The following is a 96,722-nucleotide window of genomic DNA, read 5'->3' on the forward strand; positions in this document are numbered from 1 at the left end:
TCCTCGCCTGATGCGTTATGAAACCATAAATGTTTATTCCCACCGCCACGTATATAGATAGCGTTTTGAGCTAACTCTGTTGAGCCACTTAAAACTTTTAAACCGCCTGGTATAGTGACATTACTGTTGTTAGCGTCATATTGTACCGCCCGAAAATAACGCCAGTTTATGTTTGTTCCATCATCTTCACGCACTGCAAGAATAAGTGTCGAATTAGAGTAACGGATGAATTGAACCAATGGCCTGTTAACTCGCGCACTGGCTGCCGGGTTAGTCGCAGCGATGACGTTAATGTAGTAATAGTCCTGAGCAAGAAACGGAGGATTATTGGCGCATGTGCGTACATCAATAAAAAGTGATTCCCCGACAACAAACGGATACGTCGCAAAATCAATCGCCCCATGATTGCAATCAGGGCTAAAATTGCCTTTGTAACCTACAGGCACCAGTGCACCGGGGTTTGACTCATCAGCAACATTGCGTATTGCTGCCGTTCCGAACCCCTGCCAGCTACCATTAACAAGCGTGTAGACGTTCCAGTCAGAGGCTATGAATTTTATTTTTGGGCTGGTGGTCGGGAGGAATACTTCAAGGGTGCCAGCGGCTGAGTTAGGGGCTGTGGCATTGCCCGCGTCAACGGGGTAAATGCCAGGTTCAGTGATAGCTTTCAGGTTTTGAGTAGTTGGCAGGGCGCGCCGCATCATGAGCGCGCTGTAATAGTCTTCAGCCATAAATCACCGTCTAATAAGGTAAATCATCCTCCGTGATTTGGACGGAGGCGGGCGCGCCGGTATTGGTGAGCCTGGCTAGTATTTCAGTGATTTCTTTGTGTGCTTGAAAGTCAGTGCGTGACAAGACCCGATTAATCATCATGACCTTTTCGTCTGTGGTGCCTTCGCCGTCCGCAATTTCTTGACACAATCGCACCTTTTGACGCATCAACACGGCGTGCTCATTGGTCAGGTCAACGGTTGAGAGTGTTACGCTATCATGGAAAGACGATTCTGGTGGCAATCCTGATTTAACAGCCAGGACGATTGCGTCCAGTTCTTCAGCATTATCAACGCGGGTTGATTTCTTTCCGTTTGCCACGTCTTCAAGGTGCTTTTCTCGCTTTGCCTTCAGGCGCTCAAGCTCTTCAGGCGCAGTAGCATCAAGGCTGGCCAAATCTTCAGGGCAATAAACCGGCATTGCTTGCGTGTCATCCTCGCCAAAGTGCTTTGCAATCAATGCGTCTGATTCCTCATCAGTGCCGGTGATAATTTTTGCGGTGATGATACCGTCATACTCCTGGCACGCTTCCAGCCACACGCGGTAAAGCGCGCGCTTCTGGTCTTCCTCATCATAGAAGGTGACGACGCCATTGCGCACTTTGTCGAATAACTCCGCTTCCAGTTTCAGGCGCAGTGAGTCAAGTTCACGGTAGTCACCCTTAAGCGGGCGTGTGACCCGGTTTAAAAAGTCTATTTCATCATTAGTCAACGGCGCAAAGCGGCGCTCTTGCTCCACAGCGCGTGCGTGCTCTTCAGGTGTGAATGGTTCGGCACCTAACTTAACAGCGGCACGTTCGGCGGCTTCACCTTCTTTACCTGGCATTGGTAGCCATTCGCGCGCCGTGCTGGTGGCCGGTGATGCGTTTCGGGAAGCCGCGCCAATGCGGTTGCGTTCACGGCGGGTCAGTCCGTCAAGGTCGCCGCCATCATCAGGCTGAAGACCTAACGCCGCATACAAGGCATAACGGCGGCAATAAGTGACTGTCCAGCCCCATTGCTGGCACTCGTCCAGATGCTGATTTTTACGGATGCCTTTTAACGTGGTTTCCATTGTGAACACACATTCGGTGCCAGTCGGGATGTGATGGAAGGTGGTGACGATTTCAGGCACGCCGGTTGCGCTGGTCTTCATGGTTTGCGAGTGGAATAAACCCGCCTGGTACATTAGCGGTTTAATCACGCGGTAAAGTTCGGGTAAATCAGACCACGCAAAATGCTCTTCAGTGCTATAGCGATTCTTAACCGGGTTGTTTGCTTCGTGGGATACCCACTGGATAGCGGCGCGCACGTCGCTAAATTGGGATCCGAGTGTGTTTACTTCGTGCATGGCAGGGCTGGCCGTTTCCACTTTTTTGACCGGATTTGAGGCAGTATTGATGACCGGGTCAGTGTTTGCGGTTTCGCTTTGGTTTTCTGTAGTCATGGGGGAGAGTCCAGTAAGCAGGGTGCTTAAATTGGATAAGAGTGATGAAACTGTCTGAATTTGAGTTTGCATTGTGCTTGCTCCTGTTTGTGAGACTTATCCCCACTTTTGAGGTGGGGTGGGCTGGAGCTCAAAACCGCAAACAGTCGGCGGACGTATTACGCAGGTAAACCCGCGCTATTAGTCGCACTCCAGCCCATAAATCAGCACTGTGACGGTATAGCACCGCCAGAGCATAAAATTTAGGCACAAAAAAATCACGCTGACGGGGTGAATGACCGCTGTTTGTTATTAGGTGTTTTGAGCACCGAGGGCAAAAATAACGCCAATCGCAACATTGGTCAATGACCTGAATGAAAAAACGGGTAACTATCTATCCGTATAGATCAAAAGGTGATCAATTTAACTTGGAATGAACGATATGGATAAAACATACGGATTAGATATTGCTGATTTACGCATCCAATTATTGCATTTCACAACTCGCTATCTTGGCGAAATTAATGGAATGACTGACGCGGTCAAAGGTGGTGTAGGTTTGATTATTGGGAATATCGTTAGAAGTAATCAGTATACAGAAAGCGACAGGGCAAAAATTCAGGAGTTTGCAGCGGCAAATGGTTACACGTACCAGCAATTAAGCCAAATTGTGGAAAAGGCACTATCGGAATGGCTTGTTCATGTTGAGCAATTCAAGAAGGGCTAAGTTCATGGGGTATTTAAAGTGGATGTTGTGAGCATTTTCAGTAGCTTGATTGTGGGGCTTTTGGGGGTGGGGATTGGTGTAATATGTACCAATTACTTTGCTTTAGGCCGTGACAAACGCAAAGAATTTAACGACATTGCAGAGATAGTGTCGCTGAAGCTGAAGAAGCACAGAGAAAATGTCGCGGATTTACCAAACCGAGTGGATCAAGTTGATTTTGAGAGACTTCTAAACAGAACAAGTAAGTCAAAACACAAAAAATTGAAAGAAGCCTGGTATAGCTATGTTGAATCCATCGCAGAACAACAGAAACTTTCCGGGTTTGGCGTCATTGTATTTGAACCAGAAAAGCTGAAAAAAGCGCGGGAAAACATGCGTATATCCATTGACCTCTATTATTTACGGGTAGATAACTACCCGTAAAGCCATGTTAATTATCAATTGAGTCCGTGAGAGCGATGATTTCTTGCTGTTTTCTACTGATGTATTTTCTGAGTTCATTGCTACAGGCTGCTGTTGAGTCTCCTGCTGCACTAGGTGTCGTCGAGTCGTTGATACCAAAATTATCATATACACCAACTATGGCGCTATGAAGGTCAGCATCGCCTTTTTCGTTGAGATGGGACAAAAGAAGCAAGAAATGGTTTGAAAGATTCGTTTTAGCCTGCATGAAAATCGCTGTTTCATTATAAAACTCATTAACATAATTCGTGTTATCTGGATACTGCTTAGCCAAATTCTCGAACATGGCTCGATTAGATCTTATGCCTTGGATAGAGTTTGCTTCCGACAAATATTTGATGCAGGCAACCCTAACTTCTCTGCAATTTTCTTTTTTGAGCTCTATATCCGTTGCAAGCCGTGCATTTAATTTTAATGTTTTAAGTTGTTGCTCAATACCGAGCTTAAACTCTTCAGATTGACGGTTAGAGTTTTCCTTGTACTGCTGGTGTGATTTGCTCATTGCCAGCCATGCCACACCACCCGTGACAATTGCCGGAATAACAGCTTTCAGAAGATCAACAACTGATGCCCATTGGTCTTTATCGTTTGCAATTTGAACGGTAACGACATCTTTTGCGGGCTTCAGCACTTCCAGTAACTGGATGATATCCATGCAGCATTCCATTAAAAAAGAAATTCACTATAGCAAATATCCATCTCCTGGTATCCAGTAGATTGCCCCCCCACAAGTTAACCAATTCAATCAAAAAGCCCCCGTGCGTAACCTGCGCACACGGGGGCTTTTGTGCATGAAAAAAATAAACAAGCGTGATGAGCGCTTTGCCCGCCTTGTTGCGGAGGCCACAACCGCGCCGGGTTTTTGTTATGCGACATCCAGAGAACGTGAATACAAAGGTTTTAATGATGACTATCAGGCCGAAAAATTATTAGAAGACAGTGAGATAGCAAAGGCCGTTAACACTTATCGGGGTCACATTCTTTCGCGTGATGTGCTGTCCAGACAAGAGGCTTTAGTCAAACTGACGGCCATTTTTCGTGCGCCTACTGCCGCCGAGATTTTCAGGCAGATAGACCGATTATCCAACATGCGTGTTGATGCGCAGGTGATGCAATCCCGGATGCAAGATTTAGACATGACCGGCATTAAGCGTGTTAAGCGAACAAAGCACGGGTTGGAAATAGTCGGCTATGACCTTGACACGCTGGCCGCACGCATCATGCAGCTTGCCGGTGTTGATGTCAGCAAACCTATCAGCGAAGAAGGCAAGCGCACAGCACGCCGCCTGTTAAATGACATTTTCGGGAGCATGAATTAATGAGCGGCAACCCGCCTAAATTCAAACTAAAACCGATGCGCGCCATGATGCGGCCATTGTTTGAGCCGCATCGCGTCAAATGTCTTTTCGGTGGACGTGGTTCGGGTAAGTCATGGGATGTGGCGGAAGCACTTATTGAAATTGCTGTCCGTTCTGAAGTGCGTGTTTTGTGTCTGCGTCGCGTACAAAAATCAATTGCGGCGTCATCGCACCAGTTACTTTCCGACACTATCCGCCGTTTGGGTTATGAGTCGGAATTTACCATCACCAACAATGCTATCTGCTCAAAAGAAGGGGCGGAATTTATGTTCATGGGGCTTCAGTCGAATCTTGATAGCGTCAAGTCGATTGAGGGTGTGGACATTTGTTGGGTTGAGGAAGCGCATTCCATTTCAAGCGCCGCATGGGAGATTTTGTTACCCACCATCCGCCGCACATTTTCTGAAGTATGGGTCACTTTCAACCCTGACTTTGCATGGGATGACACTTACATCCGCTTTGTGCTTAACGCGGAGGATGACTGGTTTGTCCTGCAAGTTAACTGGAGTGACAACGAGCACTTCACACCAGAGCTTGAGAAAGAGCGCCAGACTTGCCTCAAATTTTACCCTGACCGTTATGACAACATTTGGGAAGGTGTACCCGTATCTGAAGCGGCGGGTGCGGTGGTGCATAGGGGCAACCTTGAACGGCTTTTTGTGGATCCAGATTCCGCTCTGGCCAAAGCGTGTCGCACAGGCAAAAAGGTTGCCGTGCTGGATGTGGCCGATGAAGGCGCTGACGATTCTGTTTTAACCATTTGGGACGGACATTTCTGCGAGCGGGTTAACAGGCTACAGGCGCGTGACCCTGCACAGCTTGCCGTACAAGCGTTAAAAATTGCGCAGGAAGAAGAATGTGAAGTTTTGATTTATGACTCTGTCGGCGTCGGTGCCGGAGTCAGGGGGGAGCTTAACAAATACCCTGACGTTGCCATGATATTTAAAAAGTTTGTGGCCAATGGAGAAGTACAACGCAAGCGCAAACGATACAGGGGCGGGCGCGTCAATGAAGAAGTCTTCTTAAATCTTAAGGCGCAGGCGTGGTGGGCATACCGTGACCGCGTGAATGATACCTGTCGTTACCTTGATACCGGCATTAAACCCCTGGACGGCATGATTGCTTTTTCCAGCAAAATCGAGCGCCGCTATAAAGACCGCATTTTGTCGGATTCAACCGGTGTTCAGTGGGAATCCAACAGGGACGACAAAATCCAGATAGAAGACAAGAAAACCGTCAAAAAACGTATTGGCGTATCCACAGACTATGCGGATGCGGTCATCCCACACGCGTTGAAATTTAAATCAGGACTAGACGCATATGAAGAGTAAAAAAATACCCGCGCGGCAACAGTCAGCGCATGTGCCAACACAAGGCACTTTGATTGGCGGCGAGGTGGTGCAGGATGTAAATAATGACAGCTATGTCAGCATGATGCAGGGCGTAGCCGGGATTGGCGGCGGAGGGGCAAAAGGTGCCGCTGGCATGACATCGCCAACCGCACGCCGTATGCAAGCGCGTATTGCAACGGGCTTGATTCCACTGAATGCCATGTTTCTTGATGAGCAATCGGGTATTGGCCATCGCATCAACGCGGAGCCAGTACAGGCAGCTATGTTGGCGGGCTATTCCATTGTGGCCGATACGCCAGAGCAGAAAAAAGCGGTTGAAAACCTGTTTGAAGATTTAAACGTGTGGGGTGCGGTTGCGCGGGCTGCAATCTGGCGGCGTTCCGCTGGCTGGTCGGTCATCGTATTTGGTGACGAGTTTGTCAGGCCGCACCCGTCTTACCGTATTACACCATCAAATGACTGGTACACCGATTATCGCTCGTCAATGTTTGGATTGCCTGAAGGCTGGCAAATCGAGTTAAAAGCGCCGATTGGCGGTGATGTGTTCATCCCGCAGCAATTCAGCTTTTTGATGGGGGATAAAGACCATGACGCGCTTTACCAGATATCAGGCACTGAATTTGGGACGCCTATTTTGTCCAGGGTGTTTGCATCACTGGAGCGGTTAGGCCTATCACATGAGCTTATTTTGTCGATTCTGTCGATGAGCATTCAGGATGTCTATAAGCGTCAGGGGCTTGATGAAGAGCTTGAAACGCAAAAAGGTGAGCGGAAAGTTGCGTCACGTATCGGAGGCATTGCCGCTACGCGAATGCTTAATGACATTGTTGTCATAGACGGTGAAGAAGAATTAACCCGCCTTCAATCCAACATGAATAACCAGGCGGATATTGTTGATGTGGCTTTTCGTGTGATTTGTGCGGAATCCGGTTTCCCTGTTTCCGTGCTGGCCAATACCAAAGCGGGACTAAGCAACAGTGACAGCAGCGGTGATGATGTCTGGATGCGCCTTGTTGAGAGCGAGCAAACAACCTACATCATTCCGGCATTGAAGGCGATTGCGCGTCATTTTCTGGGGTTGCGGGTAGATTTCGTGCCGAATAAATCGCAAGGCGACATCAAGCGCGATGCGGACACCGACAAAACGCGCGCCGAAATTGTGCAAATTTACTACAACCTGCGCGCCATCACATCAGAGGAAGCCCGAGCCACGGGGCAGGAATACGCATCCTTTACGACACTGACAAAGAGCCTGCCAACACAAGGCACCAAACCTGACGGCAAAGATGTAAATGGGGCGGAAGATGATGAAGACGACGCCGCGCTATAACGGAGCGTACCCGTTAGCCGCAGAGCTTGTGTTAGCGTCCCGCCTTGATAAACAGGCGCGGACGTTCACCGCCGCAGTAATACAAGCCTGTATTGCGACATACAAAGCCGTTGCCCGTTCGGGGGCGTCTGTCAAATTCAACACAGATGCCGCAGACGGCAAAGATGTTGGTGTTGAACAAGCCGCAGGTGCGGCGCTGTCACCTGCGTTAGTTAAAAAGGTTCGCAAGTACCTTAAACAAAAGTACGGGTCAAACTGGTCACACTTAAAACGGGATAAACAAACCGAACTTATCCGCGCGTTTATCTCGCAAGCTGTGGACGTTCCCCCCATCGGTGCGGGCAAAAAGAATACCATCGCAGGGTTAATGCCTTATGGCGAGTATGGCGCAATCCCCGCGCATATTATTGCAGGTGTACAGCAGAGCATAGCCGGTAACCTTGCTAAAAGTTACGCCGTACAAGAGGCGGGCGGTATTGGGCAGGCCGCAGACAGCGTGACACAAATTGCGCGCAATGCTGATGTTGTCCGCAAACAGATTGAAGCCGGTGATTTTGGCCTGACGCCTGAGCACTGGAAAAATCATTACCAGACTTTCACCCTCGATAAAAAGCCGCTTGTTGATGTGGTCACGGGTGCGCCGGTTGCCGCAGATGCTGCCGGTGCCGTCGCGCCTGAAATTACCCGTGTGTTATCACCGCTTCTGGATCTGTCGGTTATCAGCAGTGCGCCAGCACTGGAAGCTGTCAAAAAAGATGCCATCAACAACGTTGAACAAAATTTCCAGTTAATCATAAAAGCCGCAGAGGGTCAGCGCCTGGCACCCGGTGTGAAACTGTCACAGGAAGAGCTTGAAGACCTTATCAGCGTTGATGTTTTCGAGAATGACCCAGATTTAAGCGCCGCTACAGACAAGTGGGTTGAGGACAATTTCAACCGTATCAAAAACATGAATGCTGACGCAGTGAAGCGCGGCATCAAGGTTACACAACAGGCGATTAAAGAAGGGCGATCTTTACCCTGGCTGGAAGAGCAATTGACATCACAGATGGACATTTCCGCAGGGAAAGCAAAGTCCATCGCGCGCACGGCCACCAGTAACGCGGCATGGAATGCAGAGTTGGCCACGGCCAAAGCCGCAGGCATGAATTATTACAAATGGCGCGGCATGTTGGATGAGCGGGAGCGCAAGCAGCATTTTGACCGTGAAGGTCAGTCTTATGACCCGTCACACCCGCCACCAGATGGAAATCCGGGTCAGCCTATCAATTGCCGTTGCTGGCCAGAATGGTTATTTAGCAGTGATGAAATTGAGGAAGCCGAAAATGAAATTGCAGCACGACACAGAAATTAACATTGATGCCGTCAGGGACTGGTCAGTTACAGACGAGGGGTGGCTACAGATTGATATTCCAGTACGCCGCGCGGGGATCCTTTCCTATGACACCGGCAAGGGTGATGCCTTCAGCGCGAAAGAATACTTGTCAGAAGACGAATTGTTTAACGCTGACTCAATGAAGACACTTATTGGCAAGCCGGTTGCCATGACCCCGCATCCTAAAGGGGGCAAGGTTACTGCAAAAAATTACCGTGCATTGAATGTTGGCACGGTGATTGACGCCTTCAGGCGTGGTGATGACCTTGTTGCTCGGTCACTGGTTCAGGATGAAAACGCCATTAAGTTAATCCTGAATGATAAATCATTGCGCGGGGCGTCTGCCGGTTACCAGTGTGACAGCAAACCTAAAGTCACCGGTACGTCAAAATGGGGCGATTACGACACGTTGCAGAAAGGGGCGAAGTACAACCACTTAATCATTTGTCGTAATCCACGTAACAGCAATGCGCGCTTTAATCTGGACGAAATTATGACCAAAGAAGTCAACGTTGATGAATTACAGGAGCAGGTTACCACGCTTACCAAATCGCGTGATGACCTGCAAAAACAGGTCGGCAACCTTAACGGGGAATTACTGGCCGCTAATAAGAAAATTGTGAATCTGGATTCACAAAATAGCGACTCTTACGCACGCGGCGTAAAAGACGGGGAAGCCCGCCAGCAGCTTAACGAGCACGCAAAGGCGCTGGGCATTAACGTTGATAGCCTTGATATCAAGCTGGTCAAACTGGCTGTTATCAAAAAGGCCACGCCAGACGTTAATACTGACAGTTGGGATGACGCTCAAATTGATGTTGGTTTGCAAATGGCAATGGCCGTGAAGCCTGCCAAAGAGTTTAAGCAAAATCCACGCCGTCCAGCGACGAATAATGACAGTGCAGATGGCCAGAATGGTGATGGTCACGACGACTACCAGAAACGCGTTTTCGGGGGTGCTAATGCAAACTGAAATCAAATCGGATTACGACGCGGGGCTACCGGGTCAACTTGCCGTTCTACCGTCTTTTAACAGTGCTGCCAAAGTGCGATCTTGTCGTGCTGGTGGTCTGATTTATGCAGGCGATGCGGTGAAACTCGGCACCACGGATAACAGCGTTGTTGCGTGGGCATCCACTGATGATGTCACGTTGATTTGTGGTGTGGCCGTGCGCTCACACTCTAACTTTGGCATGACCCCAACGCGCACCTATGGTGCAACGTCTGCCTATGCTGTTGATGCAAACAGTTCGCAGGGGATTTGTGAAGATGGCCCGATTTATGTTGCGTTGAAATCTGGCCAGACCCCAAAAAATGGTGACCTTGCCGTGCCGATTGGCCGTAACGCCACTTCGAACGTTATGGAGTGGGGCGTGTTAGCGGCAGATGGTGGACAGACCCGCGCCAAATTCACAACGAGTGCGTTGTTGGGCGGTGTGGCCATTATTCAGGTCGTTGATGGTGCGCTATTGGGAAAGCCTGAAGCGTCAGTGATTAGTGTCACTGGCGCAACCGTGGCACCTGCCACCGCAACCGTTGTGGTGGCCGCAACACAACAGCTTACGGCAACCGTTGCGCCAGCCAATGCCACAGATAAAAGCGGTGCCTGGACGAGCAGCGATGCAACAAAAGCCACGGTCAATGCATCAGGTCTGGTGACTGGGGTTGCGGCAGGAACGGCAACCATCACATTTACGACAACGGACGGCGGGAAGACTGCCACTTGTACCGTTACTGTTTCGGGAAGTTGAGAATGAGCAAACTAGAAATTACGCAAATCATGCAGGCGTATTGCGCAGGCACGTTGCGCGCTAATGGCCAACAGGTCAACGTTGATGAGCAGGGCATCATATTTGCAGATGATGTGATTGCGGTATCAAAGAAAATCTACGAAAAGAAAATGCCTGTTCCACAGGCGTTAACCCTTTTCCCACAAGAGCCTGACGTAACAGATGCGGATGAATGGTTTGAATACCGCATGTATGACGCGCAAGGTATGGCCAAAATCATGGCCGCGTATGGTACTGATATGCCGATGATGACCGTAAAGGGTGAGGCCTTCATTGCAAAAATGTACACGGTCGGGCTTGGTTATGGTTGGACGTATAAAGAGATGTTGCAGTCTGCCAAAAAAGGGATCCCCCTGAAGCAGATTGAAGGGACATCTTGTCGCAAAATCCATGAGCGCACCATCAGTAACATCCTGTGGAAAGGCAACGACGAATATAAGATTGTTGGTTTTTCCAATCACCCCAACATTCCTGAAGTTGCTGTTGCTGGTGGGTGGGGTTCGGCGGATGGTGATGCCATTGTTGAAGATGCCGCCGCTGTCATATCCGCTGTAAACGGCACGTCCATTTTTGATGTCAGCAAATTCCAGATGCCATCTAAAGCATGGACGATTGCACAGAGTAAACGTTTGTCTGGCACAAGCGACACCGTGCTTTCATTCCTTAAAAAGTCTTTCCCTGAAGTAACCTTCAGCAAAAACCCTGATTTAGATGCAGACGGTGTTTGCATGGCCATTGACATGAATGAAGAAAACTTCAGCCAGGCAACGCCTGTGCTTTTCCGCCAGCTTGCCCCACAGCCAAAAGGGATTGATATTTCCGTGCCGTGTATCTCTATGACATGCGGTGTCATTGTTCGTCAGCCACTGGCGGCGTCTAAATCCACTAAGGTAGTTTGATAATGACCGATAAAGCCAAAACTGTAGCCAATAACACTGTGTGGCTGGCCAATAAGACACAACGTCCAATCCACATCATGCAGCGTGGCAAGGATGCGGAAGGTAATAACCTGGACAACATCCGCCTTTCAACAATGGGCGCTGTGGAAGTGTCTGAAGAAACGTTGAATCTGTCAGGTGTGGCACAGCTTTTGAAAAAGAAATCGCTGATTAAAGTCACTGAAGCGCAGGCAAAGAAACTGAATAAGGCGCATGACGCCGTAGTCAGTCAGCCTGAGCCTGTAGACGACGAAAACGAAGAGGATGACGACGGTGACCACAACGATTAAAGAATGGTTGGCCATTCTTTTACCGGGTTACATCGTTGACGAGGGCGCTATTAGCGCCCTTTCGTCATTATGCGCCAGTGTCTATGACCTACAGGCGGCGGTAGAAGACGGCTATGAATTGAATTATCTGTTGGCGCTATATATCGCCGCTAACCAGTATTACGCCATAGAAGGCAACAGCGGGAGCATGAGGCCTGTTGTCAGCAAGCGTGAGGGCAAGGTGTCGCAGAGTTACGCAACGGGTAAGGGTGGCAGTGTAAAAGCAGGCTGGAAAGGCACCACTTACGGTCAGGAGTTTTTAGACATTGTGAGTGAGAGTCGCGGCGGTGCCATGCTGTTGGGTAGTGCGTCATGAAAGGCGGCGCACAGTTTAACACGATGGGTTTTGACCGGGTTATCCGTAAGAACATCAGCGCGCTTGCGGGGATAAAACTCAAGGTTGGTATACAGAAAGGCGCAACGGCCACGGGTGGGGGGCTTATAGCGCCGTATGCCGCCAACAATAACTTTGGCACCAAAACCAAAGCAGGTAAAACCAAAATACCGTCACGTCCATTCATGACCTATTCAGCAGACAGAATCGTTGACTGGATGGGGTCTGCCGCATTTTATGAAGTGGTCAACATGGTCATTACTGGCCAGATTACCGCAGACCAGGCAGCGGCGCGTATTGGTTCAAAAACTGTCGATATTACCCGCCGCACCATCCGTGACTCCGCACTTTATAAACCCAATGCCGCCATGACTATAAAGCGCAAAGGCCACGACAAGCCATTACAGGACTCAATGTCTATGTTCCGTAACGTTAAATTTGTGAGGGTTTCTTAATGCGTCGTCAGGTGTTAGTCATGCAGCCCGAAAAGGGGGAGTTGGTGGCCGGTGTTTATCGTCAGAGCCACGGCCAGCCATTTACAGCAATGTTGAGTATGCAACCGGCTAACGGGGGTGGCACCTTTAAAGAATACCTGACGGGTAAAAAAGTATCCGATTTTATGGAGGCTATCGGGGAGGTTGACTTAAAAGCCACGGAGGAAGGCGAGCACAACGGTGCGGTTGTCACTTGTGGTGGAAAAAAATATGAAGTGGTTGAGCGTCAGGAGTGGTTAAACGGCGTCATTAATCACTATGAATATTTACTCTATTGCACCAACACAGACAAAACGAAGGTGAGCGGATGAATACTGCAACGGTTAATTTGTTGACCGCGCAAGGGGTAATTATTTACCCGTCATACCGTGAAGAAGTGGCGGTTTTTAGCGAACGTGGCAACACGGGAGAGGTCGTTTTCACGGCTTATGACGGTGATGACCCACAGGCCGTAGCCGTTGTATCCGTTACGTCTGATTCCGGTTCGTATACTTTGCCGCTTGATGTGTTGATGACCGTAGGGACAGTAATTAAATTCCCGCCGTTTGGCCTGACCTCTGATTCTGTCACGCCCATTGTGTTACGCGGTGCGCCATATTTTGCCGCCGTTCGTGCGCGTCAAATGCTGGTGGAGTTAATGGGGACGGACAACACCGTTTATGCCCTGCAATCCATGCCAGAGCCTGACACAGACTTTGCGGTTGTTTATGTGCCTTCTCATTCAACAAGCCCTTATGAGATAGACGGCGGTTTTGATGAGCTGGGGCGCTGGTACGATTTTAACGCCTGGGCAGATGTGACCATCATTCGCAGCAGCACAACGGCTATTCAGTATCTTCATGACCTTGTCACCATTCTGGAGACGCGTCGCGGGTATTACTGGCAGTTTGAACGGGGCTTTGATTTATACAGGTCGCAAGAAGTGTCCAATGATTCCCCCCTTATTAATAATCTCGGTTATCAGCAACAGGCTGAAGTGGTTTTGTCGTTTTCGTTTGTTTACCGCCATTACGAGCAAGAAGGCTGGATTGGACAAACGAAAGTCAGTGATGACATGACCCACGTTGAACTAATACGAGAAGGGGAATAAGAACATGGCAGACTTGCGCCGCCTGTTTAACATGACGATTGTCCGTCAAACTAAAGTCGCCAGTTATAGCGTCTTTGGTGTTGGGCTTGAATTGTCACCCGCGCCGGGTTTCTACGGTGTGACGAAAGATAACTTTGAAAGCATCACGCCTGATGATGTGTCCAGTACGGTTAAAGTCTATACCACCTATGATGATGTTATCGATGACGGTGTTAAGGGGGCAGCGTTAAAAGCGGCCAACGCTTATTTTGCGCAAAATCCAAAACCTGATTCTCTTGTGATGGCGGATATTTCCGGTGCGTTTTCATCCGTGGCTATTTTGCTTAATGGCGATGATACAGGCATCAAGGACGTCACCGCCGCACTTGCAACCGTTGTGGGTGCCGAGGTTCTCCATGCGACCTTTGACGGCACAGCCTGGACAGGTACAGCCGCAGCAAGTATTACCGCAGATGAAAACGACCCGTCAAAATATCAGGTAGCTGGTCGTCTGGTGTTTGTGGCTGGTGCGGGTGTGTCGGTCGGTTACTCCGTTGTTAAGGCCGATTCATTCACTGGCGTTATCACTGATATACGTCATCAAAATGATAATTGGTTTATGTCGTTCACTACGTCCCGCAATCCAACCTTGTTGACCCAAATTGCAGACTGGACGGAAGCACAGACAACCAAAATGTCCAACCTGATTGATGATGGCGGAGCTGTCTACAGTTCGGATCCAAAGTGGCCATTGGGCGGTATCACACAATATCTGTTTGATAAGCAATATGCGGGCAGTTTTGCCACCACCACGCGGGTTGAGTCTAACTATCTGGACGCGGCATTAGCTGGCCGTTGCCTGACCATGCAACCGGGTTCTGAAACATGGGCGCTTAAGACGTTGTCAGGTGTTGTGGCTGATAACTTCACTGAAACCGATTACCAGACCATTACGGCCATTAACGGTAATACGTTTGAAAACTATGGGTCAGGGGTAATCGTTTCCTATCCTGGCACCTGCGGTGACGGTGAAGCCATTGAGGTTGTGCGCTTCTGTTACTGGCTGGCTGACTATATGCAAAAAAATATGGCCACCATGACCATCAATCAGAAAAAGCTGTTTTATGCGCCGTCAGGTATTGAACAAGTTTGCATGAACATGGAAGCCAGTTTAAAGACGGGTCAGGACAACGGCGGCATTCTGGAAAACTTTTCTAACGGCACTGAATTTGTGCGCGGGTTCACTGTTACCCGTCCAACCATGAAGCAAATCACCGCAGCACAGCAGATTAAAGGCAATTTGTCTGTGTATTTCGAGTTTTACCTTAATTATGCCATCAAGCACGTTGACGGCATTGGCACCGCTTTAACGTGGGGGATGTAAGTAATGGGCGCATATCAGGGTAATCAAAACCCCAAAGACTGGCTTTTAACCGTCAGCCTGGCACCTGTTTTGGGCTTTGCGAAAGACTCCAATATTGAGCTGGAATTACGTGAAGATGCGGTTGATGCAGATGTTGGTATTCAGGGTGATTGGGTATTTGTGGAAAAAAATGACGGGTCATCAACGGTTAAGTTCACGCTTTACCGTAACTCGTCATCAAATGGCATGTTGCACGCGTTACTAAAAACACGTTCCGTGTTCCCCGTTACGCTAACGAATATCCGCAATATGACTGTTCACACGCTGCCTTATGTGATGATTCAGAAGCAGCCCAAAGACGGCAATAACGGCGGTTCCAATGCAAACACGCTGGAATGGACACTCATTGCAGGTGAAACGGACTCCACCATTATTTAAGGGCGCGTTAAATGTCAGAATTAATGAAAGAAATCACCATTAATGGCCGCAAGTTCAATATTGTTAAAATGTCTGCTTTTGACGCCATTCACTTTAAGTTACGCATCATGGAGCTTATCGCAAAGCACGGGATTAATGTTTCCGGGTCAATGATGGAGGCGGCGGGGCGAGCATTTACCCTGCTTAATCGTGAAGACCATGATGAAATCATCTTCAGGCTTTTGACCACGTCACGCGTGCAGTGCATGGATAATGAAATGCCGCTGGAGGATTGGGGTTCACTGGATGCCACCTTTGGCGCGGATAATATCGCTGATGTTTACCTTGTCGCGCTGGAATGCGTCAAATTTAGCGTTGCGCCGGTAGCTGAAGGATTAAAAAAAAATATTGGTCTGGACATATCAATCAACATTCAGAGCAGCGCGCGGACATTATTAAGCGCCTGGCTGAAAACCTTGACCCCGGTGTCAGAGCAGAAATCGCCGTCTGGCGAGTAATACAATCAGGCCTGATGACGTATGAGGACATACAGTCAGGCCTTGCCCCCTTTGACCACATCATGCGCGCTGCCGCCGTTCTGGAATTTGATTCCGCTGTTTCCGCTGCCATTTCTAAAGCAGAGCAAAAAAAATGACCGAACAAACCAAAGAGCTTGTTACTAAAGTTGACGTGCAACCTGACCTGACTGGGTTGCTGGCATTTGAAAAAGAAATTGGCCGCGCAATCAGCAAAGTAAATCAGCTAGATACGGCCATCAAAAAAGTTGGCGAGCTACGACCGGTAACCCGCTATTCACCGCCAGTGAGCAACCCCGGTGCAACCGCTGCCGCTGCCGGGCTGTCTGCCGGATTAGGTGCAAATCTGGTGAATCGTGGAACGTTAGGGCCGCTGGTGCGCAAGGCGTCCGAGGATGTCGCCAAAAACGCCGCGCAGACCGCCGCCACGGGCGTTAATCTCGCCATTGAGGATATGCGCGGGCGTATGGTTGCTGGGCGTGGACTGGTGTCATTTATGGGGGCTGGTGCTGGTGGCGGGTTCACGGCGCAAGCGGGCGGTGGTGGTGGTGTGATGAGTCGACCCCGCGCGTTTGATGGTATGAATTTTGGTGCAGACAATTTCAACGGTGTGCCAATGGAGAAAAAACCTGTTGCTGATGCAGTAGGAAGAGCTACGGGTCAGGGTTTCAAAATGCCTGACATGATGGCGGGCGCTGCCGCTGCCGTAGGACTGTCTATGGGGTTGGATGCAGTCGCCCAAAGCATGGACAGGATCCAATCAAAAGAGGCGCAATTAGCACGTCTGCCACAAACCTTGACCGACAGCAAAACCGCCTTCATTGCGCTTAACGAGGCGGCAACGGAAGTCCGCAGTGGCGGTGATGCGTTTATTTCTACTTATGCAAACATGGCCACAGCAACCGAAAAGTTGCATTTAAGCCAGGAGGAAACCATTAAGTCAGCACAAGGCATGGTCAGCGCCTTACAGCTTGGTGGGGGCAGTAAAGTTGCCATTGATAACGCGCTTTATCAGATGGGTCAGGCGTTTTCGTCTAACCGGTTTGGTGGTGATGAGTTTAGATCTTTTATGGAGGCTATCGGCACGCAAGCACCAGAAGTGGCCAAAGCCTTTGGCACCGACGTTGCAGGCCTGCGCAAGATGTCAGAAGAAGGAAAATTGACAGCAGAAACAATGACGAAGGCGTTTGCGTCAATGGCTGATAAAAATATGGATTTACTGAATAAACAGGGCTGGACGTGGGGGCAGGTCACAACCGTCATGAAAAATGATTGGGACATTTTTTTAGCCAGCGCCACAGAGGGCGGAGAGTGGGCGCGCCTTATGTCGTGGGTATCTCAAAACATCGTGCCAGGCTTCAGAAGTGCGGAGAAAGCCGTTGCGCAATTTTGGTCAACAACCACGGATGAAAGCAAGGCCAGCATCCTTATTGGTATTCTAGGGGCAATTGGTGCCGCGTTTGCAGCGCTGGCCATTCCCGTTTTAGCCGCAACATGGCCTTTTTTAGCCGTGGGTGCGGCGGTGTTCCTTCTTTATGAGTTATTCCAGGAATTTAAGCACTGGATGGATGGTAGCGCCAAAACAATTTTTGATAACCTGTTTGGCAGTTTTGACGAGTTCGAAAAACGTTACCCAAATATCGTCAAAGGGTTGTCATCCATAATGCAATCATTGAGTGGTGTTACTGATAAATTTACTGAAATGAGCAAGGCAAAAAGCGAATCTCTAACGGGAATGGATCCAAAGGTACAAAGTAAGTTAGACGAGGCATACAAGCTACAGACAAACCCGTTGGAGGGAACGAAGTATCTAATGGATGGCCTTGATTGGCTTTTAGGTTTGGGGAGTGATGATTCTAAACCCACGGCAGCCGCAACAGGGTTAACACCACCAGGTGTACGGAGCAGCTCACAGACTACCATTTCAAACACTAATAGTAGCAACACAACAATCACCGTGGCCACACCTGAAGAAGCGGCAACTGTTGCCAATAATCGGGATAAGTCATTTGTGAGCCAAAACAATGGAAGTCTTGATAATATGGCCGAGGGTGGTGGGTACGTTTAACATTGTATATTAAAAATTTTTAGCAATTACATGGAAACCAGAAATGAAATTATTAGACTTTGATGAAATGATTACACCTAAGATTTTAACTAGCCTTTACATTTTCACCACACTTGCTGCCATTGCATTTGCTGTCATATTGCTATCATCAGGGCACATTGGCGGTGCTATTGTTATGGCGCTGGTTGTTGTTTTTAACCGTATATTTTTTGAATTTATTATTGTTGCCTTTAAAAATAATGAGTATTTGAAGGGTAATAATGACTATTTGTGCCGTATTGCTGAAGCTATAGAAAAGGGGGCGGCAATTACTGCAATACCAATTGATGCTCATAAAGATGCTGACTTTCCGTCACCACTTGAGCCTTCACAAGACAAGCAATAAATAAACGCCTTATGACACCTTAGAATCCACCTTAACCGGTGGATTTTTTTATGGGTGGAATATGTCAGATATGGGCGGGCTGTACGCACCAGGGGGAAACAGAGCAGTCATTGTGTCTGCTTCAGGAGTAACGGTGTCATTACGCCTGCGCAAGCGTGAAACGTATTCAGTAAAGCGCACCTTATCAAAAGCCGCACTTGAAACGGGTTATAAAATTTCCGATGGGACAGTGACAGAAGAACCAGTCATTGAAATAGAAGGTATTGTCACGGGTAGTACTGGTTATAACCTTGCATACGATCCAACGCGTATTAATGCAGAGGTCAACAGCATTAACAACGCATTCAAAACTAACGAGATTGTTTCTATTTACGCATCTTTCATCGCGGTCAGTGATGTTGTACTAACTGCCTTCAATGCTGAAGCAACCCCCAAAGACAAAACCATTTCAATCAAGCTGAGTGCAGAACGCGTGAAATTCACAACTTTTCAGCGTACGCAAAACGAAGCGCCAGCCCCCAAAAAGCCAAACACAAAAAATCCCGCTGGGCAGGGTAGGGCAAGCACCGGCAAGAAGTCTGCTGCGCCAGTAGATACACCAAAAACAGATATTTTATATTTTACATAGGGTTAATGAAAAATGGATGACCAGTTTTTCAGTTTGCCACTTGTGGCATCCATTCCTGACCAGGACATTGCCATTAGTTTTGATGGTGCCTTTTATTCTATACGTGTTTTTTACGCAACGACTACGCACTTGTGGTGGCTTGAGTTGAGCAGCGTCGATACGACTGTGACACTGTCACAAATTTTGTTACGGCCAAACGTGATGCATGGGTTGTCAGGGAAAATGCCAGGCTACGCAGGAAACGCGTTAATTGGGATGGTTCGTAACAGGAGTAACGGGGTATACGGTTCAATTGACGCCTTTGCGGGTGATTTTGGGCTTTATATGGCAGATAGCGTGACGGTGTAACGTCAGGTGCCTAGTTTGGTGGGTGTGAATGATGAATAACACATTACAGGGGTTGGTGGAGCAAGTGACTAAATGGATTGAAATGTATTTTCCTGCTATTTGCGCAGGTGCAGTGGCTGCAACGGTTTCTATTTTGATGGATATCAGGGCGGGTGAGCCACCAAAAAGAACATCCACGGGTGGGGCAATTTGCGGGCTGGTTGCAACGGGTTGTTATTCATTTGCAATATTTTTAGGTATGCCGCCAGAGGCGGGGATTTTCTTTGGTGCTTATGTCGGCTTTCGTGGGGCGGACAATATCAAAACGATGTTTTCCACAATAGGTAATTCTATTCGAAAGCGTAAATTTGGAGGGGATGAGGATGCAAGTAAGCAATAACGGAATTAACTTCATCAAGCGTGAAGAAGGGGAAAAATTGACGGGGTATCCAGATACGCGCGGCATCCCAACAATTGGCGTAGGCCATACCGGAAGTGTTAACGGCAATCCTGTTGCTGTGGGTATGAATATAACCGCCGAACAATCATCAGCTTTATTGAAGGGTGATTTGTCATGGGTTGAAAACACAATTGGAAGTTATGTTAAATCGGCATTGAATCAAAATCAGTATGATGCGCTATGCAGTTTTATTTTTAATGTTGGCGCTAATGCGTTTAAAGGTTCAACCATGCTGAAGTTGTTAAACGTAGGTAATTATCCGAGTGCATCAGATGAATTTCCAAAATGGAAAAAATCGGGTAATGACCCGGATATCTTATTGCCACGACGCCAGCGCGAACGGGCATTATTTTTGTCATGACAGGCCTGTTTAAATTGCTGTGGAAGCCGCTGTTGTCTGGCTGTGTTATTACCCTGATGCTTTGGGGGTTTTCTCACTGGCGCTATCAGGTGGGTTATCTGGCCGCTGATTCAGCATGGCAATTAAAGGAAGAGAAGCGGCAGAAAAATGACGCACTGGCGCTGGTCAGCAGGCAGAGACAAGAACGGGAAAAGGAAAGGCAAAGACAGGATGAAGCGATTAAAGCAGCAAAAGAAGCTGACAGGCAAATTGCGGCGGCGCGTACTGATGCCGCTGATGCTAAGTCTGCTGGTGACAGCTTGCGGCACACCCTCGACACCATCAGGAAACAGCTTGCAGGAAGTGAAACCGGCAGGCTTTCCGCCATTGCCGAAGCAGGCGCAGCAAGAGCCGAAACCGGCATTTTGCTTGCCAACTTGCTTGAAAGCGCTGACAAACGCGCGGGAGAACTGGCGGAATACGCTGACGGGGCAAGAATAGCCGGTTTGACGTGTGAGAAGACCTACAAGGCTGTGACTGGCGACAGCAAAGAATAGAATAATCTGGTGAAGCACTTGTTGTAATTGCCCGTGTAATAGCGGGCTTTTTTTTGCTTAATGGTAACGAATAGGTTACCATTTGATTATCGTATGGAGGTCAGATTGAACGTTAAATACTACGAAACGGAAGACGGTGACATCCCGCTTGAGAAGTGGCTAACCAAGAATAAGGCAGCAATGGCCAAGCTTTTTGCGGTCACCCAAAGGCTTAAGGATGGCAATATGTCCTCGGTTAAGTGGCTGTCAGGGCGTCCGGGTATTGGAGAATATCGCGTTAACTGGGGTGCTGGTTTGCGGGTCTATCTGATGCAAGACGGTGATGAAATCGTGATTCTGTTGTGTGCCGGTTTCAAAGACAGCCAGGACAAAGATTTAGCCAGGGCGGAAACCTACAGAGCAGACTATTTGAGAGGTAAAAAATATGCCAGCGGCAGACATTGATGTTATGTGGACAAAGTTACTCAAAGAGGACGCCGGTTCACGCAAGATGATTCTTGAAGAGATTCACGAACTCATCAGGGATGGTGAGATTGAAACAGCCAAAGGGATGCTACGCACGCTAATAAAGGTAACGTGTGGTTTTCCTGCCATTTCCAATGAAGTTGGCCGTAACTCAAAATCCATCATGCGTATGCTGTCACCAGATACGGATCCGGGTGTGAAGGCTTTCATGGCTGTAGTTAAAGCGGCAGAACGTCAATCACTGAAGATGCTTTGACATTATAAGGCTGTCATCATGAATGAAAACTCATTCAGCGTAAAGTTGAAATAGTTGTGATGGAGCTAAAGAAAGCCATTGCGGAGCGTGAAGCATGGGGAGCAAACCCACACACGCGGCGCATGGAGCATTACGGAAAAACGTGCTGGGCGGTTGTGCGTCTTGAGCAAGAGCTGGATCGGCTAACAACACCAGATAAATTGAACGACGAAAAGCAGTAGCGTTAACGCATTCAGACAAAATTATCACAAGCTGACCCGGCCACCGTGCCGGGTTTTTTGTGGCTGCAATCCACAAACATTAGCGTGTGAGTCAGTAGGGGTGGGGTCAATCGTGAAAATGTGCTGTTTGTAGTTGAAATACAGGCGGGTAGAAACTAGACTAGGGGTAAGAGTTTTGCAACAAGTCCGTAAGGTTCCTTGTGCCGCCTGTCTTCGTTCAAATCCGCTGTATTTAACATAATATACATTATGCGCACCAAGATAAGATAAGACAGAATCTGACATTTTTTGGTCGTCATGGGCCACGCAGAATCTGCATGTATCGAGACTGCTTGGTTCGCATAACGGTTAAAATGTCTTGCGGCCTTCTATCGGAACTACAGGTTATCCTTGCTGTTTCTCTTTGGGAACCTGATTTCAATGAAACAACTGATACGCATTTTGGCTGCAACTTCATGCTTAACTCTTTCTGCATCGGCAATGGCTGACAACATTGTTTGTCATGATGGCTGGAGCATTCAACGGAATGTTACTGGCACGACTGACAGTGGATTCATGAGTTACAAAAAAGATACTGGTACTATAAAACTCTTCCATCATGGCAAACTGATTTCACAGAAACGGATTCAGGATATTGAGCAATCTGTGTATCAGACAAGTGGCAGTCCACTCACCAATTATGAGTTTGATGTTGATAAAGATAGTTTTTATGTGGTTGCTATGGATATGAGTACGCAGGGTGCATCAGGAGGTGAACCAACGATAACTTTCTTGGGTGGCGATGTAATGGGAAGTGAGTGCATTTTACAGCAATGAAATAATTGACCACCCTAACCTGTTTTTTCTCAATAGTTAAACTTCGGTAAATAAACATAATGAATAGCTCCTATTTAACAAAGCATCTTTCAAAGTTTCGTGCACTCAGAATAAACATTATTGATGCTGCTAATAATGTTTGTTGAAAAGTTCATGGATGATTACAACCGGAGATATGCTAAACCTCCACGAGATGGTTTTAATGTTCATCGTTAACTTGAGGTTGGCGTTGATATTGACTCTATTTTCACATGGCGAAAACCACGGAAAGTTTCAACATCACTTACTCTTCAATATGATAAATTTCTATATTTGATTGAGGATACTGAATATAGTCGCCGTGATATCGGTAAATATGTTGAAGTATGGCATTACCCTTACAACCGTAAGGAAATCAAAATTGATGGAGTATCACTTCCCTACTCCACCCATAATCGCCTGTCAGAAATTGATCAAGGTGCTATCTTGGTTTTGGAAAGAAAACCAAAATAATAAAAGATCTAATCCATGGGTTTGCTAATAACTGTTAATTTTTCAGTTATCTAGAAAGGCACTCATGTTGCCTGCTCTATACTGGCTCTATGGCGGCGGGATTCGTCGTTACTGCCCATCGAGGCTTGCATAAATCCATTTTATCAGCAGTTGTAGCCGCTGAAATAGTAAGCATCGCCCTTTAGGGTGGTGAGCAGTAACGACAAATCACTGTTATTTACGCCTGTCTTTTATTAAAGCGCCCGCGTATTACGACAAAGAAGACGGGAACAAAGTATATTGCAAGCAGAGTTGCTGAAAGCATCCCCCCCATTACACCCGTACCAACCGCATTCTGTGATCCGCTGCCTGCGCCAGAACTGATTACCAGTGGAAGTACCCCAAGAATAAAGGCCAGAGACGTCATCAAGATAGGGCGCAGGCGCATGCGTACTGATTCCAGCGTTGCTTCGATGACACCTTTACCTTCTTTATCCATCAGGTCTTTTGCAAACTCGACAATCAGGATCGCATTTTTGGCGGATAACCCTATTGTGGTCAACAGACCTACCTGGAAGTAAACATCGTTATTTAATCCGCGTAGCGAGGTAGCCAGTAACGCCCCCACAACACCCAACGGTACTACCAGCATGACTGAGAACGGAATAGACCAGCTTTCATAGAGGGCAGCAAGACACAAGAAGACCACTATCAGGGATATACCATATAGCGCAGGAGCCTGATTGCCGGAAAGACGTTCTTGATAAGACATACCTGTCCAGTCATAACCGATACCTGCTGGTAACTGTTTTACCAACGCCTCCATGAGGATCATGGCTTCGCCGGTACTTTTTCCCGGAACCGATTCACCTATGATTTCCATTGACGCCAGACCGTTGTAGCGTTCCAGGCGTGGAGAACCGTAGATCCATTGCGAAGTTGAGAACGCTGAGAGCGGAGCCATTTTTCCGCTGCTGCTGCGCACATAGAGGTTGTTAATATCCGAAGGCAGCATGCGGAAATGTGAGTCTGCCTGCACATACACTTTTTTGACACGACTTTCGTCAATGAAATCATTGACGTATGATCCGCCAAGTGCAGTCGATATCGTCTGATTTATATCTGAAAGTGAAACGCCAAGTGCCTGAGCTTTTTCCTGATCGATAATGATCTTGAACTGTGGTGCATCCTCAAGTCCGTTCGGACGTACGCGAACCAACACGTCCTGATGCTGTTGTGTCATACCCAGCAGCTGATTACGGGCTTTGGTCAAGCTGTCGTGCCCGATGTTTGCCTGATCGATTAATTCAAAATCGAACCCTGTTGCTGTTCCCAGTTCGATAATCGCCGGTAAGTTAAACGGAAACACGAAACCATCTTTGATTGTGCCTAGGCTATTTGTGGCCCTACCTATAATTCCTTGCACGCTGTTCTCATTGCCAGAACGTTCTGCCCAGGGTTTCAGGCTCACAAAGGCAATCCCAGAATTCTGACCCTGGCCGCTGAAGCTGAAGCCATTAACGGTAAAGACTGATTCAACATTGGCTTTTTCCTGCGTGAGGTAATAATCCGTGACGGTATCGAGCACTTTTTGCGTTCGCTGCTGTGTCGCCCCTGCCGGGAGCTGGATCATTGTCATAAATACGCCTTGGTCTTCCTCGGGTAAAAAAGAGGAAGGAAGACGGATGAAGAGCACTACCATACCTATTACAATCAGTGCATAAAGCAGCAGATAGCGACCTGTATTTTGCAATATGCCGCTGACGCTGGTTGTATAATGATCGACACTTTGCGAAAACTTCTTGTTGAACCAGCCAAAAACACCTTTCTTATTACCATCAGTCTGACCCTGCTTTAACAGTGTGGAACATAGCGCAGGGGTTAGGATCAGGGCAACCAGCACTGACAGCGTCATTGCTGAAACGATGGTAATCGAGAACTGGCGATAGATAGCCCCTGTGGAGCCACCAAAGAACGCCATCGGAACAAATACGGCGGAGAGCACCATCGCAATCCCTACCAACGCTCCTTGTATCTGACCCATAGATTTTTTCGTCGCTTCTTTTGGCGACAGATTATCCTCCTCCATGACACGTTCAACGTTTTCCACAACCACAATGGCATCATCTACAAGCAAACCGATGGCTAATACCATACCAAACATAGTCAGGGTATTTATCGAATAGCCAAATGCTGCCAGTATCGCAAAAGTACCAAGCAAAACTACCGGTACTGCGATAGTGGGGATAAGCGTAGCGCGAATGTTTTGCAAGAAGAGATACATCACCAGAAAGACCAGGATAATAGCTTCAAGCAACGTTTTGACCACTTCCTCAATAGATATTTTAACGAATGGAGTTGTGTCATAGGGATAAACTACGCGCATGCCCTGGGGGAAATACGCTTGCATTTCTTTCAGTTGTGTTTTGATTGCAGCAGCTGTATCCAGTGCGTTGGCGCCGGTCGCTAATTTAATTCCTAACCCCGATGCAGGCTGGCCGTTGATTTTAGCAACCGTATTGTAGTTTTCACCACCCAGCTCAATACGGGAGACATCTTTCAGGCGAACCTGAGACCCGTCCTTATTGAATTTAAGAATGATGTTGCCGAACTGTTCAGTGTTCTGCAAGCGGGTTTGGGCGATGATCGAGGCGTTAAGCTGCTGGCCCGGGACGGCAGGTGTGCCCCCTAGCTGACCGGCTGCTATCTGATTATTCTGCACTTTTAAAGCGCTAATCACGTCACTTGCGGTGAGTTGATAATTATTAAGGGAGTTTGCATCCAGCCAGATACGCATCGCATACTGTGCGCCGAAAAGCTGCACGTCACCCACTCCGCTGGTACGGCTGATGGGATCCTTCACGTTGGAAGCGATATAGTCTGAAATATCGTCCCCTGTCAGGGCCTTATCATCGGAGACGAAACCCGCAACAAGTAAAAAGCTACTACTTGATTTTTCAACGCTAATACCCTGCTGCTGCACTTCCTGTGGCAGAAGAGGCATCGCCAGCTGGAGCTTATTTTGTACCTGAACCTGAGCAATATCCGGATCGGTGCCAGAACTGAATGTTAAAGTTGTACTAACATTACCTGCAGAGTCACTGGTAGAGGACATATACATCAGGTTATCCAGGCCGTTCATGTTCTGTTCAATAACCTGAGTCACCGTGTTTTGCACGGTTTGAGCATCCGCACCTGGGTAGGTTGCTGAAATCGCGATCGCCGGTGGTGCAATCGTTGGATACTGTGCAACGGGTAATTGCATAATAGCCAGCATGCCACCAATCATCAGAATGATGGCCAGCACCCAGGCAAAAATGGGGCGGTCGATAAAAAAGTTAGACATAGCTCAGCTCACCTTATTGCTTGACGGAGGATTGAGCAGGTGTGGAAACGGTGACTTTATTGCCAACAGTAACCTTTTGCACACCACTGATAATCACCTTGTCTCCAACCGTTAACCCTTGTGAAATTAACCAGTTATTCCCCACGGCCTGATTGGCAACCACCGTTCTGCTTTCTACTTCGTTGCTGGAATTCACCAGCAGAACCGTAGCATCACCTCTTGGCGTACGTGTTACGCCTTCCTGTGGAATCAGAATGGCGTCGGGTTTGAGCCCTTCATAAATCCGAGCGCGTACAAACATACCTGGCAGAAGCTGATGCTGAGGATTAGGGAAAAGTGCGCGTAATGTGACTGAGCCTGTGGTTTCATCCACGGTGACATCGGAAAACTCTAGAGTGCCTTTCTCGGGATAAAGTTGCCCGTTATCCATTATTAAATTAATTTCCGTAGCCTGAGCGTCTGTTTGCAGTGTTCCCAGAGCAAGGGCCTGTTTCAATGCCAGCAGGTCATTGCTGGACTGGGTAACATCGACATAGATGGGGTCAAGCTGCTGTACCGTAGTAAGTTCTTGTGCTTGGCCGTTGGTAACCAGTGCGCCTTCAGTTACATTGGATTTACCTATTCTGCCACTTATTGGTGAGGTGACTTTGGTATAGGCCAGATTAATACGGGCGCTTTCTACGGCGGCTTTTCCAGATGCAACTTCAGCATCGGCTTGCTGTGCTGAAGCGCGAGCTTGATCGTATTCTTGCTCGCTGATGTAATGCGTTTTGAGCAAAGACTGATACCGTTTTACAGTAAGGTGAGTGAGATTAGCGGTGGCCAAGGCTTTCACTAAGCTCGCCTTTGCGTTGTCATAAGCAGCTTGGTAGGGAGCCGGGTCAATCTGATAAAGGGAGTCCCCTGCTTTAATATCGCTGCCTTCAATAAAATTACGTTTGAGGATAATTCCGTTTACCTGAGGACGAACTTCTGCAACACGGTATGAGTTTGTGCGGCCAGGTAATTCAGTCGTTAATGTGTAAGGCTCTGTTTTAACAACGTAGACGTCAACTTGTGCGATCGGCAACTGGGGCTTCTTACCATCTTGATCATTACATGCCGACAACAGATTGATGGAAACAAAAAGACAAAAGGAGAAGGAGATAAATTTGACATGATCCTTCATTACTATTCCTTATAAAATGAAGATGTAAGAGTCTGGAAATTATTCTTGGCGCGTGCACGCCATGTTTTTGCATAATTGGATTCCTCATCACGTCTAAACGTGTGAGTATCGTGACGCGACATATGGAATAAAAAAGCGGTATTTCTAAAGTATTAATATCTTATTTTATGACAGATGAGAATAGAGAAGGATTCCTAAAATTGGTTATATAGAAAATGTTTGTTTTTTTATTGAAAGATTGGATAGAATGTTATTCTCCTGCAGCGTTATTTTTAATTATTGGTGTCCCATGGTGCGAAAAACGAAGGCAGAAGCTTATAAAACAAGACGAAAGTTAATGGAGGCAGCTATCTATGAATTTTCTAATAAAGGTGTTGCAGCTACAACACTATATGATATCTCACAGGCTGCAGGTGTTACTAGAGGTGCTGTATATTGGCATTTTGAAAATAAATCAAAATTATTTAACGATATATGGATTGAACAGAGATCTTTGATTCATACCCTTGAGAAGGCTTTAGGTGATGTCGGTGCCGAGGAATTTTTTGCCGTGTTAAGAAATTCATTGGTTGCTCAGCTGCAGGGGATTGCGCAAGATCCCATGCAGCGCGCGTTGATGGAAATACTTTTCCATAAATGCGAATATGGGGAAAAGATTCTTTCTGAGCAAGAAATTCTACAGCATATAGGGTTTGACCCAGATATTTTAAAAAGAATACTTATCAAGTTCATTGAGAAAAACAAAAATTACAAATGGATTAATATAGAAAATACGGTCATGATTTTCCATGGTTGCGTTATAGGCATCGTAAAAAATTGGTTATTATTTCCTGAGTCTTATAATCTTTATCAGCAAGCCCCAGCGGTAGTTGATAGTATACTTAAAATACTTATGGTAGAAGACAAGTAAATACTCATTAAAATATTATCCTTCTAATTAACGAAAGCTCTAATTGATAGAGCTGGAGGATATAACCTTCAAAAATATTAAGCTTATAAATTATTTGTTGTGGATAAATTAATGTATCTTATGATAAGGAGTGAAGAATGACATTTTCCAGCGAAAGACTAGTTGGGCTAAAGGTTTTAATGATCCATGCAGATATTCCTCAACTAGAGGCGATAAATCGATCAGTTAAAACACTAACCGAAGATTTAAATAAAAGAAGTATTCATGTTGTCATTTCCTCTGATTTCGAAGATGCCAACGCCATTGTATTATCTGATTCTACGATTCAGTGCGTTGTGCTTAATTGGATGTTGCAGGAAAACGATGAACACAATCTGAAAGCAAGGGATATGATAAAACATATTCGCTCCAAAAACATTCGCATTCCGATTTTCTTAATGATTGAAAGAAATAACGCTTCAACCTTAACAGCAGACGTTATGCGTCAGTCAGACGAACTAATATGGTTGCTTGAAGATACATCATTCTTTATTTCTGGACGTATTTATTCGGCTATTTTGCGTTATCGTGAAAACATTACTCCCCCCTTCACAAAAGCCGTCATTGCTTTTGCTGAAAAATACGAGTATTCATGGCATACACCAGGTCATGCTGGCGGCACCGCATTTTTAAAATCACCTGTTGGTCGGGTTTTTCATGACTACTTCGGTGAGAATTTGTTACGTTCCGATTTATCTATTTCTGTAGGTGAACTGGGATCGTTACTTGACCATAGTGGCCCGATTGGAGAGAGTGAAAAATTTTGCGCCAAAGTATTTGGTGCAGATCGCGCTTATACAGTGACAAATGGTTCATCGATGTCAAACCGTGTGATTCTTATGTCTTCTGTTGCACGCAACGACTATGCACTCTGTGACCGAAATGCACATAAATCAACAGAACATGCGCTTACCATGACGGGTGTAATTCCTACTTATTTAATACCGTCACGTAATAACCTTGGCATGATTGGACCAATTTACAACCGATACTTGAGTGAAACTAGTATCAGAGAATCTATTAAAAAGAATCCATTAACACATGATAAAAAGAAAAAAGCGCATCATGCTATTATCACTAACTCAACATATGACGGCTTAATTTATCATGTTCCAACGGTAATTGATTCACTGGATGCGAGTGTCGACCGTATTCATTTTGATGAGGCATGGTACGGCTACGCACGATTCAATCCAATATATCGTGATCACTTTGGTATGTATGGTGACCCAAAAGATTATCCGAAAGATAAACCTAGTATCTTCACGACAACCTCAACACATAAGCTATTAGCCGCATTATCTCAAGCTTCACTTATTGGTGTACGTGACGGCCGAAACCCAGTTCCGCATGCACGATTCAATGAATCTTATATGATGCATGCATCTACTTCACCGCTTTATCCTATTATTATGGCTAATGAGGTATCTGCCGAGATGATGAATGGTGTCAGTGGCTTAGTACTGACTACAGAATCTATTACTGAAGCTGTCAGCTTCAGGAAGGTAATTGGCAAAATTAAACGTCAGGCATATGCAGAACATGATTGGTTTTTCTCAACCTGGAATGCTGATTATGTCACTGATAGTGATAGCGGCCAGCGTATTGCGTTCGAAGATGCACCTGATGAGCTTTTAATCACGGATTCAGCATGCTGGAAATTAAATTCTCAGGATAGCTGGCACGGATTTAAAGGTATTGAAGACAATTATTGCATGCTCGACCCTATAAAAGTATCTGTGGTAATGCCTGGTGTCTCTATTGATGGTTCATTGGAGGAAATGGGGATTCCAGCAATGCTGGTAACGGCATTTTTAAGCCAAAGAGGCATTCAAGTTGAAAAAACCACAGACTTTACCATCTTATTCTTATTTTCACTTGGGGTAACAAGAGGTAAATACGGAACTCTCGTCAACGCACTATTACGCTTCAAAGATGCCTACGACAACAATGCACCAGTGAGTGAGGTGCTGTATGCGCACTCCAGTGAAGTGCCCGCTTGCTATGAAGAAATGGGTTTGAAAACTCTTGCGGAATCGATGTTTGCCATGATCAAAAATAACCAAATTATGGCGATACAAGCCGAGGCATTTTCTACTCTGCCAGAGCCTGCTATGACACCTGCCGATGCTTATGTAAAATTAGTCCATAACGAAATTGACACCGTACATATTGATGATCTACAGGGGCGTATCTTAGCTACCGGAATAGTCCCTTACCCACCAGGAATTCCAATGATAATGCCCGGGGAAAATGCAGGCAGTAACGATGGCCCTTATATTCGCTATCTATTGGCATTGCAGGAATGGGATAGGAATTTCCCTGGTTTTACTCATGATATACATGGCGTTGAAAGTGTTAATGGTAATTATTATGTTCAGTGCCTAAAAGAGCATAACGCGAAGTAACCGAATGAATTTTATTATTTATAAGGATATATTATGAGTGTTAAAAAAATGGGTGTTGTGCAGTTAACTATGTTAACGGCAATTAATATGCTGGGTTCAGGTATTATCCTTCTTCCTTCCAAACTTGCTGAAGTGGGTGGTATATCTATTATTTCATGGCTAGTAACTGCAACAGGTTCCGTCGCTTTAGCCTGGGCATTTGCTTGTTGCGGAACATTAAGTAATAAACCAGGTGGTATGGGTGGTTATGCAGAATATGCTTTCGGTAAGGCTGGAAATTATATTGCTAACTACACCTACGGTGTGGCTATTGTTATTGGTAATGTGGCAATCGCCATTACCGCTGTCGGTTATATTAACGGATTATTTCATATCAATCCCAACCCGCTCGTCATTGGGTTGATGACGATTGGACTACTTTGGCTAACCACTGTTGCCAATTTCGGTGGTGCCAGTATTACCGGTAAACTGGGTGGTATTACCGTTTGGGGAGTTATCGCTCCAGTGGTGGTCATTTCAACCATCGGTTGGTTTTGGTTTGATCCGAAAATTTATATGGCTGGTTGGAATCCTCACCAGAAAAGTCTGTTTGAAGCTGCAGGGTCGTCAGTGGCTATCACTTTGTGGGCATTTCTTGGTTTGGAATCTGCCTGTGCAAACTGTGATGCCGTCGATAATCCAAAAAAGAACGTCCCGATTGCAGTTCTTTTTGGCACTATAGGTTCAGCAATTTTATATATTATCTCAACAAACGTAATTGCAGGAATTATTCCTAATATGCAGCTGGCAAATTCAGACGCACCTTTTGGGCTGGCGTTTGCTATGATGTTTACCCCTATCGTTGGTAGTATTGTTACAGGTTTAATGGTGTTAGCTTGTATTGGCTCACTATTAGGTTGGCAATTTACTACCGCACAGGTGTTCAAAAGCTCAGCAGATGTTGGCTATTTCCTAAAAGTTTTTTCTAAAACAACAAAATCTGGCACGCCCATAATTGGGATGATCATTTTGTTGTTTATACAAACATTGTTAAGTTGGTTTTCAATACCAATCAGTAAGGATGGAACGCGTTTAGGTTGGTTAACTGAAACAAATATTACTAACCCTGGTGTATCTGCACAATTCTCTGCCATCGTAGATTTATCCGTGGTAACAAACCTTATTCCTTATATCCTTTCCATGGCCGCATTAGTCACGATACAAGAAATTTCACATACACCTCGGCGTAAAGCAATAATTAACAATATTATTGCCACTGTAGGTGCTGCTTATAGCTATTTCGCATTAGTTAATTCTGGCGATCAGGCTCTGATCTCCGGCGGTATTGCGACAATATTAGGATTTACGTTCTATGGTGTTGTCAGTGCCCGATTTGTAAAGGATGAACAGCGATTGCATCCAGACCATGTTATTTCAGGCTCCGACGAGGTTCCAGCAGTTCTCCATCAACCATAAACGAAAATAATTCCTACCTTCTGAGCTACACCCCAAATGTTGGACATCAACTGAGTAAAGGTGGAGAGGTAACGAAAAACTAGACACCAAGTTAAGATACTTTAAAAAGTAGTTCAGTGATGAAACTGGTGGATCATTGATAGCCTATTCAAAATTGAAACAGTCAGGCTTGTCAATTGTGGGGAAATGACCATAACGCAGATTGCGCGAGTCTTAAATAATAGCGCCCCCACTCTTCACTGATGAGTGGGGGCGCTATAAAGAAAATGCCTTTCCAGGCAGACGGTTTCATGCGCCCTTCATCGTCAAATTCCTGCCATGCCTTTGGTACTGACGACTGATTTGAAATGGTGAACATCCGCATCTGATTTACCGTGTTGAATGACTGCGAACCGCCGCAAACCTGCATAACGGACAATGTTTTACCTTGGGATGGACAACAGTTCCTTCACTCAGTGGTATCCAGCCAATCTGCGCTTTCATGACTGAACTCATCGCCCCGTGTCTTTCCGGTGAACTCCAAACCATTCCTTCACACCACCTGACTAGTTTCCGCAACTCGAGCACTTTAGGATCTGTTTCTGGCGCGCCATCAGGTAATGGTAGACAAGAGGGATTAAAGATTTTTACTTCAGCCCCCATTTCTGCCAGCAACCGCCCCGCTTCTTCTACGGTAAACCGGCTGTATGAGCGCTGTCTAACAGAGCCGTAGAGAATCAAAATGCGCACTGTCGCCTGGGGGCTGGTCTGAATTTTATTGGCAATTTCATCATTAAAAAACTCTTGTTCGATTGCAGATAAATATGTCATGAAAATTCCCCAGCCTAAAGCTGTGCTTTAAAACCAATCATATATGAATTAGTGTATGTATCATTAACTCATATTGAGGTTTCAAAATGCTTCAGCCTGTTCAGCTTTTTAAACTGCTTGCCGATGAAACGCGGTCGACCATTGTGATGTTGCTCAGGGAGTCCGGCGAGTTATGTGTATGCGACATCTGTGCAGTTACGGCGGAGTCTCAGCCCAAAATATCCCGACACATGGCCTTATTACGCGAGGCTGAACTGGTGACTGACCGCCGCGAAGGGAAATGGGTGCATTATCGCCTGTCGCCACATATGCCTGCATGGGCTGCAACCATCATTGACTCAGCCTGGAATAGTGAACGTGGGAACATACGAAATAAGCTGAATAGCACTTCAGCTACCTCGTATTGAAATGGGTTTACATATGCAATTAATCAAATATGAATGGAGTCATTAATGTTACTGGCCGGTGCAATTTTTTTACTTACTCTTGTTCTGGTTATCTGGCAACCCAGGGGATTGGGTATTGGCTGGAGCGCAATGCTGGGCGCAGGTCTGGCGCTACTGTCAGGAGTTGTTCACTTAGGCGACATACAGCTCGTCTGGCAGATTGTCTGGAATGCGACCGCAACCTTTATCGCCGTTATCATCATCAGCCTTCTGCTCGATGAATCCGGTTTCTTTGAATGGGCCGCACTGCATGTTGCCCGTTGGGGCAATGGCCGTGGTCGCTTACTGTTTACCTGGATTGTCCTGCTGGGCGCTATGGTAGCAGCACTGTTTGCCAATGATGGCGCAGCACTTATCCTGACACCTATTGTGATTGCGATGCTCCTGGCTCTCGGTTTCAGCCAGGGGACAACTCTAGCCTTTGTCATGGCAGCAGGATTTATAGCAGATACGGCCAGCTTACCGCTTGTGGTCTCAAATCTGGTGAATATTGTCTCAGCTGATTTCTTTAACCTCGGCTTCACTGAGTATGCAGCAGTGATGGTGCCGGTTAACCTGGCAGCAATTGCAGCGACACTGACCATGCTGCATCTGTTTTTCCGCAAAGATATTCCCGTAGTTTACGACCTGTCCCTGTTGAAAGCGCCGAAAGAAGCTATCCGCGACATAAACACGTTTAAAATCGGGTGGCTGGTACTGATTCTACTGTTGCTAGGTTTCTTTGGCCTGGAGCCGCTCGGTGTGCCTGTCAGTCTGGTAGCAGCCGTAGGAGCACTGATTCTGTTTGCGGTTGCGAATAAAGGACATGCTATTAACACCGGCAAGGTGCTTCGTGGTGCGCCCTGGCAAATAGTTATCTTCTCGCTGGGTATGTATCTGGTGGTCTATGGTTTGCGCAATGCAGGACTGACTCACTACCTATCATCCCTTCTGAACCAGCTGGCTGAACAGGGATTGTGGGTGGCTACGTTGGGAACGGGGTTCCTGACAGCATTTTTGTCTTCCGTTATGAACAATATGCCGACCGTACTAGTAGGGGCACTTTCGATTGATGGCAGCACGGCCACGGGTGTAATCAAAGAAGCGATGATTTATGCCAATATTATCGGTAGCGATCTGGGGCCTAAAATCACGCCAATTGGCAGTCTGGCGACACTGTTATGGCTGCATGTTTTGTCGCAGAAAAATATGACTATTACCTGGGGATATTACTTCCGTGTGGGCATTGTCATGACAATCCCGGTGCTTATGGTGACGTTGGCTGCATTGGCCTTGCGGCTGTCTGTAGCACTGTAATTACTGTTTAACACATATCCCCAGGAGGAATGTCCTGTTGGGGTTTCAACAAGAGACAATCACAATGAGCAATGTAACTATTTACCATAATCCCGCCTGTGGAACGTCACGTAATACCCTTGAATTGATTCGTAACAGTGGTACTGAACCTACGGTAATTCTGTATCTGGAAAAACCACCAACCCGTGAAGAACTGGTGAGAATGGTTGCGGATATGGGGATTACCGTTCGGGCGTTATTACGTAAAAATGTCGAACCTTATGAGCAATTAGGACTGCCCGAAGGCACTTTCAGCGATGACAAGTTGATTGAGTTTATGTTACTGCACCCTATCCTGATTAATCGCCCAATTGTTGTCAGCCCTCTTGGTACCCGATTATGCCGGCCTTCAGAGGTAGTTCTGGATATTTTACCTGATGCTCAGCGTGGGGCCTTTAACAAGGAAGACGGTGAGCGAGTCATTGATGAGCAAGGTAAACAGATCAAAAAATAAGAACTGAGAAAGAGAGTAGCAATTGAGATATTAGAAAAATAATAACATGGCATAGCTCATTGGTATTTTTGTCGTAATAGGCAATTTAATTACTTTTATTATGCCTGGACACCGATTCACTTTCCCTGATGAGAGATTTTCTATGGTGATACAAGACGCCGGGAGTAACCTTTGAGCATGGCTCGTGTGTATCTAGTTCCCTGCTCTATGCCTATCGCGCTCAGTTTTGGCAAGTTTGCTGATGTCCTCTTTTTCCAGAATAACTTTGTCACAGCCGTAACGTACCGCATTTAACATCGCTTTACCGATATCTTCTGTTGTCAGAATCGCATGTGGAAAAATGAGTTTCAGAACTGGAAGTACTGGCGTCATTAACTGATAAAAAATCCGGTAGCTGGTCGTTTTGGAACGCGCACCATACAAGGGTTGGATAATGGCAGGACGAAACATCCAGGCAGAGGCAAAACCCAGAGCCAGAATCGCATTTTCAGTTTTGCCTTTCACCGTGGCCCACATACTCTTCCCCTGCATCGAACTGTCGGTCCCAGCACCCGAAACATAGATAAAGGCCATCTCCGGGTTTACCTTCACCAGACGGGAAGCCACGCTCAGGGTTAAATCGTAGGTCAGTTTACTGTACTGCTCTTCAGTCTTCCCGGCAGCACTGACGCCGAGACAAAAAAAGCAGGCCTCATAGTGGCGCATGTCGTAATCGCTTAAGGGCTGAACCAAGTCGGCGGTAATCAGCTGCTTCAGCTTTGGATGGTGGTCAGGTAATGCGGAACGCACGATGACTGTCACCGTTTCCACATCGTCTGCCAGCAGACATTCACGTAAAACCCCCTGACCCACCATGCCGGAAGCGCCATAAATTACAATTTTCACAAGCTGACCTCTGCTACTTTATTATTACTACTGAAGCAGCAACCCCCTACTCGTGAGTCATATTACTTTCGGGGGATGCGTTATGTAAGGCGGCTATTTTTATCGTGAACAACTAACCACCCACTCACAGATCTTTAGAATATCGATTTGTATTCAAGATAAGATTTGATGCCATAGGTACCGTTTTCTCTTCCAATACCTGACTGTTTGACCCCACCAAACGGGGCAAAAGGATTATGACCGAACGTATTAATAGAAACGGTTCCTGCTTCCATTTGCTCAGCAATTTTTCTCGCATGCTGGATATCAGACCCGCTGACATAGCCTGCAAGGCCATACGGTGAGTCGTTTGCGATATCAATGGCTTCCTGTTCTGTTTTGTAGGTGATCACGCAGAGCACGGGTCCGAAAATTTCTTCTCTTGCTATGGTCATGTCATTGGTGACATTGACAAATATAGTGGGTTTCACGAAATTACCCTGCTCAAGGCCTTCCGGATGTCCTGGCCCACCCGTGAGAAGTTCAGCACCTTCTTCGATCCCTTTTAGAATATAGCTCTGAACTCTCTGGTACTGTGTTTTCGATACCATTGGCCCAATAGCCGTATCAGGTTGCTCAGGTAATCCCACTTTAAGGTGCCCGACAGCCTGCTTAAGTGCAGATTTAACTTCTTCGAGACGATTTTCAGGGACCAAAATTCGGGTTCCTGCAATGCAGGCTTGCCCGCTATTCATAAACCCTGAACCCAGAATAAAGGGTATCGCCTGGCTCAAGTCAGCATCGCCCAGAACAATGTGTGCCGACTTACCGCCAAGTTCCAGCGTTACCCTTTTAAGCGTGGCAGCTCCTGTGCTCGCAATGCTTTTTCCAACGGCAGTTGAACCCGTGAAGGAAATTTTGGCTACGTCAGGGTTTCTTGTTAGTTCCGCACCGACCACATCTCCCCGGCCGTTGACAATATTGATGAGTCCGGCAGGTAAATTAGCTGCATTCACGCACTCCATTATCACCTGCGTCTGCAGAGCGCTCATCTCACTGGGCTTGGTCACAACAGTACATCCAGCAGCCAGTGCGGCGGCTGTTTTATTACAAAAATAGAGAATATTGGCATTCCAGGGGGTGATATGACCTGCAACGCCGACCGGATTCATCGAAACTTCGGTTTCCCCTACCATCTCTTTAAAGGTAATGTTTTTCAGGCTCTCTTTTGCACTCAGAATCAAGTCAGTCGACGCCTTCACAAGGAATTGTGCCATCTGTGCAGGTCCACCGTATTCTTTTATCAGTGCCTGTGCGTGGTCATCTGCCCGGGCAAGAATGGCATCGTGTAATCTCTGAAGGTATTCGGCACGCTGTTCAGCAGTGGTTCTGGAATAGGTTTTAAACGCTTCTTTTGCCGCGGCTATTGCTCGCTGTGCGTCTTCCTCATTTCCGAGCACAACTGTTCCGATAACCTCATTAGTGGAAGGGTTGATGAGTTCGAACTTCTCCTGCCCAACTGAATCTGTAAATTTTCCGCCAATATAATGCTGAGTGATGTGCTTCATGTGCCTCTCCCGATAAGTTAAAGTTTGCTGCTTGTCGTGCTGCGTTAACACTGGAGTTCTATGAAACTCATAAAATGACTGAATGGTCAGTCATTTTATGCATAAAAAATTAACCTACATTCTTAGAGACTGCCAGAACATGCGAAAACCAGTATCGGTGTATTCGTTCGTTCTGCCTGGCTCATTGATGACGAAATCGATTGTCGTTTCAGCCAGCGAAGCCATGACGGCAGTGATGAACGCCACATTTTGGCAGGATTCAGAGTTACTCAGTTCGGACAACATATGATTAACCACTTCAAACATGGCCTGGGACTGCTTACGGGTACCCTCTGAGATGACCCTGGAGACGGTCAGTTGTTGCAAGGCGGTACGCTTCTCAGGGTTATTACACGCCCATGCAACATACGACTTCCAGACATGAAAAGCTTTGTTTTCAATCCGTGCTTGCAGTGGAAATTCATATATCAGTGCCGTAGCAACTTCAGTTTTGATGTGCAGATAAAGCTGATTCAGCAGTGTGACCTTATCCGGAAAATACGTAAACAGAGATCCAGTAGAGATACCTGCTTCTTTAGCAATTAAGGCCGTGGTTGCATTAAGCCCCTGCCCAGCGATGATCCGCACAGCGGAATCCAGGATGGCTTTACGTTTTTCTTCGTCAAGTGGTCTTGCCATGTTGTCATCTTAATTGAGTGATTAGTCAATCATACGATTTGTTGAGTAATAATCAAGCCTGAATGGAAATTTTTAATGAGTAATTGATGTTAGAACCTGTTTTTAGCGTAACAAAGATTCAATAATTGCACTGAACGTAATATCGCCGGTGAATTGTTTGTTGGCTTCAGTATTGGCATCATGGTGTTGCTTTAGATCTTTCATGGCCGCGGTGTAATCAGCCGCTTCTGATTCAAAATCAATCTTCTGATAACCTGATTTCAGCAGTTCAACCTGCTCAGAAATGCTGTCCAGGGCACGTATATCAGTATTTTTAACGAAAAATACATAGTGAGGCATATTCTTACTCCTTCTTTTACTCACACTCATGAATAGTGCAACAGCTCTGAAACGAACTGACTTCATCGCCTGAAAAGAACAGTAGTCTCTAGAGGCACTGGTCGGCCTGCACTTTGACACTGATATAAAAACAGGATGCACATGCATCCTGTTTTCATTACTGCTAGATTTGACGCACAAATACAATGCGTTATTTTAACTTCAAATCGTTTTCGATAGTTTTCACACCCGCGACTGTTTTAGTCGCAGTCACCGCTTTTTTGATATCTTCTGATGAAGCAACAAAGCCACTTAGCTGTACGCGACCTTTATAAGTGACTACTGTAATATCCGTCGATTTCAGTGATTTCTCTGCCAGCAATGCCGATTTCACTTTTGTGGTAATCACAGTGTCATCAATATAGTTACCTGTGCTTTCCTTATTGGAAGAACCCGCACAACCTGTCAACGCAACCGAGAGTGTTGCCGCTGCTAATAAAGCCATCATTGATTTAGAATTTTTCATTAAGTCCCTTCCTTTCCTTTTGACATCATCAAGATAGTGATAACTGTAATCCGTACTAATCAGCCAGTGTAATCATAGTAATTATTTGCTCAAGTGTGGATTGTGCGCAATCCTAAAAATTTTGGTGCCGGGTCAAAGAGAGTTAGGGTTTATTTCACCATCAGGTGCTCTGCCAATTTGATAAGAGCAACCCCCTGTCATCGAGTTTTTAACTTCTCCTGGCAGTTCTGATCCGCTTTACCTTCACGCATTAAAACGCCCTCTTTCCCTTTGCTCCAGAAGCCCCAGTTTTGCGCTTCATACTTCGCACCACTACCAGAACGGGCAAGATAAGCGATCTCTGGCTGGATATTGCCGGTTTTCAGCAGCGCAGCTGGCATTTCGGTTTCGTTGTAGTACCAGGCTATCAGTTGCTCTTTCCCGCACTGATAGGTGTAAGGATCAGGTGTTTTCAGCAGTTCACCTTTTATCTGCAACTCGGTAATGCGCCTGGAATATTCGTCGATCACACACTGGCTGGCGTTATCACTTTTCCAACATTCGTCGCGGCCTTTTATCCAACCTCGTTGCGTGGCTTTTTGCACTTTTTGCTCTTGAGCGGGTAATTTTTTCATTGCAGCCGAATACACACTCGACATTTTCACGTCCAGCGCCGCGAGTGTCTTATCCTTACAAATCAACTTTTCCACTTCGCTGCCGCTGGTCTTGTTACAGTCAAACGACGGTTTCGCCGCAAAAGCTAATGGTGAGGCTAGCACCATTAGAATCAGTACCTTTTTCATATCAATAATCCTGATTCATCAAAATATTGCAGTGAATTGCCCAGCTTACACCGACAATCACACAGCGTTTGGCATCTTGATTTTGTTATGTTTTAAGAGGGTTTATTTACACGGAACGCATTAACCCACCGAAATCGTTAATGTATTTTAAGCTGATGGAACTGTTCCCCGCGAGGGAAATATCCGCGCCGCTTTGCGGTGGTTAGTTTTTTTTCATCATTTTTTGCAGGCGCGGCTTTTGGTTTGACTGCACAAAGCATAAAGAAGGGTTATTTATCGCGGTGCAACGAACAGAGATTTACATGATGGACAAAGCAATGTTTGCCCCTGACGGACTTTATTGGCGGGATGCGTAGACTTTTTGCCACAAATTGGACAAGTAATAGAGTTGCTTGATGCTTTACTGAGGTATTTCATTGCGGAATCGAATAGGGACATGATGATTAGCCTTTCAATGAATAAGGTTCATCGTATCATGCCCCGAAGAATTAGCGCACAAGTTATCCGATTTACCTCGTTAGAATGTCGGCCAGAGCCTCTCTTGCGCATGTTTTATCTGCTGGGTTGTAATCAACTGAGTGGGAATGGCCGCAACCACGCTATCTTCATTGCCCAAACGCAAATTACTGGTCCTTTTTTGAAGTTCAACAACCTGGTCTTTAAGTACGTCTGAGGACTGAGCAAGTTCATCAACCACAGCCGCATTGCTAAGCGTGACCTTTTCCAATTCGGATAAAGCAATGGTTATTTGCTGTATTCCTTTTTCTTGATACTGGGTCGAGAGGAAAATATGTTCCATCAGGATATTAAGACCGTCAGAACCTGAAACGATGGCCTGCGGATTTCTGCGCTTCAGTAGTTATGTTATTGAGCTGCTGCGTGTTTTCAACGTTGCTCTTCGTGCCTATCGAGATCTCTTCCATACTGGAAGCTGTTTCCATCAGCATTGCCGATTGCTGTTCAGTTTTTACTGAAAGCTCAGCGCTCTGATTGGCGAGTGTTCCTGATAGCACACTTGCTGAATGGGATGATTTTCTTATATCCATAACCAAATTAGATATTTCTTTCGGCAGGATATTTATTCCAGGTATTAATTTACCTGCACAGTTATTACCAAACTCAGGGATGGAAATTGAGAGATTGCCGGAGTTTATCTCATCAATATTCTTTTTAACCTGGTTAATGAGAATGACAAGATATTTTGTCATATAAAACCATAAGTTTGAAAGCAATGCTATTCCGACAACATTCAGCATTAACAGGATATTTATGTTTGTAACCAAATAGAGTGCCACTAGATCCATTAAGACAAATGCAATTGCAATAAATACAATGATTACGATTCTAACACTGTAATTGTTAAGCATACTTATCCCGGGGAGTATTTTACTGGTACTTATATTTATCGTGGGCATTCCCGGGAAATCCAGTGCACTATGTAAATCGAAACTATGTGTCGATATAACTTAATGGGAAAGTTATTTACCCTGGTATTTTTGACACCAGAAGCCAATTGCTGAGAATTGGGCGTAAAAAAACGGCACCCAGGCACCGTTTTCTGCGCTGCACTATTTGCCGTTCAGAGCATCATCTGGCCAGTATTTATAGCCATTAACCATTGCCTGAGCGGCAAGGCCTTTTTCCGTGATTTCATAGACATTGACAGGCTTTGGTATCGTTACACTACCAGGCGCTACTGCGCTTGCTGAAGCACCCAGTGCAGGTAAACCTTTATCGTCATATTTAGCCGCTGCATTCGCATCGGCACCAATGACGTAACCATTCTTAATAAAATCATTCAGTGCATTACGGTCATTAAACACGAGCACCGTGCTCAATTGTTTCACGCCCATCCCCAGACCGGCTCCGGCCTGCGCCATTCTCATGTAGGTGTCTTTACCTGTTCTGAGATCTTTCACTACGCCATAACCACTACCGAAGCCCAATAACAGAATTTTACTGCTGTTATTAGAGAAGACTGCATATCCTTTTGCTCTCAGAATTTCACTACGCGCTTCAGGATGAATTTTATACAGTTTCGTCAATGTATTGATACGCATATGCTGGATGGTGTTACGCTGCTGGCTCGCTGTATCCCCTTTGGCACTACAACCTGCAATAGCCAAAACTACGATAAGAATTAATTTTTTATACTGCATGTGCACCTTAAATCAAAAAGACAACCGGCGAAAGTGAAAAGGTATGTTGTAAGACGCCGGAAATAAGAGCGCGAATACTATGGTAGAGGCGTATTTATAAATTATTCTTTTGTGCGGATTTGAAATTTATTTTGTTTAATTTTAAATTAATTCGTACTGGAAACATCTCACACAAGAGCGATAACAGCTTAAAACTATTAAGCTCCCGATATTCACTTCAGTGAGGTCACCCGGGGTTGGTAACGAGTCGATTTCCGGCATAAAGCGCTAAAATTTTGGACCAGGCCGTTTTTTCCAGCTCGTCATGACGCCTGCTATCTCATTTTCCGCGTTGAGTTGAACCAAAATATTCAGCGTCTGGTGTTGCACCACCACCCGCTCAACCTGAACGTTACGTCCAGGTTGAGCGGTAAGAATTCGTTGTATATTACATTATGCAACGATAGCTATGACAACATATTATCGTGCCTTGTGGCTTGCCCAACACAACACGACTGTTATCCTACGCCCCATTATTTGAATTAATGGCATTGCCGATGACAGCGCTTTCGCCCGCAATTTTATTATCCGTTCGTGACCTTACCCATTATTTCTCCGGCAAAACGCCACAGGTCAATGCCATTTCTTTTAACGTGTCTGACGGTGAATTTGTCTCGATTATCGGCCCGAATGGCAGTGGTAAATCGACGTTGCTGCGCCTGATTATTAATGAGTTGCAACCTGCAAGCGGTGAAATCGTTATTCAGGGAAAACCATTGTGCGCGATGAAACCGATAGAACGTGCCCGCACCGTTGCACTACTGACCCAGCACGACAATGCCGACTTAAGGCTCACCGTCCGAGAATATGTGGCTTTGGGGCGTATTCCATGGCAGGCCGACTGCCCTAACGCTGAACACGAGAAAGTGATTACCGAGGCGATTAACGATGTCGGTATCGCGCATCTGCAACAGACTGCTTTGGGAACGTTATCCGGTGGCGAACGCCAGCGTGCAGGCTTTTCCCGGGCTCTGGCACAACAACCAGCGCTTTTATTACTGGATGAACCGACAAACCACCTCGACCCACTCGCCAGGCACCAATTACTGAGCCTCGTCCGGCGCAAGAACATCACCACCATTGCGGTGTTACACGATCTTGAGTTGATTCAACCCTTCTCAGACCAGGTTCTGATGATGAATGCCGGACACCTGGTTAGCCATGGAACGCCTGCGCAGGTATTAGATTCATCCTGCTTTGCGCAAATATTCGGTATGCAAAGCCTGCACGTTATTCATCCAAAAACAGGCAAAACTCTGCGAATTTTTGAAGCACTGCCTTCTGAAATGAATTGCAATACAAATAAGTAAGCATTATTTGATCTGACTTGATCTATTCACCACATCAATTCCTGTAAGGTGCCGCGGCATAGCATCAGGAGGATGTGTGAAAAAATTAATGCTCACGGCGTTGCTGGCCGTGATTTCTGCCAGTGTCAGTGCCTCAGGTTTTCCCGTCACCGTTGATAATTGCGGACAGCCAATGACCTTCACCCAAGCGCCGAAGCGCATGGTGGTTCAAGACATCAATATGTCTGAAATGGCGTTCGAACTGCATTTGCAACCCGAAATGGTTGGCGTCAGCGGGATTACTGGTTGGTACAAAAATATTCCTTCATTTATCCGCCTGCAGGGCTCCATCCCTGAAATCTCCCCTAAATATCCGTCGATGGAGACGCTTCTGGCAGTTAAACCTGACTTGTTTTTTGCGGGTTGGAACTATGGATTACGGGGTGATGTGACGCCTAAGGCGCTGGCAAAATTTAATATCAAAACGCTTATTCTGACCGAAAGCTGCGTTCATGTTGATACTCATCGCCCACGCGCCAGCATGGATTTGCTGTACGGTGACATGGAACGCTTGGGTACAGTGTTTGGTAAACAAGAAGATGCGGTAACCCTGGTTAATAGCTGGAAAAAGCAGGTTGCCGACTTAAAAGCAAAAATTACCGGGTATAAGCCCTTGCGAGTCTTTCTTTACGATTCAGGCGTTGATAAGCCCTATACCAGCGGTGCTTACGCCATGCCAACGGCAATAATCGAAGCGGCTGGCGGTAAGAATGTGATGGATACCCTGAACAATAGTTGGGTAAATGCTAACTGGGAAAGTGTCGCGGCCACCGAGCCTGAGTTCATTATTCTGATGGATTACCAGTCTGGCTATAACGGGGGGGCTGATGGGTTAAAGCTCTTCCTGGAGCAACATCCATTAATGAAAAATACCCCGGCGGTACTTCATCACCGCTATCTGAAATTGAAATACCAGGAAATGACACCTGGCCCTGCCAATATTGCCGCCATCAATAAACTCGCCCGCGCACTCTACCCGGCCGCATTTCAGTAATGTTCACCAATAAGCGGTATTTGCTGGCGTGGATCTTTGCCCCGCTGTTGCTGATGGGGTTGGCTCTGGCAAGCGTCGTCAAAGGAAGTGTCCAGCTCTCTTTTTCTGAAGTGTTTACCGCCCTGAGTTTAACGCACGGTGAAGTTGCGCCAATGATAAAAAGCATCGTACTTGAATTGCGGATACCGCGTACTTTGCTGGGCATGATAGCGGGAGCCGGACTGGCATTAGTCGGTTCCCTGCTGCAAACCACCACCCGCAACGATTTGGCAGACCCCTTTTTGTTTGGTTTATCTTCCGGAGCCTCTGCGGGTGTGGTGCTGGTAATAACCCGTCTTGGCGACAGCCTCGGTTCCTGGACTTTACCCATCGCGGCGTTTGCCGGTGGAATGCTTTCGGCGGCGGCAGTGATGGTTATCTTTATGTCTCAGTCACATAAAGGGACAGAAAAGTTGATTATCTGCGGGTTGGCGGTGTCTTTTTTATTTGGCGCGTTGACCAATTTCTTGATCTTTTCCGGTGACCAACGAGCCGCCAGTAGCGCGCTATTTTGGGCGTTAGGAGGGTTAGGTTATGCCCGCTGGGAAAATCTGGGATTCGCAGCCGTCGCCTTGATAATGCTAGTGGTGCTAATTTCCCTGCGTTGGCAGGCATTAGATGGTTTGCTGGCAGGCGAGCAAACGGCCTGGTCGCTGGGGATTAACGTTAACCGTTTACGAACAGAGGTTTTCCTCTGCTGTTCTATGGCGACCGCGATATTAGTTTCTCTGACTGGCGTTATCGGTTTTGTCGGGCTGATGGTGCCGCATTTGGCGCGCCCGTTTGCAGGCGTGCGTCATCAACGATTATTACCCCTGGTCGGCATCATGGGCGCAATATTGCTCTCTGCGGGTGATATTCTTAGCAGAACGCTGACAGCTCCGCAGGAACTGCCGATTGGTATTATCACAGCAGGTGTTGGCGGTGTGTTTGTACTGGTCATTTTACTTAGGCGAGCCAGCTAAATATTGTTACTCACTACGGCGACGGCCAATCCAGTCTTCAATCTGAATAGGCAACGCTTCCGGTGCTTTTCTGAACATGCGCCGTGCCAAATCCAGCACGGTATGTTGCGCCAACGCTTCTTCCATTCGTTGCTGAGCCACTTGCATCACTTGGCGCACGCCGCATACTCCTTCACAAGCCCAGGCAGGAGTTTGTTCATCGAAAATAGCCATGCGTTGGCGAATTTCTTTGCAATCGAAAATTGATTTATCACCATCGATAGCCGCAACGATATCCAGCACGGTTATCTGGTCAGCAGGTTTCGCCAGGCGAAATCCCCCGCCTTTCCCTTCGGTGCTTTCAACCAACTGAGCTTTGGAAAGCTTGGTAAAAATCTTAGCCAGGTAATCGTAGGGAACATTTTGTAATTCAGCGATTTCACGCACACTCATCTCACGCCCATCGCCTTTGCTATCCACCAAACACATCAAGCTATGGATACCGTACTCCACGCCAGAACTGTAAAACGCCATAAATTCTCCGCCCAGTTAAATCTTAGTTAGATGATAATTCCTTCCTTGCATTGAATCAATTCCCGCCCATATCAATTGCCAGTTAAACTTTAAATATCAAATAAATTCATATTATTAAGTGAATATCACCTGCTTATGCATGTAAAAACCTTGAAATAATTAACTACGACAAAGATAATCGTAGTTAAGAAATCAAATAACCATTGATATACCAGGGTGTTAAAACATGAAACAGCAAGTTCTTATCTTAGGTGCAGGTTTTGCAGGAATGTGGGCAGCATTGAGTGCAGCACGTTTAACCAATCTTCACGATCGTGGCGATATTGAAATAACAGTCCTGGCACCACAGCCTGAACTGCGTATTCGTCCGCGCTTTTATGAAGCGGGTGTAGAAAGTTTTGCCGCACCACTGCTGCCCTTGTTTGCAGCGACAGGCGTTAAGTTTATTGCTGGTTCCGCCAGTGAAATTGACACGGCAAGTAAGCAGGTTTGGTATCACACGGCGCATGACCAACTCGCGGCAGTTCATTATGACCGCCTAATCATGGCAACCGGCAGCCACATCAACCCTATTTTCCCTGGTGCTAAAGAGCATGCATTTGATGTAGACCAACTAGAAAGTGCGGCTCGCCTGGAACAGCATCTTACCCAGCTTGCAGAACACGCCGACAGCGAAGCGCGCAATACCGTGGTGGTTTGTGGTGGTGGCTTTACCGGCATTGAACTGGCTACCGAATTACCCGCACGTTTACGCGCAATTTTGGGCGATACCGCACCAGCCCGCGTGATTATCGCTGACCGCAGCCCGGTGGTGGGTGGCCGCTACAGCCAGGAACTGTGTGATGTGATTAAGCAGGCCTGCGACGAACTGGGTGTTGAATGGATGCTCAATGCTGAAATCGCGGCAATTAATAAGCAAGGTGTTACGTTTAAGAATGGTCAGTTTATTGCGTCGAATACCGTCATCATGACCATGGGCGTACAAGCAAGTCCGCTCACCATGCAAATCCCTGCACCACGTGATGCACAAGGCCGTTTGCATGTTGACCAGAACTTAAAAGTCATTGGACAGGACGATATATATGCAACGGGCGATGTGGCTTATGCCAGCACCGATGATAAAGGTAACAGCGCACTCATGACCTGCCAGCACGCGATTATGCTGGGGCGTTTTGTCGGTAATAACGTCGCCGCTGACATGATTGGCATCAGCCCGCAGCCGTACCAACAGGTGAATTACGTAACTTGTTTGGATTTGGGTGCATGGGGTGCGGTTTACAGCGAAGGATGGGATCAGGTCGTTAAATCAACCCGCACTGAGGCGAAGAAAATCAAAGTCGCTATTACCAGTGAATTGATTTACCCGCCTAAAGCTGAGAAAGAAATTGCCTTCGCCGCCGCAGATCCGTTAGCACCGTTTGTTTAAGGTTTAGGCGTTTAAAAAAAACCTAAGCTTCTGAAGCCACGCAGGCAAATTGAAGCGATACCAGTCGAGATATTTATTGAGTTCAACTTTGTTGTTGCGGTAAAGAATATCAATAACTTCAGTCACCACCCACAATTTACAGATAGCGATTTCTTGCGCCAGAGCGGGTGAATGACAATATGGCGAAACTTCCTGATATCGTTTGGCGATATGTACGAAATCAGCGATGTTTCCCATCCCCTTGATTAAGGGGGCGAGATCAATTGCCGGGCTACCGGTACTGAATCGCTCCCAATCATATAGCACTGCGCTGCCCTGTTCTCTAATTCCCCAATTCCCGGCATTAGTGTCACCTGAAATAAGCGTACTCGGGCTAAACAAACATGCGCTTAATTTTTCGGTTTCACTAATAATCGCGGCAGATTCATCCGGTAATTTCAGCAATTCAAGTGCACGTTCGGTTTTATCACGAAGCCAAGTATGGCGTTTAAATATACCGCCTTCATTGCCCAGGAATTGATGTATGCATGCAATAGTCGATAACACATCAGGATTTTGTAATAGCGCATCCTGACCAATGGGATAAGGAATATATTCCAGCGTCAATGTCTGCGTGGTGGTATCGCTAGCTAAAAGCTCGGGAACGCCGATACCTGCACGACGAAATGCGGGGGCAACCTGGAGATAGAATTGAAACTCAACGTTTGAAGCCTGGCTTTTTTCGATGCACTCGATGCCATGATATGAAGTACGGCATACACGTGCCGCCCCCATTTTTGCCAGGTTATCACTCATTATCGCACCCCAAACCTGTTGTTATTCCTGGCCCTTTTTGCTCTGCCAGTTGGCCCACGGGCTATCCGCTGGCAGTTCATTTTGAGCTGAACTTTCTGTCTCTACAAAATCGATATACATATCTTCGACTTCTTTACGCGCCCACGGTGTGCGGCGCAAAAATTTGAGGCTGGATTTCACGCTGGGGTCACTTTTAAAACAATTAATATTGATCCGTTTCGCCAGTTCTTCCCATCCAAAACGCGCGACTAAAGCATTCACAATGGCTTCAAGTGTCATGCCGTGCAGAGGGTCTTTTGATGAGTGGGTCATAATGCGTCCAATGAGTCTGAATAATTGCGCATACGATAGCAAAATAACGCTCTCTCATCTTTCAAATCGAGAACTTTCCTTCCGGACGCATGGCATGTAGCCTGTCCGGTGCATACATTCATCAAGAGAATGATAAGGATTAAGTCATGAACAATGCAGTATGGCCCATCGCGCTTGCCCTGTTAACCAGCACTTCGGTACTGGCGGCAGAAACCAAACTCCCTGCCCCAATTTCCGCCTTACAGCAACAAGGCTTTGAACTTAAAGGTGAATTTAAAGGCCCAGGCGGCCTACCCGGATACGTGATGCAATTTCAAGGACAAGGCACCACGGTATTCCTGACCCCTGATAAACAGCACGCGATTATGGGTAACTTAGTGGATGCTGCGGGTAAAAACCTCAGTGATGCGCAGGTCGAAAAATGGGTTTATGCCCCTATGGCCAAAGAGATGTGGCAGAAACTAGAGAAAAATCACTGGATAGTTGCAGGTAAAGCCGATGCCCCACTGATTGTTTACGCGTTTGCCGATCCTTACTGCCCGTATTGCACGCAGTTTTGGCAAAATGCCCAGCCGTGGTTGAAATCTGGAAAGGTGCAGCTGCGCGTGTTGATGGTTGGGATGCTGCGTCCGGACAGTGGTCAAAAAGCCGCAGCCATTATGATGGCAGATGACCCTGCGAAAACCCTCGCAGAGTATGAGAACAGCAAGGGTAAACTGGAGCTGAAAATCCCGGCAACGATCAAACCAGAAATCACTAAAGCGTTAGAAGATAACCTGGCATTGATGGATGAACTTGGCGGAACGGCCACACCTTCTATCTACTACCAGAATAAAGAAGGACGCCTGCAACAACATCAAGGTCTGCCTGACGAAGAAACCATGAAAGTCATTATGGGTGGCGATAAATAATCACTTTCGGGTGACGTTGTCACTTCACATAGCCAATACTGGCTTACAACGTCGCCCAGTGATAGAAAACTCCCGTAACGCTTCACGCCACTCTTCTAGTGCAAATAACTTCACTTCAGGCAGCTGGCTTTTTGCTAACAACGGCCAGAGTTCAGTAAACCACAGCTGCCATTCCTGCGAATGGGTTACTGCTAGTGTGTCACGCAAATGAAAGCGCTGTGGCTTCGCCGCACAACCGCGTGCGTCATAAGGTTGCCCGCTTAGCAAACCGTAAGAAACAAAATCCGCATCCTGTTTTAGATTGGTCAATAACAGCGTTGCAAGGTTTCCGCCGACAGCATCAAACACCACGTCGACCTGCTGCGCGGCAAAGCGCAATGACGCATGATCATTGATGATGAGTGGCTTGATACCGTTTTTGCGCAACGTCGTCATTTGAGTTTCGCTGCGGCAAACACCAAACACTTCTACCGCGCCCTGCATTGTTGCCCACTGCGCGAGTAACCCTGCACAAGACGAGTTTGCAGCCGTAAGCAGAACCGTTTTGCCATTCACCGGCCATTTTTTTAGCATCACTAACGCGGCAATCGGATTGATATATCCTCGTGCAGCCAATAAATCGGGAATGTCATCAGGAACAGGCACTGCCCACTGTGGTGAACAGTCCAGCCAGCGCTGCCATGTCCCATCACCGCGTAACGGCAAAACACGACAGCCAACGTATTCCGGGTTATCAGCTTGCGTCACAATGCCAACGCCTTCATAACCCACAATTTGCGGCGGAGCCACTCGATGGCGATAAGCGCCGGTAACGGGAATTAAATCCGAAGGATTGACCGGGGCATAGCGCATTTGTACGCGCAACATTCCACAAGGGCGCGTAGCGAGTACTGCTTGTTCGAGGGTGATGACGTGTTCAGGTTGGCCAAATTGCCGAAACCAGAGTGCGGAGTTCTGCATAAAAAATGCCTGTAAGCTGAGCCTACAGGCATTATATCCAGATTTTGTCGCTTGAAGATCAAGTGATTGTCGGGCTAATCCGACCTACAAAAGCTGTGATAATGGTTATAGCTAGCAGTAACGACCCACAGCAGCACGCATGCCCTGGCTCAGAATGACCTGCAAATCTTCGCTAACTTTAGCCACCAGACCTGGAACTTGAGTCAAATCCTGGCCCCAATGGCCGCTGTCGCCGAGGACGGCTTCAACCAGTTGTTGCTCGGTGATTTGCTTGTCACCAAGTGAAGCCCACAGTTGCTGATAACGCACCAACCAGTGTTCATCGTCCTGTAACGGATAAGTTTCGTTGTTACGCTCGCCTTTATAAAAGGCAATGAGTGCCGCCAGAGCGAAAGTCAGACGCGGAGGCAACGTACCGGACACCTGCTGGCCTGCCAGTAATTGCGGCAGAATGCGGGTACGGAATTTGGTCATACCGTTCAACGAGATAGACAGTAACTGGTGCTGGATATACGGGTTCTGGAAACGACTGGTGACTGCCTGAGCGAAGGACTGAAGCTCGTCACGCGGCAAATCCAGTACCGGGATGATTTCTTCCGCGATAGTTTTTTCCACGAAAGCGCAAACTTCAGCATCATTCATGGACTCACCAACGGTATTCAGACCAGCAAGGTATGCCACCGGAACCAAAGCAGTGTGTGCACCGTTCAGAATCGCAACTTTACGTTCTTTATAAGGTTTGATGTCGTCAACGATTAGCACGTTCAGCGGGAATTTATCCAGACGCAGTTCTTGCGCCAGTGTTGCAGGCCCCTGAATAACGAACAGGTAAAAGTGTTCGGCGGCGGCCAGGAAGCTATCTTTGTAACCCAAAGATTTTTCTATTTCGACAGCTTCATCACGCGGATAACCGGTAACGATACGGTCTACCAGTGTAGAGCAGAATGTGTTGGCGTCGTTCAGCCATTGAACGAAGGCGGCTGGCAGTTCCCATTCTTGCGCATAACGCAGCACCAGTTCTTGCAGCGCGTCACCGTTGTAGTCAATCAGTTCGCAAGGAATGATTACCCAACCTTTATCAGCAGCACCGTTGAAGTGGCTGAAGCGCTCGAACAGCAAACGTGTCAGTTTTGCCGGATAGCTCACCGCTGGCGCATCTTCAAACTTATCACCCGCGTGATAACTGATGCCCGCTTCAGTGGTATTAGAGAACACGAAACGCATATCTGGGTTATGCGCCAGTTTCAGGAATTCTTCATACTCTTGATAAACGTTGAGCTCTCTGTTTACTGAGCGAATCAGACGCGCGTCACTTACCGCTTCGCCCTGTTCGTTCAGCCCACGGATAACCGTGGTATAGAGTCCATCCTGGGTGGATAACGACGGCGGGAATGCGCTGTCAATTGGGCGCACAATCACAACACCGGCATTTAAATCCGTATGTTCATTAAGCAAATCAACCTGCCAATCGATGAAAGCACGCAGGAAGTTGCCTTCACCAAACTGGATAATACGTTCAGGGTATTGAGCGCCAGGGAAATCTTGACGATTAAGTGTTTTCACTATTGTTGTTCCTTGGTGAGTACAGGATGAACGACCACAAATATCCTGCTCAAACTATCAGAACTCAACCAAGTGAAACCCCGTTTTGATCAAACTAGAGTTGTTATACCAATTTATTTACAGATGTTTTTTGGTAGAACAACTCTATCTTTCCTGCCACTACCCATTGAAAGCGATTTCTTCAACGGCTGCCGTACTGGTTTGGTTACGTCCGTTGCGTTTGGACAAATAAAGGTATTTGTCCGCTTGCGCCAATAGTGGGTTAAACGTATCGAGCAACGTCTTATTTTCTGACTCCGCCGTGGCCAGACCAATACTGACAGTGATAAACAGTGTTTGTTGCTGGTATCGAAACGCTGTGAGCTCAATGCTCTGGCGGATTTTTTCGGCAATGGTATAGGCTTGTTCTTGCGAATTGGCGCTGCATACCACAACAAATTCTTCACCACCTAAACGCGCCACAAGCCCTTCTTCAACAATAGATTTTCTGATATGTGTGGCAAATGCGCTGAGGACGACATCACCACATTCGTGTCCGTAGCTGTCATTAATACGTTTGAAATAATCAATATCCAGCAACATGACGCACAGTTTTTGTTTGGGGAGATGCAGTAACGGTACTTTGTTTTTCAGCGCTTCATACAGGCCTGAACGGGAATAAACGCCAGTAAGATAATCGTAATCTGCCCTCAGAGAAGTTTGTTTAATCAGCCGGTTAATGGCATCCACACTCACCGAAACAATCAAGGGGCAAATTGCCATCGTGGCAATCCCAAGGCGCGCGGAGAACATCTCATTCACCACCAGCGGTTGCTGATAGTGAATATCGACTATCGAGTTTGCCACCAGGACAATTTCTGTACCGCCGGTTAAAAACGTCAGCAATGCGGTAACCGGCACAGGGTAACGTATCGCACACCAGATAAGTGCGGGCAGTGGAAACGCCAGGCTTCCGGCACCGCCAATCACAACCGATGCCACAACAGAAATGACGACGCCGAACAGCGGATAGAGTTTGGAGAGATGGAAAACGGACGTTTTGTCCCACTGTGGCCATTTTGCCATCAGCAGGCATGGCAATATCAACACACCTGTCGAAAACTGCTCGCTGAACCAGTCAGCAAAAAGCGATAGAAAATTGCGATAATCACTCGATGCACCCAGTGAACCCAGCGAGCCAATTAATGAGCTAATAATTGAGACAATAAGACAAAAATAGAAAAGATTAAAAGCGTTAAGTGCCCAATTATTTTCATTTTGCACATGGGAATAACGCAGTAATAACCGCGCGACCATAATAACAAATACCATGTTTGAGAAGTTTATTACTGCCGACTGCAAACCCCAGTGTGTGGTGAAGGCGTCGTATACCACCATGGCGCTATAACTTAGGAAGTAATACACCGGGCGATTAAGAAAAGGGTAGCGTACAAACACCGCAGCCAGCACCGCGTTCAAAGGCCAGAACAGAGACAGTTCGTCAACCAGGCGCAATGACGCGCCAAAAAAGTAAAAAAGTGTCGTAATGACAAATATATTAATGGCGTTAGTTAAATGTTTTTCGGGCGCAAAGAATATAAACCTGATTTGATTAGGCATGCTATTTTAACTCATATTTATGCATGAACTGCTTAATTAAGTAATACAACTGCATGTGAGCAAAAACGAATTTCAGCTTAGCATATTTTTAAAATATTGAACGGCCAATACGCTGCGCCAGAATCTCCAGAGCCGCGGTTCCTGCCAGCGAGTTTCCTGAGGCATCCAGTTCCGGGCACCAGACCGCAATAGACATCTCATGTGGAACGATAGCGATTATTCCACCGCCTACTCCAGACTTACCCGGCATCCCTACTCTATAAGCAAACTCGCCCGCGCCATCATACATTCCGCTAGTCACCATTAATGCATTAATCTGCCTGGCTTGTTGCGCCGTAATAATGGGTTCATCAAGGTGTAATGCGCGCCCCTGATTGGCCAAAAACAAGAAGGTCTTCGCCAGTTCAAGGCAACTCATTTTCAGGGCGCAATAATGGAAGTAATTCTGTAAGACAGTAATCACATCGTTATCAAAATTACCGAATGACTTCATAAGCCAGGCAATTGCCGCATTACGTGCAGAGTGTTCAAACTCAGATTTTGCAACACGCGAGTCATAAGCCAGATCGGGTTGTTCCGCCAGCACACGCACGACTTCTAACATGCGCTGTTTAGGTGCACTCAGCCGGGTTTGCAACATATCGCAAACCACCAGTGCTCCGGCATTAATAAACGGGTTACGCGGTTTGCCCTGCTCAAGTTCCAACTGAAGCAAGGAATTAAAAGGTTGCCCGGACGGCTCTTTGCCAACTCGTTGCCAGATTTCATGCTCTTCGTAACGCGCCATGGCGAGTGTCAGACTGAGCACTTTGGAAATTGACTGAATAGAAAAACGCTCTGTCGCATCACCAGCACTGAAAACTTCGCCGTCGACCGTACATACTGAAATCCCAAGCTTATTACCTGGAACTTCCGCCAGTGCAGGAATGTAGTCTGCCACTTTACCGCGGCCAATTAACGGCCGAACTTGAGTGAGAATATCTTCCAGTAATTGATTATCTAACAGACCTGGCACTGCGAACTCCTGATTGGCTGATTAAGCGCGACGGAGTATATCAGATAAATCTGAGGCTAAGGCGCGTGTAGCTGCGGTAGCCTCAAGCAATAGTTGTATTTTTAGCGACGATCTTTCCATACCGTCTGCACGTTACAGAATTCGTGCAAGCCAAAATGCGAAAGCTCACGCCCGAAACCACTTTTCTTCACGCCACCAAAAGCAACGCGCGGGTCACTGGCACTAAACCCGTTGATAAATACACCACCACATTCAAGACGTGCTGCAAATTCACGGGCAAGTTGCGCATCGTTTGTGAACAGCGTCGCCGAAAGCCCAAAGTCGCTGTCGTTTGCCAGTTCCAATGCATGAATCGCATCGCGGGCAACGGTTATCGTAGCAACTGGACCAAATAATTCCTCTCGGAATGCCAGCATATTCGGCGTGACATTCCCCAGCACCGTTGGTGCATAGTAATTGCCGTTACCTGCGACTTTCTCACCACCTAATAGCAACCTTGCCCCTTGATTAAGTGACATTGTCACCTGCCGATGAAGTTCATCACGCAAATCGTAACGTGCCATTGGGCCGATATACGTTGCCTCATCAGTAGGATCCCCCATTTGTAGCGCTTGCACCGCCACCAGGAATTTCTCAGTAAATATCTCGGCAATTCCTTGCTCTACAATAAAGCGTTTTGCCGCCGCACATACTTGCCCGGTATTCTGGAAACGACCAGCCACTGCTGCTTTTACCGCTTCATCAAGGTCAGCATCGTTGAGCACAATAAAAGGATCGGAACCCCCTAATTCAAGAACACATTTTTTCAATGCTGCACCTGCTTGTGCGCCAATTGCAGCACCTGCCCGCCCACTTCCTGTTACCGTGATAGCCGCAATTCGTGGGTCTTTAATCGCATAGCTAACCCCATCTGGCGTGGCATTAATCAGCTCAAATACACCTTGTGGGAAATTGGCTTCGGCAAATATCTGTTTGATTAGCAATGCGCAGCCCATGACGTTTGGGGCATGTTTGAGTACATAACTATTACCCGCCAGCAGAATCGGCACCGCGCCGCGCAGCACTTGCCATAGCGGGAAATTCCACGGCATCACCGCCAGAATTGCACCAAGAGGACGGAATTCAATAACCGCCTGCTGGTTTTCTACCTGGGTGCCTTCAGCCACCAGCATTGCAGGGCCATGTTCTGCATACCAGTCACACAGATGCGCAGATTTTGTCACTTCTGCGCGAGCCTGTGCGATGGGCTTGCCCATTTCTGCGGTGATTATCTGTGCCATTGCTTCTGCGTTGTTACGCAATGCAGCACCGAGATCGCGGAGTTTCTCCGCCCGCTCTGCCAAAGCTACATTGCGCCAGACTTTAAACGCGGCATGGTTATTCGCCAGCGCCTTTTCTAGCTGTTCCACAGATTCGAAGGGCGTGGCCGACAGTTGCTCGCCAGTCGTTGGATTAATTGAAATTGCGTGAGTGTTCATGATGTCCCCTCTGATCTGTTAATGCTCTAACATTAATCTTGAGTGACAATCATGGAAAATGAATAATAATGAGCGAGTCATTCACGTATTGAGAAAGACTTATGGATCTCACCCAGCTTGAAATGTTTAATGCGGTCGCTGAAACCGGCAGTATCAGCGCGGCAGCGGTTAAAGTTCACCGTGTTCCTTCTAATCTTACGACACGTATTAAGCAACTTGAGGCCGATCTGGGCGTGGAATTATTTATCCGCGAAAACCAACGTTTGCGCCTCGCCCCCGCTGGGCACAGTTTCCTTATCTACAGCAAACGCATTCTGATGCTGGTCGATGAAGCACGCATGGCGGTTTCTGGCGATGAACCGCAAGGTATTCTGACACTAGGCTCTTTGGAAAGTACCGCAGCGGTGCGTATTCCAGGTCTACTTGCGATGTTTAACCAGCGTTTCCCAAAAATTCAGCTCTCACTGGCAACCGGGCCATCTGGCGATCAAATTGATGGGGTGTTAGATGGACGTTTATCTGCGGCGTTTGTTGATGGACCGATATTGCATCCGTCTCTGGACGGTTTTGCAGTTTACCAGGAAGAAATGGTGATCGTCGCTCCTGCTGACTATGCCGTTATCACCCACGCGCAACAAGTCAACGGAGCCAGTATTTATGCGTTTCGCGCCAATTGCTCGTATCGCCGTCATTTCGAAAGCTGGTTCCACCATCAGCAAGCCGTGCCCGGAAAAATCCATGAGATGGAGTCCTATCACGGTATGTTGGCATGCGTGATTGCAGGAGCGGGAATTGCGCTAATGCCGCGTAGCATGTTGGAAAGCATGCCTGGCGGCCATCAGGTTTCAATATCGCCGCTGCCTGCCGACTGGTGTTATCTGAACACCTGGCTTATCTGGCGACGAGGGGCTAAAACCCGACAACTTGAGGCGTTCATCGGGTTACTTGAGCAAATGCCTTAGCCGCGCAGTAATACTTTACCCACTAAATAGGTTGTTGCCTGGCCGGCGATATGCACTCTGTCGCCCACAAGCTGGCAACGCAAATCGCCACCGCGTTTGGAAAGCTGACGGGCAAGCATCTGCGTTTTACCCAAACGTTCTGCCCAGTAAGGAATCAACATAGTATGCGTTGAGCCGGTGACGGGATCTTCTGTAATTGCCGCAGCCGGTGAAAAGAAACGGCTGACAAAATCGTAGCCTTCCGTTTCGGCGGGTGCAGTGATACAGACTTTTTGATTGAGCGTGAGCATCAGCGGAATATTCGGAACAACCGCTTCCACCTGCTGTTGGTTCGCGAGCACCACGGTATAAGTGCGACCCAACCGGACTTCCTGATATTCGCTGATACCTAATGAATCCAGCAGTAATTGCGGCGGTTCAACAGGCTCGCTGGTTGATGACGGGAAATCCAGCGTTAACCAGTCACCGTTGCGCGTGACTGTCAAAGGACCAACGAAACGGGTATCAAAGTGAATCGCGGTTTCCGAATAATTCAGATATTCGAAAATCACATGTGCCGTTGCAAGTGTTGCATGGCCACACAGATTGATTTCCCCTTCGGTGGTGAACCAACGCAGTTCAAAACCATTATCGGTGGTAGTAAAGAAAGCTGTTTCAGACTGATTATGCTGACGTGTCATCGCCAGTAAGGTTTCATCCGGCAGCCATTCTGTTAGTGGGCACACTGCGGCTGCATTGCCACCAAAAGTGGTGTCAGTAAACGCATCGACCATATAAAAATCAATTTGCTGCATCGTGTTTTCTCTCATTCATAACCCATGACAGCTACCATGCCATGATAGCTATAATTCATAGTACAAATAATTGAGACTTAAATCACAAAACCGGTTGTGTGACCGAGTTGATGGTTTTATGATCGCATCCTCTCCAAACATTGTATTTACCTACGAAACCCATCTATGGCAATAAATAGTGTCTCACGTAAAACGGCGTGGTTACGCGTCCTTACGCTCGCGGTCGCCGCTTTTATCTTTAATACCACTGAATTTGTCCCTGTCGGTTTACTGTCTGATATCGCCACAAGCTTTGGTATGCAAACCGCTGAAGTCGGCATCATGCTGACCATCTACGCGTGGGTGGTGGCCCTGATGTCATTACCCTTTATGTTATTAACAAACCTGGTTGAGCGTAAACGGCTATTAATCAGCATCTTTATTTTGTTTATCGCAAGCCATGTGCTGTCTTTTGTTGCCTGGAACTTTACCGTGCTGGTCATTAGCCGCATTGGTATCGCCTTTGCTCACGCTATCTTCTGGTCAATTACCGCGTCACTTGCCATACGTATGGCTCCAGCGGGTAAGAAAGCGCAAGCGCTGAGTTTGATTGCGACAGGTACCGGGTTGGCAATGGTTTTAGGCTTGCCGCTTGGGCGCGTAGTTGGGCAATATTTTGGCTGGCGCACCACCTTCTTCGGCATTGGCGTGATTGCAGCATTAACGCTGTTCTGTGTGATTAAGCTGCTACCTAAACTGCCAAGTGAACATTCAGGCTCGCTGAAAAGTTTACCGCTGCTGTTCAGGCGCCCTGCACTGGTTAGCCTTTATGCGCTGATCGCCGTAATCGTGACTGCACATTACACTGCCTATAGTTACATTGAGCCGTTCGTGCAAAACGTTGCTGGGTTAAGTGCCAATGTGGCGACTTTCCTGCTGTTAGTTCTCGGGGGCGCCGGGATTATTGGCAGTGTGATGTTCGGTAAATTGGGTAACCGACATTCATCGACGCTGGTCAGCGGCTCCATCGGTATAGTAGTGCTTTGCCTTGCATTACTACTGCCCGCAGCGCAAAGCACCCTGAATTTGACGATACTCAGTCTGTTCTGGGGCATCGCAATTATGATTATCACACTCGGCATGCAGGTGAAGGTTCTGGCGCTGGCACCTGATGCAACCGACGTGTCGATGGCCCTGTTCTCAGGAATATTTAATCTCGGGATTGGTGCGGGGGCGTTAGTTGGAAACCAAGTGAGTTTGTATTTTGATATGTCCAGCATCGGGCTGGTAGGTGCGGTTCCTGCACTCGTGGCGCTTGTCGGTTCGGTGTTAATCTTCCGCCGCTGGCCTGTGTCACTTGAAGAACAGCCCAGCCACTAATGTCAGAGTGGATTAGCGCAAGCGGCAACTACCGCTTGCGCCCGTTTATTCTTAGTGCGCCGGGAACTGGGTAATTATTTCCAGTACGCCGTTAATAATAAACTGCACGCCCATACAGACCAGTAAGAAGCCCATCAGACGGGAAATTGCCTCAATACCGCTCTTACCCACCAAACGCATAATCGCGCCGGAACTGCGTAAACTGCCCCATAAGATAAGCCCTACGAGAGCAAAAATTATCGGGGGGCCCACCAGCACAACCCAAGGGGCAAAATCAACGCCGTGTTCAATCGTTGAGGATGAGCTGATGATCATCGCAATCGTACCTGGACCTGCTGTACTTGGCATGGCAAGAGGAACAAACGCGATATTAGTATCCGGTTCTTGTTCCATCTCTTCAGCTTTACTGTGTGCTTCCGGTGATTCGTGTGCCTTTTGTTGCGGGAATAACATTCGGAAACCGATAAACGCAACAATCAAACCGCCAGCGATACGTAAGCCCGGAATTGAAATACCAAAGGTATTCATCACCACTTGCCCGGCGTAATACGCAACCATCATGATGATGAAAACGTTGATTGAGGCCATCAGCGCGGTTTTATCCCGAGCCTTTTTGTTCATGTCTCCGGCAAGGCCGAGGAACAATGCTACTGTGGTCAGTGGGTTAGCCAGGGGTAACAGAACCACAAGCCCTAGCCCAATAACCTTAAACAATTCCAACATCTTCTACCCTTAATGACGGTGATTTACTGCGCTACTGAGTATAGCAGTCAACCTCTTTCATTTTCGTTAACAGATTTGTATCAGTGCTAGAAACTGAACCGTTTTAGCTATTCGTGTCATGGCCGAACCATCACGTTGACTTATGGTTGCCTGAGCAATAATATCTGCCGTGATTAAATATACTTGCCTGGGCAATCATAGTGAAAAGTTCTAACGATCTGTTTAACGAAGTTATTCCCCTCGGAAGACTGATCCATATGGTTAACCAGCACAAGGATCGCCTGCTAAACGATCACCTTTCCCCACTGGATATCACCGCCACGCAATTTAAGGTGCTTTGCACTATTTATTGCGAAGAATGTATCCAGCCGGTGGAGCTGAAAAAAGCGTTGTCTGTTGACCTTGGTGCGTTAACGCGCATGTTAGACCGCCTGCTGTGCAAAGGATGGATCGAACGTTTACCCAATCCCAACGACAAACGTGGTGTGCTGGTGCGACTGACTCCCGAAGGGAAAACGTTGTGCGAGAAATGCCATCAGCTTGTGGGGCAAAACCTGCATCAAGAACTCACTAAAAACCTGACAGCAGACGAAGTGAATTCACTTTACCACCTGCTGAAAAAGGTATTGCCGTAAACCTGAAAAGAGGTGAAACGATGTCCAGACGGAACAATGACTCGATAACAATTCAAAGCATTTTGGACTGGATAGAAGATAACCTGGAAAACCCTCTGTCACTTGAGAAGGTTTCACAGCGTTCTGGCTATTCGAAGTGGCACCTGCAAAGGATGTTTAAAAAAGAAACCGGCCATTCATTAGGCCAATACATCCGCAATCGCAAATTGACCGAGATAGCTCTTAAGCTTAAAGAAAGCAACGAGCCGATTCTCTATTTAGCGGAGCGTTACGGATTTGAGTCGCAGCAGACTCTCACCCGCACGTTCAAGAATTACTTTTCTATGCCACCCCACAGATACCGCATTGCGCGGTCAGGTAGCGAAGGAAAGTATATCCATCCACTAAATCATTAAATTTTTAACAAAACGCTATGCAACCATCTGCTTAATAAGATGTAACCGAGGATTTATGAAACGTTTTACCCCCGCTATGAGCCTGCTTCTCATTTTGGCATCAACTAGCGCTCTGGCGGAGCAATCTGGTAATTTCAGCGCCCCACAAAGCAACCATGGCAGCATGATTATTCCACCTTCGGATAACCGCGCGAACAGTAGTCATATGATTGGCGATAAGTCAGAGTTGCTGGGTACGCCTTATTACCACGAAAGCACAAACTAATTCTGCGTATGGCGGGTTGATTAACTCACCCGCCCGTATTAATTCGCAACCGCCCGCCTTATCCGCAAACCAAAGACGTTAATATACAACCCGCCCATAATTAATGCGGCGCCCAACAGTTGGGTAAGCGACAATGTTTCGCCCAGCAACCATGCTGCACTTGCCATCCCCACGACCGGAACCAACAAAGACAACGGCGCAACACGCCATGTTTCGTATCGCCCAAGCAAACTCCCCCAAATGCCGTAACCGACAATTGTCGCGACGAACGCCAGATAAACCAGTGACAATATCGTCGTCATATCAATGGCTACCAGGCTTTGCCACATCAATGCCGGGCCATCAAGAAGATAACTGGCGGCGAAAAACGGCAGCACCGGTGTTAATGCGCTCCACACCACTAAAGACATAATTGGCGGACGCGCTTCAAGCATCATGATTTTTTTGTTAAAGATATTGCCACACGCCCAGCTTAAGGCTGCCGCCAGTGTCAGCATAAAGCCCAGTAACACAACATGCTGCCCACCAAGGCTACCTTCAATAAGCACCAATACGCCGATGACTGCGAGCGTGATCCCCAGCAGTTGTTTTCTTTGCAGACGCTCCTGAAACACAAACGCGCCAAGAATAATGGTAAAGAATGCCTGAGCCTGAAGTACCAGTGACGCAAGCCCTGCGGGCATCCCAAACTTTATTGCGCTAAAGAGAAACGCAAACTGCCCAAAGCTTATGGTTAACCCGTAAGCGGCAAGCAGGCGAAAAGGAATTTTCGGACGCGCGACAAACAGCATTGCAGGAAAGGCAACCAGCGAGAAGCGTAAACCGGCCAGTAATAGCGGCGGCATGTTGTGTAATCCCATTTTAATGACCACAAAATTCAGCCCCCATACCACAACGACCAGCATCGCCAGCAGCCCATCTTTACGCGTCATTCCCAGCTCCATTATATTGCGATTTTGTTAAAAACTACGGCTAAATCAAAATATAGAACAGATACAGATGGCACTTTTAAACGTCAGTACAGAAAGTAATTCATGATAAAAGCCACCTATACTTTACTGATTCTTCATGCTAAATCTGATTCCCCACAACACATTAACTCTAAAAATAAACGATAAAATGGTATCCCTGACGACGCGTTTTTCTGGCAAGCAACTCTCCATCAGCGTTTTACTTCTCTCCTCGCTGCTCCTCACGGTAGGACGCGGCTTGACGCTGCCCTTTATGACCATTTACCTTTCCCAGAAATACGCTATGCCACTTAATGAAATTGGCATGGCATTGACCATTGCGCTCACCGCAGGCGTGGTATTTAGCCTGTGGTTTGGCATCCTGGCAGATAAGTTCGACAAAAAAATATACATGCTGCTGTCGATTATTATCTTCCTTGGCGGATTTATTGCGATCCCGCTGGTGAATAATGCCGTCATGGTGGTGACGTTCTACTCGCTGATAAACTGCGCTTATTCGGTTTTTGCCACCGTACTCAAAGGTTACTTTTCCGATACGCTGGAAATTCACCAGAAACCGAAAATCTTTTCTCTCAACTACACCTTTGCCAATATTGGATGGACGGTAGGCCCACCGATTGGCACGCTGGCGGTGCTGCACAGCACCAACCTGCCATTCTGGTTATCCGCTCTGACGGCAATTATTCCGTTCATTGTGATTAGCCGTTACGTGCATAGCGTACCGGTGAGCGACACCCTCCAAAATAACAGTGTCGTGCTCTCACCGCGCCAGATGCTGAAAGACAAAGCATTGATGTACTTCACCTTATCGTCATTTCTCGGCTCACTGGTTTACGGTTCTTTTGCCGCCTGTTTATCGCAGTACGCCATTGCTATTTCAGATTCAGAACTGGCGCAAAAAGTGGTGGGCGTGGTGCTACCGGTGAATGCTTTTGTGGTGGTGGTTTTTCAGTATTTTGTCGGCAAACGCATTCGTCCGGACAACATCAAAAAACTGATGTTTTACGGCACGCTGTTTTTTATGGTAGGTCTTGCAGGCTTTATGATTTCAGGCGACAACCTGCTGCTGTGGGGAATTGCTGCTGCGCTGTTCACCATAGGTGAGCTTATCTACGCACCGGGTGAATATATGTTGGTCGATAACATCGCACCAACGGGGCTAAAAGCGAGCTACTTCTCGGCGCAACAACTCGGCTGGCTGGGTGGCGCGTGTAACCCACTGTTCACCGGTTTAATGCTGACCTGGCTGCCACCCTACATGCTATTTGTCGTGCTGATGGTAGCCGTTGCGTTGGCATATTTGATGGTGTTGATAGGCATGAAATCCAGTACATCACAGGCAGTCGCTTTTTAAGTCGGGTAAGCGTTAGCGCCACCCGACAACACATTGTTACTCCAGATTCTTACGATACTGAATAAATCCAGGCTTATCGGCTAACTTGTCGTATAACGCCTGGCCCGCCGCATTGGTTTCATGTGTGTGCCAGTAAACGCGTGAAGCGCCATGCGCTTTAGCATGTTGATACACACCTTCAATCAATGCGCGCCCAACGCCTTTCCCACGTGATGCTGGCGCTGTGAAAAGATCCTCAAGATAGCAATGATCCCCAGCCGACCAGGTGCCACGGTGATAAACCATATGGGTAAATCCGAGCATTTTCCCTTGCTCATCAAACGCCCCCAACGCATACATCGGCTCAGATGGCTCAAGCATTCTTTGCCAGGTTAACTGGGTGACTAAGTCACTGAGTTGCGAATTATAAAATGTTAAATACCCCTGCCATAACGTGGTCCACGCGGCATAATCACTCGCATCCAGCGCCCTGACTTGCAAAGCATTTCGGGAGGGTAACGTGCGATTCCCCATCAGACCTTCCCGAATCTGGGACAGCCCCTGTTGCTGTAGGCCATCAGGCATATTCTCAACCGACAGCCAGGTTTCAAACGCTTGTTGAATCAATGGCCATTCACTATCGAGAATCGAAAACCATGCAGTATCGCGAGTCCGCTTTTTATACACTACTGCCTGCCGGAACAGCCCTTCATAACGGAAACCAAGACGAATCGCCGCATGGCGCGATGGGCCATTTAAGCTGTCGCATTTCCATTCATAACGACGATAACCAAGCTCAAAGGCATATTTCATCAATAAATAGTGCGCTTGTGTCGCTTGAACCGTGCGTTGTAACAGCGGGGTGTACATCACGAAACCCACTTCAACCACGCCGTTCGCCGGGTCAATACGCATTAAAGAGAGTGTGCCGACCGCATCACCACTTTTAGTATCAACAACCGCATAGTGTAGCGGGTCGTTACTTCGCGCAGCAGTATCGATAAAATCGGCAAATTGCTGTTGGTCACTAAAAGGTCCAACACTCAGATATGTCCAGCCACGGTCATCTTTGGCTGTGTTCCACGCAGCCCATAACGCAGCAGTATGGTCATTAGTTAGCGGTTCGAGGCGGCAAAAGCGCCCTTCCAGCACAACGCGCTGTGGACGCGAGCAAGGCTGCCAACCCGGCAGCGCATTGCCAACAGGTTGTTGATATTCATTTAATCCAGTCAATCGGTGCCTCACAGAGGGTTGGGATAAGTTCTCTGAATATAAACAAGTAATGGCATAACAAAAAGAACCATTATTTTGCTGTCTTAGCAGACCATAATTAATGATTTAAATCGCCACCAACCCGCGCACTCCATCATTTTCCATATCCTTTCCCGCACCACGTTGGATAATTGACCCGCGCGACATAATCAAATAGTTGTCGGCAAGCTCCGCTGCGAAATCATAAAACTGTTCCACCAGCAAAATCGCCATATCGCCCCTGGCTGCAAGGTTGCTAATAACCTGACCGATCTCCTTAATCACTGATGGCTGAATGCCTTCGGTGGGTTCATCCAGAATCAGGAGCTCGGGTTTACAGGCCAGAGCACGGCCAATGGCCAGTTGCTGCTGTTGCCCACCAGAAAGATCGCCGCCGCGTCGCTGTTTCATCTCTTTTAGCACCGGGAAAAGTTGATAAATCTCCTCCGGCACCTGTCTGGCTTCATATCCGGCAAAACGCGAAAGCCCCATCAGCAAATTTTCTTCAACCGTGAGGCGCGGAAAAATCTCACGCCCTTGTGGCACATACGCAATCCCTGCCTGAACGCGCTGGTGTGGTTTGCGACTGGTGATGTTGTTTTGCTGCCAGATAACGCTGCCAGATTTCGCTGGAATCAATCCCATCAGGCATTTCAGCAATGTGCTTTTCCCAACGCCGTTACGCCCGAGCAGGCAGGTGACTTCACCTATTTTTGCTTCAAAAGTCACACCGCGCAGAATATGACTGCCGCCGTAGTACTGGTTTAGATCGTTGACTTGCAACATATTGCCCCCTTAGCGCCCCAAATAAACCTCAATCACCTGCTCATTGGCCTGCACTTCACGCAGAGAACCTTCCGCCAGCACCTGGCCCTGATGCAATACCGTCACGTGATCTGCAATGGTTTCCACAAAGCCCATATCGTGTTCCACCACCATCAACGAATGCTTGCCCGCCAACCCGCGGAAAAGCTCGGCGGTATATTCTGTTTCCGCATCGGTCATCCCTGCCGCGGGTTCATCCAGCAGTAGCAAATGCGGTTCCTGCACCAGCAACATGCCGATTTCCAGAAACTGCTTTTGCCCATGAGAAAGCAACCCTGCTTTGCGGTCGCGCTCAGCACCCAGGCGTAACGTTGTCAGCATTTCGTCGATACGGTCACGCTGTTCTGAATTGAGTTTGGCCCGCAGACTCGCCCATACGGATTTATCCGCTTTTTGCGCAATCTCCAGATTTTCAAACACCGTCAGCGCTTCAAACACCGTCGGTTTTTGGAACTTCCGCCCGATACCACGTTTGGCGATGTCAGCCGGTTCTAAGCGCATTAAATCAATCGACTGATCGTAAAATGCCCTGCCACTCTGCGGTTTGGTTTTACCCGTAATCACATCCATCAATGTGGTTTTCCCAGCTCCGTTCGGCCCAATCACGCAACGCAACTCACCTACACCGATATTGAGCGACAAATCGGTCAGTGCTTTGAAACCATCAAAATTGACATTGATATTTTCCAGCATCAAAACCGGATCGGTCCTGTCGCGATAACGGTCTGCTTCATGCTGACGGGTAAATAGCGGTTCGCCTGGTTGCATCATTTTTCTCCCTTACGAAGCAAGCCAATCACGCCACGCGGTAAAAACAGGGTGACGACAATAAAAATAAGGCCAAGAAATAGCTGCCAGTATTCCGGCACAGCCATGGTGAAATAGCTTTTTGCCCCGTTAACCAACCCCGCGCCAAGAACCGGGCCGAGCAATGTGCCGCGCCCGCCCAGCGCTACCCAAATAGCCGCTTCAATGGAATTCGTCGGCGACATTTCGCCAGGATTGATAATGCCCACTTGTGGCACATACAACGCCCCAGCCAAACCACACAGCACCGCAGATAACGTCCACACCAGCAGTTTGAAACCGCGCGGGTCGTAACCACAGAACACCAGGCGGTTTTCAGCATCACGCACGGCGGTTAGCACACGGCCAAACTTACTGCGGGCGAGCGCAAAACCTATCCCCAGGCTTGCTACCAGCAATAACACCGTGGCTATAAACAGCCCGATTCGCGTACTCGTCGCGGTGATTGGCATGCCCAACAGCGTGGTAAAACCGGTGAAACCATTGTTGCCACCAAAACCCGTTTCGTTACGAAAGAACAGCAGCATTCCGGCGTAGGTCAGCGCCTGGGTCATAATCGAAAAATACACCCCTTTGATTTTTGAACGGAAAGCAAAAAAACCGAACACGAATGCGAGTAAACCCGGCACCAGCACAATCAGCGCCAATGCCCAGGCAAAATGCTGCGTTCCCCACCAGAACCACGGCAATTGATCCCAGGAAAGAAACGACATAAATGCCGGCAGCCCATCACCTGCGGCCTGGCGCATCAAGTACATGCCCATTGCATATCCCCCCAGTGCGAAGAAAAAACCGTGGCCGAGGGAAAGTAAACCGGCATATCCCCACACTAAATCCAGCGCAATGGCGACAACCGCGTAACACAGAATTTTGCCAACTAAAGTCAGCGTATAAGTGGAAACACTCAGGGGATGGCTGGCGGGCAGTAACGTCAGGAATGGCAACGTCAGCATCAGCACCACAATCAGCGCTCCCAGCACCGCGCTTAATCGCGGCGCTTTGCGGGTCAGGGTTAACGTCAGCGGCTGGCTCATCAGTCAATAACCCTCCCTTTCAGGGCGAACAGGCCTTGTGGGCGTTTCTGGATAAACAGAATAATCAGCACAAGGATAAGAATTTTGCCCAGCACCGCGCCAATTTGCGGTTCCAGAATTTTGTTGAAGATACCCAGTCCGAATGCCGCCGCGACTGTCCCCGCCAGTTGGCCGACACCGCCGAGCACCACCACCAGGAATGAATCAATAATGTAACCTTGCCCAAGTTCCGGCCCAACGTTACCCAACTGGGAAAGCGCCACACCACCAAGTCCGGCAATTCCCGAACCAAGCCCAAACGCCAGCATATCCACACGCCCGGTTGGCACGCCGCAGCAGGCAGCCATTGCGCGGTTTTGCGTAACCGCTCGCACATTCATGCCCAGACGGGTTTTATTGAGCAGCAGCCAGGTAAACAGCAACACCAGTATCACAAACCCAATCACCACCAGGCGGTTCCACGGCAAAATCAGGTTCGGTAATACCTGCACACCACCGGAAAGCCACGCCGGATTCGCCACTTCCATGTTTTGCGCACCAAACACCATGCGCACAATCTGGATAAGCATCAGGCTTATTCCCCACGTTGCCAGCAACGTTTCTAGCGGGCGTCCATAAAGATGACGAATAATCGTGCGCTCCAGCGCCATACCAATACCGCCGGTGATAGCGAACGCCACTGGTAGCGCAACTATCGGATAAAACGCCAGCCACGCCGGTGCATATTGTTGAAACGCAGTTTGCACAAGCCAGGCGGAATACGCGCCAAGCATCAACATTTCGCCATGCGCCATGTTGATAACGCCGAGTAAGCCGTATGTTATCGCCAGCCCCAGCGCCGCTAGCAGCAAAATAGAACCCAGGGAAAGCCCCATAAAGGCCTGGCCGAGTATGTCGCCCAGCATCAGGCGATGCTGAATTTTTTGTAGCCCATCGCTTGCCGCTTTGCGTATTTGCGCGTCAGGTTCGGTTTGTGCATCGGTCAGCGGTTTTAACAGCGCCTGGGTATCGGGATCCCCAGAATGGCTCAACAACTTCACGGCATTCAGACGCAGATTCGCGTCTGCACTGGTAAGTTGAAGGCGGGCAATTGCGCCCTCAAGAGCCGTTTGTACATCGCCATTTTGTTCAACTTTAAGCCTTTGTTCTATAAGCGGTAACACATCAGGCTGAGCGTCACGTTGTAATGCTCGTGCCGCTTGCAAACGCTGTGTGACATTGTCACTTATAAGTTGATGGCTCGCCAACGCACTACCGGCAAGAATACGTAAACGGTTGGTGAGACGGACTTTCTTCACCTCACCCATGGGCACTTTTATCTCGCCAAGCGGCGTAAGCGTGGTGCCATTTTGCGAAAAGGCATGATGCTGTTGGTCGATAACCAGGCTTTCTTGTGAAAGCGCACTGAGCAACGGGAGGCGTTTTGCATCCGGTGCCACCGCCCAGTTTTGCAGTAACCTGGCCTGCTGTGTGCGGTTTGCCGCCGCAAAATCCTCGGCATCTGCGGCGCGAGCGAAACACGGCAGTAGCCAGGCCGCGAAAAATAGCCAGCGTACAAGTTTCATGGGCGACTCCTCAGTTTTTGCTCACCCTCCCATTCAGAAAGAGTGAGCCGGCAGTTTTAGTTGCTAACCATCTTTACAGGCTCTTCAGGCTTCTTATCATTACCTGCAATGAACGGGCTCCATGGCTGCGCACGAACAGGTTGGTCGGTCTGCCACACCACGTTGAACTGGCCGTTACCTTCGATTTCGCCAATCATCACCGGTTTATGCAGATGGTGGTTGGTGGCATCCATGGTCAGCGTAAAACCAGACGGCGCTTTATAGGTTTGGCCCGCCATTGCCTCACGCACTTTGTCGACATCTGTCGTTCCTGCTTTTTCTACCGCTTGCGCCCACATATGAATACCGACATAAGTCGCTTCCATTGGGTCGTTAGTTACCACGGTGTCAGCATTGGGCAACTTGTGCGCTTTGGCATAGGCTTTCCATTCGGCGACAAACGCTTTGTTGGTTGGGTTATCGACTGACTCGAAGTAGTTCCACGCCGCCAGGTTACCCACCAATGGTTTGGTATCGATACCGCGCAGTTCTTCTTCGCCTACTGAGAACGCGACGACCGGAACATCAGTCGCTTTTAGGCCCTGGTTTGCCAGTTCCTTGTAGAACGGCACGTTGGAATCGCCATTGATCGTTGAGATCACCGCCGTTTTGCCACCCGCAGAAAATTTCTTGATATTGGCAACAATGGTCTGGTAATCGCTGTAACCAAACGGGGTATAAACTTCTTCAATATCTTTATCCTGCACCCCTTTGGAATGCAGAAACGCACGCAGAATCTTGTTGGTGGTGCGCGGATAAACATAATCCGTACCCAGCAAGAAGTAGCGTTTCGCCGCCCCTCCGTCTTCGCTCATCAGGTATTCAACCGCCGGAATCGCCTGCTGGTTGGGTGCCGCACCGGTGTAAAACACGTTTGGCGACATCTCTTCACCTTCGTATTGCACCGGATAGAACAGCAGCCCGTTCAATTCTTCAAACACTGGCAATACAGACTTACGCGAAACCGATGTCCAACAGCCAAACACCACCGCCGCTTTATCCTGGCTTAACAACTGGCGCGCTTTTTCAGCGAACAACGGCCAGTTAGATGCGGGATCAACCACTACCGGTTCGAGCTGTTTCCCCAACACGCCGCCTTTGGCGTTAATGTCAGCAATAGTCATCAACGCCACGTCTTTTAGTGGCGTTTCAGAGATAGCCATAGTGCCGGACAACGAGTGCATGATGCCCACTTTGATGGTGTCGGCGGCCTGCGCGCTGAAGGCCAAACCCATGCTGACAACTGACGCTGAAAGTGCGAAAGCTTTAATAAAGGTGCGACGTTGCATAGTGTGTGTACTCCAAAACTAAGTCTGAATTAACGAATAACCCCATGCTTCGCCTGATGAAGCATATGGAGAGTAATTTGACGAACCTCTTGCTGACTTGCGGCGATATGGTCGTGTAAGCGGGTTTGCGCCTCCAGAAGTTGACGGTTCAAAATGGCGAGCAAGATCTGTCCATGCTCGAGATACGTGGCACTGACGCGCGGGCGTTGGGTAAAATCCAGCCGCCGCACAATACGAATCTTTTCTGTGATTTCACGATGGACCCGTGCCATTTCTGGGTTTCTCGTGGCCTCAACCAGCGTCATATGGAAAACCTCATCGTGGCTTGCGACTTCCGCGCCATCTGGCAGTTGCGGTGCATCAATCCAGAACTGCTTTAGTGTCTGTAATGGCAGTGGGCAGACTTCCGCAGGTAACGCGCACAACCGTTTTACGGCTTCGAGTTCAAGCACAATGCGCAGATCGTAAAGCGATTCGAGATGGTCGAAATCGATAGCTTTTATCTGCCAGCCACTGCGCGGCTGCACTTCGACATAACCTTCCTGTTCCAGTGCATACAGCGCCTGGCGCACGGGTGTCCGGCTTGCTGCACAGCGCTGGGCAATATCGTTTTCGCTAAAACGATCGCCAGGAAGCAACTGGAAATCGAAAATCTCCTGCTTGAGTCGGTGGTAAATGCGTTCGGCGATACCGGTGTTTTTTATTGGCATCGGTTTGCCCTCCCATCCATCACACTGCATCCAACCACAGCAGCGCATCCCCAGGCCCCACCGGGCGTCCCTGCTGGCAACTGATGCGAATAACGGTGCCGTCGCAAGGTGCGGCGACCATCAGTTCCATCTTCATGGCTTCCACCACAATTAGCGGCTCACCCTGTTTCACGGCCTGCCCGGGTTCGACGAGAATCTTCCAGATATTGCCGTTCAGATCAGCGCTCACCAGATGGCCTTCCTGATCTTCAATCACCTCTTGTTCCGCCAGCATTGCACTCTCAACGGCGGCATTTTCCTGTTCTTTCCAGTGCGCTACTTCGCTATCAAACGCCCGTTTCTGACGGTTACGGAAATCAGAAATGTCAGTCTCATTTTCATCAAGGAACTGTTGATACTCAGCGAAATCAAACTCCACTTCCTCAACGCGAACTTGTGCCCGCCCTTCGCGGAATGCGGTGCGAAACTCGGTCAACTCATCTTCTGTCACCGGATAGAAACGCACCTGGTCGAAGAACTTCAGCAACCACGGCTCGTCACCAAACTGGGCGTTCTTGAGGAATTTGTTCCAGATAGGCACTGTGCGCCCGACAAGCTGGTATCCGCCGGGTGAATCCATGCCGTAAATGCACATATACATACCGCCGATCCCGACGGTGCCTTCGGCAGTCCAGGTACGGGCCGGATTGTATTTAGAGCTAAGTAAGCGGTGGCGCGGATCCAGAGGCACAGCGCACGGTGCGCCGAGGTAGACATCCCCTAGCCCAAGAATCAAATAGCTGGCGTCGAAGATTATCTGTTTCACTTCATCGCGATGCGTCAGGCCATTGGTGCGCTGGATAAAATCAACGTTATTGGGCAGCCATGGCGCATCGGCACGCACGGTTTCTTGGTAACGTTCTACGGCGGCCAATGTGGCACTGTCTTCAAAGGCCATCGGTAAATGTACGATGCGCGATGGAATTTTGAGTTGGCTGACATCGCCAAGCTGTTTTTCCAGACCGAGCAATAACGTCAGCAGTTGTGATTGGGAAATATGTTGGCTGTCGTAGCGCACTTGCAGTGAACGCACACCCGGTGAAAGCTCCTCAATGCCGGAGATCCCGGTTTTTTTGATGGCTTTCATCAGCAGATAAATACGCAGGCGCAGTGCCAAATCCAGCACGTTGTCGCCGTACTCAATCAGCACATAGTTGTCACCTGCCTGGCGATAAACCACCGCAGGTAAACCGTCCTGTTGGTCGAGTTCGGCAAGAATTGCCGCACTCGAGGTGGTGGTGGGTGTAATCGACGGATGCAAATCTGGCAGCGTTAAAACATGTAGAAGGTTGGTCACCGCCACCTCCTGCGCAATTTCCAGCGATTGTGCGTGTTCAAAGGTAATCGCGTGGAAACGGATCCGGTCGCCGGGTTTCACTTGCCCTACTTTCCACAACTCGGCCCTGGCAATGGTGACCGGGCAAACAAACCCACCCAGGCTTGGGCCGTCACGCGTCAGAATAACCGGGAAGTCACCGGTAAAATTCACCGCCCCAATGGCATATTCACAATCGTGAACATTGGAAGGATGCAACCCCGCTTCACCGCCGTCAGCACGTGTCCACTCGGGTTTTGGGCCAACTAAACGCACACCAAGACGGTTTGAGTTGTAATGAACCTGCCACTCGGCATCAAAGAAAATCTGCATGGATTCAGGAGTAAAGAAATCTGGTGCGCCATGTGGGCCGTACAACACGCCAATTTCCCACAAATCGCTGTACTGCGGGATAACAGCAGGTTCCGGTGTTTGCGGCAGTGAAATCGGTGCGGGCGTGGTACAGGCGGGTAAACAAGGCTGGGAGATTGCCAACACATCCGCCACGCGCAAGGTGCGCCCGGCATGTCCACCAAACTGCCCGAGCGCAAACGTCGAACGACTACCAAGATAAACCGGCACGTCTATCCCATTGCGCACAGCCAGATAAGTGCGACAACCGGAAGTGGCGCGGCCTAGTTTCAACGTCTGCCCCGCTTTTACGATAACGGGCTGCCAGTATGGAACGGTTTCATCATCAAGCGTCGCCGGGCATTCGGCACCCGTTAATGCGATGGTTGCCGCACTATGAAAACACAACGTTGGCCCTTGAAGGGTAAATTCCAGACCTGCAGCAGACGGATGGTTGCCGACAATGCGGTTTGCCAGGCGGAACGCAAAATCATCCATTGGCCCGGATGGAGGCACGCCGATATCCCAATAACCGAGGCGGCCAGGGCTATCTTGCACGCTGCTCCAGGTGCCGGGTTCAAGCACTTCAATGGCGTGCGCCTCGTAAACGACGCTATCGAGCAGACGCGTCCACATTACTCCGGCTTTAAATTCCGCCAGTTGTACGATTTGGCGCAGATAATCCAGATTGGTAGCGATGCCGTGCAAACGCGTAGCAGCGAGTGCCGTGTTCAGTTTACTTAACGCCTGCTGGCGATCGTCACCGTAAACGATCACTTTTGCGATCATCGGATCATAGAATGTGCTGACTTCACTGCCGGTGCTGACCCAACCATCGACGCGCACATTGTCTGGGAAGAAAACATCGGTCAAAACACCAGGGCAAGGCATAAAGTTTTTCAGCGCGTCTTCAGCATAAATTCGCACTTCAATCGATGCGCCTTTCGGCGGCTGTGCCATACGATGCCAGTCAAGCGTGACGCCCGAGGCAACATTTATCATGCACTCAATAAGATCCACACCCGTGACCATTTCGGTAACCGGGTGTTCCACCTGCAAACGGGTATTCACTTCAAGGAAATAGAACGCATCGCGTGCGGCATCGTAAATAAATTCAACCGTACCCGCGCTGCGGTAGTTCACCGATTCACCCAGCGCCACTGCAGCAGCATGAATGGCAAGGCGTGTGGCCTGCGGCAAGTTTGGTGCAGGCGTTTCTTCAACCACTTTTTGGTTGCGGCGTTGCAGTGAACAGTCGCGTTCCCCTAACGCCACCACTTTGCCTTTGCCATCACCAAAAATCTGCACTTCGAGATGGCGAGCGCGGTCGACAAAACGTTCGATAAACACGCCATCATCGCTGAAAAACTGCTGGCCCATGCGTTTTACGCTTGACCAGGCTTCAATCAAACTCGCTTCATCGTCACAGCGAGTTAACCCGATCCCACCACCACCCGCAGTCGTTTTCAGCATGACCGGATAACCAATTTCCGCTGCGGCGAGTTGTGCTTCTTTAAGCGTTTGCAACAACCCGGTTCCTGGCGTCATCGGCACACCTGCTTTAAAAGCCAGTTCGCGAGCGCAATGTTTCAGGCCGAAATCACGGATTTGCTCAGCGGTTGGGCCAATAAACACCAGGCCGTTATCTTCGCAAGCCTGAGCAAACTCGGCGCGTTCAGACAAAAATCCATAGCCTGGAAAAATCGCCTGCGCACCGCTGGCTTTTGCCGCCGCAATGATTTTTTCGATGACGAGATAGCTTTCAGCCGCCTTTTCGCCACCCAGCGCAATGGCGATATCCGCATCCATCACGTGCTGGGCATTGGCGTCGGGGTCGGAGTAAACCGCAACGCTTGCGATACCCATTTTCTTCAGTGTTTTCATTGCGCGAACGGCAATTTCACCGCGGTTTGCTATCAATACAGAACTAAGCATAATTCCTCCTCAGGCGCTGTGGTGACGGGCAAGCCAGGCTTTCCAGCCGCCCCACGCGGTGATATCCGTGGCGTCCATGAGTGCAACGGGTTCACAAATAAACCCTTTCACGCAGGTACCGTTCTCAAGCGTCAACGTGCCAATCCCAAGCGGTGCCGGGATCTGCGCAACAAACTCACCAAAACGCGCCAGTGGGATATCCCACAATTCAACGGCAATCGGCTGCCCTTCGCTGCTACGGACAAGACCCGGTTTTGGCGGTTGCGTATTGGCTAGTGCATAAAGTCGGTAATTTGCTGTGGTGCGGGATTCTTCGATGAATACCGCATTACGCGTGGTGAGCTGGTGGTTTAGCGGCATACCGCGCAGATGTGCGCCCACCACTGCAACGCGAACGTGATTAGCTGAAGTTTTTGCGGTGTTGATCGCAGGAAGAGTTTTATCAGTAGCACCCAGCGGTAAGTTCAGCGTCTGCTGCCAGCTTTTACCAAAGTGGCTCAGTGCCTGGTCATGCCATGCTGGGGCAATAAGCGTGATGCCCGCGGGTAAGCCGTCTTCACGGAAATCACCCGGCAACGCCAGCGCACTCAGATCGGCCAAATTAGTGAAATTTGTGTAAGTGCCAAACTGCGAGTTATATCGCACCGGTTCCTCGGCCATGTCAGCAAGAGTGTGAATAGTCGGCGACGTGGGAACCACCAGCGCGTCGAAATCGCCAAGCTGCGCATTGATTTTTTGTGCCAGTTCAGCTCGCGTGTATTCTGCCTGCCAGGCGTCACACGCCGTGTAGTTCAGGCCGTTTGCCACAATACCGCGCACGGTTGGGTCCATTGCTTCAGGCTGAGCTTTGAAAATTTCACCCACTGCGACGGTGCGCTCTGCCACCCACGCACCGTAATACAACTGTTCTGCAAGTTGGTTAAAGGCACTAAAATCAATCGGTACCAGCTCAATGCTCTGCTGCTGCAAACGTTCCAGAGTTTTGCCAAAAGCCGCTTCGCTCTGGCTATCGCCAAAAAACTCAAGTTGGTCAGGGATGGCAAAGCGCAGATTTTGACTAAAGCGTGCCGGAGCAGTTTGCGGGTTTGTCCGTGAGTACGGATCTTGTGGATCGTAGCCACCCGCAATAGCTGCCACTGTTTCTGCGTCTTCAACAGTTAAGGCGAATATCGAAACACAGTCATTCAGACGACAGGCTGGCACCACGCCGGAGGTGGAAATCCAGCCTTTTGTGGGTTTCAGGCCAACAATATTGTTAAAACCCGCAGGTACGCGCCCGGAACCCGCGGTATCCGTTCCCAGCGAGAAACAAACCAGCCCGCGAGCCACCACCGATGCCGATCCCGAACTTGAACCGCCGCTCACATATTCAGGATTGAAGGTATTTTTGACCGCACCAAATGGCGAACGCGTACCGACAAGCCCGGTTGCAAACTGATCGAGGTTAGTTTTGCCAACAACAATCGCACCCGCGGCTTTCAGGCGGGCAATTACCGTCGCATCTTTGGTGGGCTGATAAGTAAAAGCAGGACATCCCGCACTGGTGGGCATTCCGGCAACGTCAATATTATCTTTGACTGCAAATGGCACGCCTAATAAAGGAAACTCACTCGCTTGTTTTTCACCCGAATTAATAGACTGAAAAATTGTGGTTAATTGCGCGTAAATTTCATCATTGGTCGCAATATAAATCCAGGCATTATCTTCCTGTGAGATGTTATCGCATAGCGTCTGGAAAGCCATGCCCAGCTGCTGCGGTTGCTGGCAATAAAATGCCACCCATTCAGAAATCGTTGACGCTGACATAGACTGGAATCCCATCTGGTATACAAGATGAGATGAATAAAGCAGTTATTGTGCCAGTTTTTTAAGTTATTAATTATAAACAATATTATATGAATTACTGGTCTGTGCGATAAAACATTCGCACTATAACAGCGCGTAACTACGTAATTAACATCAGGTCATGAATCATCATGGGGCATTAATTATTTAAGTATAAGTAATTCTTATTGCTACAGAAGGTGTGTGGTAGGATAGTGAATAATTAAACTCTCTGCATTTTCATGTTCATACGAGACAAGAAATAATATGAAAGAAATTCCTGATTTATTTAGTCGTTCTAAAGTGGATATTCAGAAGTTAATCGATTTTGGATTCCAGAAAAATGAAAGCAACTACACATACACAGTTGATCTGATTGAAAATCAGTTCACCATGACAGTAACGGTGACTCCACAAGGAGAGGTTTCAACAACGGTGGTGGATAAACCAACTGGTGAAGACTATGTGCTCCACCGTGTCGCGGCTGCAACAGGATCGTTCCTCGCAACGATTCGCGCGCAACACGATAAAGTGCTCCTTGAGATTGCGCATAAGTGTTTCGTTCCAGATGTTTTCAAGTGCCACATTACCCGGCAAGTCATTCAGTACATTAAAAATAAATATGGCGATGAGCTGGAATTTTTATGGCCACGCTTCCCTGATAACGCCATTTTCCGACGTAAAGATAATGCCAAGTGGTACGGTGCAATTTTAACAGTGGAGAATCAAAAATTAGGCCTGAAAGGTAATGACCGCATTGAAATACTCGATTTAAGAATGCATCCGGACAACATTACTCAACTCGTCGATGGGGAAAAATACTTCCCGGGTTTTCATATGAATAAAAAACACTGGATTACCCTACGTCTGGATGGATCGGTACCGGTTGAGGAGATCTTTATGAGAATTGATGAGAGTTTCATACTGGCAGATAAATAATGACTCACCCGCCAACAGTCGGGTGAGTTACCGTGATAAAACTTAAATAATACTGCCGCCTTTAGTTAAATCTTCACGGCGCTGCTCAGCTTCTGCTTTATGATGATGACCTTTCTGCGCAATGGCGATACGCAAACGCTGCTGCTGTGCAAAACGATCTTCGCGGCTTAGTTCGGTATCATCGCTAAGCTCAATCAATAATTCATTCATATGTTCGATAACATTTTCAGTCACCTTCGCATCTACGCGGGCAATAACGTCTTCAAGATGTGCCATAGCTTTCTCCTTACAATTCATACCGACACCCTAACCTTTTTGTACGTGGTAATGAATCAAATTATTCATTCGTACTTTTGGCAAAATGTATCTAAAGCTTTAGCTAACGCTGAAGGGTTTTCCCATGACATAGAATGCCCACAGTCTGACAAGACTTCTGTCGTAATGTTCAGGGCTTTAATTTGCTCGAAGTCGCTATCAGGTAACGATTCCTCACCAAATATTAGTGCTTTCGGTTTTCGTAACGCTGCAAAAATATCTAGCCAACTATTACCTTTTATCAGGCTATCAGCCCCTCGCCAGACAGCCCACGGGGCTGCAACAGCTAAACTTCCCGCCCACGGGCCACTTTCATCACTGACCATTGAATGATGAACGGTTGAGACATAATCCGCCTCGCTGGTGCTGCAAATTTGTCGGCTAAAGAACCCACCGCCTGGGTGAAAATTCGGTTCCGATACAACCAGCCCGCACAGGCCTCCCCCAAATAATTTCACCGCCTCAATACTAATACTTCCGCCCATGCTATGGCCGTAGATAAAGAACTTCTCTAATTTTAGATGTGAGATAAGTTCGGTAATCACCTGCGCCTGTTCGGTTATCGAATAGCAATAATCCTTTGGCTTTTCGCTGTATCCGAAACCTGGGAGGTCGATAAGAATAGCTCGTCGTCCGGCAAAGTTTTTATCGGTTACGACTCGCGGATATTCATAGGACGATGCGCAGCCAATACCATGCACAAAGACCAACGGTATGCCTGTTCCGGGCAGATCCAGCCAGCGAACGCGGCAGTTTGCTATAACGGAGAAAAACGATTCCATATTATTAATCTTCAGAACGAGGATGGGACGATACAACCAATATTTTATTCATATTGATACCGGTGACAGCAAAACCGTTAGTTTCATAGACTTGTCTGGCTCTCTGGTTATCAGCAGCCACCCGAAGTTTGATCTGGTTATAGCCTTCCTGAATTAGCCGCTCTTCCAAATATTTCATCGCCTCACTACCCAGTCCCAGGCCGCGAAATTTGGGAAAGAGATAAAAGTCGTTGATGTAAACGGATTTTAGTTCTGAGTCCGGCTTATACCATAGATAGCCAATATGCTGTTCTTCACCCAAGTGGGTTTGTGTAATGCATAACACAACCTGGCCGGCACTCTTTTCACCATCAGGAAAACTTGCCTCTGTCTCACGACGAGCTTGTAGCAAAGCATCCGTTTCCGATAGTCGATAATTACTGGTTATCTCACTTGCATAATCCGTAACGAAGTAATCAACAAAGGCCAAAAATTCATTGCTTAACATAGACCTGAACGTAACCATTTTTCATCCTTGTTCGTGTATTTGCCGAGTCCAAAATATGACGCATCCCAAATCAGGAAGCGTCAGTCGAGATTAATTCAATTTCGCTTTCGAGAAATCGCTGCCATTAAGGCTGACGCTATAACCCGTCACATTACTGCGAGTTGCGTAGAAGGTTTTACCGTTAGCCAGTGGTATCCACGGTGCTTGTTGATAAAACACTTCTTGCGCCTGCTCATAGAGTTTGGCGCGCGCTGCCGGGTCGCTGGTCAGTTTCGCTTTTTGCGTCAGTGCATCGTATTGCTTATCGCACCAGCGGGCGGCGTTCGAGCCACTTTGAATGCTGCCACAGCCGAGCAATGTATCGGCGAAGTTATCCGGATCACCGTTGTCGCTCATCCAGCCAAATAGCGCGGATGAGTGTTCGCCTTTACGCATACCGGACAAATACTCGCCCCACTCATAGGTGACGATTTTTGCGTTAACGCCCACCTTCGCCCAGTCGTTTTGAATCATTTCGGCGATACGTTTTGAATTCGGGTTATACGGGCGCTGCACCGGCATTGACCACAAATCAGTATCGAAGCCCTTTTCTAGCCCTGCCTGCTTAAGCAACGCTTTCGCTTTTTCAGGATCATAGCTGCGATCTTTCAGGTTTTTATCAAAGCCCATCATGGCTGGTGGAATCGGTGATTTTGCTACCGTGCCGGAACCCATAAATACCGCATTGATGATGGCTTGCTTATCCACGGCGTAGTTCAGCGCCTGGCGAACCAGTACATTATCAAAAGGTTTTTTGGTGGTGTTAAACGCCAGATAGCCGACGTTCAGCCCATCAACGGTATGCAACTGGAGGTCTTTGTTGGATTTTATGGCTTCAAACTGTACCGGTGCAGGTGCGGGGATAATCTGGCATTCGTTTTTCTGTAATTTTGCCATACGAGTCTGCACGTTTGGCGTAATAGAGAAAATCAGGTGTTTGGTTGGCACTTCGCCATTCCAGTAATTCGGGTTCGCCACATAACGAATTAACGAATCGACTTTGTATTCCTGCAACGCGTATGGACCGGTGCCGATAGGTGCGGTATCCACTTTTTCTGGCGTACCTGCTTTTAGCATGGCATCGGCGTATTGCGCCGAAAGAATCGAAGCAAAATCCATTCCCCAGTCGGCCAGGAACGCAGCGTTCGGCTCGCTCAGGGTAAACTGGACATGGTAATCATCCAGCTTTTTAACGTCGGTGATAAGCTTATCCAGCCCAACGTCATTGAAGTATTCATAACTCGCCTGCGACACGTTGTGATACGGGTTTTTTGGGTCTTTTTGGCGCATCACCGAGAAAACAACGTCATCGGCATTAAAATCACGCGTCGGTTTAAACACTTTATTGCTGTTGAATTTCACGCCTTTACGCAGGGTAAAGGTATACGTTTTACCATCTGGGCTAATTTCCCACGCGGTTGCCAGCGATGGCACCGGTAAGTTATCGTTTGGACGGAATTCCACCAGGCGGTTATACAGTGTTTGTGAACTCGCAACGAAGGTGGGACCGGAGCTGGCGATTTGCGGGTTGAAGGATTCTGGTGAGGCTTCGGAACAGTAAACCAGTGTGTTATTCGCGGCGGCGAATGCAGCTGTTGCGGGTAACAAGCTACTGAGCAGCAGCGCGAGAAGCGTTTTCCCTGTCGACATATTTTTGCCTTTTTATGCTTGCCAAATGAAAAGTGAAGTTATTATTTTCAGCATTAATAACAGCACAGCCCATCTTTTCAGGCAAATAACAAAAGGCTCTCAAGTTATTCAATAACAGCGAAATTTGTGTAGTTTTACGTCATTAACAGCACAATACCCCACCATTAGCATTTACAATAACGCAACAAACCGCTGCAAAATTGAACGTGCTTCTGGTGTATCAGTCACTTTCGCCAACAACACGTCGTGGTCTTTGCCTTTCATCGCCGCCCTTTCGCTGCGACTGGTAATGATTTTATTCATCACTGGGGCATTAAATTCCGGATGAAATTGCACCGAAAACGCCGTTGGCGAATAGCGGATTATCTGATGAGGATCGTGGCTGGATGCACCAAGCACCACGGCACCTGGCGGTAGTGTAAGCACGCTTTGTTCGTGACTTAAAAATGCTTCGAAGGTATTCGATAGACGGCTAAAAAACGGGTCGTTTTGCGCCATTGTATTTAGCGTGACCGCAATCTGCCCCACTTCGCTCCCCTGCGGGTGGTAATCCACCCTGCCGCCCAGCGCATACGCCATGAGTTGATGTCCATAACAAACACCGAGCAGCGGAATCCCCGCCTGAATAATTTCACGCGTCCATTCGGCGGTACGCTCACTCCATTCTTCATGATCGGTAACCATCGCCCACGAACCCGTAATTATCGCACCGCTAAAGGTTCCGGCAGCAGGTAGCGGCTCACCTTCAAACGGGCACACTACTTTAATCAAGCCAACATCACCCAGTGCTGCGTTAAACCACTGCGGCTGTTCACCGACAGCAATACGAATATCCTTGGGTGGATGGCCCATTTGTACCAGTAATAAAGGCAATTTCTCTGACATTTATTGAACGCCCCCAGAATTTTGGATAAGCCTAATCAGTAGCATAGAATCGCCGCCCGCCCCAAAGACTTAAGTGCAATCCGTCGATAATTGGAAAAAAGTGCCGCCTCTTCTGCCGTTTACTTGCCTAAAGAGTCAGTAAAATGGCAAGCGTGAAGATGGCTCATGCTGAGCCGGAAACAGCAGGATTAATGACGTGGCAAAAACATTATTGCGCAGCGGGTGCCTTGATGACTTCCTTTCGCTAGGCGAAAACGGGCAGACGGTGTTCGACTCAGCGCTACAAATTCGTGAAACATTACGTTTACGCAAACAGCAGGCGGTCGTCGATAGCCTGGCTATCCCTCAACCAAACGATGAAGGCGACAGGGTTGACTGGTACGCGCCATTTGAAGGCATGGTAGTCAGCTGGGCTGCAGCAAGTGATGAACAACGTAAAAAAGCCCTGCGCTATCTTGATAATTGCCAGGCGAACGTCGCTTCATTAATTCAGCGTTGCCAGCAGACAGAAAAAACGGCCATTCAGCTTTTTGGTTCGTTACTCGCCAATGCGTTGCAGTTTCCTGGTAGCCAGCATGTGTATCTGGTGGATGGCAAACCGGTGCTCACTTTTTGGGGTTTTGTGAACCTGAACAGTAGCGCCCATCCCTCACCGCTGGATTGCCTGCGCATAACCGAAGAACACGAACCGGTTATCGAGTTTATTCCTGAGCCGCCTCCTGCCACTCCACCAGTGGTACTGTTAAGCGAGCCGGATGAGCCACTTTATTCTATCGCCCCGAAAATTCCTGCTGCGCCGCAAATCGAATTGCCAGAATTGCAAGAGCCCACTCCGGAAGCCGCGCCTGAAATTAAGCCGGTGAAAAAACCTAAGCGTTGGCTATTGCCTGTCGCTGCGGCCATTGTTGCCTGCATCGCCGCCCCACTTGCTTATTACCTGGTATCGGCACCGCACGCAGAACCTTTAGCCCAGGCGCTTGTTGAAGTTAAACCGCAGCCGATTTCTCCGGCGGTGATTCAGGCAGAGCCTACCACCCATGTTTCCACGCTTCCGGTAAGCCCCGCATTGGTGGTTGAGCCACCGGCACCAGAACCAGAACGTGTTCCTGCCGTCACCACATCGCCTGTTAATGTACCGAAAGGCGCGCTGGTTTTACCTGCTGATGCGTTAAAAGCCGGTTCCACAAAATTCCTTAACGGCAACTGGCGTGTGGCAATCAACATTAAAGATTCAATTACTGGCAAACCACCGACTCTGCGTTATCAAATAACCAATAACAAAGGCAATGTACGTCTGGTGCATGGTGACAATATTGTCTGCAAAGCAGAAGTGTTCTCAGGACTTATGCAGTCCGGCACGTTGTTGATAAAAACCCGTGGTAATGCGCGTTGTAGCGATGGTTCACGTTACCCACTGCCGGAAATCTCCTGCAAACCGGGCGAGAACGATGTTGCACAGTGCAGTGGGCGCTACGAGGGTGACACCGTGGTTCCTGTGACATTTAAAAAAGTGAGTGATTAATCCATGTTTGCCACTCTGTATCCTTATAAGCCGAGCGTGACGCTCATTAAAGACAGCGGCATTCAGTTTCTGGATTTCGGTCTTGCTCCGCAGCCCAACGCTCCACATACCGGGCGCTTTGTGCGTAAAACGGCGAACGGCCCGCTGCTACGTCTTGATTATGATGTGGTGCCAGGGAAATTTACCCTGCCAGGAGACCAGGGCGCGTCTCCCGAAGTGGTTAAGCCGGAAAGCACCATTACGCTTGGTCATTCACTTAAATTGCTGGATAAAACCTGGTTGCCAGTCCCATTCCTGCGTTTTAACCCACCCCGCACGTTTGTTGGCGGCCCGGATAACTGGGCGCGGGTGCAGATTCGTTGCCTTGAAACGCCCGACCCCGCCGGAAACACCGTGCGGGTGACTATCGCACTGGATACAAAAATTCTCACTGAGGATAACCCTGCGGCCCCTCTCGCACCCACGCTGAACGACGTGCGTAACGGTGCGCGTTTTGCCCTGGCCTGGCAAAACGAAGAGATTAACGATTTTATCGATCAAACCTGGGTTGATGGATGGCTACGCGAAGTATTCACGCAATTCGCTACGCGCCATGAATCGCGCACTGAGCGTGAAATCAGCAATGCACTGAAAAGCTTCGAATATCAGGCGCATTATCTCAATATTATCGAGATGCTGGGCGCACAGCTTTCGGTACCGGAAGTGAAAATTGTCACTGCCACGCTGCAATCACCCGCAATCCCGGTTGATCTGGTACTTGATGTGGGCAACACCCACACTTGCGGCGTATTAATCGAAGATCACGGCGAAGCGAACGATGGCCTGCGCCAGACTGCCGAGCTACAAATTCGCTCGCTTAGCGAACCACAAACCATCAACGAAGCGATGTTCACCAGCCGCCTCGAGTTTTCAGAAGCTAAATTCGGCAAACAGCATTTTTCAGTAGAAAGTGGCCGCGATGATGCGTTTGTCTGGCCGTCAATTGCCCGTGTCGGCCATGAAGCTCGCGCTATGGCTTCAGCCCGATTAGGCACCGATGGCGCTAGCGGTATTTCCAGCCCGCGTCGTTATCTGTGGGATGAAACTCCGGCAAACCAGGACTGGCGTTTTAGCCAGATGGGTGTGAAAACGCAGCGCGAACCGCTGGCAACTGCATTCCCATTAATGAACCTGATGAACGACGATGGGCAACCGCTTTACTCGCTGCCACAGGAAGATCGTCTGCCGGTGTTCTCACCACAGTACAGCCGTAGTTCGCTGATGACTTTTATGCTTTGTGAACTGCTTGCGCAGGCGCTAATGCAAATTAACAGCGTCGGTTCGCGCCAGAGCATGGGCCATCTCAATGCACCTCGACAGCTGCGACACCTTATCCTCACACTCCCTTCTGCCATGCCAAAACAAGAGCGTGAAATCTTCCGCCAGCGTATGCAGGAGGCGGTTGGTCTGGTGTGGAAAGCCATGGAATGGCACCCCACAGACGAGGGTTTTACCAGCGAGCGTGATTTCCAAAGTAGCGTGGTTCCAGTGCCCGACGTGCAAATGGAGTGGGATGAAGCAACCTGTGGCCAACTGGTGTGGTTGTATAACGAAGCACTGGTTAATTATGCCGGGCAAACGGGTAATTTCTTCCGCAGCCTCGCCCGCCCAGACCGTAAATTAGCCGCTGATGAACTGCCAGGTAAAACGCTGCGCGTTGCATCCATTGATATCGGCGGCGGCACAACCGACATGGCTATCACGCAGTATCATCTTGATGATGGCGTGGGCAGCAATGTGAAAATCGCCCCGCGCTTACTGTTCCGCGAAGGCTTTAAGGTCGCCGGGGACGACATTTTGCTGGATGTCATTCAGCGCTGTGTGCTCCCTGCATTACAGGCACAAATTCATCAGGCAGGGGTTGTCGACACCGTTGGGTTGATGACCACGCTGTTTGGTGAGTCCGGGCGTATGGACACCCGTGGTACGTTGCGCCAGCAAACCGCGCTGCAACTGTTTATCCCCCTCGGCCACGCGGTGCTGTCGTGCTGGGAAAACAGCGATCCCGATGATCGCCACGCCACACTTGAAGCCACGATTGGCGAGCTGTTGACCCAACGTCCGACCCAAAACGTGATTAATTATGTTCAGCAAGCGGTGCAACATGCGCTGCCCGCCGATGCACCTGTGTTTGATTTGTTCAGTGTGCCGTTGCACGTAGAATTAGCAACGCTACAGGAAGCCTTGCTCGCCGGGCAATTTACCCTGAGCGCCCCGCTGCAAGCGTTGTGCGAAGTGATAAACCACTACTGTTGTGATGTGCTGTTGGTGACCGGGCGGCCTGGCTGTTTGCCTGGCGTTCAGGCATTACTTCGCTATCAACAACCGGTGCCGGTTAACCGCATCGTTTGGTTAGATAACTATCAAACTCATGAATGGTATCCGTTTAGCCAACAAGGGCGCATTGGTAACCCGAAATCGACTGCTGCTGTGGGTGCCATGTTGTGCAGCCTGGCCATGGATTTGCGTCTGCCTGGCTTTAACTTTAAAGCGTCCGACATTCAGGCTTATTCCACCGTGCGCTATCTGGGAATGCTGGACGGCAACAACACGCTGGTTGATAAAAACGTCTGGTATCGCGATATCGATCTCGACGATCCTAAATCCACGCTTGATACGCGTTTGCATTTCCCACTACGCGGCAATGCGTGCCTGGGTTTCCGCCAGCTTGATGATGCGCGCTGGCCTGCCACGCCACTGTACACCCTGGCGATAAACTCCGCCCAACTGGCAAAAGAGATTGCTGGTGAAGGCGTGCTGAACGTGCGCTTACAACAAACCCGTGAAGCCGATGCGTTTGTGCTGGCGCAAGCGTGGTTGCAGGACGGCAGCAAAGTACCACTCAGCCAGATAAGTTTTAAATTAAATACCCTGGCAGGAAGCTATAGCGGCGCCAGCCATTATTGGATTGACAGCGGGAGCGTGTATCAAAAATGAAGCCAATAACCTCAACACTGCACCCTTTAGTCGCCTGGATCCAACAGACTCGTGAGTCTGTGCCGCTGGTGGATAACGAAGCTGATGGTCTGTTGCAAAAACTAGCCGCACTTCAGAACAACCAGCAACAACTCGATTTACAGGCGGAGCAACCACTAACAATTGGTTTATACGGCCATTCAGTCGCGGGCAAACATCACTTGCTGGCTACGCTAACCGGCGATAACAACGGGCGCATTGATATTTCGCTCGGCGGAAAAGTGTTGGACTACCTGACACACATAAACCCCGGTCATGCGCCTACCGTCGCTGTACGTTTTACCCGTCGCGAACAGCCAACTGCGGAACATTACCCGTTGTTGCTAACCCTGTGCAGTGCAAGCGCACTCGCTCAACGGATGATTCGCCAGTATCACATCACATCGGCAGCACGTTTTGCGCAGTCAGACGTTATCGCAGCAAAACTCAAAGACTTGCAGGCTAAACGCCAGGCACAACCGATGCAGGGGCTGACACAGCTACAACTGACTGATATTGCAAAGACTTACCAACAAGTGGTTCGCCGTCAGTATCATCTGGATAACGCCTTATGGCAGCAAATGGCTGAGCTGCTGCCGTGGCTGACCAGTGCCGATCAAGCCTTATTACTCGCACCGCTGTGGGGCGACAACGCCACGATGACGGCCCGCTGGCAACACCTTGCTGAAACACTCAATCATCTGGGTTATGCCCACCAGGTTTTAGCCCCTGCCAGCCTGTTGGTGGATACGTTCCTGCTTCCGGTTGAGGGATTCCTGATTCCAGGCGAGCCGGACGAACCCGAAATGAACGCTGATGTAATGGTCTGTCCGTTAATCAAACAACAGCCGGGAACGCAAGTCAGTCTTGCACAGCGGGATTTGCAGCAACTGTGCGCTGAAATCACGCTAACGCTAAACCAGCAACCGCAGTTAGCGCAGGTCGATGTTATTGATATTCCCCTGCAACAACTTGATGACTACGCGCAGCGTCTGCAACCAGACAAACTGGTGGTATGTAACGCCGTAGCGGAACGTCGCGAAGTAAATGCCGCCGGTAAAATGTTGGCTTGTTGGGTAGATAAAACCCAGGCCAGCAATGCCACGACTCCCGGTTTGATTTGGGCAATTACCCCACGCGATGCGCGTTTTAACGGCACAAATCTGGATGATGGCGTGCAACGCGTTATCGGCCTGCCCGGTAAACGGTGGGGTACGTTACAAGCACTCGATAGCCGTAATATGCACCGCCTGCTGGAATGGCTGACAGATGCGCTGGTTCCGGCGCAACGTACACTGCGCATTGAAATGTTACAGGCAACGCTGAATGCCGAGATTAACGCCCTTTTCGCGCATATTCTCGAAGAAGAAAACCTCACACCAGAACGCGCGCGTTCGAGAGCCGAAGATCTGGTGCGTGCGTTGCAATCCCATGCCGCGCAGCATGGCGAATTACTTGCCAGCTTGCTTCCGGAACGCCATGCGTTACAGCAATGCTGGCTGAATTATCAGCAATTTCATCATCAGCAACCTGCCGATTTTAATCTTGATATCGACCTGTTCGCCGAAGAAGAAAGCAATGAACCACAGGCTCGCTCCGCTAACAGTTTTGCAAGCGTTGTCCATTTGCTGTGGATTAACCATTTACGCCAGTTAGCCACACGCCGTGAAATCGCTCATCTTTCAGGGCTGGACAACACTCAACTCCAGGCGCTGTGCCAGTTGCTGATTGTCGTCAGTTATCGACTGAAATTACCTGAACAACTGGAATCGGCATTACGCCACTGCGACGGCAGCATGGCGCAGGAAATTTCCTGTGTTAGCGCGGTGCTGGGCGATTTTGTCAGTTGGTTAGGATACGCACATATTGAGCCTTCTTTGCGCCCGGCAAGCCGCGTAAACAAAGGCTCACCGGTATTTGCCCCGCAAAAACAAGCGACAGCCAGCACACGCCTGGTTCATTTAGGCGAACAACCCACGCGCGGCAACACGTTATATGTTTATGACTGGCTGGTTGCGTTATATACCCGCGCGGTTGAAAACATCGGTTATCGCCATCCGTTGGATGTGACCGTCGCGCAAAGAGAGGCTTTGCAGGGATTATTGGTTTCCCAGGTCGGATTAGCGTAAACGACAATCCGACATTACCGACTTATAACCCGAATGAATGCCCCTCGCCTTGCCATCCCGTCGTTTGCAGAAATTGCTCCCAGGTCAAAGCGTGAGGGTTGACCTGGCGGCTCCACTGCAAATCGCGATCTTTACGGTAGTAACCATATTCCACCGCATATTCCGCCATACCAATAATCTCCTCCACCAATCCCCCCATCTGCGCAAATGAAGGGAAGTGTTGCATTATTTCCTGGCGCGTTACTGCTGAGCTATAAATCGCTTTTTTACCGGTAATGCGGCTAAAAGTTTCAACTATCTCTTTGGGTGAAATCATTTCACCGATGACTGGCAAAGAGCAGCCTGCGTATTTTTCCTGATGATTAAAAATCTCTAAAACTGCCGGACCGGTTGCAGTCAGCGGGTCAACAAAAGGCGCACGAAAATCTTCCGGCAAATAGACAGGAAACACGAACGTGTCGTCTTTAATGCGTGGTTGATAATATTCGAGCAGATTGGTGTAGAAAAATGCCATATAGATGAAGGAGCTAGTGACGGGTAGCGTGCGGATATATTCCTCGACCCGGCCTTTATCAGTAAAGTGCGGAACCCATTTCTTGCCTTCGGTGATTTTATCAACATTTTCAAGACTGGTGAAAACAAGATGCTGCACGCCCGCTTCAACTGCCGCATCGGCTATCTGTTTGCCTAATTCTGTTTCGTGTGTTTGAGCGTGGACAGCCTCCGGCGTGATACCGGGTGTCATCATAAACACGCCATGTGCTCCTTTAAACGCCTGAATAAAATCCGCTTTATGCCCTAACTCCAGCGGTACAGCCATGAGTTGCGCGCCTAAACTCGCAAGCTCCTGGGCTTCGGGGGAATCAATCCGACGCGTTAATGCGCGGACATCATAGTGCTGGCTTTTCAACAGCGAGCGCACAACGCTACGCCCCTGCTTGCTGAGTGCGCCGACCACGGCGATAAGGGGTTTATTGTTCGCTGACATGGTTTTATTCCTGACGTTCTGAAGGTTGAGCTTGAATTATCAGCAGCCGTGAGCAATAAGAGAAATCGATTATTTTATATTAAGGAATCCATCAGATGGATACCATGAGGCTCGATTTAAACCTGTTACTGACTCTCGAAGCGTTGCTCACGGAACAAAATGTGACAAAAGCAGCAGCAAGATTGCATCTCAGCCAACCTGCCGTCAGCGCGCAACTTAACCGTCTGCGGGATATGTTTGATGATCCTTTGTTAATTCCAGCAAGACGAGGAATGACGCCAACAGCCAAAGCCCTTGAGTTGTTGGCACCGCTGCGCGAATCGCTGGAGCAACTCCGCCAGACCTTGCATTCACACCAGGATTTTTATCCTGAACGGGCAAATATGACCGTCACGATTGCGTGTACCGACTACACTCAGGCCGCAATCGTGATGCCGCTGGTTGTGGCTCTACGCAAAAAAGCGCCGGGGGTACGCATTGCTGTGCGGCATTTTAACCCTGCACTCTATGAGCAACAGTTGGCGAGCGGCGAAGTCGATATCGCCCTTGCTGCACCAGACGCTTCCAAATCCCATCTAAGAACCTGCCATTTATTTGATGAGACGTATGTATTAATTGGCCGGCGGGGCCATCCTTTGCTGCAAAAAAACCTGCCTATTGAAACGTTTGTCCAGCTCGAACATGTCATTGTTTCTCCAGGCGGAGGCAGTTTTACGACACCGATAGACGACGCACTAGCAACGTTTGGGTATAAACGTAATGTCGTTATGTCAGCCGCAACATTTTTATTTGTTCCTCAAATTGTCTCAATGAGTGACCTTGTGGGCCTGGTTCCAAAGCGGCTAATGCAAGTGAAGCCGGAACAACTCACCGTGATTGAACTACCCTGGCTTGCGGAACAATTTGACGTAAGCCAGGTGTGGCACGAGCGCAGCCATGGGCATGCTGGACACCGTTGGATTAGAGACTTAATTGTCGAATTACAACTTTGAAAGCCCCGTAATTCTGACTACACTCGATGGCACCTTAACATTTCAATAACAAAAGAGGTGTCACATGCCGCACACATCCCCTGTCTCTATTTCTATGTTAATCAATGGACTGTCTGTTGATGCTCAAAACCAGGCAACGTTTGAACGCCGCAACCCACTCGATGAACACGTTGCCACGATAGCCCCTGCGGCCACCGTCATTGATGCACGCGCAGCGGTAGATGCAGCAAGCCAGGCTTTTGTGAGTTGGTCGCAAACTGGGCCAAACCAACGCCGCGCTTTACTGCTTAAAGCCGCCGATGCTCTGGAATCAAAGCAAGCAGCGTTTGTTGCGGCAATGACCGCAGAAACCGGTGCATCGACACAATGGGCTGAATTTAATGTGCACTTAGGTGCGGGATTGCTGCGTGAAGCTGCCGCACTCACCACACAAATTAACGGTGAAGTTATCCCCTCTGATGTACCCGGAAACCTGGCAATGGCCATTCGCCAACCTGCGGGTGTGGTATTGGGTATGGCACCGTGGAATGCGCCGATTATCCTCGGTGTGCGTGCTATCGCCACACCGCTGGCGTGCGGAAACTGCGTGGTGCTAAAAGGTTCTGAAATCTCACCCGCGACACATGGTTTGATTATTGATGCCCTTAGCGAGGCGGGATTCCCGGCGGGGGTAGTTAATTTCGTGACCAACGCGCCGCAAGATGCCGCCGCAGTTGTTGAAGCTATGATTGCGCATCCGGCAGTGCGCCGCGTGAACTTCACCGGTTCGACGCACGTCGGGCGGATTATTGCGCAAACCTGTGCGCGTTATCTGAAGCCGGTGATATTGGAACTGGGCGGTAAAGCGCCATTGTTGGTTTTGCATGATGCTGATGTTGAATTAGCCGTAAACTGCGCAGCCTTTGGGGCTTTCGCCAACTCAGGGCAAATCTGCATGTCGACCGAGCGCATTGTAGTGGACGAACGTGTTGCCGATGAGTTTGTGGCGAAATTTGCCGCCAAAGCGGCCAGCTTGCCGTGCCGTGACCCACGCGTTGGCCCTACTGTTTTGGGTTCCGTTGTTGATGTGCAGACGGTTTCGCGCTGCAATGACTTGATTGATGATGCGCTGGCCAAAGGTGCAAAACTGGTTGCTGGCGGCAAAGCAGACTCAATATTAATGCCCGCCACGGTGCTGGATTTTGTCACCAATGAAATGCGTATTTATCACGAAGAATCCTTTGGCCCGGTAAAAGGCATAATCCGAGTGAAAGATGATGAGGAAGCCATCGCTGTTGCGAATGACAACGAGTTGGGACTTTCTGCGGCAGTATTCAGCCGTGACGTGGCGCGGGCGTGGAATATTGCCAGCCGTATTCAAAGCGGGATTTGCCACATCAACAGCCCAACGGTACACGATGAAGCACAAATGCCATTTGGCGGCGTCAAAGACTCCGGCTATGGGCGTTTTGGTGGGCTTGCGGGAGTCCGTGAGTTTACCGAACTACGTTGGATAACCATGCAAACGCAGCCACGTCCGTTACCGTTCTAATAAGCTGAAACCGGCCTGAATTAACGGACATTTTTCGGCAAACAGCCATAGTGTTGCCGAAATTTGGCGGTGAATCGCGAACTGGAAAGATACCCACAGCGCGAAGGACATACGTAAGAATCTGGTAGGTGGCATTTACTTTTGTTTTCTGCCAGGATTTGCGCATTCATCAACCAACTGAATATAAGGAGGATCCCATGCTGTTTTGTGAAATGTTGTTTATTTCGCAGACTTTTGGTGATCGCCATAGCTCAAGCGTTATCGATATCGCACTGCGATAGCCCTGCTTGAGCGAAGCTAACTGAATCCCTTCCCTCGGGCTTACCGGGTTATCGTCAGCCATATTTGACGAGGCGTTTTAACGCCTGTAACTCTTGAGTAAGCAACAATGAGCACATTATTAACCGCACAATCTCTTAGCCTTGATACCGCATTTGGCCCACTACTGGCAGATATAACCTTTACGCTGAAAAAAGGTGATCGCCTGGGTTTAATCGGCCACAACGGCTGCGGAAAAAGTACCCTTCTTAAATTGCTCGATGGCACTATTTCTGCAAATAGTGGCAGCGTGACGCGTGCGCATCACTGTCTGTTGGCGCGAGTCGAACAGCATCTACCTGAAGATTTGCATACGCTAACGTTGCTCGATGCGGTAATGGCACGCCTTAGTGACGCGCAACAACACACTGAAGGATGGCGAGCACAAGCATTACTTGCCAGCATGGGGTTTGACGAAACCGCATGGCAACTCACCGCCGGCACACTCAGTGGTGGGCAACACACGCGTTTATTACTGGCGCGAGCGTTAATTACCCAGCCGGATCTTTTGCTACTGGACGAACCCAGCAACCACCTCGATTTACCGACCTTGCTATGGCTGGAGCAATTCTTACGCAACTGGAGCGGCAGCTTTGTGCTGGTTTCTCACGATCAACACCTGTTGGATAACGTGACCAATGGGACGTGGATCCTGCACGACTACGGGTTGAGTTTCTTCCAGCTACCCTGTTCTGCGGCACGCGCTGCGTTGGTTGAACGTGATAAAACCGATGCACATCGTCATCAGGCAGAGCAAAAGGAAATCGACCGAATTTCTGCCAGTGCCAAACGTTTGGCAACCTGGGGGCGAGTCTACGATAACGAAGACCTTGCCCGCAAAGCGAAGCAAATGGAAAAACGCGTAGACAAGTTAAAGGACAACCAGACGGAACTCAGTGCTGCGAATCTGTGGCAGTTGATTCTTAAAGGCGAGGCCTTACCTGCAGATCGTTTGCTGGAAATAGAGAACCTGGCAGTAAGCCCAGCACCTGAATGCCCGCCGCTGTTCAACCTGCCGATACAGCGTCTGAAAAGTGGTGATCGGGTAGCGATAATCGGACGCAACGGTTGTGGAAAATCTTCTCTGTTACGCCTGCTGTGGCAGCACTATCAGCAACAGCAGGATGAAACAGCTATACGCCTTCATCCCCGTGTCGATATGGGTTATTACGACCAGACGCTACACCAATTACGCGATGGCGATACGCTGCTTGAAGCGCTAGAACCTTTCGCGGCGTTGACCGAACGTGACCGCAAAATGGCGTTAATCAGCGCCGGTTTTGTCTGGCTGCGCCACGGGCAAACGGTTAGCACATTGAGCGGCGGCGAGCGTTCGCGTCTGTTATTTGTTGGGCTGACGCTTGCGCGTTATTCGCTATTGCTACTTGATGAGCCAACCAACCACCTGGATATGGAAGGCAAAGAAGCGCTGGCGGACACGCTGCAAAACTACGCAGGAGGCGTGTTGCTGGTGACGCACGACCGCACGTTGATCGCTAAAAGCTGTAACCGCTTCTGGCTGATTGATAATGGTGAATTGAGTGAATGGCATTCTCTGGAAGGGTTGTATGCACAATTGACGGGTGAAAATCCGCAAATTACACCGCCTTCCCGGCAAACAGAACTCATGTCTTGTGTCGTCCACAGTGAAACAGATGCCTGGCTTGAACGGTTGGTAAAACTGGAGGAAAAACTTGCACAAGATTTATCACGCAAGCAAAGCCATCAGAAACCAGCCCTACAGCAGCAATGGCGCAAAGAGATAGAGATGCTTAATCAGCGGCTTGAACAGGAGTAATACCCTGCCCGTGGCACTGTTACAGTGTCACGGGATTATCAAACGCTTTACTCAGGCTGTGCAGCTCAACACGCTCGCGCAGCCCTTCTCGCCAGAATGGATCCTGCAAATAGCACACGTGCGCCTCGGCAAAAGAGTCAACTTCCACCAACCAGCATGCGCCATCAGGGGTATCACAATCTTCAGTTCGTAAAGATCCGGCGATTTTGATAACCGATTGATGACGAGCCAGCCAGTCGAGATGTGCAGGTAGCCAACGTTGTCGTAGCGACAGACAATCGGGTTTGTCATAAAAACGTAGCATAAATAGCATGTTAACCTCAGCGTAAATGCTGAAACTGAAGTGAACGGTAGATGTCGATTACGCTAATCCACCGTACGAAACCCCATCATCTAGCTTCTTTTGTCGCCCAGGTTAACGCTTACGACACCCCGGAAAGCTGAAGTGATACCTAAAATGTAGCCCAGTTATCGTCTTCGTCTATCACTGCTTTGGCGGTCTTCACGATGCTTTTTGGCTTTTGCGGTTGAGTTTTAACAACAGCAGGTTGATGGCTTAAACGGAATGTGCCAACTGCCGCCGTTAAACGCGCCGCCTGTTGTTCAAGCGAAACTGCTGCCGCAGAGGCTTCTTCAACCAGTGAAGCGTTCTGCTGGGTGACGTTATCCATTTCGTTTATTGCCAGCCCGACTTGTTCAATGCCACGGCTTTGCTCATCCGAAGCGGCGGCAATTTCTTGCATGATATCGGTAACACGGCGTACTGCGCCGACGATCCCCGTCATGGTTTCACCCGCATGCGCGACTTGCTTCGAACCGTTATCAACCAGTGATACCGACTCGCTGATTAATCCTTCAATTTCTTTAGCTGCTTGTGCACTGCGTTGCGCCAGTGTGCGCACTTCTGTTGCAACCACAGCAAAACCTCGGCCTTGCTCGCCCGCTCTTGCGGCTTCCACTGCGGCATTCAAAGCCAGAATGTTGGTCTGGAAAGCAATGCTGTTGATGACCGCGGTTATCTCAGAAATTTTCTTCGAGCTGGCGGAGATATTGTTCATGGTGCTCACCACACCGGAAACAATTCGCCCGCCATCGCTGGCTTTGTGGGACGCTTCTTGCGCAAGTTTTGTGGCGTGATGGGCGTTATCCGCATTCTGTTTCACCGTGGCGGTTAACTGCTCCATGCTGGCGGCTGTTTCCTCAAGCGCTGCGACTTGTTGCTCGGTGCGCGATGATAAATCAGTATTTCCGGCCGAGATTTCACTGGTCCCCTGATAAATTGCCTCCGCCCCCATGCGTACTTCTCCGACTGTCGTCACCAGCGAGGCCTGCATATCCTGCAAGTTCTGGTTAAGTTTGCCGATTTCACTGTTACCAAATGCCTGTGGCGCCAGGGTTAAGTCCCCTTTTGCGATATGTTCGATACGCGTTACCGCTTGTTGCAGCGGTTGAACAACTACGCGACGCAACACCACAAAAGTAAAGACAGTCAGGAACAACGCCAGCAAAAAGGCCCCTGCCATCAGCATCACACTGAAATGCGCCCGCAGCTGAGCTTGTTCTTTAAGGGCTTCAGCACGTTCGGTACGAATCTGCGCCGCCTGTACTAAAACGTTGGTGTAATCGGCATCTAGCTTGCGCGCTTGTTCATTTTCATGATTGATGATGGCTTCAAACATGCCGTTTTTGGCATATTTCATCATCGGCAGCATGCCTTGATTCAGGTACTCATCAAAGCGTGCGCGCAACTGGTTATCCAGCGCTTCACCCTCTGCAACCTTATCTGCACGCGCCATATAAATGTCGAAGCTAGTCTGCGCTTGTTTAATCAGCCTGTCGGCTTCACCGATATTAAATTTCATATCATCCATATCAGCCACGCGCCCTGCTGCACCCGCATGAATGATGTTCAATCGTGCACTGCGCAGATTGGCCGAGCTATCAGAAAGACCGATACGCACCTGGATTTCGTTAGTAACGTCTTGCAGCGCTTTGTCACTTTGAATCAAAAAGTAGCTTGCCAGCCCGACGCACAGGGCAAACAAAACTAAGATCCCAACCAGAATAGAGGTAAACAGCGGCACCAACCGAATATGGTGCCAGAAGCGAACAGCCCCCTGCGGGGAGATTTTTTTAATGGCCATGTCCTTGGTTTCTCTTTTTGTAAAAAGGGTTTCTGTAAAAGGGTCATCGGCCTTGAGAAACAAAAGGTTGAACACAAAGTTGTGGTTTTGTGGCGGGGTTAACAAATCAGTGATGAAAAGATAATGAGCCGAAAATAACATTAGCCAAAATATCGCCCCTGTATCGGATGTGATCTTCCCCATCCACAATGGGCACCGACCTGAGCGAGGTTCTGGTTTTCAAATAGATTAGAACTCATGCCGCCACAGGCACTGTGACGGCATGAGTGATGACAGTCTCGTGCAATGTAACCCAGTATTAATCCATCAATTCAAACGACAGATTGGCTTCATTACTTTGACTGCGGGTAACGCGGGCATCACTGTCCGTTAATACAGGTTCAATTTCCAGGCGTGCATTGAATACCTTTCCTTGTGCCAGCGTATTGCCTGTAACAGGAGAAAACATGGCGCCAGGAAGGAGCGTCAGGGTGCTTCCCGGTGCGCTCAGTAAACCTCCTGACTGCGACGTCAACGCCACC

93 protein-coding genes and 6 pseudogenes are annotated in these 96,722 nt (G+C 48.5%); 53 read left to right on the top strand and 46 right to left on the bottom strand.

All coding sequences use genetic code 11. The annotated features are described in order from the left end of the window. Together FH968_RS17545 and FH968_RS17550 are read right to left on the bottom strand one after the other, a co-directional pair. Positions 1 to 731: pseudogene (locus FH968_RS17545) on the bottom strand (hypothetical protein); the annotation flags it as partial. Positions 732 to 741: 10 nt separating this feature from the next. Then, positions 742 to 2,196 (bottom strand): ERF family protein, encoded by a 1,455-nt coding sequence (locus FH968_RS17550; RefSeq protein WP_189389196.1) that lies wholly within the window; start codon positions 2,194 to 2,196, stop codon positions 742 to 744. Positions 2,197 to 2,617: 421 nt separating this feature from the next. On the opposite strand from FH968_RS17550, the gene FH968_RS17555 reads away from it, so the two are divergent. Further along, complete coding sequence (locus tag FH968_RS17555) at positions 2,618 to 2,902, top strand: hypothetical protein (RefSeq protein WP_139881929.1); 285 nt, start codon at positions 2,618 to 2,620, stop codon at positions 2,900 to 2,902. Positions 2,903 to 2,920: 18 nt separating this feature from the next. Next, positions 2,921 to 3,325 (top strand): hypothetical protein, encoded by a 405-nt coding sequence (locus tag FH968_RS17560; RefSeq protein WP_139881931.1) that lies wholly within the window; start codon positions 2,921 to 2,923, stop codon positions 3,323 to 3,325. Between the two features lie 7 nt (positions 3,326 to 3,332). On the opposite strand, the gene FH968_RS17565 is transcribed toward FH968_RS17560, so the two are convergent. Next, complete coding sequence (locus FH968_RS17565; protein WP_139881933.1) at positions 3,333 to 4,019, bottom strand: hypothetical protein; 687 nt, start codon at positions 4,017 to 4,019, stop codon at positions 3,333 to 3,335. 136 nt (positions 4,020 to 4,155) lie between these two features. Between FH968_RS17565 and FH968_RS17570 the strand changes: the two genes are divergently transcribed. From FH968_RS17570 to FH968_RS23905, 27 genes and pseudogenes are all read left to right on the top strand, one after another. Beyond that, a complete protein-coding gene (locus FH968_RS17570; RefSeq protein WP_139881935.1) occupies positions 4,156 to 4,683 on the top strand; it encodes a hypothetical protein in 528 nt (175 codons plus the stop codon). Continuing rightward, entirely contained in the window at positions 4,683 to 6,053 is a 1,371-nt protein-coding gene (locus FH968_RS17575; protein WP_139881938.1) for a PBSX family phage terminase large subunit, read from the top strand. Before FH968_RS17570 ends, FH968_RS17575 begins: the two co-directional genes overlap by 1 nt. Beyond that, positions 6,043 to 7,404 carry an anti-CBASS protein Acb1 family protein gene (locus FH968_RS17580; protein WP_139881940.1) on the top strand — a complete coding sequence of 454 codons (1,362 nt, stop codon included), beginning with the start codon at positions 6,043 to 6,045 and terminating at the stop codon, positions 7,402 to 7,404. Before FH968_RS17575 ends, FH968_RS17580 begins: the two co-directional genes overlap by 11 nt. Next, positions 7,379 to 8,758, top strand: coding sequence for a phage minor head protein (locus tag FH968_RS17585; protein WP_189389199.1), 1,380 nt, complete (start codon positions 7,379 to 7,381; stop codon positions 8,756 to 8,758). The genes FH968_RS17580 and FH968_RS17585 overlap by 26 nt, the downstream gene beginning before the upstream one ends. Next, a complete protein-coding gene (locus FH968_RS17590; RefSeq protein ID WP_223271332.1) occupies positions 8,730 to 9,752 on the top strand; it encodes a DUF2213 domain-containing protein in 1,023 nt (340 codons plus the stop codon). Before FH968_RS17585 ends, FH968_RS17590 begins: the two co-directional genes overlap by 29 nt. Then, on the top strand, positions 9,742 to 10,530 hold the full coding sequence (locus FH968_RS17595) for an Ig-like domain-containing protein (protein ID WP_139881944.1): 789 nt from the start codon (positions 9,742 to 9,744) through the stop codon (positions 10,528 to 10,530). Before FH968_RS17590 ends, FH968_RS17595 begins: the two co-directional genes overlap by 11 nt. A 2-nt stretch (positions 10,531 to 10,532) precedes the next feature. Beyond that, positions 10,533 to 11,468 (top strand): major capsid family protein, encoded by a 936-nt coding sequence (locus FH968_RS17600; protein WP_139881946.1) that lies wholly within the window; start codon positions 10,533 to 10,535, stop codon positions 11,466 to 11,468. 2 nt (positions 11,469 to 11,470) lie between these two features. After that, complete coding sequence (locus FH968_RS17605) at positions 11,471 to 11,797, top strand: hypothetical protein (RefSeq protein ID WP_139881948.1); 327 nt, start codon at positions 11,471 to 11,473, stop codon at positions 11,795 to 11,797. Continuing rightward, positions 11,781 to 12,152 carry a DUF4054 domain-containing protein gene (locus tag FH968_RS17610; RefSeq protein WP_223271333.1) on the top strand — a complete coding sequence of 124 codons (372 nt, stop codon included), beginning with the start codon at positions 11,781 to 11,783 and terminating at the stop codon, positions 12,150 to 12,152. The genes FH968_RS17605 and FH968_RS17610 overlap by 17 nt, the downstream gene beginning before the upstream one ends. Further along, positions 12,149 to 12,625: a hypothetical protein gene (locus FH968_RS17615; RefSeq protein WP_139881952.1), complete on the top strand. Its 477-nt coding sequence runs from the start codon at positions 12,149 to 12,151 to the stop codon at positions 12,623 to 12,625. Before FH968_RS17610 ends, FH968_RS17615 begins: the two co-directional genes overlap by 4 nt. Next, positions 12,625 to 12,975 (top strand): hypothetical protein, encoded by a 351-nt coding sequence (locus tag FH968_RS17620; RefSeq protein ID WP_223271334.1) that lies wholly within the window; start codon positions 12,625 to 12,627, stop codon positions 12,973 to 12,975. The genes FH968_RS17615 and FH968_RS17620 overlap by 1 nt, the downstream gene beginning before the upstream one ends. Next, entirely contained in the window at positions 12,972 to 13,754 is a 783-nt protein-coding gene (locus FH968_RS17625; protein WP_139881954.1) for a hypothetical protein, read from the top strand. The genes FH968_RS17620 and FH968_RS17625 overlap by 4 nt, the downstream gene beginning before the upstream one ends. A gap of 4 nt (positions 13,755 to 13,758) precedes the next feature. Further along, complete coding sequence (locus tag FH968_RS17630) at positions 13,759 to 15,117, top strand: DUF3383 family protein (RefSeq protein ID WP_139881956.1); 1,359 nt, start codon at positions 13,759 to 13,761, stop codon at positions 15,115 to 15,117. A 3-nt stretch (positions 15,118 to 15,120) separates the two neighbouring features. Next, the gene (locus tag FH968_RS17635; protein WP_139881958.1) at positions 15,121 to 15,534 is read left to right on the top strand and encodes a hypothetical protein; all 414 of its coding nucleotides are present in this window, start codon (positions 15,121 to 15,123) and stop codon (positions 15,532 to 15,534) included. A 23-nt stretch (positions 15,535 to 15,557) separates the two neighbouring features. Beyond that, the gene (locus FH968_RS17640; protein WP_223271335.1) at positions 15,558 to 16,031 is read left to right on the top strand and encodes a phage tail assembly chaperone; all 474 of its coding nucleotides are present in this window, start codon (positions 15,558 to 15,560) and stop codon (positions 16,029 to 16,031) included. A 133-nt stretch (positions 16,032 to 16,164) separates the two neighbouring features. Next, positions 16,165 to 18,117 (top strand): tape measure protein, encoded by a 1,953-nt coding sequence (locus FH968_RS17645; RefSeq protein ID WP_139881962.1) that lies wholly within the window; start codon positions 16,165 to 16,167, stop codon positions 18,115 to 18,117. 43 nt (positions 18,118 to 18,160) lie between these two features. Further along, a complete protein-coding gene (locus FH968_RS17650) occupies positions 18,161 to 18,502 on the top strand; it encodes a hypothetical protein (RefSeq protein ID WP_189389202.1) in 342 nt (113 codons plus the stop codon). Between the two features lie 61 nt (positions 18,503 to 18,563). After that, positions 18,564 to 19,130: a phage baseplate protein gene (locus FH968_RS17655; RefSeq protein WP_139881964.1), complete on the top strand. Its 567-nt coding sequence runs from the start codon at positions 18,564 to 18,566 to the stop codon at positions 19,128 to 19,130. 12 nt (positions 19,131 to 19,142) lie between these two features. Next, a complete protein-coding gene (locus FH968_RS17660; RefSeq protein WP_139881966.1) occupies positions 19,143 to 19,478 on the top strand; it encodes a hypothetical protein in 336 nt (111 codons plus the stop codon). Positions 19,479 to 19,506: 28 nt separating this feature from the next. Continuing rightward, on the top strand, positions 19,507 to 19,857 hold the full coding sequence (locus FH968_RS17665) for a phage holin family protein (RefSeq protein ID WP_139881968.1): 351 nt from the start codon (positions 19,507 to 19,509) through the stop codon (positions 19,855 to 19,857). Further along, on the top strand, positions 19,841 to 20,278 hold the full coding sequence (locus FH968_RS17670; protein ID WP_139881970.1) for a lysozyme: 438 nt from the start codon (positions 19,841 to 19,843) through the stop codon (positions 20,276 to 20,278). Before FH968_RS17665 ends, FH968_RS17670 begins: the two co-directional genes overlap by 17 nt. Further along, positions 20,275 to 20,814: a DUF2514 family protein gene (locus FH968_RS17675; protein WP_223271336.1), complete on the top strand. Its 540-nt coding sequence runs from the start codon at positions 20,275 to 20,277 to the stop codon at positions 20,812 to 20,814. Before FH968_RS17670 ends, FH968_RS17675 begins: the two co-directional genes overlap by 4 nt. A gap of 105 nt (positions 20,815 to 20,919) precedes the next feature. Beyond that, a complete protein-coding gene (locus tag FH968_RS17680; RefSeq protein ID WP_189389205.1) occupies positions 20,920 to 21,258 on the top strand; it encodes a type II toxin-antitoxin system RelE/ParE family toxin in 339 nt (112 codons plus the stop codon). Next, positions 21,239 to 21,535 carry a hypothetical protein gene (locus FH968_RS17685; RefSeq protein ID WP_139881976.1) on the top strand — a complete coding sequence of 99 codons (297 nt, stop codon included), beginning with the start codon at positions 21,239 to 21,241 and terminating at the stop codon, positions 21,533 to 21,535. Before FH968_RS17680 ends, FH968_RS17685 begins: the two co-directional genes overlap by 20 nt. 56 nt (positions 21,536 to 21,591) lie before the next feature. Continuing rightward, positions 21,592 to 21,756, top strand: a complete 165-nt coding sequence (locus FH968_RS23685; protein WP_189389208.1) for a hypothetical protein — start codon at positions 21,592 to 21,594, stop codon at positions 21,754 to 21,756. 420 nt (positions 21,757 to 22,176) lie between these two features. Beyond that, a complete protein-coding gene (locus FH968_RS17690; RefSeq protein WP_139881978.1) occupies positions 22,177 to 22,572 on the top strand; it encodes a hypothetical protein in 396 nt (131 codons plus the stop codon). A gap of 138 nt (positions 22,573 to 22,710) precedes the next feature. Continuing rightward, positions 22,711 to 23,040: pseudogene (locus tag FH968_RS23905) on the top strand (ISNCY family transposase); the annotation flags it as partial. Positions 23,041 to 23,281: 241 nt separating this feature from the next. On the opposite strand, the gene FH968_RS17695 reads toward FH968_RS23905, so the two are convergent. After that, positions 23,282 to 26,389: an efflux RND transporter permease subunit gene (locus FH968_RS17695; protein WP_139881980.1), complete on the bottom strand. Its 3,108-nt coding sequence runs from the start codon at positions 26,387 to 26,389 to the stop codon at positions 23,282 to 23,284. A gap of 13 nt (positions 26,390 to 26,402) precedes the next feature. After that, a complete protein-coding gene (locus FH968_RS17700; RefSeq protein WP_139881983.1) occupies positions 26,403 to 27,557 on the bottom strand; it encodes an efflux RND transporter periplasmic adaptor subunit in 1,155 nt (384 codons plus the stop codon). 289 nt (positions 27,558 to 27,846) lie between these two features. On the opposite strand from FH968_RS17700, the gene FH968_RS17705 reads away from it, so the two are divergent. The 3 genes from FH968_RS17705 (at position 27,847) to potE (ending at position 32,369) form a co-directional block, all read left to right on the top strand. Further along, positions 27,847 to 28,467, top strand: coding sequence for a TetR family transcriptional regulator (locus FH968_RS17705; RefSeq protein WP_370451528.1), 621 nt, complete (start codon positions 27,847 to 27,849; stop codon positions 28,465 to 28,467). A 137-nt stretch (positions 28,468 to 28,604) separates the two neighbouring features. Then, positions 28,605 to 30,914: an Orn/Lys/Arg decarboxylase N-terminal domain-containing protein gene (locus FH968_RS17710; protein WP_139881987.1), complete on the top strand. Its 2,310-nt coding sequence runs from the start codon at positions 28,605 to 28,607 to the stop codon at positions 30,912 to 30,914. 33 nt (positions 30,915 to 30,947) lie between these two features. Then, positions 30,948 to 32,369, top strand: coding sequence for a putrescine-ornithine antiporter (potE, locus tag FH968_RS17715; RefSeq protein ID WP_139881989.1), 1,422 nt, complete (start codon positions 30,948 to 30,950; stop codon positions 32,367 to 32,369). 274 nt (positions 32,370 to 32,643) lie between these two features. Here potE and FH968_RS17720 read toward each other — a convergent pair. Then, a pseudogene (locus tag FH968_RS17720) lies at positions 32,644 to 33,179 on the bottom strand (NAD(P)H-dependent oxidoreductase); the annotation flags it as partial. Between the two features lie 86 nt (positions 33,180 to 33,265). Between FH968_RS17720 and FH968_RS17725 the strand changes: the two are divergent. The 3 genes from FH968_RS17725 (at position 33,266) to arsC (ending at position 35,414) form a co-directional block, all read left to right on the top strand. Next, positions 33,266 to 33,586, top strand: coding sequence for a metalloregulator ArsR/SmtB family transcription factor (locus FH968_RS17725; RefSeq protein ID WP_139881991.1), 321 nt, complete (start codon positions 33,266 to 33,268; stop codon positions 33,584 to 33,586). 45 nt (positions 33,587 to 33,631) lie between these two features. Continuing rightward, positions 33,632 to 34,921 carry an arsenic transporter gene (locus FH968_RS17730; protein ID WP_139881993.1) on the top strand — a complete coding sequence of 430 codons (1,290 nt, stop codon included), beginning with the start codon at positions 33,632 to 33,634 and terminating at the stop codon, positions 34,919 to 34,921. A gap of 64 nt (positions 34,922 to 34,985) precedes the next feature. Then, positions 34,986 to 35,414, top strand: coding sequence for a glutaredoxin-dependent arsenate reductase (gene arsC / locus FH968_RS17735; RefSeq protein ID WP_139881996.1), 429 nt, complete (start codon positions 34,986 to 34,988; stop codon positions 35,412 to 35,414). A gap of 192 nt (positions 35,415 to 35,606) precedes the next feature. On the opposite strand, the gene FH968_RS17740 is transcribed toward arsC, so the two are convergent. The 10 genes and pseudogenes from FH968_RS17740 to FH968_RS23915 form a co-directional block, all read right to left on the bottom strand. After that, on the bottom strand, positions 35,607 to 36,299 hold the full coding sequence (locus tag FH968_RS17740; RefSeq protein WP_139881998.1) for an epimerase: 693 nt from the start codon (positions 36,297 to 36,299) through the stop codon (positions 35,607 to 35,609). A gap of 134 nt (positions 36,300 to 36,433) precedes the next feature. Further along, entirely contained in the window at positions 36,434 to 37,846 is a 1,413-nt protein-coding gene (locus FH968_RS17745; protein WP_139882000.1) for an aldehyde dehydrogenase family protein, read from the bottom strand. Positions 37,847 to 37,960: 114 nt separating this feature from the next. Beyond that, the gene (locus FH968_RS17750; protein ID WP_139882002.1) at positions 37,961 to 38,524 is read right to left on the bottom strand and encodes a TetR/AcrR family transcriptional regulator; all 564 of its coding nucleotides are present in this window, start codon (positions 38,522 to 38,524) and stop codon (positions 37,961 to 37,963) included. A gap of 102 nt (positions 38,525 to 38,626) precedes the next feature. After that, complete coding sequence (locus tag FH968_RS17755) at positions 38,627 to 38,863, bottom strand: hypothetical protein (RefSeq protein ID WP_139882004.1); 237 nt, start codon at positions 38,861 to 38,863, stop codon at positions 38,627 to 38,629. Positions 38,864 to 39,053: 190 nt separating this feature from the next. Next, positions 39,054 to 39,368, bottom strand: coding sequence for a BON domain-containing protein (locus FH968_RS17760; RefSeq protein ID WP_139882006.1), 315 nt, complete (start codon positions 39,366 to 39,368; stop codon positions 39,054 to 39,056). 197 nt (positions 39,369 to 39,565) lie between these two features. Then, entirely contained in the window at positions 39,566 to 40,150 is a 585-nt protein-coding gene (locus FH968_RS17765; protein ID WP_139882008.1) for an MliC family protein, read from the bottom strand. A 273-nt stretch (positions 40,151 to 40,423) separates the two neighbouring features. Continuing rightward, entirely contained in the window at positions 40,424 to 40,588 is a 165-nt protein-coding gene (locus FH968_RS23910) for a YnfU family zinc-binding protein (protein ID WP_223271337.1), read from the bottom strand. 79 nt (positions 40,589 to 40,667) lie between these two features. After that, positions 40,668 to 41,517 (bottom strand): annotated as a pseudogene (locus FH968_RS17770) (hypothetical protein). 201 nt (positions 41,518 to 41,718) lie between these two features. After that, on the bottom strand, positions 41,719 to 42,309 hold the full coding sequence (locus FH968_RS17775) for a YSC84-related protein (protein ID WP_139882010.1): 591 nt from the start codon (positions 42,307 to 42,309) through the stop codon (positions 41,719 to 41,721). 189 nt (positions 42,310 to 42,498) lie between these two features. After that, a pseudogene (locus FH968_RS23915) lies at positions 42,499 to 42,735 on the bottom strand (hypothetical protein); the annotation flags it as partial. 110 nt (positions 42,736 to 42,845) lie between these two features. On the opposite strand from FH968_RS23915, the gene FH968_RS17785 reads away from it, so the two are divergent. The 3 genes from FH968_RS17785 (at position 42,846) to FH968_RS17795 (ending at position 45,695) form a co-directional block, all read left to right on the top strand. After that, the gene (locus FH968_RS17785) at positions 42,846 to 43,658 is read left to right on the top strand and encodes an ABC transporter ATP-binding protein (protein WP_139882012.1); all 813 of its coding nucleotides are present in this window, start codon (positions 42,846 to 42,848) and stop codon (positions 43,656 to 43,658) included. Between the two features lie 76 nt (positions 43,659 to 43,734). After that, positions 43,735 to 44,691 carry an ABC transporter substrate-binding protein gene (locus FH968_RS17790; protein ID WP_139882014.1) on the top strand — a complete coding sequence of 319 codons (957 nt, stop codon included), beginning with the start codon at positions 43,735 to 43,737 and terminating at the stop codon, positions 44,689 to 44,691. Then, positions 44,691 to 45,695 carry an iron ABC transporter permease gene (locus FH968_RS17795; protein ID WP_139882016.1) on the top strand — a complete coding sequence of 335 codons (1,005 nt, stop codon included), beginning with the start codon at positions 44,691 to 44,693 and terminating at the stop codon, positions 45,693 to 45,695. Before FH968_RS17790 ends, FH968_RS17795 begins: the two co-directional genes overlap by 1 nt. 6 nt (positions 45,696 to 45,701) lie before the next feature. Here FH968_RS17795 and FH968_RS17800 read toward each other — a convergent pair whose 3' ends face one another. Then, positions 45,702 to 46,208 carry an Rrf2 family transcriptional regulator gene (locus FH968_RS17800; protein WP_139882018.1) on the bottom strand — a complete coding sequence of 169 codons (507 nt, stop codon included), beginning with the start codon at positions 46,206 to 46,208 and terminating at the stop codon, positions 45,702 to 45,704. A gap of 226 nt (positions 46,209 to 46,434) precedes the next feature. Here FH968_RS17800 and FH968_RS17805 point away from each other — a divergent pair, with 226 nt between their 5' ends. Then, positions 46,435 to 47,634, top strand: coding sequence for an NAD(P)/FAD-dependent oxidoreductase (locus tag FH968_RS17805; RefSeq protein ID WP_139882020.1), 1,200 nt, complete (start codon positions 46,435 to 46,437; stop codon positions 47,632 to 47,634). A 3-nt stretch (positions 47,635 to 47,637) separates the two neighbouring features. Here the strand turns inward: FH968_RS17805 and FH968_RS17810 are convergent, their stop codons facing one another. Beyond that, positions 47,638 to 48,429: a phosphotransferase family protein gene (locus FH968_RS17810; RefSeq protein ID WP_139882022.1), complete on the bottom strand. Its 792-nt coding sequence runs from the start codon at positions 48,427 to 48,429 to the stop codon at positions 47,638 to 47,640. 21 nt (positions 48,430 to 48,450) lie between these two features. Continuing rightward, positions 48,451 to 48,741, bottom strand: coding sequence for a VF530 family DNA-binding protein (locus FH968_RS17815; RefSeq protein ID WP_139882024.1), 291 nt, complete (start codon positions 48,739 to 48,741; stop codon positions 48,451 to 48,453). A 146-nt stretch (positions 48,742 to 48,887) separates the two neighbouring features. Between FH968_RS17815 and dsbG the strand changes: the two genes are divergently transcribed. Continuing rightward, on the top strand, positions 48,888 to 49,652 hold the full coding sequence (gene dsbG / locus FH968_RS17820; protein ID WP_139882026.1) for a thiol:disulfide interchange protein DsbG: 765 nt from the start codon (positions 48,888 to 48,890) through the stop codon (positions 49,650 to 49,652). 24 nt (positions 49,653 to 49,676) lie between these two features. Here dsbG and FH968_RS17825 read toward each other — a convergent pair whose 3' ends face one another. The 5 genes from FH968_RS17825 to sad form a co-directional block, all read right to left on the bottom strand. Further along, positions 49,677 to 50,612 (bottom strand): zinc-binding dehydrogenase, encoded by a 936-nt coding sequence (locus FH968_RS17825; RefSeq protein ID WP_139882028.1) that lies wholly within the window; start codon positions 50,610 to 50,612, stop codon positions 49,677 to 49,679. 111 nt (positions 50,613 to 50,723) lie between these two features. After that, complete coding sequence (locus FH968_RS17830) at positions 50,724 to 52,175, bottom strand: tagaturonate reductase (RefSeq protein WP_139882031.1); 1,452 nt, start codon at positions 52,173 to 52,175, stop codon at positions 50,724 to 50,726. Between the two features lie 159 nt (positions 52,176 to 52,334). Beyond that, the gene (locus tag FH968_RS17835; protein ID WP_139882033.1) at positions 52,335 to 53,774 is read right to left on the bottom strand and encodes a GGDEF domain-containing protein; all 1,440 of its coding nucleotides are present in this window, start codon (positions 53,772 to 53,774) and stop codon (positions 52,335 to 52,337) included. An 88-nt stretch (positions 53,775 to 53,862) separates the two neighbouring features. Further along, entirely contained in the window at positions 53,863 to 54,789 is a 927-nt protein-coding gene (glsB, locus tag FH968_RS17840; protein ID WP_139882035.1) for a glutaminase B, read from the bottom strand. Between the two features lie 101 nt (positions 54,790 to 54,890). Then, positions 54,891 to 56,267: a succinate-semialdehyde dehydrogenase gene (gene sad / locus FH968_RS17845; protein WP_139882037.1), complete on the bottom strand. Its 1,377-nt coding sequence runs from the start codon at positions 56,265 to 56,267 to the stop codon at positions 54,891 to 54,893. 101 nt (positions 56,268 to 56,368) lie between these two features. Between sad and FH968_RS17850 the strand changes: the two genes are divergently transcribed. Continuing rightward, a complete protein-coding gene (locus tag FH968_RS17850) occupies positions 56,369 to 57,229 on the top strand; it encodes a LysR family transcriptional regulator (protein WP_139882039.1) in 861 nt (286 codons plus the stop codon). On the opposite strand, the gene FH968_RS17855 is transcribed toward FH968_RS17850, so the two are convergent. Continuing rightward, positions 57,226 to 58,023, bottom strand: a complete 798-nt coding sequence (locus FH968_RS17855) for a PhzF family phenazine biosynthesis protein (protein WP_139882115.1) — start codon at positions 58,021 to 58,023, stop codon at positions 57,226 to 57,228. The genes FH968_RS17850 and FH968_RS17855 overlap by 4 nt on opposite strands. Before the next feature lie 165 nt (positions 58,024 to 58,188). Here FH968_RS17855 and FH968_RS17860 point away from each other — a divergent pair, with 165 nt between their 5' ends. Next, positions 58,189 to 59,382, top strand: a complete 1,194-nt coding sequence (locus FH968_RS17860; RefSeq protein WP_139882041.1) for a sugar transporter — start codon at positions 58,189 to 58,191, stop codon at positions 59,380 to 59,382. Positions 59,383 to 59,433: 51 nt separating this feature from the next. Here the strand turns inward: FH968_RS17860 and FH968_RS17865 are convergent, their stop codons facing one another. Beyond that, entirely contained in the window at positions 59,434 to 60,105 is a 672-nt protein-coding gene (locus FH968_RS17865) for a MarC family NAAT transporter (RefSeq protein WP_139882044.1), read from the bottom strand. 200 nt (positions 60,106 to 60,305) lie between these two features. Between FH968_RS17865 and marR the strand changes: the two genes are divergently transcribed. From marR to marB, 3 genes are read left to right on the top strand one after another with little or no spacing between them, the layout of a single operon-like run. After that, complete coding sequence (gene marR, locus FH968_RS17870) at positions 60,306 to 60,740, top strand: multiple antibiotic resistance transcriptional regulator MarR (protein WP_139882046.1); 435 nt, start codon at positions 60,306 to 60,308, stop codon at positions 60,738 to 60,740. A gap of 20 nt (positions 60,741 to 60,760) precedes the next feature. Next, complete coding sequence (marA, locus tag FH968_RS17875) at positions 60,761 to 61,135, top strand: MDR efflux pump AcrAB transcriptional activator MarA (RefSeq protein ID WP_139882048.1); 375 nt, start codon at positions 60,761 to 60,763, stop codon at positions 61,133 to 61,135. Positions 61,136 to 61,190: 55 nt separating this feature from the next. Continuing rightward, positions 61,191 to 61,400, top strand: a complete 210-nt coding sequence (marB, locus tag FH968_RS17880; protein WP_139882050.1) for a multiple antibiotic resistance regulatory protein MarB — start codon at positions 61,191 to 61,193, stop codon at positions 61,398 to 61,400. Between the two features lie 38 nt (positions 61,401 to 61,438). On the opposite strand, the gene eamA is transcribed toward marB, so the two are convergent. After that, positions 61,439 to 62,332, bottom strand: coding sequence for an O-acetylserine/cysteine exporter (gene eamA / locus FH968_RS17885; protein ID WP_139882052.1), 894 nt, complete (start codon positions 62,330 to 62,332; stop codon positions 61,439 to 61,441). A gap of 187 nt (positions 62,333 to 62,519) precedes the next feature. Here eamA and ydeE point away from each other — a divergent pair, with 187 nt between their 5' ends. After that, a complete protein-coding gene (gene ydeE / locus FH968_RS17890) occupies positions 62,520 to 63,725 on the top strand; it encodes an efflux MFS transporter YdeE (protein ID WP_139882117.1) in 1,206 nt (401 codons plus the stop codon). Positions 63,726 to 63,761: 36 nt separating this feature from the next. On the opposite strand, the gene FH968_RS17895 is transcribed toward ydeE, so the two are convergent. From FH968_RS17895 to atzF, 9 genes are all read right to left on the bottom strand, one after another. Beyond that, on the bottom strand, positions 63,762 to 64,937 hold the full coding sequence (locus FH968_RS17895) for a GNAT family N-acetyltransferase (protein WP_139882054.1): 1,176 nt from the start codon (positions 64,935 to 64,937) through the stop codon (positions 63,762 to 63,764). Between the two features lie 105 nt (positions 64,938 to 65,042). Further along, positions 65,043 to 65,741 carry an urea ABC transporter ATP-binding subunit UrtE gene (gene urtE, locus FH968_RS17900; RefSeq protein ID WP_139882056.1) on the bottom strand — a complete coding sequence of 233 codons (699 nt, stop codon included), beginning with the start codon at positions 65,739 to 65,741 and terminating at the stop codon, positions 65,043 to 65,045. 9 nt (positions 65,742 to 65,750) lie between these two features. Beyond that, entirely contained in the window at positions 65,751 to 66,548 is a 798-nt protein-coding gene (urtD, locus tag FH968_RS17905; RefSeq protein WP_139882119.1) for an urea ABC transporter ATP-binding protein UrtD, read from the bottom strand. Next, complete coding sequence (gene urtC, locus FH968_RS17910; RefSeq protein ID WP_139882059.1) at positions 66,548 to 67,621, bottom strand: urea ABC transporter permease subunit UrtC; 1,074 nt, start codon at positions 67,619 to 67,621, stop codon at positions 66,548 to 66,550. Before urtC ends, urtD begins: the two co-directional genes overlap by 1 nt. Next, positions 67,621 to 69,186 (bottom strand): urea ABC transporter permease subunit UrtB, encoded by a 1,566-nt coding sequence (urtB, locus tag FH968_RS17915; RefSeq protein WP_139882061.1) that lies wholly within the window; start codon positions 69,184 to 69,186, stop codon positions 67,621 to 67,623. Before urtB ends, urtC begins: the two co-directional genes overlap by 1 nt. 56 nt (positions 69,187 to 69,242) lie before the next feature. Next, positions 69,243 to 70,514 carry an urea ABC transporter substrate-binding protein gene (urtA, locus tag FH968_RS17920; RefSeq protein ID WP_139882063.1) on the bottom strand — a complete coding sequence of 424 codons (1,272 nt, stop codon included), beginning with the start codon at positions 70,512 to 70,514 and terminating at the stop codon, positions 69,243 to 69,245. A gap of 29 nt (positions 70,515 to 70,543) precedes the next feature. Beyond that, complete coding sequence (locus tag FH968_RS17925; protein WP_189389214.1) at positions 70,544 to 71,224, bottom strand: GntR family transcriptional regulator; 681 nt, start codon at positions 71,222 to 71,224, stop codon at positions 70,544 to 70,546. A gap of 19 nt (positions 71,225 to 71,243) precedes the next feature. Continuing rightward, complete coding sequence (gene uca / locus FH968_RS17930) at positions 71,244 to 74,864, bottom strand: urea carboxylase (protein WP_139882065.1); 3,621 nt, start codon at positions 74,862 to 74,864, stop codon at positions 71,244 to 71,246. A 9-nt stretch (positions 74,865 to 74,873) separates the two neighbouring features. Beyond that, a complete protein-coding gene (gene atzF, locus FH968_RS17935) occupies positions 74,874 to 76,670 on the bottom strand; it encodes an allophanate hydrolase (RefSeq protein WP_139882068.1) in 1,797 nt (598 codons plus the stop codon). Between the two features lie 285 nt (positions 76,671 to 76,955). On the opposite strand from atzF, the gene FH968_RS17940 reads away from it, so the two are divergent. Then, positions 76,956 to 77,627 (top strand): MmcQ/YjbR family DNA-binding protein, encoded by a 672-nt coding sequence (locus tag FH968_RS17940; protein ID WP_139882070.1) that lies wholly within the window; start codon positions 76,956 to 76,958, stop codon positions 77,625 to 77,627. A 42-nt stretch (positions 77,628 to 77,669) separates the two neighbouring features. On the opposite strand, the gene FH968_RS17945 is transcribed toward FH968_RS17940, so the two are convergent. The 5 genes from FH968_RS17945 to FH968_RS17965 form a co-directional block, all read right to left on the bottom strand. Beyond that, the gene (locus FH968_RS17945; RefSeq protein WP_139882072.1) at positions 77,670 to 77,903 is read right to left on the bottom strand and encodes a DUF2526 family protein; all 234 of its coding nucleotides are present in this window, start codon (positions 77,901 to 77,903) and stop codon (positions 77,670 to 77,672) included. Between the two features lie 65 nt (positions 77,904 to 77,968). Further along, the gene (locus FH968_RS17950; protein WP_139882074.1) at positions 77,969 to 78,724 is read right to left on the bottom strand and encodes an alpha/beta fold hydrolase; all 756 of its coding nucleotides are present in this window, start codon (positions 78,722 to 78,724) and stop codon (positions 77,969 to 77,971) included. Positions 78,725 to 78,728: 4 nt separating this feature from the next. Continuing rightward, a complete protein-coding gene (locus tag FH968_RS17955; RefSeq protein ID WP_139882086.1) occupies positions 78,729 to 79,229 on the bottom strand; it encodes an N-acetyltransferase in 501 nt (166 codons plus the stop codon). 72 nt (positions 79,230 to 79,301) lie between these two features. Then, complete coding sequence (locus FH968_RS17960) at positions 79,302 to 80,900, bottom strand: ABC transporter substrate-binding protein (protein WP_139882088.1); 1,599 nt, start codon at positions 80,898 to 80,900, stop codon at positions 79,302 to 79,304. Between the two features lie 171 nt (positions 80,901 to 81,071). Continuing rightward, positions 81,072 to 81,785 carry a glutamine amidotransferase gene (locus tag FH968_RS17965; RefSeq protein WP_139882090.1) on the bottom strand — a complete coding sequence of 238 codons (714 nt, stop codon included), beginning with the start codon at positions 81,783 to 81,785 and terminating at the stop codon, positions 81,072 to 81,074. A 196-nt stretch (positions 81,786 to 81,981) separates the two neighbouring features. On the opposite strand from FH968_RS17965, the gene FH968_RS17970 reads away from it, so the two are divergent. From FH968_RS17970 to FH968_RS17980, 3 genes are read left to right on the top strand one after another with little or no spacing between them, the layout of a single operon-like run. Beyond that, a complete protein-coding gene (locus FH968_RS17970) occupies positions 81,982 to 83,307 on the top strand; it encodes an SrfA family protein (protein ID WP_139882092.1) in 1,326 nt (441 codons plus the stop codon). A 3-nt stretch (positions 83,308 to 83,310) separates the two neighbouring features. Next, the gene (locus tag FH968_RS17975) at positions 83,311 to 86,283 is read left to right on the top strand and encodes a virulence factor SrfB (RefSeq protein WP_139882094.1); all 2,973 of its coding nucleotides are present in this window, start codon (positions 83,311 to 83,313) and stop codon (positions 86,281 to 86,283) included. Further along, complete coding sequence (locus tag FH968_RS17980) at positions 86,280 to 88,430, top strand: virulence factor SrfC family protein (protein WP_139882097.1); 2,151 nt, start codon at positions 86,280 to 86,282, stop codon at positions 88,428 to 88,430. Before FH968_RS17975 ends, FH968_RS17980 begins: the two co-directional genes overlap by 4 nt. Before the next feature lie 22 nt (positions 88,431 to 88,452). Here the strand turns inward: FH968_RS17980 and FH968_RS17985 are convergent, their stop codons facing one another. After that, positions 88,453 to 89,418, bottom strand: a complete 966-nt coding sequence (locus tag FH968_RS17985) for an NmrA/HSCARG family protein (RefSeq protein ID WP_139882099.1) — start codon at positions 89,416 to 89,418, stop codon at positions 88,453 to 88,455. A gap of 95 nt (positions 89,419 to 89,513) precedes the next feature. Between FH968_RS17985 and FH968_RS17990 the strand changes: the two genes are divergently transcribed. Together FH968_RS17990 and FH968_RS17995 are read left to right on the top strand one after the other, a co-directional pair. Next, positions 89,514 to 90,410, top strand: coding sequence for a LysR family transcriptional regulator (locus FH968_RS17990; protein ID WP_139882101.1), 897 nt, complete (start codon positions 89,514 to 89,516; stop codon positions 90,408 to 90,410). Between the two features lie 64 nt (positions 90,411 to 90,474). Continuing rightward, the gene (locus tag FH968_RS17995; protein WP_139882103.1) at positions 90,475 to 91,941 is read left to right on the top strand and encodes an aldehyde dehydrogenase; all 1,467 of its coding nucleotides are present in this window, start codon (positions 90,475 to 90,477) and stop codon (positions 91,939 to 91,941) included. Positions 91,942 to 91,961: 20 nt separating this feature from the next. Here the strand turns inward: FH968_RS17995 and FH968_RS18000 are convergent. Next, positions 91,962 to 92,042, bottom strand: a pseudogene (locus FH968_RS18000) (AraC family transcriptional regulator); the annotation flags it as partial. A 287-nt stretch (positions 92,043 to 92,329) separates the two neighbouring features. Between FH968_RS18000 and FH968_RS18005 the strand changes: the two are divergent. Further along, the gene (locus tag FH968_RS18005) at positions 92,330 to 94,057 is read left to right on the top strand and encodes an ABC-F family ATP-binding cassette domain-containing protein (RefSeq protein ID WP_139882105.1); all 1,728 of its coding nucleotides are present in this window, start codon (positions 92,330 to 92,332) and stop codon (positions 94,055 to 94,057) included. 19 nt (positions 94,058 to 94,076) lie between these two features. On the opposite strand, the gene FH968_RS18010 is transcribed toward FH968_RS18005, so the two are convergent. From FH968_RS18010 to FH968_RS23690, 3 genes are all read right to left on the bottom strand, one after another. Continuing rightward, entirely contained in the window at positions 94,077 to 94,370 is a 294-nt protein-coding gene (locus FH968_RS18010) for a YciI family protein (RefSeq protein ID WP_139882107.1), read from the bottom strand. A gap of 139 nt (positions 94,371 to 94,509) precedes the next feature. Next, positions 94,510 to 96,201, bottom strand: a complete 1,692-nt coding sequence (locus tag FH968_RS18015) for a methyl-accepting chemotaxis protein (protein ID WP_139882109.1) — start codon at positions 96,199 to 96,201, stop codon at positions 94,510 to 94,512. A gap of 298 nt (positions 96,202 to 96,499) precedes the next feature. Continuing rightward, a partial coding sequence (locus FH968_RS23690; protein ID WP_223271338.1) for a hypothetical protein occupies positions 96,500 to 96,722 on the bottom strand: 223 nt, incomplete at its 5' end.

This window comes from Buttiauxella sp. B2, assembly GCF_006376615.1.
Classification (GTDB): domain Bacteria; phylum Pseudomonadota; class Gammaproteobacteria; order Enterobacterales; family Enterobacteriaceae; genus Buttiauxella.

Excerpts from the sequence above, each read along its gene's own strand:
- FH968_RS17665 (WP_139881968.1), top strand. The coding sequence starts at position 19,507 with ATGATGAATAACACATTACAGGGGTTGGTGGAGCAAGTGACTAAATGG.
- FH968_RS17655 (WP_139881964.1), top strand. The coding sequence starts at position 18,564 with ATGTCAGATATGGGCGGGCTGTACGCACCAGGGGGAAACAGAGCAGTC.
- FH968_RS17650 (WP_189389202.1), top strand. The coding sequence starts at position 18,161 with ATGAAATTATTAGACTTTGATGAAATGATTACACCTAAGATTTTAACT.
- FH968_RS17800 (WP_139882018.1), bottom strand. The coding sequence starts at position 46,208 with ATGGCGTTTTACAGTTCTGGCGTGGAGTACGGTATCCATAGCTTGATG.
- FH968_RS17805 (WP_139882020.1), top strand. The coding sequence starts at position 46,435 with ATGAAACAGCAAGTTCTTATCTTAGGTGCAGGTTTTGCAGGAATGTGG.
- ydeE (WP_139882117.1), top strand. The coding sequence starts at position 62,520 with ATGGTATCCCTGACGACGCGTTTTTCTGGCAAGCAACTCTCCATCAGC.
- FH968_RS17775 (WP_139882010.1), bottom strand. The coding sequence starts at position 42,309 with ATGCAGTATAAAAAATTAATTCTTATCGTAGTTTTGGCTATTGCAGGT.
- FH968_RS17765 (WP_139882008.1), bottom strand. The coding sequence starts at position 40,150 with ATGAAAAAGGTACTGATTCTAATGGTGCTAGCCTCACCATTAGCTTTT.
- atzF (WP_139882068.1), bottom strand. The coding sequence starts at position 76,670 with ATGTCAGCGTCAACGATTTCTGAATGGGTGGCATTTTATTGCCAGCAA.
- FH968_RS17825 (WP_139882028.1), bottom strand. The coding sequence starts at position 50,612 with ATGCAGAACTCCGCACTCTGGTTTCGGCAATTTGGCCAACCTGAACAC.
- FH968_RS17865 (WP_139882044.1), bottom strand. The coding sequence starts at position 60,105 with ATGTTGGAATTGTTTAAGGTTATTGGGCTAGGGCTTGTGGTTCTGTTA.
- marB (WP_139882050.1), top strand. The coding sequence starts at position 61,191 with ATGAAACGTTTTACCCCCGCTATGAGCCTGCTTCTCATTTTGGCATCA.
- urtE (WP_139882056.1), bottom strand. The coding sequence starts at position 65,741 with ATGTTGCAAGTCAACGATCTAAACCAGTACTACGGCGGCAGTCATATT.
- FH968_RS18010 (WP_139882107.1), bottom strand. The coding sequence starts at position 94,370 with ATGCTATTTATGCTACGTTTTTATGACAAACCCGATTGTCTGTCGCTA.
- FH968_RS17625 (WP_139881954.1), top strand. The coding sequence starts at position 12,972 with ATGAATACTGCAACGGTTAATTTGTTGACCGCGCAAGGGGTAATTATT.
- FH968_RS17585 (WP_189389199.1), top strand. The coding sequence starts at position 7,379 with ATGATGAAGACGACGCCGCGCTATAACGGAGCGTACCCGTTAGCCGCA.
- urtD (WP_139882119.1), bottom strand. The coding sequence starts at position 66,548 with ATGCAACCAGGCGAACCGCTATTTACCCGTCAGCATGAAGCAGACCGT.
- FH968_RS17685 (WP_139881976.1), top strand. The coding sequence starts at position 21,239 with ATGCCAGCGGCAGACATTGATGTTATGTGGACAAAGTTACTCAAAGAG.
- FH968_RS17555 (WP_139881929.1), top strand. The coding sequence starts at position 2,618 with ATGGATAAAACATACGGATTAGATATTGCTGATTTACGCATCCAATTA.
- FH968_RS17855 (WP_139882115.1), bottom strand. The coding sequence starts at position 58,023 with ATGCAGCAAATTGATTTTTATATGGTCGATGCGTTTACTGACACCACT.
- FH968_RS17850 (WP_139882039.1), top strand. The coding sequence starts at position 56,369 with ATGGATCTCACCCAGCTTGAAATGTTTAATGCGGTCGCTGAAACCGGC.
- FH968_RS17730 (WP_139881993.1), top strand. The coding sequence starts at position 33,632 with ATGTTACTGGCCGGTGCAATTTTTTTACTTACTCTTGTTCTGGTTATC.
- marA (WP_139882048.1), top strand. The coding sequence starts at position 60,761 with ATGTCCAGACGGAACAATGACTCGATAACAATTCAAAGCATTTTGGAC.
- sad (WP_139882037.1), bottom strand. The coding sequence starts at position 56,267 with ATGAACACTCACGCAATTTCAATTAATCCAACGACTGGCGAGCAACTG.
- FH968_RS17575 (WP_139881938.1), top strand. The coding sequence starts at position 4,683 with ATGAGCGGCAACCCGCCTAAATTCAAACTAAAACCGATGCGCGCCATG.
- FH968_RS17645 (WP_139881962.1), top strand. The coding sequence starts at position 16,165 with ATGACCGAACAAACCAAAGAGCTTGTTACTAAAGTTGACGTGCAACCT.
- FH968_RS17990 (WP_139882101.1), top strand. The coding sequence starts at position 89,514 with ATGGATACCATGAGGCTCGATTTAAACCTGTTACTGACTCTCGAAGCG.
- FH968_RS17745 (WP_139882000.1), bottom strand. The coding sequence starts at position 37,846 with ATGAAGCACATCACTCAGCATTATATTGGCGGAAAATTTACAGATTCA.
- FH968_RS17595 (WP_139881944.1), top strand. The coding sequence starts at position 9,742 with ATGCAAACTGAAATCAAATCGGATTACGACGCGGGGCTACCGGGTCAA.
- potE (WP_139881989.1), top strand. The coding sequence starts at position 30,948 with ATGAGTGTTAAAAAAATGGGTGTTGTGCAGTTAACTATGTTAACGGCA.
- FH968_RS17725 (WP_139881991.1), top strand. The coding sequence starts at position 33,266 with ATGCTTCAGCCTGTTCAGCTTTTTAAACTGCTTGCCGATGAAACGCGG.
- uca (WP_139882065.1), bottom strand. The coding sequence starts at position 74,864 with ATGCTTAGTTCTGTATTGATAGCAAACCGCGGTGAAATTGCCGTTCGC.
- FH968_RS17615 (WP_139881952.1), top strand. The coding sequence starts at position 12,149 with ATGAAAGGCGGCGCACAGTTTAACACGATGGGTTTTGACCGGGTTATC.
- FH968_RS17810 (WP_139882022.1), bottom strand. The coding sequence starts at position 48,429 with ATGAGTGATAACCTGGCAAAAATGGGGGCGGCACGTGTATGCCGTACT.
- FH968_RS17795 (WP_139882016.1), top strand. The coding sequence starts at position 44,691 with ATGTTCACCAATAAGCGGTATTTGCTGGCGTGGATCTTTGCCCCGCTG.
- FH968_RS17710 (WP_139881987.1), top strand. The coding sequence starts at position 28,605 with ATGACATTTTCCAGCGAAAGACTAGTTGGGCTAAAGGTTTTAATGATC.
- FH968_RS18005 (WP_139882105.1), top strand. The coding sequence starts at position 92,330 with ATGAGCACATTATTAACCGCACAATCTCTTAGCCTTGATACCGCATTT.
- FH968_RS17705 (WP_370451528.1), top strand. The coding sequence starts at position 27,847 with ATGGTGCGAAAAACGAAGGCAGAAGCTTATAAAACAAGACGAAAGTTA.
- urtC (WP_139882059.1), bottom strand. The coding sequence starts at position 67,621 with ATGAGCCAGCCGCTGACGTTAACCCTGACCCGCAAAGCGCCGCGATTA.
- FH968_RS17565 (WP_139881933.1), bottom strand. The coding sequence starts at position 4,019 with ATGGATATCATCCAGTTACTGGAAGTGCTGAAGCCCGCAAAAGATGTC.
- FH968_RS17965 (WP_139882090.1), bottom strand. The coding sequence starts at position 81,785 with ATGTCAGAGAAATTGCCTTTATTACTGGTACAAATGGGCCATCCACCC.
- FH968_RS17570 (WP_139881935.1), top strand. The coding sequence starts at position 4,156 with ATGAAAAAAATAAACAAGCGTGATGAGCGCTTTGCCCGCCTTGTTGCG.
- FH968_RS17690 (WP_139881978.1), top strand. The coding sequence starts at position 22,177 with ATGAAACAACTGATACGCATTTTGGCTGCAACTTCATGCTTAACTCTT.
- FH968_RS17605 (WP_139881948.1), top strand. The coding sequence starts at position 11,471 with ATGACCGATAAAGCCAAAACTGTAGCCAATAACACTGTGTGGCTGGCC.
- urtA (WP_139882063.1), bottom strand. The coding sequence starts at position 70,514 with ATGCAACGTCGCACCTTTATTAAAGCTTTCGCACTTTCAGCGTCAGTT.
- FH968_RS17760 (WP_139882006.1), bottom strand. The coding sequence starts at position 39,368 with ATGAAAAATTCTAAATCAATGATGGCTTTATTAGCAGCGGCAACACTC.
- FH968_RS17695 (WP_139881980.1), bottom strand. The coding sequence starts at position 26,389 with ATGTCTAACTTTTTTATCGACCGCCCCATTTTTGCCTGGGTGCTGGCC.
- FH968_RS17995 (WP_139882103.1), top strand. The coding sequence starts at position 90,475 with ATGCCGCACACATCCCCTGTCTCTATTTCTATGTTAATCAATGGACTG.
- FH968_RS23910 (WP_223271337.1), bottom strand. The coding sequence starts at position 40,588 with ATGTCCCTATTCGATTCCGCAATGAAATACCTCAGTAAAGCATCAAGC.
- FH968_RS17550 (WP_189389196.1), bottom strand. The coding sequence starts at position 2,196 with ATGACTACAGAAAACCAAAGCGAAACCGCAAACACTGACCCGGTCATC.
- FH968_RS17660 (WP_139881966.1), top strand. The coding sequence starts at position 19,143 with ATGGATGACCAGTTTTTCAGTTTGCCACTTGTGGCATCCATTCCTGAC.
- eamA (WP_139882052.1), bottom strand. The coding sequence starts at position 62,332 with ATGACGCGTAAAGATGGGCTGCTGGCGATGCTGGTCGTTGTGGTATGG.
- FH968_RS17590 (WP_223271332.1), top strand. The coding sequence starts at position 8,730 with ATGAAATTGCAGCACGACACAGAAATTAACATTGATGCCGTCAGGGAC.
- FH968_RS17950 (WP_139882074.1), bottom strand. The coding sequence starts at position 78,724 with ATGGAATCGTTTTTCTCCGTTATAGCAAACTGCCGCGTTCGCTGGCTG.
- FH968_RS17835 (WP_139882033.1), bottom strand. The coding sequence starts at position 53,774 with ATGCCTAATCAAATCAGGTTTATATTCTTTGCGCCCGAAAAACATTTA.
- FH968_RS17940 (WP_139882070.1), top strand. The coding sequence starts at position 76,956 with ATGAAAGAAATTCCTGATTTATTTAGTCGTTCTAAAGTGGATATTCAG.
- FH968_RS17860 (WP_139882041.1), top strand. The coding sequence starts at position 58,189 with ATGGCAATAAATAGTGTCTCACGTAAAACGGCGTGGTTACGCGTCCTT.
- FH968_RS17600 (WP_139881946.1), top strand. The coding sequence starts at position 10,533 with ATGAGCAAACTAGAAATTACGCAAATCATGCAGGCGTATTGCGCAGGC.
- FH968_RS17945 (WP_139882072.1), bottom strand. The coding sequence starts at position 77,903 with ATGGCACATCTTGAAGACGTTATTGCCCGCGTAGATGCGAAGGTGACT.
- FH968_RS17675 (WP_223271336.1), top strand. The coding sequence starts at position 20,275 with ATGACAGGCCTGTTTAAATTGCTGTGGAAGCCGCTGTTGTCTGGCTGT.
- FH968_RS17960 (WP_139882088.1), bottom strand. The coding sequence starts at position 80,900 with ATGTCGACAGGGAAAACGCTTCTCGCGCTGCTGCTCAGTAGCTTGTTA.
- FH968_RS17815 (WP_139882024.1), bottom strand. The coding sequence starts at position 48,741 with ATGACCCACTCATCAAAAGACCCTCTGCACGGCATGACACTTGAAGCC.
- FH968_RS17750 (WP_139882002.1), bottom strand. The coding sequence starts at position 38,524 with ATGGCAAGACCACTTGACGAAGAAAAACGTAAAGCCATCCTGGATTCC.
- FH968_RS17980 (WP_139882097.1), top strand. The coding sequence starts at position 86,280 with ATGAAGCCAATAACCTCAACACTGCACCCTTTAGTCGCCTGGATCCAA.
- arsC (WP_139881996.1), top strand. The coding sequence starts at position 34,986 with ATGAGCAATGTAACTATTTACCATAATCCCGCCTGTGGAACGTCACGT.
- FH968_RS18015 (WP_139882109.1), bottom strand. The coding sequence starts at position 96,201 with ATGGCCATTAAAAAAATCTCCCCGCAGGGGGCTGTTCGCTTCTGGCAC.
- FH968_RS17975 (WP_139882094.1), top strand. The coding sequence starts at position 83,311 with ATGTTTGCCACTCTGTATCCTTATAAGCCGAGCGTGACGCTCATTAAA.
- FH968_RS17785 (WP_139882012.1), top strand. The coding sequence starts at position 42,846 with ATGACAGCGCTTTCGCCCGCAATTTTATTATCCGTTCGTGACCTTACC.
- FH968_RS17580 (WP_139881940.1), top strand. The coding sequence starts at position 6,043 with ATGAAGAGTAAAAAAATACCCGCGCGGCAACAGTCAGCGCATGTGCCA.
- FH968_RS17620 (WP_223271334.1), top strand. The coding sequence starts at position 12,625 with ATGCGTCGTCAGGTGTTAGTCATGCAGCCCGAAAAGGGGGAGTTGGTG.
- dsbG (WP_139882026.1), top strand. The coding sequence starts at position 48,888 with ATGAACAATGCAGTATGGCCCATCGCGCTTGCCCTGTTAACCAGCACT.
- FH968_RS17755 (WP_139882004.1), bottom strand. The coding sequence starts at position 38,863 with ATGCCTCACTATGTATTTTTCGTTAAAAATACTGATATACGTGCCCTG.
- FH968_RS17635 (WP_139881958.1), top strand. The coding sequence starts at position 15,121 with ATGGGCGCATATCAGGGTAATCAAAACCCCAAAGACTGGCTTTTAACC.
- urtB (WP_139882061.1), bottom strand. The coding sequence starts at position 69,186 with ATGAAACTTGTACGCTGGCTATTTTTCGCGGCCTGGCTACTGCCGTGT.
- FH968_RS17700 (WP_139881983.1), bottom strand. The coding sequence starts at position 27,557 with ATGAAGGATCATGTCAAATTTATCTCCTTCTCCTTTTGTCTTTTTGTT.
- FH968_RS17630 (WP_139881956.1), top strand. The coding sequence starts at position 13,759 with ATGGCAGACTTGCGCCGCCTGTTTAACATGACGATTGTCCGTCAAACT.
- FH968_RS17925 (WP_189389214.1), bottom strand. The coding sequence starts at position 71,224 with ATGCCAATAAAAAACACCGGTATCGCCGAACGCATTTACCACCGACTC.
- FH968_RS17670 (WP_139881970.1), top strand. The coding sequence starts at position 19,841 with ATGCAAGTAAGCAATAACGGAATTAACTTCATCAAGCGTGAAGAAGGG.
- FH968_RS17955 (WP_139882086.1), bottom strand. The coding sequence starts at position 79,229 with ATGGTTACGTTCAGGTCTATGTTAAGCAATGAATTTTTGGCCTTTGTT.
- FH968_RS17985 (WP_139882099.1), bottom strand. The coding sequence starts at position 89,418 with ATGTCAGCGAACAATAAACCCCTTATCGCCGTGGTCGGCGCACTCAGC.
- FH968_RS17640 (WP_223271335.1), top strand. The coding sequence starts at position 15,558 with ATGAAAGAAATCACCATTAATGGCCGCAAGTTCAATATTGTTAAAATG.